Source organism: Pontibacter sp. CAU 1760 (assembly GCF_054482735.1).
This window is the reverse complement of record NZ_JBTLRL010000008.1, coordinates 57,672-173,014: the sequence shown is the minus strand read 5'-3', so window position 1 is coordinate 173,014 and position 115,343 is coordinate 57,672. Positions and strand designations below refer to the sequence as shown.

Sequence of the window (115,343 nt, the reverse complement as noted above, 5' to 3'; positions counted from 1 at the left end):
TGATGAGGCATCCTGTAGTTTGACAGATACCTGCTTGAGCAAGCGCTTGTTGGCCCAGCCTTCGCCAGCCTCAGTCGTGAAGTCGTTGTAGCTAGGGATGAATACCTTCAGCTTGATCACGTTGCGCTGGCGCAGGTCGAGCTTGTGTGCAAACTCCGTGAACATGTTCGCAAACATAAACGCCGGTCCTTCCTGCTTCACATACATGGCCACTTTGGCAGATGTGTTGATACCGAGTGGAGCCGGGTTGTCGTAGCTCTCGTTCAGCGTCAGGTTATCCTTTTTCCATACCACGTTTCCGGCTGCATCGAAGGTGTCGTTCACATCGGCTGCCTTGTAAGGCTTTTCAGCTACTGGTCGGCTGTAGCCTTTTGGTACCAGACGCAACCACCAGCCGTTACCGGCGTTGGCCGCCTCTCCGCTTTTCAGGTACAGCTCGTTCTCCTCCAACTTCAGGATCTCGTAACGCGAAACACCCGTGTAGTACCCAATAAAGCCTTTGTTTGACAGTGTCAGGAACTTCTTGCCGTTCTCCTCTACAATAGTCCAGGTCATGTTGGTAGGAGGGGTATAGGGCATGGTATAATCACCACCGTTCTGACCACCTAATCCAGACGCGTTTGCGCCGTTCACGAAAGTCGTGCCGTTGTTCTTGTAGGTATAAGCGAAGCCGTTCAGGTTGAACACCATCTCGTCGTCATACAAACCCTCACCGGCTTTGTCGTTCGGCGCGGCAGACCACCACTCCGGCGTGGCCGCACTGATTGGGCCCACACCCATGTGGCCTTTCTGGTCTTTCTCAATCACCCAGGTCTTGCCTGTCGCGTTGCTGGCACCGCCTGTCAGGAAGTTGTAGTCCTCGCGGTTCAGCATCGCCACGTTGGTTTGCGCGATACGAACCGTTTTGGTGTTAGTGGTATAACCGCCCGCCGTGAAAACGGTCAGCTTCACGGTATAGTCGCCGGCTACGGCAAAGGCACCTTCTGCCTGCATCCCCTCAGCGGTAGAACCGTTTCCGAAATCCCAGATCGCCTTGAAGGCGCCTGGCGTTTCGTTTGTGAAGGTGATGATGTTCGCGTTATCAGCCTTCGGCGTCATGGAGAAGGTCACCATCTCAGAGGTAGGGGCCGGAGCGAGCTCCAAATCCGTTTCCTCCGGGGTACAGGCGGCAAACATACTCGAAAGCAACGCCGCAGCCAGGAATGAATACAGTCTGGTTTTAGAAATCTTATAAGTCATGATTCTTTTCTTTAACAAGGATTAGCTATTGATTAGCGGTACTCGGCGTTTTGAACAAGCTTGGTGTTGTTCAGCTCGGCTTGCGGTATAGGAAGTACCTCATGCTTACCTGCCACAAAGCCTTTTGATGCCAACATGGTGGCCGCTCTGCCGGTGCGCACCAGGTCATACCAGCGGTGGCCTTCGGTGGCCAGCTCCAAACGGCGCTCTTTGTACACGTTCTCGAGTGTAGCTGCTACCGGGGCAAGGCCAACACGAGCACGAACGGCATTTAATAAAGCTGCCGCTCTGGCTAAGTCTCCACCACCCTGAATCAGCGCTTCTGCCTCCATCAGGTAAGTGTCAGCCAAACGTATCTCGATGTAATCGTTCGGCCAGTTCAGCAATGGCTCACCACCACCGGTGCTCTTCCAAGCGGCTTTCGGTGCGTACTTCTCTACAAAATAACCTGTGTTCTGGTAACCCTTCTCGTAAGAGGCTACACCTGCTTTCTCCAGGCTATCTAAGTTCGCTACTGTGTACTTGTAGCGCGGGTCGCCTTTCAGTGCGTTTACCAGGTCCAGGGTAAGTGGGTTAAAGCCCCAACCAGCCACATAAGTAGAACCTGCGTAACCTCTTGGCCCCATCATGGTAACGGCTACGTTACCCTCGAAACCTGGCCAGCTTCCCCAATGGCCGTTCGCCACAGACGTGTGCACAATCTCAAAGATAGACTCGCTGTTAAACTTGTTGGCAGGGCTGAAGATCGCTCCGAAGTTGCTCATCAGTTTGTAGCCATACTGGCTTGTACCGCCCGGTGTGCCGTTCACATCAGCAAGCTGTGCTGCTGCCTGGCTCCACTCTTTCTGGTACAAGTGTACTTTGCCTAACAGTGCCTTGGCAGCACCCTGGGTTACACGGCCGCCTTCGCTGGATGCCGGAACAGTTTTAGGCAGGTTCTGGATAGCCTCCGTCAGGTCTTTCTCTACCTGGGCGTATACCTCTTCCGGTTTTGCCTGCGTCACGTTGTAAATCTGCTCTGTAGAAAGCGAGTTTGTGATAAGGGGCACGTTTTTGAACAGACGCACCAGATCAAAGTAATAGTAAGCACGCAGGAACTTGGCCTCAGCTATGAATCTGGCCTGCATGGCATTGTCCATACCCGGGATGCCCGCCTGTACCTTCTCCAGGATGGTGTTGGCTCTGGAGATACCGGTATAGTTTCTGTTCCAGTACTCGCTCTGCGGCCCGATGGCCGGGTCCAGTGTGTAGTTGTTCCATACCTGCCAGGTGTTCATGTCAGAAGAACCACCGCCGCCTGCGTAGGCATCGTCCGAGGCTCCGTTAATGGCTGCAATGTTGTGGAAGGTGCCACCGGCTTCCCAACCCAAAGGGTCGTAAGCGGCTACCAGGCCGGCAAATGCCTCTTGTGGGTTGCTGTAGTAGTTAGACTCCAGTACGGTTCCTCTCGGTTCTACCTCCAGGAAGTCTTTATCGCAGGCACTCAGCGCCGGTAAGCCCAGCGCCAGGATAGCGGCGTATTTTATATATGTATTTTTCATTTTGCTTGAGCTTCTTTTAATTAAAATCCAATGTTAACACCTACCATGAACGAGCGGGCCTGCGGATAGAAAGCGCGGTCGATACCGAAGATGTTTCCGCCGATTTCCGGGTCATACCCTGAGTATTTCGTGAAGGTCAGTAGGTTGTTGCTGCTCACGTATACACGAGCTTTCTGCATGGCCAGCTTCGAAGAAAGTGTGCTTGGCAGGGTATAGCCTACCTGCAGCGTCTTGATGCGGAAATAATCCCCGTCTTCCAGGAAGAAGTCAGAAGGGTAGGTGAAGTTGCGGTTCGTGTCGTTGGTGGTCAGGCGTGGGTATTCGTTTGACGTTCCCTCACCAGTCCAGCGGCCCAGCGCAGACTGCTGCCAGTTTGCTGTCGGGATGTCGAGGCGACGAAGCCCCTGGAAGATCTGGTTTCCTGCCACGCCCTGTCCGAAGATCATCAAATCGAAGTCTTTGTAGGCGGCGTTCAGCGTGATACCATACGTCCAGTCCGGAAGCGGCTTGCCAATGAACGTGCGGTCGTCGGCGTTGATCTGGCCGTCGCCGTTCAGGTCTGCCCAACGGAAGTCTCCTGGCTTGGCGTTTGGCTGAATCGCCTCGCCATTAGCACCTTTGTAGTTGGCTACCTCTGCCTCGTTCTGGAAGATGCCCATCGTGCGGAAACCGTAGAATGCACCGTAAGACTGGCCTACTGCGTTGCGTGTCAGTGGGTAAGCGATATTCTGGACGCCTTCGCCTCCTTCTAAGAATTGCTTGCCGTTACCCAGGTACGTGATCTCGTTGTGCAGGTAAGAAACGTTCCCATTTACACCTAAGGTCAGGTCGCCGATTGTTCTGCGGTAGCCTAACTCCAACTCAACACCACGGTTTTCCATGTCGGCCACGTTGCCCCAAGGTCTGCCGGTTGCGCCCACATAGCCTGGGAGGTCGATTTGCTGCAGGATGCCTGTCGTCTTCTTGTTATACCAGTCGAATGTCAGGTTCCAATCGTTGAAAAGGGTTGTCTCGAAACCAACGTTGGTTTGTGTCGTCTCCTCCCAACGCAGGTCTGGGTTGGCTGGCGCATCCGGGCTGTAACCGATCAGGTAGTTGTCGTTACCGAAGGTATAGTTGCGGTTAGCACCCACTGTGGAGATGTAGCGGAAATTACCCAGGGCATCGTTACCAACCACACCGTAAGAACCGCGCACTTTCAGGAAGTTCACAGCGTCGTTGGCTGGCCAGAAGTTTTCACGTGAAGCTACCCAGCCGAGTGAGGCAGAAGGGAAGTAACCGTACTTGTTGTTTGTACCGAAGCGGGAAGAACCGTCGCGGCGGATGATACCTGTGAACAGGTATTTCTCGTCGTAGTTATACACCACGCGGCCGAAGAGTGAGCTTACCGTGTGCTCAATGCCTTCGTAAGCGTCAGCGGTTCTGCTGGCAGTAGGCACTTTCAGGTTAAAGGAAGCCTCGTCAAAAGAATTGGCCGGGATGTTGGAGAAGGAAATGAACATGCCACTGGTGTTGCTGTCCTTGTAGGCTCCCTGACCTGCAAGCAGGGTAAAGTTATGCTTGTCGATGCCGCGTGTGTAGGAAAGGACGTTCTCGATGTTATAATCGAAGGCCTTGCTTCTGTCACGGTTGAAAGCCGTTTGCTGGCTTACGCTAGAGGCATTCAGGTAATAAATCGGTCTGAAGCTCTCACCACCCCAGTAAGCCAGCTTTGTGCCTACCGTAGAGCGCAGTTTCAAGCCTTCGATCGGCTCTACCTCTGCGAACACGTTGCCTACAATGTTATCGGACCAGCCGTAATTGCCCAGCTGCGTCTGTACGTATGCCAGTGGGTTTGTCATTTCCTGCTGCACCGTAGTGGAAATGCCGTAAGGGTAGCCCTGTGGGTTGCGCAGCGTAGGCTGTGTGTTATAGACGCTGTTTGGGTCGCTTAGAATCGCCTCATCCGTGATCAACGCCGGCGTGGTTGGGTCCAGGTTGATGGCTGAGCTAAGCGGTCCGCCAAACTCCGTGTTCGGGTTCAGGCTGCCCTGGCTCTTGATATGCGAGTAACCCAGGTTCTGGCCCACAGTCAGCCATTTGGCCACTTTGTGAGTGGAGTTCAGGCGGATGTTGTGGCGCTTGTAGTTCGAGATCTCGCTGGTAACGATACCTTGCTGATCCAGGTAGCCGTACGAGCTGAAGAAGGTAGACTTATCGTTACCGCCGCTGATGCTGAACTCGTGGTTCTGGATACGGGCATTGTCGTTGAATACATACTCCTGCCAGTCTGTGCCTTCGCCAAGTGAGCGGGGATCCTCATACACGATGTTTCCACCGCCTGCTACAGAGGCCTCGTTACGCAGGGTGGCGTATTCCGTGGCGTTCAGCAGATCCAGCTTTCGCGCCGGGCCCTGCACACCATAATAGCCATTGTAGTTAACAGCCATCACACCGGCTTTGCCACGCTTCGTGCTCACCAGAATTACACCGTTGGCGGCACGGGCACCGTAGATAGCGGCAGAAGCAGCGTCTTTCAGTACTTCAATAGACTCAATGTCAGCCTGGTTAAGGTAGTCAATGCCACCATTTACCACTACACCGTCCACCACATAGAGCGGATCGTTGCTGTTCAGGGTAGTTATACCTCGCACCCGCACCGTCGCTGCTGAACCAGGAGCACCAGAGTTAGAGGCAACTGTTACACCAGTAGTACGGCCCTGCAGGGCCTGCTCCACGCGGGTAATCTGCTGGTTTTCCAGGTCAGAGCCTTTCACGCTGCTGATCGCACCGGTAACCACGCTCTTTTTCTGGGTACCATAACCTACCACTACTACCTCCTCCAGGGTTTTCATATCCAGCTTAAGGGAGACGTTGATGGCAGCGCGGTTGTTGATCGGAACTTCCTGCGCCAAATACCCGATATATGAGAACACCAAGGTGCCGTTTCCGTCAGGCAAAGGGAGGGAGAAGTTACCAGACACGTCAGTGGTGGTGCCTTTGGTAGTGCCTTTCAGCACTACTGTAACGCCTGGCAGCTCAATGCCTTTTTCATCCGTTACTTTTCCTGTAACTGTTGCCGCTTGCGCAGCAAGTGTTGGCATTGGCCGCAACATACTATAGCCGCCTGCAAAAGTGCTTGTATGCAAGCAGGCAGTTAAGGTAAGGCAGCCAAGTGCTGTGTAAAATTGTTTCTTCATCATGGTGTTCTTTAGGTGTGCTTAGGGTGTTACTAAAATTTGCTGTGATCAATCAATTACCTTTTGCCATGCAAACAACCGCTGGGTGGGTCTCCATATACCCCGAAGTGAAATCACTGGAGCAATAGCTTGTTGCCTGTTTAGGTTGTCTCTCAATATTACAGTTCCCGCCCCGGACCACGAAAAAAGTACCTACATCACGGCTACTCGAGGGCTACGTCATGGCTACGTCAAGTACAAAATCTTGTATGTAATATATTGATTATGAGATTAATATGTGTTTTTGGGCCATCAACACCCAAGTCGGAGTGTCATGGCGTTCAAATGGGTTTAAGGAGCTTGTTGAAGTAGCGGATTACCTACAATGTCAGTTAGCAGGATGGCATTGCGGGAGTGTCAGAGGAGGGAAATAGCTTGAAAAGTTATGGTCGGCAAGCAACCGCTAACTCAAAGGGCAGCTGAACAGAAAACAGGAATGGATAGGTGAGTGGATGGTTACCTGGTGTTAAAATGGACTGTACATCGGTTAGCTGGATTCAGCTTAAAAGGGTGTTACCCTTATCCGCGCATGATCAGGTAAACGATGTAGCTGAAGTAAACGAAGAGAAAGAAGATACCCTTCCAGCGGCTGATGGCGTTGCGGATAGGTAGGGGCATGGCCAGAATCAGAAGGGTGCTGGCAAAGATCATCATCACTATGTCAGAGTTGCTGACCACATCGAAAGGCAGCGGGCGGATGAGGGCGCTGATGCCCAATATCCACAGCAGATTAAAGATATTGGAGCCTATCACGTTCCCCACGGCAATATCGATGTTGCGGCGATAGGCAGCCATGGCCGAGGTTACCAGTTCGGGCAGCGAGGTGCCAATGGCCACGATCGTCAAGCCAATGAACGACTCACTCAATCCAAACGACTGCGCAATAAAAACAGCCCCATCCACAACCCACTTACCACCCACAAACAGGCCTGCAGCGCCCAAGACTATCTGCAGGATAGCTTTGTTCATGGGCATAATGGGCAAATCGTCCTGGTGGGCCAGCACTTCCTCCTTGTTGGTGCGGGCAATGTGGTAGATGTATACCATAAACAGCACAAAGAAAAAGAGCAGTATCGCGCCGTCCAGCCTGCTGATGTATAGCTCAGTACGGTTATGCATGAGGGTGGCATTGGCCAGGAAGCCTACCAGCAGGGTGGCAATAAGCGAAAACGGGAGCTCCGTGAGGATGGTGTTGCGCTTGATTGGCAAGGGGCAGATGATGGCAGTTACTCCCAGAATCAGGAGCAGGTTCGCCACGTTGCTACCAAACACATTGCCAATGGCCAGTTCCGACTGCCCCCGCATACTCGACAGCACATTGATGATCAGTTCAGGCAGGGAGGTGCCAAACGAGACGATGGTCAGGCCCACCACCATTTCGGAAAGGCCATATCGGCGTGCAATGGAGGAGGCGCCAGCTACCAGCACGTCTGCCCCTTTTATCAGGATGATGAAACCAAGTATAAAAAGGAAGTAGAGCAGCATAGCAGGCAGGTTGTGTCTGACTAAATTAGATTAACCGGTCGGGATGGTATAAAAGTGGTAAAAAAATATGGCTGTCCAAGCCAAAACCCTGGACAGCCATCATATGCTTTGTTCGTAAGCTTAGGCCATGTTGTGGTATACTGCCTGCACGTCGTCATCTTCCTCGAAGCGTTCGATCAGGCCCAGTACTTCCTCTTCCTGCTCTTCGGTTAGTTCGGTGCGGGTAGTCGGGATGCGCTGTACGTCGGCGCTAATGGTTTCGATCCCTTTTTCCTCCAAGCCCTTCTGCATGTTACCGAACTCAGTGAATGGGGTCTCGATGATGATTTCGCCCTCATGCTCGTAAATCTCCTCGGCACCGAAATCAATCAGTTCCAGTTCTAGCTCCTCCAGGTCCACACCCTCCGCGGCAATCTTGAAGATACCCTTGCGGTCGAACATAAAATCCAGGGAGCCGGTTTTGCCAAGCGAACCGCCGCCTTTGGAGAAGTGCATACGCACATTGGCAACAGTGCGGTTCAGGTTATCGGTGGCGCACTCAATTACCACCGCAATACCGTGGGGAGCGTAGCCCTCATATACAATTTCTTCGTAATCTTTCTCTTCTTTGGAGGATGCCCGCTTGATGGCCGCCTCGATGCGGTCTTTCGGCATGTTCACGCCTTTGGCGTTTTGGATAGCGGCGCGCAGACGGGAGTTCGTGTCAGGGCTCGGGCCGCTTTCTTTCACAGCCATCACAATCTCTTTGCCTAAGCGCGTGAACGCCTTCGACATTTTATCCCAACGTTTAAACTTACGGGCTTTTCTAAATTCAAATGCTCTTCCCATGGTATGAGTTACGTGTGTCTTACAAAGTTAGGTAGCTTCTATGTAAATTGGTAGTGGTTTGTTGATTGATAATGGGTGATGTTTGAATAGCTGATCCGTTGAATGGCCTTAGATCCTTTTCTTCAACAACATTATGGTGGAGCCATATAGCAGTCAACCCCTTACTTTCTGGCCGAGGGATGAAAGTCCGTGATCCGTAACTGCTGCTGGCAGAAGCTATACTCGTGCCTGATATTAGACCCGACGATGATGAGCCGCCCTTCTTGGTTTTGCGCCACATGCTCCTGGTACCAGTCCACACCCTCCTGGTCGAGGTTTGTGGTGGGTTCGTCGAGCAGCAGCAGGGAAGCATCGGAGTAAATGGCGAGCCCCAACTTCAGGCGCTGCTTCATACCTGAGGAAAAGTCCTTCACAAACTTGTTTCTCGACCGTTGCAGGCCCATACGGTCAATCAACGCGGTATGGGAGAGGGCATGGCGCAAAGACTTGAAGCGGGTGTGGAAGGCGATCAGCTCAACCAAGGTGAATTCCTCTACCAGTTCCAGGTAAGGGGCCGTGAGCGACAGGTGGCGGTAAGCCTCTTCGGGCGCAATCTGCTTGCCTCCGGTTACATAGTTTAGCTCGCCTTCGCTATGCAGGTTGTACCCGGCAATAGTAGTGAGAAGAGTGGACTTCCCGGACCCGTTATGCCCTAATATGGCGTAAGAGGTGCCTGACTCAAAGGTATAAGTCAGGTTCCGGAAAATCCACTCGTAATTGTATCGTTTACCTAATTTGCTTAGGTTAATTTGCATCCTTCGTGAAATAGCTCTTAATGATCCCACGGCCAGAGTTGCGGACAAAGTTAAGGATCTCATCGCGCTCCTTGCTTGGGGCCAACTCAACCTCGATCTTATCAATCGCCTCTGAGTTGTTCAGGCCGCTCATAAACAACAGGCGGTATACATGCTGTATGTCGTTTATCTGCTCGCTGGCAAAGCCCCGGCGGCGCAGGCCAATCGAGTTTATACCGGCATAGGTAAGCGGCTCGCGGGCTGCCTTCACGTACGGTGGCACATCCTTGCGGATAAGGGAGCCACCAGAAACCATGGCATGCGCACCGATCTTCACAAACTGGTGTGCTGCGCTGGATCCGCCAATAATGGCATAATCGCCCATCTCCACGTGGCCACCCAACTGCACGGCGTTCACCAGAATGCAGTTGTTGCCGATAATGCAATCGTGGGCGATGTGGGCATAGGACATTACCAGGCAGTTGTTGCCAATCACGGTTTTCATCTTGTCGATGGTGCCGCGGCTCACAGTCACGCACTCCCGGATCACGGTATTGTCGCCAATCACGGCAATGGTGTCCTCTCCGGCAAACTTCAGGTCCTGCGGCACAGAGGAGATGACAGCGCCTGGAAAAATCTTGCAGTTTTTTCCGATGCGGGCACCTTCCATGATGGTCACGTTAGGTCCGATCCAGGTGCCTTCACCGATCTCCACATTCTTGTAAATGGTAGAGAAAGGCTCCACCACAACGTTTTGCGCGATTTTAGCCTCTGGGTGTATGTATGCTAATGGCTGGTTCATGCGTCTTTCTTTACTATGCTTGCCGACATTTCTGCTTCCATCACCAACTGACCTGCCACAAAGGCTTGTCCGCTCATTTTGGCAATCCCGCGCTTAATAGGAGCCAGCAGCTCACATTTGAAAATAATTGTATCTCCTGGTATAACCTTTCGCTTAAAGCGGCACTTGTCTATACCCAGAAAGTAAGTCCAGTAATCCTCCGGGTTTTCCACGGTACTCAGCACCAGGATACCGCCGGTCTGGGCCATGGCCTCGATCTGGATCACGCCCGGCAGCACCGGGTTGCCGGGGAAGTGACCCTGAAAGAACGGCTCGTTGAGCGTTATATTTTTCACACCGGTCACAGTTGTTTCGTCCAGGTGTATAATTTTGTCGATCAGCAGGAACGGGTAGCGGTGCGGCAGGGTGGCGGCTATCTGGTTGATGTCCATCACGGGCTTTTTCTTTGGGTCGTACACCGGCACGTTTTTGATGCTTGCCTCCCGGATCATCTTCTTCACCTTCTTGGCGAAAGCCACGTTAGCGGCATGGCCAGGACGAGCTGCCAGAATCTGACCTTTGATCGGACGCCCGATCAGGGCGAGGTCGCCCATTAAATCCAGTAGCTTATGGCGGGCCGGCTCGTTGCGGAAGCGCAGTTCTGTGTTGTTCAAAACGCCCTCTTCCTTCACCTCCACCTTTGGCTTTTGCAGCAGGTCCGCAAGGTGCGCTAGTTCCTCATCCTGCACAACGCGGTCTACAATCACCACGGCATTGTCCAGGTCGCCACCTTTGATCAGGTCTTGCTTGTAGAGTGCCTCCAGTTCATGCAGGAAGACAAAGGTGCGGCAAGGGGCAATTTCTTTTTCGAACTGCTCCATAGCGGTGATCGAGGCGTGCTGGCTTCCGAGCACCGGTGAGTTATAGTCCACCATCGCCGTCAGGCGGTAATCATCCAGCGGCAAAGCCACAATCTCCACGCCACGGCTCTCGTCTTTGTAGGTGATGCCCGAAGGGATCTCGAAGTAGTTGCGCAGCGCGTTTTGCTCCTGCAGGCCTACAGTTAGCAGGGCCTTTACAAACTCAATGGAAGAACCGTCCATGATCGGAGGCTCAGGGCCGTCCAGTTCAATCAGCACATTGTCGATCTGCAGCCCGACAAGGGCCGCCAACGTGTGCTCCACAGTGTTTACACGGGCGCCGTTCTCTTCAATGGTGGTGCCTCGGGAAAGGTCTACCACATTGTCGGCATCCGCAGCCACCGTGGGTTGGCCAGGCAGGTCAATGCGCTGGAACTTAAAACCATGGTTAATAGGGGCAGGCTTGAAGGTCATGTTAGAAACCACGCCTGTATGCAACCCAATGCCCGATACCGTGACCGGAGCGTTAATGGTATGCTGTTTATCGTTCATGCACGTATCTTAGTCGTGTTAAGTGCTTGCAGAGGTATAACAAGAGCGGCAGCGAAACTGCTGCCGTTGTTACATAAGCAGGCAAAAGGCAATGTATGCCAATGCCCCTGCAAACTTAAGATATTATAGACGCTATTGCCACTTTTTATTCGGAAAGTAGCAACAGCGAGGACTATAGCGTCAGAGGGTGGTTTAGTTTTGGCTTTTAGCTTTTAGGAAGTCGAGGTCGCGCTGCAGCTCGGGCAGTTTTCGGAACACTGTCATGGCGCGCAGGTTCTGCTTATAGTCAAAGGCGGGAGAGCCCTGAATGATCGTGCCCGACTCTTTTACTGTCTTCGATACACCTGACTGCGCCCCCACCGTCGTTTTATCGGCAATGGAAATGTGGCCTACAATCCCTACCTGGCCGGCTATCACGCAGTTATTCCCAATTTTAGTGGAACCTGAGATGCCGGTCTGCGAAGCAATGACCGTATGCTGGCCTACCTCTACGTTATGGGCGATCTGCACCAGGTTGTCTATTTTGGACCCCTTGCGGATAATAGTTGACCCCATGGTCGCGCAGTCCAAGGTGGCATTGGCCCCGATAGATACATCGTCCTCCAACACCACATTGCCAATCTGAGGGATAGTTTTATAAGAGCCATCCGGTTGTGGGGCGAAGCCGAAGCCGTCGCTGCCCAGCACCGCACCCGCATGTATGGTGCAGTTGCTGCCTACCACCGTGTTGGTATAAAGCTTGGCGCCGGCAAAAATGGTCGTGTTATCGCCAATCTTCACGTTATCGCCAATGTAAACCTGCGGGAAAATGCGCACGTTAGCGCCAATGCTGCAGTTGCTGCCGATGTAAGAAAAAGCCCCCCGGTAATGGTTTTCGCCTACCTGGCTGCCCTCACCAAGGAAGCAAGGCTGCTCTACGCCGGTCTTCGAGGCGATCAGGGCTTGCTGGTAATACGTGAGCAGGGTGGAAAAACTGGAATACGGGTCAGCGACGCGGATAAGGGTGGCGCTTACTGGTTTCTTCAACACAAGCTGCTCCGACACAATCACGGCGCTGGCCCGCGTGGTATAAAGGAAAGGCTCATATTTCGGGTTAGACAAAAACGCCAGGGCACCTTCCTGCGCCTCCTCTATCTTGGCTAAAGTGCTGACCATTGTTGAACTATCTCCCTCTAATGTGCCCTGCAGCAGGTCCGCTATTTGTTGAACAGTAAATTCCATCCCGTAAAATTATGGCAAAAACTTTAATACACTACTCCTTCACAGCCTGCAAACTTAACAAAACTTAGTGGCTCTGCCAGTAAGAGAACATTTGATTGCTAAAGGTTGCATTGCTAAACAGTGCGGTTAATACAAAGAAAGTGGGTATGAAATTAACCTGAAAGGGTGGCTTTAAATGGTTAGGAGTTTAATAAGTCACTGAAATTGGTATTCTTATATTACAGGCTCATGCTACATCTGCAGTGTTGCCACTTCCTTCGGATAGCACACGTAGTACTTTTCCACTTTGTTGCTGAGGGCGCGAATGTTTGGCAGGTCAGATGCCTCTGCCACATCTACCACATACCCTGTTTTCGTCAGCATGTCGATGGTCTGGCCTTCTACATCGTAGGCGTTGTTGCCAATCTGCCCGGAAATCATCAGGTATTTCACATCCTGCTCTTCGATGTTGAATTTTTCCTGCACCAACTCACTGATGCCCAGCAGCATTTCAGGATCGATTGGTTTGCTCGAGATGATGACTTTGAACAGGCGACGGTTCAGGATACTGTTGGCCAGGAAAGACAGTACGGCATCGGGGTGCGAGGCCCAAAGCTTTATGCCGCCCCAGATATCATGGTCGTCGAGGTGCACGAATCGCTCCAGAATAGTGCTGTCACGCTGAAAGTCCTGCATCGTCAGGTCGGAGGCCAGGAAGAACTTCAGGCCGGGGCTGGCAGGCACTTCCATACCCTGCTGCAACAGCTCGCGGGCACGCTGTACGACGCGCAGCACCATGTTCTCGGCACTGATCACGGTTTTGTGCAGGTATACCTGCCAGTACATCAGGCGGCGGCTCACCAGGAAGTTCTCAATGCTATAAATGCCTTTCTCCTCCACCACCAGCTTATCGTTGGCCACATCCAGCATTTTGATGATGCGGTCAGCACCGATCTTGCCCTCGTACACACCGGTATAGAAGCTGTCGCGGTTCAGGTAGTCCAGGCGGTCCACGTCCAGTTGGCTCGAAACCAACTGATGGAAAAACCTGCGCTCATACTTATCGGTAAAAATATCGATGGCCAGGGTCAATCTTCCATCAAAAACCTCGTTTAGCATGTGCATAATGTGCAGCGAGAGATGCTCGTGATGCACATTTTTGAAGATGGCCGTTTCCAGCGCATGCGAGAAAGGACCATGGCCGACATCGTGCAGCAGGATAGCGATCAAAGAGGCTTCGAATTCTTTGTCGTTTATTTCGTTATTTTTACTTCGCAGCGTGTGCAGCGCCGTGTCCATCAGGTGCATGGCACCCAACGCATGGTGAAAGCGCGTGTGCAGGGCACCGGGGTATACCATCTCTGTCAGGCCCAGTTGCTTGATGCGGCGCAGGCGCTGAAAGTAAGGATGGTTGATAATATCGAAAATAAGGTCGGTGGGTACGGTAATGAAGCCGTAAACAGGATCGTTAAGTATTTTTTTCTTATTCACCTTATTTGGGGTTGATGGTAAGGTTGTTGATAGATGCCCGGCGAGGGAGCCACGTTTAGCCTGTTGTTGGATGTGTGTGCAAACAGCCACGCAAATAACTAACAGGTGTTTGCGCTCTTTTTGTGGGTTTTTAGTATAACCTTAATATTAAACAGTACCCGTAGCCTTAAGCTACCAACAAATAGCATTTAGCAATCAAATTAAAACTATGCAAAGATACGATATTTTATGGGCTGATGATGAGATAGATTTGCTCAAGCCGCACATACTGTTCCTCGAGGATCGCGGCTACAACATCACGCCTGTTAACAGCGGCACCGATGCCATTGAGGTGTTTCAGGAGCGCACATTTGACTTGGTGTTCCTGGATGAGAACATGCCGGGTATCAGCGGGCTTGAGACCTTAACTGAGCTCAAGAACATCCGACCCACCGTGCCCGTGATCATGATCACAAAGAGCGAGGAAGAGCACATCATGGAGGAGGCCATCGGCTCGCGCATCACCGATTACCTGATCAAACCCCTGAACCCGAACCAGATCCTGCTATCGGTAAAGAAGGTGCTCGATAACAAACGCCTCGTTTCTGAAAAAACCAACATGAGCTACCAGCGCGATTTCCGGCAGTTGGGGATGGCCTTTGGGGAGCGCCTGAGCCCGCAGGAGTGGGCAGATATCTACAAGAAACTGGTGTACTGGGAACTGGAGATTGATGAGACCGAGAACAGAAGCATGGCCGACGTGATTAATATGCAGAAGGACGAGGCCAACTCTAACTTCGCCAAGTTCATCATGGAGAACTATGAGGACTGGATAAACGGCGACGACGAAGCCCCCCTCATGTCGCACCAGCTGTTTAAGCAGCGTGTGTTCCCGATGATGAAGGAGTCGGACCGGCCGGTATACTTCCTGCTGATTGACAACCTGCGCTACGACCAGTGGAAAGTACTGGAGCCCTTGATTGCCGAATATTTTACCGTGGACCAGGAGGAGATGTTTTACTCTATACTGCCCACTACCACGGCTTACGCCCGTAACGCGATCTTCTCGGGGATGCTACCGACCGAAATAGCGAAGAAGTACCCGAACATGTGGGTGGGGGATGACGAAGAAGAGGGCAAGAACCTGCACGAGGCGGATTTCCTGGACATCCAGTTCCAGCAGAACCGCATGACCGAGAAGCACAGCTACCACAAGATCACCAACCCGGCGGCCGGGAAAGACCTGCTTGCCAAGTTCAGCAACCTCGACAATAACAAATTGAATGTGATCGTCTATAACTTCGTGGATATGCTCTCGCATGCCCGCACCGACAGCAACATGGTGCGCGAGCTTGCCCCGGATGAGTCGGCCTACCGTTCCATCACCAAGTCGTGGTTCCTGCACTCTCCGCTTTTCGAAACGCTGAAGCTGATTGCCGAGAAAAAGGGCCGCCTGGTCATCACCACCGACCACGGCACGATCCGGGTGAAGCGCCCCTTCAAGATTATCGGCGACAGGAACACCAATACCAACCTGCGCTACAAGCACGGTAAAAACCTGGGGTATACCGACAAAGACGTGTTTACGGTGCGCAAGCCTGAGCGATTTTTCTTGCCAAAGGCCAACGTTTCCACTACGTTTGTGTTCGCGATAGAGGATTACTTTTTCGCCTACCCGAACAACTACAATTACTATGTGAACTTCTACAAAGATACCTTCCAGCATGGGGGTGTGTCGTTGGAGGAGGTGATTATACCGTTTATCACGCTTTCGCCTAAGAATGCCTAACACAGAAACAGATATTGCCATTATTCAGATGTCGTCGTTGGCTGATTTGCCGGCGGCGGCTTCTGCGCTTATAGAGGCCGCCCAACAAGAACCCATTATCCTGTTCGAGGGGCAGATGGGGGCCGGTAAAACCACGCTCATTAAAGAAATTTGTTTGCAGCTGGGTGTACAGGAGAACGTTAGTAGCCCTACATTTGCGCTAGTGAATGAGTATGAGGCCGATAAGGGGAAACTTATTTATCACTTCGACTTTTATAGGATAAACCAGGAGCGGGAAGCACTGGATATCGGTGCCCCGGAGTACTTTGATTCGGGCAGGCTCTGCCTGATCGAGTGGCCCTCGATGATCCCGAACCTTTTGCCGGAGCATTACCTGCTTGTTACGCTGCAGCCTGACCCTACTGGTGAGGTGCGGACCATGACCATAAAAAAAGTGTAGTATGACGGAAAAGTTAGCCGTTGATTTAGCGAAGTTGGCGACAAGCCGGGCTCTTTACCCAAAGGAATCGATGCTGGCGCTGGAGGATAGGCGCCGCAGCTTGTTTATTGGCATCCCAAAGGAGTCTTCGTTCCAGGAAAACCGCATCGGGCTCACCCCAGACGCGGTAAAGCAGCTGACTGACCAAGGTCACCGTATCTGGGTAGAGACCGGCGCCGGAAGTCCTTCCAAATACTCTGACCATGAGTACTCAGAGGCAGGCGCTAAAATTGTCTATTCCACGCAGGAGGTATACGAGGCTAACATCATCCTGAAAATTGCCCCACCCACATACGAGGAAATTGAGTACCTGCGGGTAAGCCAGACGCTGATTTCGGCGCTACAGTTCGGCAACCTGACAGCGGACTATATCAATGCGCTCCTGCATAAAAAAATCAACGCCATTTCGTTTGAGCTGATTCGGGACAAGTCGGAAGCGAAGCCGGTGGTGCGCGCCATGAGTGAGATTGCGGGCAGCACCGTCATGCTGGTAGCCGCAGAGTATCTGAGCAGCAGCAGCGATGGCAAAGGGGTGATTTTAGGGGGTATAACCGGGGTACCGCCCAGCAAAGTAGTGATTTTGGGGGCCGGTACAGTGGCCGAACATGCAGCACGCGCAGCATTTGGATTAGGTGCCGAGGTAAAGGTTTTCGACAACCACATTTACAAATTGCGCCGCCTTAAGCAAAACGTGGGCACGCAACTCTTCACGTCCACGCTGGATAAGTCGGTGCTATACCACGAAATCAAGCAAGCCGATGTGGTAATTGGGGCTTTGGTAGCCGAAGAAGGCCAGATTACCTGTATGGTGGAGGAGAGCGTGGTTTCCCAGATGAACCCGGGGTCCATTATCATTGATGTCTGCATCGACCAGGGCGGCTGCTTCGAAACATCGGAGGTTACATCGCACTCCCGTCCTGTTTACCGCAAGTATGATGTGATTCATTACTGTGTACCCAATATCCCGTCGCGGGTGCCACGTACTGCCTCACAAGCACTCAGCAATATCTTTACCCCGATTTTCACGGAGTTCTCGAAGTATGGCGGCATCAATGAGGTGCTGTTCACCAACGAGCATTACCGCAGCGGGGTCTATATCTATAAAGGCAGCCTGACGAACGGGCACATTGCCAAGCGATTCGGAATGCGTTATAAAGAATTAGGACTGATGATCGCGGTTCGAAACTAGGTACACCTGCATGGCTATCGCAAACGAGCAGCACCCGCTTTGGCAGGTGCTGCTCGTTTGCTTAAAAGGGGTATGGCTTAGTTTATATGGTCATGCAGCAGCAGGACTTTCCAGGCTTCGGCCACCTGGTTGTCCTCCAACAGTGTTTTTGCCAGTTTCTCCAACTCTGCCCACAGAATGTCGGGCGTATCCTGGTGCTTGTTCAGGAAGAGGCTCACCAAAGGGGTGTTCTTAAAGGCTAAAACTTCTTCGGCAGGGGGCATTGCCTCCGCATTCGCCAGGCGTGCCAGGTTGTTGCCTGTCAGCAGATTGCTGTTACGGATAAAGGCAGGCAACTGGTCCACGCCCATGCCCTTGTTTCGGCTTGGCTTGGGCAACTCAAAGATAGACTCCCGGATGGCGTGCAGGTAATAATCACCCCCCATACGGGCCACGGCGTTCAGTTTATAGGGATCCACTTTGCCTTGCGCGTCCAGAATTTCCTCGTTGATGTGCATGAGCACAACCTCACACAAGACCAGATTTCCGGCACCGCCCTCATTCCCGAGCTTAATCACATCGGTTACCTTGCACTCAAACGCAGCGGGGGATTCCTTTACCCGGGGCGGATGCACTTTGATGGACTCCACAGGCGTAAGCCCGGACTTGATGAACTCGTTTATACCCTGGTCGTACTCGGTGCTGGCCAAAGACATTTGCTCTACCATGTCGTAGTTGCCGATGTTGACCACCACTTCTTTCGTTGCCAGGATGTTATCCAGGGTATGCTTGCTGCTGTTGTCGCGCATGCGGCTGAGGGGCGAGAAAACCAATACAGGAGGCTTGGAGCTGAACAGATTAAAAAAGCTGAAAGGGCTCAGGTTTACGTTGCCGTCTAGGTCGGTGGTGCTGGCAAAGGCAATAGGGCGTGGGGCCACCACACCCGACATCAGCGCGTAAAGTTCTGCGACGGATGCCTCTTGCGGGTCAATTATTTTCATGGTGTTAAAGTGCTTCGGTGTTATTCAAATATACTAAACTAAAGTACTACTACCTTATCCAAGGGCTTTCGGGACAGGATAAACCAGTGTAATTAGAGGCTCCCATGAAACTATGGTGCAACTGTCGTGCATTATAGAAAAGTAACGCGACTGATTATTTGGCCGGAATTACGTATTTTTCGGATGTCGGCTTAGCGGCTAAAAAAATCCATTGCAGCCATGTATCCCTTCACCAAAATTCTGTTTGATAAAGTAGCAGCGGTTACGCTGCTGGCGTTTTTGCTGCCAGCGTTACTGCTGCTTGCCGTATTGGTGCGGGTTTTCCTGGGGAGGCCTGTAATCTACCGGCAGCAACGCCCCGGGCTGCACGGCAAGTTGTTTTGCATGTATAAATTCCGGACGTTGACGAACGAGACGGATGCTGCAGGGGTTCTGCTTCCCCATTATAAGCGGGTTACCAAGTTCGGAAATTGGCTGCGCAAGACTAGCCTGGACGAATTGCCGGAACTACTGAATGTGCTGAATGGTGAGATGAGCCTGGTGGGGCCGCGGCCGCTCTTAGCGGAATATTTGCCGCTATACTCTGTTGCGCAGGCCCGCCGGCATCAGGTAAAACCCGGCATTACGGGGTGGGCGCAGGTGAATGGCCGAAACGGCATCAGCTGGGAGCAGAAATTTAATTTCGACATTTGGTATGTGGATAACCGCAGCTTTATCCTCGATTTAAAGATACTTTACTACACCCTACGAAAGGTAATCCGGCAGGATGGTGTGAATGCCTCGGAAGAGGAAACCATGCCGCCCTTCCGGGGAACAGCAAACGCACCCACTGCTGTAGCAACAAGTCACCAAGAGAAGATATGAAACAAATCGCCATTGTTGGGGCCGGAGGGCTAGGAAGGGAAGTGGCTATGCTGCTGGAGCAGATTAATGCAGCCGTCCCGACCTGGGAAGTGATGGGGTTTTATGATGATGGTATACCTGCCGGAACTTTGGTGAACGGCTATGCCTGCCGCGGCAATGTCTCAGCCCTGAACCAGGTGCAGGAAGCACTGGCCGTGGTGGTAGCAATCGGTATGCCTGCCATCAAAGCCCGGATTGTAGAACAACTGCAAAATACTGCTGTCTATTTCCCGGTGCTCATACATCCCAGCGTGCAGATGGCGAATAGAACGCATTTGGAGATTGGCGAGGGAAGCATCATTACTGCAAACTGCGTCCTGACAGTCAACATCAAGCTAGGAAAGCATGTGCTGCTGAGCATCGGTAGCCTGGTGAGCCACGATGCAGTGTTGGGCGATTATACTGCTGTGATGCCTGGTGTAAATATATCCGGGGGAGTGACGGTTGGCGAAGGTTGTTACATTGGGGCAGGAGCTACCATCATCAACCATATAGAGGTAGGAAGCAATACGACTGTAGGAGCGGGAGCTGTAGTCGTGAAGTCGTTGCCTGCTTCCTGCACGGCAGTTGGGGTGCCTGCCCGGCCTATCAAAATGCACGCCTCATAAAGCAGGGAGCACCGTGCCCCTTGCCTCGCCAAATCCAATCCGGATTCCCTCGCGCTCAGCATAGCCCTGGAGTGTCACCGTGTCGTAATCATGCACAAAGCTTCTTTTCTGCCCGTCGGCTAGGTGCAACGGATCGGTACCGCGCCAGCTGAGTTCCAGCATCGAGCCAAACATGCTTCTTTCCGGGCCGCTGATGGTGCCAGATGCGTAGAGGTCCCCGATTTGGATGTTGCAGCCGTTACTGCTTTGATGCGCCAGCTGCTGGCACATGCTCCAGTAGAGGTGTCTGAAGTTTGTGCGGCAGATAATGTTCTCCGTGCCGTCTTTGGGTTGTAGGGCTACCTGCAGGTGAATGTCATAATGGCGGCTGCCCAGGGCCTCCAGGTAGGGCAGTGGCTTAGGGTGCTGCTCAGGGCCTTTCACCCGGAACGGCTCCAGCGCATCCAGCGTCACGACCCACGGCGACATAGTCGAGGCAAAGCTCTTGCCCAAAAAGGGACCGAGCGGCACATACTCCCACGACTGGATATCCCGAGCCGACCAGTCGTTGAAAAGCACTAGCCCAAAAATATAATCCTCTGCCTCGTATGGCGTCAGGCTTTGCCCAAGAGTAGTCGGCTGCCCCGTGATGAAGCCCACTTCCAACTCAAAGTCCAATTGCGAAGTGGGTCCGAAGGCAGGCGATGCAGCCTCTGCCGGTTTTGTTTGCCCCTTCGGGCGGTGGATATCCGTGCCTGACACTACAATAGACGAGGAACGCCCGTGGTAGCCTACGGGTAGGTGCTTCCAGTTAGGCAGCAAAGCGTTTTCCGGATCCCGGAACATAGCGCCCACGTTGGTGGCGTGTTCCATGCTGCTATAAAAATCGGTGTAATTAGGCACCTGCACCGGCAGCAACATGGTGGCCTCGCTTTGCAGCACCAAGCATACCCGTATCAGGGCGCTGTTTCCGCTGATCTCCTCATTATCGTTGCGCAGCACCTCCGATACCCTGTTGCGCACAGCCCGCCAGACAGGCTTGCCAAGCGCCATGAAGTCGTTAAGGGCTGGGCGATGGAAAACGGTGGGGTCCAGTTCGATGAGGGCGAAAAAATCACGCCGGCCCAACTCGCAAAGGTCCAGGATATACTCTCCAATCGCTACCCCGATGCGCGGGTCCCGGTCGGGCGTCGTGAAAACTCCGAAAGGGAGGTTCTGGATCGGGAAGTCGCTTCCGGGCAGAATCTCTATCCAGGAATGGAGGTTGGGGTCGTTGGCTTTGATCATGGTTTGCGTGCGTCTGGTTGCCTAGGTAAATATACCCTTTTTGCTTTAGACGCAAAAGCAGCTAGCGCAGCCAGGTGCGCGCGCCACTTCATTCCGGGATAGGGAAAATAAAAGCGGGTATGGCAATTGCCACACCCGCTCATCCTTCAGACAGGAAAAGGATATGTTATACAGACAGCGGCGTTACGTTAACAGCCTCCACTGATTTTATCTCAGGCACAGCCTTCAGCACCGATTGCTCCACACCTGCCTTCAGCGTCATCGTGGACATCGGGCATGTGCCGCAGGCTCCGAGCAGCTCTAATTTCAGCACCATCTCGTCGGTTATCTCCAGCACTTTCACATTGCCTCCGTCGGCTTCCAGGTACGGCCTGATCTGGTCAAGGGCACCTTCTACCCGGAGCATGAAATCTTGATCTACGTTTATGGCTGCCATTATCTTAGCTTTTAATTTCTACAGGTTTTGTTTTGCCGAGGGTGGCGTTGCGCAGCGATACTTGCTGGGCCACAGCCTGGGCTAACTCTTTGAAAACACCCGAAGCCGGAGAATCGTTCTGCATCACCACAGGAGTTCCTTCATCGCCGCTCTCGCGGATACTCTGCACAATCGGCACCTGGCCTAACAGCGCTACCTCGTACTTCTTGGCCAGCGCCTTACCGCCGCCTTCACCAAAGATATAGTACTTGTTTTCCGGGAGTTCGGCAGGTGTAAAGTAAGCCATATTCTCCACGACTCCTAGCACTGGCACGTTAATTTGCGGCTGGCGGAACATTTGCAAGCCACGTACGGCATCGGCCAGCGCCACTTTCTGTGGTGTGGTCACGATCACCGCGCCTGTTACCGGCAGGGCCTGTACCATGGTCAGGTGGATGTCTGAGGTTCCCGGAGGAAGGTCCAGCAAGAGGTAATCCAGTTCGCCCCACTCTACATCCGAGATGAACTGGCGCAGGGCAGAGCTGGCCATCGGGCCGCGCCATACCACCGCACCGTCAGCCGGTGTCAGGAATCCGATCGACATCATCTTTACGCCATACTTTTCTACCGGCATGATGTAGTTTTTGCCGTGGTCGCCCTGCACCATCTGTGGGCGCTCCTGCTCCACACCAAACATGGTCGGGATAGAAGGACCGGAAATGTCGGCATCAATCAAACCCACCTTTGCACCTGACTGTGCCAGGGCAATTGCCAGGTTAGAGGTTACCGTAGACTTGCCCACACCGCCTTTGCCTGAGGCTACGGCGATGATGTTTTTCACGCCCTGCAACACCTCAGAGGTATCGCCACGACCGGAAGTCACGCGCGAGGTCATGTTCACCGTCACGTCCGCCTCCTTGTCTACCATGGTATGGATCGCCGTTACGCAAGCATTCCGGATCAGGTCTTTCAAAGGGCAGGCCGGCGTGGTCAGGATTACCGTGAAGCTCACGTTCCTGCCATCCACCTGCACATCCTCAATCATGTTCAGCGTTACGAGGTCTTTGCCCAGGTCGGGTTCCTCTACATAGCTGAGGGCTTTTAATATATCTTCTTTTGTGATAGCCATATATAATGAAATTCTGCTTTGCTATTCGCCTTGCAAAGATACGAACAAATATCGCTTATCATAAGCCAAGGCCTTTAGAGTGCAACAAGCGGCAAGTCGGTTTGGTTTGCCTTTGGCTTTCAGTTATTTATTTGTGGCGGCATGCAACAGTATACAATAAAAAGCAATCTATTCGTTAAGTCAATTATTCACGCTACAACCTATCTACGCTATGGAAAATGAACGTGCAGAAGGAATAGGCAGCTTGTTGCTGCTTCTCCTCGCCATTGTCGCCATCACTTTTGGCCTTAACCTGGTGGGCACGGCAGACCCGCCTGCCCCACACGTGCCACCCCAGTACGAACTGATGCCGGAGGGCAAAGTAGCTGCCCTGGCACCGCCCCAAGTGAAGCCTGCAGCAAAAAAGCGCTCGGTATTGTAAGCAGTAGTCCCCTTTCTGCTGCAAATCATGCTCCGCTAATGCGTTAGTAGCAGAAAGGTTAAACAAACTAGCAGTTATGGCAAAAGCAATAATCGAAGTACAGCAAGGCGATATTACTAAATTAGAAGTAGATGCCGTGGTAAACGCTGCCAATAGCAGCCTGCTGGGCGGCGGCGGGGTGGACGGTGCTATTCACAGGGCAGGTGGCCCCGCCATCCTTGAGGAGTGCAAAGAGATAAGGGCCCGGCAGGGGGGCTGCCCCACAGGCGAGGCCGTGATCACCACGGCAGGCAACATGCCCGCCCGATACGTTATCCATACTGTGGGGCCGGTATGGGCTGGCGGCAAGCAGGGTGAGCCCGAACTGTTAGCCAATTGCTACCAGAACAGCCTTCGGATCGCTTCCGAAAAGAACCTTACTAGCATCGCTTTCCCAAACATCAGCACCGGCGTGTATGGCTATCCTAAGGCCAAAGCCGCCCAGGTTGCCGTGCAGGCCGTGCAGGATTACCTGCAGCAGCACGAAACTAGTTTGCAGCAAATAATTTTCGTTTGCTTCGATGACGAGAACCTGAAGCTCTACCAACAGGCTTTGAGAGGGTAAACCCATACCCTTCGCAGGGCCCGGGTTACAACCCAATGCCGGATCATCGGATCGGCTTTGTGATTTCGACCAACGGGAGCAATCTGGGGCATTACGCAGGGTAGTGAAATGCTGATTTCTTCCGCCACTTGAAATGACATTCTTTTATTGAATAGACAGCAGAGGGCTGCGATTTGCCCAACCATGCGCCGGCTGAGAAATAGCAGAATTAGCAAATTTTGGGAGAAGTAGGAAGAGAGCCCAGCAGTGTCTGCACGCACAAGCCTTAACTCTGGTTCAAAACAGTAGTATAGACAGGTCGCGGCCCAATGCCGTTAACCTAAGAAATAGCTGTATTCATTCTGTCATCTCAACGAAAGGAGAGATCTGGAATGCTTTAGTATCATGTGATTTTTCAGATTCCTCGCAAAGGCTCGGAATGACAGCTTCTCCTTACGTTGACGGCATTGGGTCGCGACCTGTTTATGGTAGAAGCAACGGAGGCGGCTTTCAAAATTTCTGCCTCCTCCTTCACGCAATCGCTCGGGCAATGCTTATCTTTGCACTCCGCTTAACCCATTGCCATGTCCCTGATCCCGAAAGAAATTGTTGACCAGATTTTAGCCCACGCCGATATTACCGAGGTGGTGGGAGACTTTGTGTCGCTGAAGAAAAAGGGCCAGAACATGTGGGCCTGCTGCCCTTTCCACCACGAAAAATCACCTTCCTTCTCGGTTTCGCCGGCGAAGGGCATTTACAAGTGCTTTGGCTGTGGCAAGGCCGGCAACTCGGTGCAGTTTATCATGGATGTGGAAGGCACCAGCTTTCCGGAGGCGCTCAAGTACCTGGCCAAGAAGTATAGCATTGAGGTGCCGGAGGATAGCCCTAACCCGGAATACGCCAAAGAGCAGAGCGAGCGCGACAGCCTCTTCATTGTCTCTGATTTTGCCAACAAGCACTTCCAGCAGGTGCTGCACGCGCACGAGCAGGGCAGTATCGGGATGTCTTATCTGAAGCAGCGGGGGCTGAGTGCCACGACCATCCGAAAGTTTGAACTGGGGTATAGCGTGGATGACTGGACACACCTGACGGATGCTGCCCTGAAAGCAGGCTACCAGCAGAAATACCTTGAGGCAACCGGCCTGACCATCGCCCGCGAAGACGGCAAGAAGTACGACCGCTTCCGGGGGCGGGTCATGTTCCCGATTCACAACGTGTCGGGGCGCGTGGTGGGCTTTGGTGCCCGTACGCTCAAAACGAACGATAAAAAGAGCCCGAAGTACCTCAACTCCCCGGAGTCTGATATCTACCACAAAAGCAATGTGCTGTACGGCCTTTTTCAGGCCAAGCAGGCCCTCCGGATGCAGGACATGTGTTACATGGTGGAAGGCTACCTGGATGTGCTGTCGTTAAACCAGGGTGGCATCGAGAACGTGGTCGCCTCATCGGGCACTTCGCTTACCGAAGGCCAGATCAAACTTATCGGCCGTTATACCCAGAACATCACGGTGCTCTACGATGGCGATGCAGCCGGTATAAAAGCGTCTTTGCGCGGAATTGACCTGATCCTGGAAAACGGACTCAATGTGGATGTGGTGACCTTCCCTGAAGGCGACGATCCGGACTCTTACATTCAGAAAGTAGGGGACACGGCTTTCAAGGCTTACATCAAAGAGACCGCGCAGGACTTCATCTCCTTCAAAACAAGCCTTTACGCAGCCGAGGCCAAAGGCAGCCCCGTGAAAAAAGCAGAGGCTATCCGCGAGATCGTCACTTCTATCGCCAAAATCCCGGATTCGATCAAGCGCACCGTTTTCTTCCAGAACTGTAGCCGTATCTTCGATATCGATGAACAGGTGCTGATCTCGGAGTACAACAAAATGCAGCTCCAGGACCGCCAGCAACCACAACAAAGCCTTGGCAGTGCGCCGGATGCCCCATACGCTGCCCCACCTGCCGCTGAGCCGGAGAAGCCCGTGTCGGATGCTGATATGCTCCGGCGCTACGAGCGCGAGATTGTACGGATGCTGCTCAATTACCCCGACCGTGTGCTGGAAGAGGGAATGAACACCTGCCAGTATATGCTGGAGCAGCTGGAGGATGTAGAGTTCCGGACGCCGGTCTATGCCCGCCTGATGGAGCTGATTAAGGAATTGCTGTGCGATGGCAAGCTGGCAACCGCCGACGACTTTATACATCACCCCGACCAGGACATACGCACCGAAGCGACCAACCTGCTCTCCGACCCGCATGAGCTGAGCCATAACTGGGAGACACACCACATCTTTGTGCCCACCGAAACCGATTTGCTGCCTTATGGCGCAGAGCGGGCCGTGCTGCGCCTGAAGTGGCGCAACGTGGAGCTGATGATCAAGGGGGAGATGGAAAAGCTACGGCTTGTAACCGACCCGCAGGAGCAAATCCAGCAGCTCACCTTCATCCGCAACCTCAAAACCCTGCATTGCCAGCTAGGCGATATGCTGGGGATCGTGGTGAACAGGTAAATAATTTTATCCTAAAACCCCTAGCTCAAAGCAGACGGATGGTTAGAGCAGCCCTGCCTGCTCGTGTTAACTTCATGTTTTTATACCCTCTCCATTGCTACCCTGTCAAATACAGAGGCAATCCCGTGCATTTTCGCTAGAATTCAACTTTTAGGCAACACTTTGGATAAGGCCGGTGAGCTCGGCTGTTTCCCTCAACTAAATTGCTTTTAAATCTGTTGATTAAATAAAAACGGGATTGCGGGGTAAACTTTTTAATTTTACGTCGCTTTACTAGTATAACAATAGCCTAACGCGCTGCTTATTTTGTAGCACAGGCACTAAAAACATAGTATGGAATCCAATACAACTAATGATACCAGGCCTTTAGATACTATTGCGTCTGCTATTGAGGATATACGCCAGGGAAAAGTAGTGATTGTGGTAGACGATGATGACCGCGAAAACGAAGGGGACTTTATCTGCGCTGCAGAGAAAATTACGCCCGAAATCGTCAATTTCATGGCAACGCATGGGCGAGGGCTTATTTGCGCCCCGATTACCGAAGAGCGCTGCGATGAGCTTGAGTTAGAACTGATGGTGGGCCGCAACACGGCGCTGCACGCTACACCGTTCACCGTTTCTGTGGATTTGATCGGGCATGGCTGCACCACCGGCATCTCGGCATCTGACCGCGCCAAAACCATCCAGGCGCTGGTTGACCCTGCTACTGATCCGCATTCCTTGGGCAAGCCGGGGCATATCTTCCCGTTAAAAGCCAAGAAAGAAGGCGTGCTGCGCCGTTCAGGCCATACCGAAGCGGCTGTTGACCTGGCCCGTTTGGCTGGCTTGTCTCCGGCAGGCGTGCTGGTCGAGATTATGAACGAAGACGGCACGATGGCCCGCCTGCCAGACCTGTTCCAGGTTGCTGATCGGTTTGACCTAAAGCTGATCTCGATCAAAGACCTGATCAAGTACCGTTTGCAGAAGGAGAGCCTGATTGACCGTGAAATTGCGGTGCAAATGCCAACCGACTACGGCAACTTCGACCTGTACGCTTTTACGCAGCGCAGTAACGGGGCCAAGCACTTGGCACTGGTAAAAGGAACCTGGGAGGAGGGTGAGCCCATTTTAGTGCGCGTGCACTCTTCTTGTGTAACAGGCGACATCTTCGGGTCGTGCCGCTGCGACTGCGGGCCGCAACTGCATGAGGCCATGCGCATGATTGAAGCTGAAGGCAAAGGCGTGGTGGTGTACATGAACCAGGAAGGACGCGGTATCGGCCTGATCAACAAGCTGAAAGCCTATAAACTGCAGGAACAGGGCCTGGATACCGTAGAGGCGAACCTGGAACTTGGCTTCGGCATGGACGAGCGTGATTACGGGGTTGGAGCCCAGATTCTGCGTGACCTCGGCGTGACCAAAATGCGGCTCATCTCCAACAACCCAAAGAAGCGATCTGGCCTGATGGGGTATGGCTTGGAGATTGTCGAGCGCGTTTCCATCGAGATATCGCCAAACGAGCACAACCAGCGCTACCTGACCACAAAGCGCGACAAACTAGGCCACGACATCCTGAAAAGCGTGACATTGAAGCATCAGTCTAATATGAACCAGCAATAAGCAACGTACCCTTTCTGATTGATTGGAAGGCTGTTTATTTAGGAGGCCCTGCGCTGTAGCAAGTTAAGCTATGGCGCAGGGCCTTTTTGCGTTTATACCCTCTGTTTGCTGGTAGAGTGGGGTTCTTTTTTGCTCCAGCAGCGCCACCAAGCAAATTTAGATAGACACATGAAGCAAATAGAATGCAGTTATATTCTTATTTAGTATTTTTTTAATATGCCCGATGAATCGTGCTTGGTAGGCTAACATCCATAAAAGGGAACTTTTGTTGGATGTTTTATACCTCTGTGTATTATCCTGATTATGTTGTAACTTATTGATAATTAGAAACATTTTGCCTGTAATCTACTTAGAATATAGTATGATTTTCTAAGTAGTTATTTCTAGAAGTTTCAGGATATGAAAGAGTGTTTAATCAAATCAATAGGGGGTATAGGTATTATAATAGGATTATTGATTTATAGCCTCCCTGCAAGCGCTCAGTACAATCTGGTTGGTGAGGTAGTACGGTGGCCGGAGGGAAAAGTAGTCCTGTTTTCAGGGGACACGATTTACGGGCCTATTTCTTATTTCCGGACTGAGGATGTGGTGTACGTGCAAAATGAGGATGGTACTTTAAGCGCATATTCGCCGGTGAACGTGAAGTATTTTGTAGGGAAGGAACAGATAGCCGGGCAAACGCATATTTTTAAAACGTTGTCCTGGGACATGGGCCGGGACTATTCTGATTTTAAAAAACCCACGTTCTTTGAGCAGCTGAACCGCGGAGGGTATACGCTGCTACGTCGGCAGGTGCCTCATGGGCAGGAGTTCAAGCGCAAAAGCAATCCGTATAGCCGGGCCAATTACTCCGAGCCTGTAACGGATGAAAACGCCCTTGCCAATTACCAGGCGCAAGTACAGTACTACATGCTGTTGCCTGATGGGGAGGTTGTTACGCTACGGAACGTGCGCAAAGACATGGAGCGGATATTCGGGCAGAAATCAAGCACCGTGAAAGCGTATGTGAAGAAACGCGACCTGGATTATGATTTGCCGCATCGCCTGATTGCCATCGTGAATTATTTCAACACACTGTGAGTCAATACACTGTGAGGCTACAAATCCCGCAACTTCAGGATAAGGTAGCTGAGCAGGTTAAACAATATAATATACCCAATGGCTGGCAGTGCAGCTACGGCAGGCGACAACACCTCCGTGGGAGAAGCTGTGAGTTGATCCAGTAAGTTCTGGCCCGGCATGGGTGTGAGGCTGCCAAACACTTTCATAGGCATGTACTTGTCAACTGCATCGGGTAAACGGAAGTGAATGATGGGCTCCACGACTTTAGCATAAGCCACAAACGCTACAATGGCCAGGCCGCTCTTCCGGATGATAAAGCCAAAAAGCATGGCCAACGACATATAGCCCACAGCCTGCACCAAATAATAGAACAGCGCATCCACTCCTCCAAAGATCGTACTGAAAGCGCGGTCTTCGGAATGCAGCAGTCCGAAGTATAAGCCCAGCAGCAAGAGCAACGCAACCCCAAACAAGCCAAGCCCAAGCACCAAGTAGAACTTTGCCAGCACTAATTCCGCCCGCGACAAGCCGTCGATCACCTGTTGCCGTAACGTCCGGAAACTGTATTCGTCGGTAACAAGCACGATCACCAGCACTCCGAAAAGCAGGTGGAAGAAACTGGCGATGTAGGTGAGGCGCTGCCAGAAAGCAGGCAGCGCATACATCTCGTCCCCGAGCGCACGGCCATTGATGGTGACGTTGCTGCTGAAGTTCAAAACTAATACCAGCAAGCCAACGAAGGTCCCTAATATGATCCAGGTAGTTCGGTAGGGCAATAGCTTATGCAGTTCTATGCGGATAAGATTCATCAGGCGTTCTGTTTTATGATTTCGAGGAAGTGGGCCTCCAGGCTCTTGCGGCGCACCGTTAACTGCGACAGCACAATGCCTGCCTCAAACATGGCTTTGTTCACATCTACACTGGTAAAGCCTTCCTTTAGAGTGAGGTGCAAAGAGTCGTTTACTGTTTGGGAGCTGTCTACGAACGGCAATTGCTGTACGACGGCCAAAAGTCGAGGATAATCTGCGGCCGTGATGATCACCTGGTCTTTGGCCGAAAGAATGGAAGCAACAGGACCCTGGGCCCTCAGGATACCCTTCTGCAGCACCGCCACATGCGTGCAGACCTTCTCCACCTCATCGAGCATATGGCTGGCCAGCAGGATGGTCTTGCCTTCCTGGGCTACCCTCAGGATCAGCTCCCGCACCTCGGCAATGCCTTCCGGGTCCAGGCCGTTGGTGGGTTCGTCAAGCACCAGCACCTCTGGGTCGTTGAGCAGGGCAGCGGCAATGGCCAGGCGTTGTTTCATACCAAGCGAAAAACCCTTGAAGGTAGTATGCATCCGGTCTTTTAACCCTGTCAGGTGCAGCACATAAGCGATTTTGCTGTGCGCAATGCCTTTTATATCGGCCACTATCTCCAGGTTTCTGTGCGCTGTAAGGTAGGGGTAGAAGTTAGGCGTCTCGAGCAGGGCGCCCACCCGGTGCTTGGTTTCGCGGCTGATAGGCTGCCCGAACCAGTAAAAGTTTCCCGCACTCGGCCGGATCACCCCCAGCACCATCCCCAAGGTTGTCGTTTTGCCACTTCCGTTTGGCCCTAAAATTCCGTAAATGCTGCCTTGCTCTACTTGTATGGAGAGGTTATCGACAGCCTGTATATTCTTGTAGCGCTTGGAAAGGTGTTGGATCGCCAGTATGTCTGCCACGTGTAGGTGCGTTGGATGATTGGTTTAAGATACAGCTTTGCCGGAAGATAGGGAAAAAGGGCAGCAATTAAATTACAGCCAGCAGTATAAATCCGTAGGTTTTCAGCACCTTCTTTTTTTATGGCTTACCTTTGTGCAGCGCCTGCCTAGCAGGTATAAACTAGCGACACATATGGCAAAAGATATAGAAGGAATCATTTTCGACCTCGACGGCACCCTGTGGGACTCTACCCAGGCAGTGGCCGACGCATGGCAAAACGCAATCAGCCAGTTACCCTATGTAACCCGCAGAATTACCCGCGAGGATGTACAGGGCATTGCCGGTATGCCCTACAATACCATTTACGACAAACTATTCCCTGACCTGAATGAGCAGCAGCGAGAGGAACTGATGGCTCTTTGCGCCGAGCAGGAGTTAAAGCACCTGAGAGCAGAAGGGGGGATTTTATACGATGGCCTGGCGGAGACCCTGCACTACCTGCAAGAAAGGTATAAGCTTTTTATCGTCAGCAATTGCCAGGTGGGGTACATTGATATTTTCCTGGAGGTACACCAGATGCAGCCCTTTTTCCTCGACCACGGTTGCTACGGTGATAACCACCTGCCAAAGGGAGAGAACATCAAAGGGATTATGCAGCGCAACCGCCTGAACAGCGCCGTATACGTCGGCGACACCAAAGGGGATTATGATGCAAGTCAGCAGGCCAATGTACCTTTTATATTTGCCAGATACGGCTTTGGAGAGGTAGCTGCGGATGTGCCCCAACTGCATACCTTTTCGGACCTGAAGCAGCTGTTTTAAGTACTTACCCGAGGATTACGCGTCACCGGAACAGGCTAGGCTTTCAGCACAAAGGTATACGTCGCGTTTGTGACGTCGGGTCCTTCGTTTACCTGCATCAGTAAGGCGGGTTTAAAAATGTAGTCGCGTTTGTTGCCCTGCTCACCAGGGAAGTAGAGTTGCGTAGTAAGCACCGGGGTGTCAGGGCCCTTTACCTTCACATGAAAATGGCGGGTGCGGCCGGGATACAGGCCAGGCATGATGGTTTCGAGCCGGAACTTGCCTTGCTTGTCGGTATAGTGGTGGCCACGGAGTTTATACCCTTCATTGTCGTAATTTCCTTGGTCATCGGCGTGCCACCAATCCAGCAGGGCACCGGCCACGGGCTGGCAGCGGGTATCCAACACTTGTCCGGTCAGCACCATAGCGGTTCCGCGCATGCCTTTTTCGCGGAGGTTGCTGCGCTCAGGCGAGCTGGGGGTATAAAACGGCCCCTCGGTTTGCGGGGGGGTAGGCTCGTCATGGTCATCACACTCCGGGGTTGGTTGCAGCGTTTTCGGGCGCTTAAACAGCGGAAACGCCGAAACCAACCCTATGAGTGGCAAAGCGGCAATAAACGTAAAGAAATGGCGCCTTGTGATGTTCATGTCTTGTACTACTGCTTGTTGGGAATTATTCCTTACTAGTAGATACGAGTTTAACGGCTTTCGTCTCTGCTTACTTCAGTTTAGTTTCTATCACTGGGCTGCCACTGCCCGCTACCAGGTTCAGGTCGATGGTAAAGGTGTCTTCAATCACTTTGTCGGCGGCGGTACCCAGCATACCTGAGCGGTACTTGATGTCCCACTTCGTGCGGTCCAGTTCCACCTTTGCCGAGGCGACAGCAGATTTACCGTCTATCTGTACCGTGGCCGGAAACGTGATGGGGTTGGTGATGCCCTTGATCGTGAGGTTACCAGTAACGCTATAATTCGGTGCCCCGGATTTGGCGTTGGCGATAGGCTGCACCTTCGTGATCTTGAAAGTAGAGGTGCCGTGCTTCTCCGCCGAAAAGAAATCCTCTGACTTCAGGTGGTCTGTAAGCTTCTTGTTGAAATTCTCGTTGGTAATGTCGGTCACTGTGATCGAGGTCATGTCAATCACGAACGTGCCGCCTGTCAGTTTCTTTCCGTTTACTTCCAGGTTGCCGCTGGCCAGTTTCACGTTGCCTGCATGCTCCCCACCAAATTTCTTGGCGTTCCAGGTCATGGTGCTGGCGGCTACGTTCACGGGTAGCGTGGTTATTGCTTTGCTCGTGGTTTGAGTGGTGCCAGTAGGATGATCGGTGGCAGTTACCGGAGTTGCCTGAAGCAAGGCAGCCAGTGCCAGCGTTCCCAAAAGTACAGGATAGTTTTTCATGTGTATGTGTTTTAAGGTTAAGGTATAAAACGCTAATCAAATTGGCACAGAAGCAAAAAGGGCACCTGCCGAATTGCCAGATGCCCTTTCTGTTATTGTATGCGCTGCAATGTGCCTGCCACAGGGCGGCCCTGGAACTCGGTAGAGAGCTGCAGTTGCTCTCCGGTAAGTTTGCCCTGGTATACCATGGTGTTTGGCCCGAAGGAAAGCGAGAAGCGGATGTTCTCCCCGTCCACGCTGCCGTCTGTGATCGGCATTTCGCCTCGTGGCGTCACGATGCTGCCGGTAAGTGTTGTGCCGCTGGCTACCAGGTTCAGGGTCAGGTCACGCTCGCCCATTTTGCCTTGCCAGCGCCCGGTTGGGTTCACGTTGCCAGTTGATGCGCTGGTGCTGTCTACTGAGGTCGGGGCAATAGCTGGGGCAGTTGGTTTAGCGCCACCCGTTGCTGGCGCACCACCGGTGCGAGCACCCATACCACCCTGCACAGCGCCACTTGGCTGCGCGCTGGTTTCCTGTGCGCCGCCTTCACCGCCGCCCTTCAGGTCATCGTTGTTCACCGACTTCCTTCTTCTGCGTGGCGCATCCGAGGTTAGCTTGCCAATGCGGTAGCTGAAGTTCACCTTAAAGTTCATGTTATGCATCACGTTGGTGCTGTTCTGGCTGAAAGTAGGGGAGTTCAGCTCGTTTCTGATTTTCATGGTGGTGCTCAGGAAGTTCTCCGCGCCGAAGCCGATGCTGCCTCTCTTTTCGTTAAACTCCTTGCGCAGGTTCAGGCTGTAGATACCGAAACCGCCTTGCATGCCCTGCAGCTGTACCTGGCGACCACGGTAGAAACCGAAGCCCTGTATACCCCAGCCCTCGCCCAGGTTGTAGTTACCCATCGCCCGGATGTTGTACACCAGGCCACTGTTGCTGGCTCGCTGGCTTGGGTCATCCACGTTGTTGTTCAGGTTAGCATAGTAAATGTCGGTGCCCCCATTCAGAGTCAGTTTGTTGCTCAGGTTAATGCTCCCGAAAATACTTCCACCGTAGGCTTCTTCCTGCCCGATGTTAAAATACGATGTCTCCAGCACGCCATCTTCCGCTCTCTCGCGCACCGCCTGTATGGAGTTGTTGGTGGTACGAACGTAAGTTGAGAAGTTCAGCATGGTGGACTTGAAGAAAGTGCTGTACGACAGTTCGTAGTTGTTCGTGTACTCCGGGCTCAGCTCGGGGTTACCCACGGTGCGCAGGGCCGGGTTCTCGTTCTGCACGTTCGGGTTCAGGAACTGCAGCGACGGGCGCTGGATACGGCGGTTGTAAGAGGCCTTCAGCGTATTGCCGTTGGTCAGCCTTTTTGATACGTTTACGCTCGGTACCAGCACGCCATACGAGGGGATGCTCACCTCTTCGTCGCTGTTCTCAAAGTCGGCGTTGATGGTGGTGTACTCGTAGCGGGCACCGGCCTTCATGCTGTAGTTTTTGGCAGTGGTGAGGGTATAGGAAAAGTAACCCGCCGACACGTTCTGATCATAATTGAATACGTTGCTCAGGTTCGTGCCGTCCACTTTGGTGTAAGGGCCGGAGCCCTCGGCGGTAAAGGTCTCGTAGTCGCTGGTTACCTGGCGCATGATCTGCTTGCCGCCGAACTCCACCATTTGGTTCTTGCTGATGGCGTTCGTATAATCCAGCTGGATGGTAGACTCCTGGTTAAAGCTCTCGTTGATGTTCTTGAGCCTGCGGGCTATCGATGTCTCATCGCCGTTAAATATCTCGTTGATGAAGTCGTTGGTGCGGTTATTACGGCTAAACTGCGTCAGGACGCTGAATTCGTTCTGCGGCTTGAACGTGTGGGTATAGTTCAGGTTCACATCCACGGTGCCGGAGTTGTCGGTTGTCTCCACGTCGCGCAGGGTGCGGCTGGTCAACGTTCCTTCCTGGTAGCGCTGCGACAGCAGGTTGTCTTGGAAGCGGTGTCCGTTGCGGAGGCCATACTGCACCGAGCCATTGAGGAAGTTCTTCTCGTTGATATCGTAATCCCAGCCAAAGTTATAGCGGCCAAACGACATATTGTTGCGGGTGTCGGCCTCCTGCCGGATAACATTCTCTACTCCGTCGTTGACGGTTGTCTGCACGTTTTCGAAGCTTCCGGGTGTGTTATAGCCGGCACGTCCGAAGCCGCCCAACGAAAAGCCCATCTTGCCGGTACGGTAACTGCCGTTCAGGCCCAGGTTGCTGCCGCGCAAACCCACACCCGTGTCGATGTTCAGGGTACCGCCCTGCAGTGTGTTTTTCTTGGTCACGATGTTGATGATACCGGCAGAGCCCTCCGCGTCGTACCGGGCAGAAGGCGAGGTGATCACCTCCACCGACTTGATCAAGTCGCCCGGGATTTGCTTCAGGGCGTCGGCCACACTGCCCGCCGTGATGGTAGAAGGGCGGTTATTGATGAGTACTTTGATGTTCTGGCTCCCGCGCATGGTCACGTTGCCGTCCAGGTCCACCGAGAGCATCGGCACTTTGCGCAGCACATCCGCCGCATCGCCGCCTTTGTTCGATGCATCATTCTCAGCGTTGTACACGGTGCGGTCCACCTTCTCCTCGATCATGGCGCGCTGGCCTTCTACCACTACTTCCTTCAGCGCCTTTGCCGCCGAGGCGATGGTAATCTGGCCCAGGTTAACGGCGCTGTTCCGGTCTGAGATCTCTACCTCTAAGGTTTTGGTTTCGTAGCCGATAAAGGAAACAGCCAGCCGGTAAGCGCCTGCCTGCACTTTAGGCAGCGAGAACTTGCCTTTGTCGTCGGCCATGGTGCCGTCTATGGGTTTGCTAGTGGCAGGGTCTACCAGGGCAATGGTGGCGTAGGGCACGGGCTGCTGCGTGGCCGCGTCTACCACGGTGCCGGAAATGCTGCCTGCCACCGCCTTGGATACGCTTGTGCCGGAGGTGCTGGTTGGGGTTACGAAATTGGATGCAGGGGCCTGTGCCGCGGCTAACTGGTAGCAGCAGGTGAGTACGAGAAATGAGAATAATTTATGCATAGTTTATTTTTTCAATTAGAACTATACAAAACAACTCGTTCAGCAGCGCATAAAAAAATGGAATAGATCGACTCGCGGGAAACACCGACAAACAGGCACTGGCAACCGATGGTTTTGCCGTGCGCGCTTCTGCCATTGCCCCATTCCGAAACCATAGGCGAAAGTAAGCAAGCGGTCGGCGAAATGGCCCAGTTGGTAGATTGGCCATGCTTGGTTTAGACCATCGCACTATGTTTGTTAGGATATTCTGTTAACTTAAGCATTGCAATGGGCAACAATACCTTTCTATATCGCCACGGATACCTTATGATTCAGCTACTAGTGCTGCTGGGTCTGTTGCTCCTGCTGTGTCAGCCCCTGGCCTGGGACATTGAGTTGCCCCGGCAGTTCTGGATGAACCAGGCGATTGTATTTACCATGTGGGTAGGGTTGTTTTACCTGAACACACAACTGCTGGTGCCGCGCCTGCTGTTCCAGAACAAAGTGGGGGCCTTCACCATTTCCATTTTGTGCGCGGTGATATTCGTGATTGGGGCCAGTATGCTGATTGGCTCATGGCTAAACCTTCCGGAACTGATGCACAAGGCCTTTAACCCGGACGGTAGCAAGCCATCGCACCGCTTCGGGATCCGGATCAACCCGGTGACCTTGTTGGCTACCATGCTGGTGCTGGGCATCAGTACCAGCATTAAAACTGTGCGCAAGTGGCAACGGGACAGCGAGCTGCGCCAAAGCCTGGAACGCCAGAAGGTGAGCTCGGAATTATCGTTCCTGAAGGCGCAGATCAACCCGCATTTCTTCTTCAATACCCTGCACAGCATCTACGCCCTCACCATGATCAACATCGAGACCTCACGCGAGGCGCTCCATACGTTGTCGCGGATGATGCGCTACGTGCTGTACGACACACAGTCCGGCACCACGCTGCTCAGCAAGGAGATCGAGTTCCTGCACGACTACATCAACCTGATGAAGCTGCGGCTGACAGAGAAAGTAACTGTAACCTTCGATACGCCCCCTGCGCTGCACGATGTACAGGTAGCGCCTATGTTGTTTCTGCCTTATGTGGAGAATGCCTTTAAGCATGGAGTAAGTGCTTTGCTGCCCAGCCAGATCCATGTGGCCATCTACCAGCAGGGGCAAACCGTGGAGTTGGAAGTGCGGAACACGCTGCTGCCCGAAAAACGGGTGGTGCTGGAGGAGAGCAGCGGCATCGGGTTGGCGAATACCCGCCGCCGCCTTGACCTGCTGTACCCCGGCCAGTATACCCTGCAGGTGGCCGACAGAACCCCGCAGAACGAGTACCAGGTAAACCTAAAGCTAAACGTAGCATGAAGCTGAATTGCATAGCCGTAGACGATGAGCCCCTGGCCTTGGGTATGATTGCCGCCTTTATCGAGCAGACTCCTTTCCTGAACCTGATGGGGCGCTACTCGAGTGCGGTGGAAGCCTTGCGCGGCCTGCATGAGCAACCCGTCGACCTGGTTTTTCTGGATATCCAGATGCCTGACCTGAGCGGGATAGAACTGGCCCGTGTACTGGATAAAGGGGAATATGGCACCGGGCCGCGCATCATTTTCACTACTGCTTTTAGCCAGTACGCGCTGGAGGGGTATAAAGTGGATGCGCTGGATTACCTGGTCAAGCCCTTTAACTACGCCGATTTTCTGAAGGCTGCTACCAAGGCACAGGCTTATGCCAACCTGATCCAGAAGCCTACCCCGGCACTCCCCGGCCCGACTGGAGCCACAGAAGACGAGTTTCTTTTTCTGAAGGTAGAATACCAGTTGGTGCGCGTTGCTTTCCGGGATATTCTCTACATCGAGGGGTTGAAAGACTATGTGAAAGTGCATCTGGAAAGCGAGCCAAAACCGCTCCTGTCGCTGACAAGCCTAAAGGCCCTGGAAGAGAAACTGCCTGCCCGTAAGTTCATGCGCATCCACCGTTCCTACATCGTAGCGCTCGACAAAATAGCGGCTGTAACGCGTAACAAAGTACAGATCGGGGAAGCAAACCTCGCCGTCAGCGACCAGTACAAAGATGCCTTTCTCCAGTTCCTGAACCGGTAGGTATACGTTTAGGGTTTCTGCTGCCAATGCCGCAACAGCGGCCCGCTCTTGCCTAAAACGGGGTCTGTGGCAGGCAAGGCTACTCGGTCTATGTTTCGCTGCTTTGCGGTCGGGTCATCTTGCGCGGTGCAGCTATCATAATTTTCCTGGCCAGGCGGGTATGCGCCTACCACGCTAAAGTCGGCAGAAGCATGCTGGCGGCAGTGGCCGGTACCCGCTGGCAGCACCACCGCGTCTCCGGCCTGCAGTTGCACCTCCTTTCCATTCGGGCCTCCCAATACCAGGGTTGCCTTTCCCGCTGCCACGCCCAGCACCTCGTGCGATGTACTGTGGTAGTGGTGGTAATCAAACACGCTGTTGGTCCAGGTGCCACCCCAGCCATTTAGGGCAAAAGCCTTTTTGAATTGCTGCTCTAAGTTTTGCGGGTTGGTGAAAACCTGCTGGTACAGCAACGCAGGGAGCTTTGGGTTGTTTGGAATGCTGCCATTTGGCTGGAGCAGGAACGGATTCACAGATACTTCCTCCATCACAAGAAAATGTAGTTTGTACATGATACCGCAGCAAGGCCTAATTGGTTTACTCGGTGATGCGCAGGTATAAACTAGCCTTGTTTACAGCCAATTTTCGGAATTCTCAAAAAAATGTGTTTATTTCAAAGGATGATGCAACAGATACTGTATCCGTTTATTGTCAAAGCAAAAGCATTTGAACCATATGAAAAAATTTAACAGAAGATCATTTCTTGGCAGCAGTGCCTTGTTGTCGTTTGCCGGGCTATTTGGGGCGGTGCCCGCGTTAGCCAAAAACAGCAAGAAACCGAAAGGGGATTTTGTGCACCATGTCTACTTTTGGCTGAAAAACCCGGAATCTGCGCAGGACAAGGCGAAACTCATCGAGGGGCTGAATACCCTGAAATCCATCAAACCCATCCGCCTGGCTCGCATCGGAGAACCTGCCGGCACCAACCGCGATGTGATCGAGAATGGTTACCAAGTGTCATGGCTGCTGTTTTTCGACAACCTGGCCGATCAGGAGGTTTACCAAAAGCATCCAACCCACTTGAAGTTTGTGGAAAACTACAGCCACTTATGGGAGAAGGTGGTTGTCTACGATTCTGTGGATGTATAAGCCCAGGTAAACAAACCACAAAACAGAAGAGTCACCTCAGCGGGTGGCTCTTCTGTTTTATAGCGGCAGCTTCAGGTCTTCTACCAGCCTCCCGATGGGGTATAGCTGGTGCGTGTACTCGTAGTGCGGGGAGTTGCGGTACACGAAGTCCAGTTGGGCACGGGCGCTTTTGGCAAACTCTGGGTCCTGCTTCTTGCGGTCTTCGAGGCGCTGGCGCAACGCGGGGTCCTGCTTTAGGTATTCTGCTGCCAGGTCCTCAAAAACATAGCTTGAGAAATACTCTTTCTGCATCAGGATGGAATCGAAAAAGTTCCAGTTGAAGTAAGAGTCCACGGCCTGCGGCTCCAGCACTTCCACTACAAAGCGGTTGGCGGGCTGGTTCAGGTATACCACATAATCGCCTTTGTAAAACGGACGGGCCATGCGCTTGGTCTCCACCTGCACCCCGCTGTGCAGGTAGTGCCCTTCGTAAGGGCGCGGACTCGTTTTGTAATCGGTGATGTAGTAAGTGTCTAGCGTGAGGGTTGTATCCCTTTTTAGCTGCCGAAGCTCTACCTGATCCGTTTTCAAACGATCGATCACTTCATGCCAGGCTTGCGGGATGATATAGGCAACGGGTTTCTGCACCGTGACGGTTGGCGTAAACGCATCGTAATAGTTGATCATGCGGCTATACGGCGACTTTCGGTCATAATATAGCCTCTCCAAGCCACTCACTTCGCTTAGTTTATACTTGGCCGCATACCCTTTGAATGGTACTTGACTTACCTGCGTGGTATCCAGTTTCCAGTCGAGCGGGAAAAGCTTTTGCTGTACTGTCTGGGCTTTGGCTTGTGCCCGCAGTGTGCCGATCTCCGCCGCGTCGCGGTGCACCGTTTCGATCATGTTTTCCATCAGCTTGTAAGTGGCCTGTACCCGTTGGTTGAAGGGCTTGAGCATATGCGTTTCGGGCACAAAGCCAATGGTGTTATAGAGGGCGGTATAGCCGGTGGCATAACGCGGCGACTCCATAAAGCCAATTATACCCTCGTCGGGGGTGTCTCCGGCGTGGTTCATGTACGGAACCATCGGGAACTCGTCCTGTTGCATGCCTGCATACAGGGCAGGCACCATTTTGCCCGACAGGTACCGTGCCAGGGTGGGGTGTAGCTTGTTGTGCTGCGTAGCGATGAGCGTCATCACGTGCTGGTAATCGGCGCCGTTAGAGGTATGGTTGTCCATGAACACATCTGGGTCCCACTCCCGGAAGATCTGGTGAAAGGTCTGGGCGTTGCGCGAATCCGTCTTGATGAAGTCACGGTTCAGGTCGAGGTTGCGGGCATTGCCCCGGAAACCGTAGCTCTCCGGGCCGTTTTGGTTAGTACGGGTATGACTGTTCCGGTTTAAGGCGCCTCCGATGTTGTAGACCGGGATGATAGCTAACACCACGTTATCCAACTGCTTGCGTCGTTTCTTGTCCTGCAGGTAATCGCGCACCAAAAGCATGGTCGCGTCTATGCCTTCGGGCTCGCCGGGATGGATGCCGTTTTGGATCAGCAGAACACGCTTATTTTTCCGGTGTATAGAAGCCGGGTCGAAATCCCTGCTCGTAGAGACCACTACCAGGTGCAACGGGCGGCCCACATCCGTCATGCCGTAGGGCATCATCTTTACCTCCTCGTAGGCATCGTCCAGTTGCTGGTACCAGTTGATGGCTTCATCGTAGGTGGCGGTTTGGTTGCCGTTGCCCTTTTCATAGGGGGTGAGCAAGGCAGGTTTTTCGGGGCCGGGGGAAGCTGTTGTTAAAAGTGCAGCCAGGAGTAGTGTCGTGAGCATCTGTTCTGAATTGTTGCAACTGTAATGTTACCAATTTTCCCCCGGAAATGGTAACGAACACGCCTTTTAGGGTATGATCAGGCGCACTGCATTGGGAACTGCGTAGTTTTTCCGTAGCACAAAAAAGCCTCGGAACTGATCGAGGCTTGGTATACATTTCCGGAAGAGAGTGTTAGATCACGATCCGGCTAAACCGGCTGCGGTACTTGTCGCCCGGGAATAACTTCCCGTCGAGGCTGTGTTTGCCCGGCCCCACAAAGTATAGCGAAAAGAACAGCATAGCCGACTGCAGCGCATGAGCATAGCCATTAAACGAGTCCCCATTTGTCAGGTGCCAGGCAAGGGCGATCAGCATGGTGAAAAGCAGTAACAGGCAAGCCGGTCGCCAGAAGAGGCCCAACACCAATAGAAAACCACCGGCCACTTCCGCAAAGCCAGCCAAAAAGCCCCAAACCGCAGGTGCAAACGAAATGCCTACCATTTGCATGGTATGGCCCAGCTGCTGCCATGTCTCCGGTCCGCCGGCCAACTTTGGCCAGCCGTGCAAAATGAACAACGTGCCGATGCCTGAGCGCAGGAGCAGCAGGCCGATGGCCCTGTGAGAGTAGTTGGGACGGATAAATGACATAGAAGCAATAATACGTATTTCTACCTAATATTGCAATGGGTTAATATAGCAGAATGCGCTTTACAAGTGTGTTGGCCGGTATATTGGCAGGGCTGTACTTCCCCTTATTTTTGGAATCCTGGGGCAGGTTGGTGTCCTCCAGCACAAAGCTCATCCCGCTTTCCTCTGAGATAGCCACCAGGTTGCCCTCGGCCAAGGCCACGGTACCGATGGGGTATGCCGCTTTCACTTCGCTGTATTTAGAGCCCAGGCCGATACCCTTTGCCGTTTTAAAATCATTGCTCAGGATGTTAATGCGCCATACACGGCAGTCCGGCTCACAACGCTGCTCTATAAGCAGGCCTTGCTGCTGGCCAGAGGTGCGCAGCAGGTATGCCGTAGACTCCATTCCCTCCTGGCGCAGCAGCGTATCCTGCACTACAGTTCCCGCTGGCACTTCCTGGCGCACCTGCTCAATGGGCATCCCGATCCGGATGTTGCCGACACGGCCCTTGGCGATGACCAGGGTGGCAGGGTCCGGTGCGGTAGTGGTTTCATGGGCTACGCCAGGCGTAGCTTCAGATGCTGTGGCTGTTTCGGTGGCGGCTTCGTCGTTCTGCGAGAGGCAGGCGGCCATACCCACGCCCAGCAGTACCGCGTATAGTATATTTCTTATAAGCATGGCAGTAGCGGTTCGTATCTTTGTTAGCTTAAACCTTGTCCTGCAGGTGCAGGTTGTAGTATATTAGCATCTATTATAAAATCGTTTCTTTAATTATACATCAACTTAAAATATTAAAATGGCTAAACCATTAATTCTGGTTTCAAACGACGATGGCATTACAGCACCGGGCATCCATACCCTTGTGCGGATCGCCATGAAGGTAGGGGAGGTAGTAGTGGTAGCGCCAGATAGTCCGCAATCGGGTATGGGGCACGCCATCACCATTGGCAATACCCTGCGCCTGGACCGGTCTATCGCGCTGGAGGACCTGGGCGTGGAGGCCTACGAGTGCTCGGGCACACCCGCCGACTGCGTGAAACTGGCCAAGCACCACGTGCTGAAAGACCGGAAGCCTGACCTGGTAGTGAGCGGCATCAACCACGGTTCTAACTCCAGCATCAGCGTGCTCTATTCTGGTACCATGTCAGCGGCCATCGAGGCAGCCATCGAGGGCCTGCCTTCGATCGGTTTCTCCCTCTGCGACTATGGCCATGAGGCCGATTTCTCACATACCGAAAAATTCATCGAGCAGATTATCCGCCAAGCCCTGCAGCACCGTATCCCGGAAAACACGGCCCTGAACGTGAACCTGCCGAAGAAGAGCGATGAGCCGGTGAAAGGCATCAAGGTATGCCGCCAGGCACACGCCAAGTGGCAGGAAGAGTTTGACGAGCGCCTGGACCCACGGAACCGCAAGTACTACTGGATGACGGGCAGTTTCGTGAACTTCGACAAAGGCGAGGATACCGATGAGTGGGCGTTAGTGAACAACTACGTGTCAATCGTGCCCTGTCAGTTCGATATGACGGCGCACCATGCCATCCCGATCCTGAACGAAGGCTGGGAGTTTTAGCAGATTGCCTACGCCTAAAAGTACAAAAGTCTGCGCTACAGCATTTGGTTGTGGCGAAGACTTTTTTTGTAGGGTGGGGTTGTGTCAGGTGCGCTATCTGATAGCAAATCGAACTGGAATTGTATACTTCACGCGAACCGTTTCACCATTCTGCTGCCCCGGAGACCAGTTGCCGCTGGTAAGTTCAACTACCCGGCGGGCCTCCTCGTCGGTTTCAGGGCTCAGGCGCTTAACCGTTGTAACATCCGTGACCGTGCCATCTTTCTCGATCACAAAGGTGATGACCGTTATACCCTCGACGCCTGCTTTGCGGGATTCCTGTGGGTATTCGATGTGTTCCCCCAGGAACTGCATCAGCGCCTGTTCCCCGCCTTTAAACTGAGGCATTTGCTCTACATAAGCATAAGCCTTGTCAGCATCAATCGTATTTTCAATGTTGCTTTTTTCTGTTTTCAGCACCGCAGCAGTTGGTTCATCCTCGGTAGTACAGGATGTAGCGGTGAGGAGGCAAAGCATCATGCCCCCTACGAAACTTGATTTTAGGCTGCTTAACTTTTTCATGGTGTATGGTTTTAGGTATAACATGTGATATTCTTTGGGCAATAGCTTTCCTGGCGTGGCCTGCGGCCGCGCAAAAAGGCGTCAGATACAGGTATGCTAGTTCATCTCGAACCGAATGGGGAGGGTATACCGCACAGGTACTGCTTTGCCGTTTTGCTTGCCGGGTGCCCATTTGCCCTCCATCAGCTGCACCACACGCAGGGCTTCTTCGTCGGTGCCCTGCCCCAGTTTTTTGAGAACTTCAACTTCTTCTAAATGGCCATCAGGCTGCACGATAAAACTAATCACGACCAATCCTGATAGTCCGGCCTCCTTGGCGGCGGTCGGGTAGCGGATGTGCGTACCTAAAAACTGCATCATGGCTTGCTCGCCACCCTCAAACTGGGGCATCAGCTCGACATAGGTATAGGGCCTTTCCTGCGGGCTGCGGGCTCCTTGCTTGATGGCTGTGCCGTTCTTTGGCACTTTGCCATTCGAGGCAGGAGGTAGGGCTGCTGCATTAGGAGAGGCAAGCTGTTGCGAGGAAAGCGAAACCAGGAGCAGGGCAAACAGAGGGAGCGAGAGCAAAGGCTTCAGCCAACCGCTTTTCTGCCCGTTTTTTTGGAGCATGTGTAGCCGCTGCAATACCTGCGGCTTCTGGAAATGGCTGCCAACAGGCAACCCCATGTTAAAAAGCACCTCCTTTGAGAGTAGGGTACGGTATGCCTGCGGCTGATAATGCTTCAACACATGGGCATCCGCCTGAAACTCATGTACGTTGCGCAGTTCTTTCTTCAAAAGCCAAAGGAGCGGGTTAAACCACCAAGCAACGCTCAGAAGCTCATAAAACAGGATATCGTAGGTATGGCCCAGGCGCACATGCGAGAGCTCATGCGTGAGTACCTGCTGCTTTTCGGTTGCGCTGAGTTGTTCGTGCGTGCCGAGAAACACGGTGTTCAGGAACGCGAAAGAGGTATGCCCCCGGGGCAACTGCACCACCCGGGCTCCTGCCACGTCATGCTCCATGCTGGTCGCTTTCCGTTTGAGTAACCGGATTTGAAGGAGCTGCCTGGCCAGCTTCAGGGCGAGCAAGAAAGTTACTAACAGGTAAAGGCCTAGCAGTAGCTTTGCCGGTGCCAGGGGGATACCATGGATGGGCTGCTTTGCCGCTGTGATGGTAATAGCATTCAATTGGATAGTTTGCAACGTGTGCAGCATGTCGGCTTCCGGGAAAAGGAGGGAGGGCCAGCTTACCAGCGGAAACACTAACGCTGCCAACGGAGCTAGCAGCAGGTAGAGCCGGTTGAACCGGAAGCTGTTCTCGTGCCGCAAAAGGGCATAGTAAAACAGGTATAGCACAAGCAGGCCCACGCCGGACTTCAGTATAAAACTAGCGGTTGCCTCCATCTTTCGGATCCTCCTGCTCCGGTTCTATGTCTTTTTTTACGTGCTGCAGTAGCGCATCCAGTTCCTGCACGTTCAGGTTATTGTCTTTCGCGAAAAACGACACCAGCTTCTCAAAAGATCCGCCGAAATATCCACCCATAAAGTTCTTGAGGAAGTCGCTTTTGTACTTGTCCTGGGCCACTAACGGGAAGTAGCGGTGTGATTTCCCGAACGCCTCGTGCCCCACAAAGCCTTTCCCCTCCAGAATGCGCACAATCGTGGAAACTGTATTATAGGCTGGTTTTGGTTCAGGCAATTGTTCCAAGATATCCTTCACAAAGGCTTGGCCCAGTTGCCAGAGCACCTGCATGATCTCTTCCTCTGCCTTAGTTAGTTCTTTCATAGGTGTAAGCATTGGCTTATCTAATTTACAACTATATACTTAGTTTTAAAACTAAAAGTTTAGTTATCTCAATCAAAATAAAAGGGCTCTGGTTATAGAGCCCTTTTATTTTGATTGAGATGTTACAGGTAGGCGCTGTTTTGCTCGAGGTTCGGGTTAGCGTCAATCTCACGTTGCGGGATAGGCAGGATGAGTCTCGGCGAATCCCAGGACAGGTTGCCAACCGTGCCTTCCAGGCGTTTCACATCGTGCAGGGCCAGGCCCTCCAGAGCAAGCTCACGGCGTCTTTCCTGCAGGATGTCGGCTAGCGCAACAGCTGTGAGCGGTGCCAACTTGGCGCGCTGACGGATCACGTTTACGTCGGCCAGAGGCGTTGCACCCACCGCGCTGTTCATCCGGAAATTAGCCTCTGCCCGAACCAGGTACATTTCAGCCAGCCTTACAACCGGGATGTTCGTGAAAGGGTCCTGGTACTTGCCGTTGCGAAGCACACCGTCAGCATCCACATAATAGATGTTCAGGCGATCATCTCCTGCAGGGTACATCGACAGGAATGCTGGCGCCAGATCCACATCACCACGGCCCTGGCCGTTGATGTTCGCGTAGAAAGTAGCCAGGCCGTCGTTAGCAGAACCGGCATTGCTTTGCGCATTTTGCTGGATCGCGAACACATACTCGCCAATATTTGAACTGTTGTTGAACACGTTGGAGTAATTTGTGGCCAGCGTATACTCTGCCGACTCAATTACCCGGTTAGCCTCTGTCAAAGCTTCGCTGTATTTCTTCTGCTGCAGGTATAAGCGGGCCAGAAAAGCGCTCGCTGTATAAGTGGTGGCCCGTGTGCCGTTCGTTTCTGGCAAAAGGCTCTTCGCCTGGGTCAGGTCTTCCAACGCCTGGGCATATACGGCGGCTACCGAGGCACGCGCTACTTTGTCCGATTCAGTGATGGATACGGTTGGCTCCAGCACTAATGGCACTCCCAGGTTAGCGTTAGGGTCGCCGGCATTGTAAGGCAGGCCATACAAGCGAACAAGCTCAAAATACACGGCCCCTCTGATGAAAAGCGCCTCCCCCAGGATTCTGTCTTTCACATCTTCATCCTCCACTACATCAATGTTAGCGATGATGTTGTTGGTGATGTTGATGGCGTTATAAGCCACGATCCACGTTCTGGAAGCCTCCGTGTTTTCAGCAGTGATGTTCTTGGAAAACAACTGGCGATAGCCCAGGAATGTACCTGTCCATTGGATGTTGGTACCCGAAGCGGCCATCAGCTCGCTCACCAGGTTGAGGTTGGTGCCGTAAAGCGCTCCATTCTGTAAACGCTCGTAAGCGCCTATCAGGGCGGTTTGCACGCCCTGGGTAGTGGTGTACACCTGATCTGATCCGATGGATTGCTGTGGGTCAATATCAAGTTTCTCATCGCAAGCCGAAAAAAGGGTCATCGCGCTGAGCGCGGTGATGCCTATGGTTCTGCTAAAGTTTTTTATGAATTTCATCTGGATTTTGCTGTTAGTTGAAAGGGATTTAGAAACCAAAGTTCACGCCGAACGCAATTGTCTTGGGCTGTGGGGCGGTATAGAAGTCCGTGCCCGCGCCAACGTTAGACCGCTGTGCCGAAGGACCTGTGCCCTGGGTGTTCACTTCTGGGTCCCAGCCATCGTAGTTGGTGATGGTGAAGAAGTTCTGCGCCGTCATGTATACCCGGATGCTGGACATAAACGCCTTGCTGGCCACGCTGCCAGGCACCGTATAACCCAGCGTCAGGTTTTTGCCGCGCAGATAAGAGCCTCCCGTAATCCATCGGGAGGAAGTGCCGGTACCGTTGCCGTCCAGGAAGCGGAGTTCCGGCACGCTGGTAATGTCACCGGGGTTCTGCCATCTGTTCAGCTGATCGGCTGTCTGGTTGTCCAGGTAGTCGAAGTTGGCTGACTGGAAGCGGCCTGCGTTGTTATAGATGTCGTTGCCATACACAAACTGCAACAGGATGCTCAGGTCAAATCCTTTATAAGCAAAATTGTTGATCACACCGCCCGTGTAATCCGGGTTTGGATTTCCAACCACCTGGTTAGCGGCCGCACCGTAATTGTCGGTTGTCTCGTCGCTGCCCTCTTCCAGGAAGTAAAGCGCATTGCCGTTCTGCGGGTCCACCCCGGCGTATTTCTTGGTGAAGAACACCCCGATTGGCTGGCCCTCAATGGCGCGGTTAATCCCCGAAGTGATCACCTGACCGTCCAGGTCGGTGATCTCATTGCGGTTTCTGCTATAGTTCAGCGTAGTAGACCAGTTAAACTCCCCTACCAGGTTGCGGGTAGTCAGGCTCAGTTCAACACCCTTGTTTTCCAGCTTGCCTACATTCTTGGTGATGTTCGTGAAGCCGGTAGTGGCAGGTACCTGCACGTTCAGCAGCAGGTCCTCAGTGTTTTTCTGGTAATAGTCCAGCGTACCGGAAATGCGGTCGTTAAAGAATCCGAAGCTGATACCGGCGTCGAACTGGCGGGTGGTTTCCCATTTCAGGTCCGGGTTGTCTACCGATACCGGCACAATACCGGAAGTACCGGCATACGAGATGCCCGAGTAAAGGCCCCGCGAGGCGAAGTTGCCGATCTCCTGGTTACCCGTTACACCGTAGCTGGTCTTCAGTTTCAGGAAGCTCAGGAAGTCGATGCCCTGCATAAAGCTTTCGTCTGAGATAATCCATCCCAATCCCACAGCCGGAAAGAAGCCATACTGGTTATCAGCACCAAAGCGCGAGGAACCGTCGATACGCCCGCTTAGGGAGAACAGATACTTGTTGAACAACTTGTAGTTGGCTCTTGCAAAATAAGACAGCAATGAGTTAGCTGTAGCAGACGAAGAACCCGCCGTGATGTCTGAGGCGCTTGCCAGTTTCTTAAAGCTGTCGTTCGGGAAACCCTCACCGGCTACATAAGTTTCGTCGGTGTTGCTTCGCTGATAGCTCATGCCTGCTGTCAGGTCCAGGTCGTGGTTCTCGCCGAACGCCTGTGAGTAGTTGAAGAAGTTGTTGGTGGTGTAGTTTGTCACCGTTACGTTTCTTTTCTCACCTGATCCGGACGGAGCGCCGCCCTGCGTCTCACTGCCCTGGAAAGCATCTTCATCCTGGTTCAGGACGTCAAGGCCAAACTCACTTCGGAAAGTAAGGTTCGAGAGGATGTCGTAGGCGCCGTATACTTTGCTGATGTTACGGTAAACAGTGGCATTGCTGTAGGCGTCTCTTGCCTCGATCAAACCATTGTAGTAAATCGTGTTGGCGTTCAGGCGGCCGGTAGCCGGGTCAATCACGGGCTGTATCGGCGCTAGTGCCACAATTTGCAGCGGAGTGGCAAAGGCGTTGTCGTTAGCTACCCGGCGGTTCTCTGTTCTGGCCAGGTTAAAGTTAGCGCCGAAGGTTAGTTTGTCTGTCGCGCGATGGTCAATGTTCACGCGGCCACTGTAACGCTTGAACGCGTTCTTGATCAGGATACCCTCCTGGTCGCTGAAAGAGCCACCCACGTAGAAGGTGGTTTTGTCGTTACCGCCGCTTGCCGAAACATTGGCTTCCTGGTACTTGCCTGTGCGAAACACCTCTTCCTGCCAGTTCGTGTTAACCGGGCTTCTCCACTCCGGTAAAAAGAAATCCAGGGCGTCTTCCTGGTCGGCGAAAAAGCCGGCGTTTATGTAGAAATTGATCGTCTCTGAACGCTCGAAAGACTCTTTCAGCAACTCCAGGTATTGCGGTCCATCCAGGAATTTTACCTTGTTGGTTGCCTTGCTTACACCCGCAGAGTAACCAACGTTGATCTTGGTCTTTCCGGCAGTTCCTTTCTTTGTCGTGATGATGACCACACCATTGGAGGCGCGGGAACCGTAGATGGAGGCCGAGGAGGCATCTTTCAGGATGTCGATCGAGGCGATGTCGTTCGGGTCCAGGTCTGCGAGTGGGTTTGTCGGCTCGTTGTTGCCGATACCCTGGTTTTCCGATGTGATCGGAATGCCATCCACCACGTAAAGCGGCTGGTTGCTGGCCGAGATAGAGGCAGAGCCACGGATACGCACCTTGATGCCCTGGCCAACCTTTCCGCTGCCCGACTCAATTTGCACGCCAGCCGCACGGCCCTGCAGCGCCGACTCCAGGCTTGGGGTAGGAATGTTCTCCAGGTCCTCGCCGGATACACTGGCAATAGAGCCTGTCACATCTCTTTTTTCCTGCGTGCCATACCCCACCACCACAACTTCTTCCAGTTGTTTCTGGTCGGTGGCAAGCCGTACGTTAACGGTGCTGCGCCCATTCACAGGCACTTCCTGCGCCAGCATCCCGACAAACCGGAACACCAGGGTCGCGTTTGCGCCCACATTCAAACTATACTCACCGTTTATACCGGTTGTAACGCCGTTAGTGGTACCCTTCTCAAGCACAGTTACGCCAGGCAGCGCCGAGCCATCGGAGGCTGCGGTCACACGACCTGAAACAGTTTGAGCCTGGGCTAACACGCTGCTTACCAACGCGAACACCAGTAGAAAACTCAACAGTACATTTTTCTTCATGTTAGATTTTAATTAGGTGGAAGTTTATTAAAAGACGTCGCCAGAAACCCAGGAAAAGGCTGGGATAATGCTGCTTAACCCGTTTATGGCAGAAATGTTTGGCAATTTACTGCACAATGTCATAACATCATAATTGAAATTTAAACAGATTCGCAAAAAATGCACTGGATTGATGCAGAAAGCATAATAGAAGGGAGGCAAGGCATAAGCCGAGAGTGGGAGAGGAACAGGATTCTATACCGTGCTAAAGGCATCTCGCATCCGTAAACGCGCTTTTTTACTTGAAATACTGCATCTGAGGTATATATGTTACCTCAAGGGGGATTTAGTGTGCTTTGCCAGCAGGTGCACCGACAGGTAGCTGTTGCCGCCGTCTATCTCCGGTTGCCAGCCCATCTGCTTCAGCTCCCTCCGGATAAAGCGGTTGAGCAGGCCATGGGCCACAAGTACTGTAGTGCCGGTTTTGCTTGCCTCTGCCGCCAGTATTTCGGCACATTGGCGGGCCCTGTGCCTGGCTTCCCGGTACGTTTCGATGCCTTTGCTGTTAAACCCTAAAAACCAGAGCACGCGCGCCGCAACAAGCCAGAGCGTAATCGGCAAGCGCACATAGGGCAGCGTGAATATCCTGCGCTCAAACTCCCTGAACTGATGCTCGACGCGCAGCATCACCTGTTCCCCGAAAATTGCCTTGGCCGTAAGCTGGGAGCGGAGCAGTGTGCTGCAAAAAACCTGGTCGATATCCTTGTAGGGGATGGCTTCGTGCTTTAGGACGAATTCCTCCACCTGAGCGGCATCGTAGTCCGTGACGAAATGCTGGGCCGCCGAGGCATTAAAAAAACCCTGCCTTGATACCAGGGGGCGGGCATGCCGGATGAGGAATACCCGGCAGAGCGGAAGCGAAACAGGAGGGGGGGGCGTTTCCAAAGATGGTTTTCTAAGTTATTGGTATACGATCACGGCGTCAAACTTTCGGCCTGAGACCTGATAACCTTTCAAAGGCAAATCACCTTCCTTTACGGTATACGGGTGGAAAGGAGTTTTTATACCTGCCCAACTGCCGTGAGGTCCGGGAACACGCGCTGCCTGATCTCCGCCCACTCCGTCCGCAGAATGCTATAATAGATCGTATCACGGCGCCTGCCGTCGTGCATGAGGGTATGGCTGCGCAGGATGCCTTCTTCGGTGGCCCCGATCTTGAGCATGGCGCGTCGGGAGCGTAGGTTCAAAGCGTCGGCCTTTAGCTCCACACGTTCCATCTGCAGCGTTTCGAACGCGTACTGCAGCAACAGGAACTTACATTGCCTGTTCAGGCCGCTCCCCCGAAAGCTCTCTGCTAGCCAGGTCCAGCCAATCTCCAGCCGTTTGTCGGGCACCGAGATATTGCCGTAACTGCTGCTGCCTGCCAACTTGCCTGTCGCTTTGTGCATCACCATAAAAGTATAGCGTGCGCTCTGGGCATACCCTGCTTGCACAGTATCCACCCAAGCCTCCAACTCCTGCTGGCTGCTGATGCGGGTAACCATATAACGCCAGATTTCCGGGTCCATCGCAATTTGTTGCAAGGCGGGGATGTCTGATTCCCGGAAAGGGCGGAGCTGCACACAGGCATTTTCTAAAACAGGGACATTGTCGAATTGGATCATGGGAGAAACGCTTGATAACACAGCAAACAGCAATCCCTAAAGATAGCCACTGAAGTTATGGGATAAAATCACGGCTGAAGATTTTAGAGATTAATAAATCAGGCTTGTGGCTTAAATACACCGTATTTCATGCATTCTTTTCAAGCCGGCACAACCCTGTTTCGTGACATTGCGTTTTAGCTAAATATTATGAGATTATATTAACTATATAAAGGAATTATCCAATTAATGATACGCAAGCTGTAAGCCTTTCAGGATGAGTTGCTTTATGCGGGTATCTCTTCCTGAATCTGCTGATAACGTGAAGGTGTTTGTCTCAGATCCCCAGATGATTTACACAGCTTGTTGCATAATCCTCGTTGATGCACGCTTTATTATTCACAAAGAATTAGTCTGACCAGGAGGAGGTGGAAGCGCTGTACCTCCTTGCCTGATCTGGTTGATACATCATAAACTTAAAGACAAAAGATAACACACATGGAAGCACATCACCTTTCAAAAATTTTAATGACAACCGACACGGTTGGGGGCGTATGGAATTATACCCTCGAGCTCGTACGATCACTGGCTCCATTTGGCACGCACTTTCACCTGGCTACCATGGGGGCCGCCCTCACCGAGGCACAACGCGAGCAAGCCCAGGAGCTAAACAACCTGACCCTGCACGAAAGCACTTACAAGCTGGAATGGATGGAAGACGCCTGGCAGGATGTGGAAGATGCCGGCCAGTGGTTGCTTACCCTGAAGGATACCGTGAAACCAGACCTGGTGCACCTAAATGGCATGGTGCATGGCGCGCTGGAATGGGGAGTGCCTGTGGTAGCGGTGGTGCACTCTTGCGTGCTTTCGTGGTGGAAAGCCGTGAAGGGCGAAGAGACTCCGGCAAGCTGGCAGCAGTATAAGAAGCTGGTAACGCGCGGCCTGCAAGCCGCTGATTTGGTGGTGGCGCCTACGCAGGCCATGATGAACCAGGCAGAGGCCCTTTACGGGCCATTTAAGTCCCGCACCGTTATATATAATGGGCGTGCCCAGAGCAGCTACCAGTTTGGCACCAAGGAGCCTTTCGTGTTCAGTATGGGCCGTGTCTGGGACGAAGCCAAAAACATCTCGATGCTGGCGCATATCGCCTCTGACCTGTCCTGGCCAGTATACATTGCCGGCGACGAACGCCACCCGGTTACAGGCAAACCAATTGATTTGGAAAACGTGCACTTCTTAGGGCAGTTAACGGAGAAGGAAGTGGCAGACTGGCTCTCAAGAGCTTCAATCTATGCGCTGCCGTCTAAGTACGAGCCGTTTGGCCTGACCATTCTGGAAGCGGCCATGTCGGGTTGTGCGTTGGTGGTGGGCAAGACAGAGAGTCAGGCTGAGATTTGGGGAAATGCCGCCCGCTACGTAGACCCGAACAGTGCCGATGAACTGCGCGATACACTGCAAAATCTGATCCAGGACGAGTTTGTGCGCAATGTGTTAGGCTGCCGTGCCGTGAAGCGCTCGCATGGTTACACCGCAGACCCGATGGGACAGGACTACGATCATGTGTACAGGCAACTGGTTAAGGTGAAGGAAATTGCATAATCGCTTTTGCGGTTTTGTTGTTATTTTATAAAATTTTATATTTAAGTCTGTATTCGGAGATGCAGCTACCTGAAGTTGAAATATGGACCGATTTGGGCGAGCATTTCGTATACCACAAGAGGCTGGTATTCAGCTAACCGTCTCACATGAAATAGATTTTGTCTTGATTTTGCTTTCCGGGACATAGAAAATCTTGAAAGCCCCGTATATAGGGGCATTCCTGATACTAAACCGATTTCTTTTAGCGCATAGGCATTGGGAGGTCCTGTGCCTGAAAGAGAACCATAAACTACTCTGTAAGCATGAACATAGTTATATTAGGCTTAGCTATTTCGTCGAGCCAAGCTGGTGGCCACACCACCATCTACCGGAATTTACTGAACGAATTACACAAACAAGGTCACCAGGTACTCTTTCTGGAGCGCGAGGTTCCTGCCTACGAAGTGAAAGGCAAGCTTTCGGAAAGCGTCTTTTGTGAAACGGGCGCTTACAAATCCCTGAAAGATCTGGAGCGCTTCACCGAGCAGGTGCGGGACGCTGATATGGTGATCCTAGGGTCTCGTGTATCCGAAGGAATTAAAGTGGCTGAGTGGGTCTTGCAGACAGGGCAGGGCATCCGCGCTTTCTACGACCTGGACACGCCTCTTACGCTGGCAAAACTGGCGCAGAAAAATTGCGATTACCTGAGCCAGGAGCTCATCCCACAGTTCGACTTATACCTCTCTATCACCGGTGGCCCCAACCTCGAGGTGTTGGAGAAAAAATACGGGGCCCAGAAAGCGCGTCCTTTTTATCGCACCGTGGACGCTGCATTGTTTTACCCTGAGTTCAGGGAAAAAATTTGGGACCTGGGTTACCTGGGCCGCTTCTCTGAGGACAGCCAGCCCCAGCTAAACAAACTGATGCTGGACGCTGCCCAACAATGGCCTGATGGCCGGTTTGTGGTGGCTGGTACGCAGTATCTGACCATTGTGGAATGGCCCTCGAATACTAAATACAGCCAGCAATTACAGGAGCCGGATCACCGGAAGTTCTTCAACAGCCTGCGTTTTGCCTTGCAACTCACACCTCCCGAGATGGAAACTGCTGCTTATGCGCCAAGCCCCCAGTTATTAGAGGCGGCAGCCTGTGGCACCCCTATCATCTCGAATCACTGGGATGGACTGGACGATGTGTTTAAAATCAACTCGGAAATACTGGTTTCTACCTCCTCACAGGATACCTTGAGCTTCCTGCGCGAGATCTCAAAATCTGAGCGCAAGCTCATTGGGGAGCGTGCCCGCAAGAAAGTGCTTTCGCACCACATAGCTGCTTGCCGTGTCAAGCAACTCATGACGTATGCCGAGGAACTGATGACACTGGACGGAGAGCATGGGGAATTAACCTATGAAACTGCCTGATTGTATTTAAAGCCATAAAAAGGCTCTGTTCCGATTAAAGAAATTGGTTTACCAGGTAAGATGATGCAACTGCTTCATCCGCCTGATCCGGTATAAAGTACAACGCCTGCTAAATATTTAGCAGGCGTTGTACTTTATACCGGATTATGGTAAACTTACTTCCTGAACCTGTTTGTCACGATTATGAAAAAAACCGAGCGCTTACAGCACAGTTGGAAGAGGAATTTCCTTCGATGGGTCTCCTGTATGTTAATTGGTGTTGCGCTTCATGCGTGTGCCCCTTCCATCCATTACCTGGGCGATACCTACGCCCCGAGCCAGGAAGTAGAGGTTTACTATGACCAGGGCGATGTGCGGCGCGAGTACAAGGTAATGGGCAAAATGACCAACGACCAGATTCTGGATTATGACGTGGAGGCGGTGAAAGCGAAGATGATAGAGAAGGCAAAGCAGTCAGGTGCCGACGGGATTGTGTTCACCGACTTGGGTGTGCAGAAGTCTGAGCTGGATGGCAGCGACCGATTATCTGTAAAGGCGATGCTCATCAAGTTCTTATAATTCTGAAGAGGCATTCCGTTAGTTTTTGCCTCCCTAACAGTGAAGCATACTTTGTGCTTCAGACACATTATTTTAAATGAACGTCAACGCCTGCTACTTTAAAAGCGGGCGTTGACGTTTGTGCCGGATATCTTTAAACATGCCTCAAGCTCAATCTAAATAATGAAAAACAATACGCATACCCCCGCCCCCTGGAAAGTACTGAAATCGGAAATGGTGGTAAATGAGAAGTGGTATAAGCTACGCCGTGACCATGTGGCTTTGCCCAATGGCCTCGAGATGGACGATTACTACGTGAGCGTCCGCCCGGACGTAGTGCTTACCTTCCCGGTTACAGAGGATAACCATGTGCTTTTTGTGCGGCAGTACAAGCATGCTGCCAACGATATTTTTGTGGAATTGCCGGGTGGCGTAGTGGATGAGCACGAGATAGAACCCACTGAAGCGGCTAAGCGCGAGATGCTGGAAGAAACCGGCTATACTTCGGATGAGGTGGAAATGCTGCTCGAGGTAACCGACAACCCCACCAAAGACACCAACAAGATTTACTTCTTTCTGGCCCGTAATGTGCGCAGAGTAGCGGAGCAGGATTTGGATGATTCTGAAGCGATAGAAGTGCTGAAAGTGCCGCTGCACGAGGTGGCCGGGATGGTGATGAGCGGCCAGCTGCATGTGTCGGGCACGGTAGCCCTCTGCCTGTTGGCGCTCCGTAAGCTTGGGGTATAAGCAAAAGCCTCAGAACATTAGGCATAAAACTATTTTTAGATCTTGACTATTCAAATTATGGTTTGATGCCATCGCCAATTTACTTACGCTGAATGCATTGTTATACCCAAATTTCCCTCCCAGCAGCAAGTAATATGATGTCGTAAGCACAGTAGAAACCCATGCTCCTATGTTTATAACAGTAAGATAATCAAGTCGATACGTGCAGTAACCAGGATCCTTAAAGGATGACAAAAACCGCCTGCCTTACAAGCCTTGGCCCTCAGAAAGTCAGTACGCTCAATGCCTTCCTGTGTAAGGCACAACCCGAGTTGATAAAAGGTGAATTTTGATAAGAGGTGAATTGTAAGGCGATTCACCGGTTAGAGTCAGCTGGTTGTCATTTCATGTTCACTTGGAGGCTCGCGTTACACCAGCCAGTGCGGGTATGGCAGCGCATAGTTTAAGACACCATCGGATTGCAACAAGCTTTTTCCAGAACGGCTCCCGCGATGGATTTAGAAGAGTTGGGAACATGTGAAACAAATCTCTTGTTATGTTTGTACATTAAATGTATATACATTTAATTTGTGTTCGTATGATACCTTGAGATATGAACTCATCTAGTAGGAAAGTATCCCTGAAACCTAAAAACTAAACACATGGCAATACCCACTGAGCATAAAACTGATATACACCAGCTGATCGAGCAGCGCCAAAGCCCTCGGGCCTTTTCGGATCAGCCTGTTTCGGAGGAGCAATTGGAAACGCTGTTTGAGGCGGCCCGCTGGGCGCCTTCGTCCATGAACGAGCAGCCCTGGCGCTTTATTTATGCTACGAAAGACAACGAAGAGGAATTTGAGCGTTTGTTCAGCTGCCTGGTGGAAGGGAACAGTTGGGCAGGCAAAGCGCCTGTCCTTTTTGTGACGATCGCTAAAACGGCCTACGACCGCAACGGCAAACCTAACACACATGCCTGGCATGATGTGGGCTTAGCCACCGGTAATTTTTTGCTGCAAGCCACTGACTTGGGGTTGCACGCACATCTGATGGGCGGCTTTATGGCAGACAAAGCGCGGGAGGCCTTGGGTATACCAGAGGGGTATGAGCCCGTGGCCATGGGTGCCCTTGGGTACATCGGCGACCCGGATACATTACCGGAGCAGCTCAAAGAACGTGAACTGGCACCCCGCAAGCGCAAGCCACTCGAAGACCTGGTTTTCAGAGGAAAATGGCAGGGATAAAATTTAAATTAGGAGACTTAAACAAGTAAGTAATGAGCAAGAAAGTAATTCATAAAGCAGCAACACGCGGCCATGCCAACCACGGCTGGCTCAACTCATACCATTCCTTTAGTTTTGCCAGCTACAATAACCCAGAGCGAATGGGCTTTGGGTTGCTGCGCGTCTTAAACGACGACGAGGTGGCGGCAGGTATGGGTTTCGGGGCACACCCACACGATAACATGGAAATCATTTCGATTCCGTTGGAAGGCGAGTTGGCACACAAAGACAGCACAGGCAACAGCAAAGTGATCCGCACGAACGAAGTGCAGATCATGTCGGCAGGTACGGGCCTGACGCACTCGGAATTCAACAACTCCAAAACAGTCCCGGTGAAGTTCCTGCAGATTTGGGTGTTCCCGAAGGAAACTAATATAAAGCCGCGCTATGAGCAAAAAGCCTTCAACCCGGAAGACCGCGTGAATCAGTTACAAACGGTGGTGTCTCCGGACAAAAACTCCGATGCGATCTGGATCAACCAGGATGCCTGGTTTACCTTGGGAAGCCTGCAAGCGGGTTTCTCGGAAGCGTACAAGCTGCACCAGCCGGGAAACGGGGTTTACGCTTTTGTGCTGCAAGGCGAAGTGGAAATTGACGGGGAGAAACTGGGTAAACGCGACGGTATGGGTATCTCAGAAACAGACGCTTTCCAGATTAAGGCCTCAGGCGATGCTGAGGTGGTGCTGATAGAAGTGCCGATGCAGTAATCGCAGGATTATGATTGACCAGAGACAGCGCCCCGGCCATACATTGGCCGGGGCGCTGTTTTTAGCGCAGCTGGCGCATCACGGCAAAAGGCAATGGCGCCCATAGGGCAGCCTTTGTGTCTGCGGCCTTTAACCCCCGGTTCACCCAGTTGTTGCAGTTGTTGAGGATATGAAATTTGCCGTGGGCCTCGTAAAATGTGTCATTGGGGGAATAGCCCGAGCCAGTGATGTGCCTGTACTGGCCATTGGCCTGTTGAAACCGGGAATCGATATAAGTTACCAGTTTTCGATACTGTTCGGGGCTTAAGAGGAGCGGCTGTTGCTGCCTGGTGTGGCGGGGCGGGCCTTTCAGATACACCACATGCAAGGCAGAGGGGGTAGGCCAGAGTGCCGAACGAAGCGCAACACCCAGGGTGAGGTCGCTCCAGGACGGGGTTTCCATGTAGAAGCGGCGATCGCCCCAGCCAAAGGCCACATGGGTATAACTGCTGTCTACTTGCCGGAAATGCTGCATCGGCAACGTGTGGCGCCAATTTATGGTGCGGGTTTTAACTGGCAACACGAAATCGGTATGGATGCCGTTGGAGGTCACAAATACTTCAACCGGCTCATCGTCTGCCTGCACCTGTGCAAAGCTATTGTTGACTGAGAAACTACTGAGCACGAATGCCATGAAAAGGAACAGCGCAGCCATGCCTATTATTAGCCCAAACAGCCACGTCAATATGACGCCAATCCGGTGATACATGCCTTGCATCTTATACCATACGTAACAAAGCAAGGGTAACTCCGGAAGCCTCCTTGCTGGGGTAACATTGCTCTTTGCCTTATTCAGCAATTTTGCGGAAATTGTGGATTCATTCAGTACCAACCTTACAGATTAAAACTCACAAGAACATGATAAACACGCTGAAGCGACATTTCGCTTTGCTTGTGCTGCTGCTATGTGTACACGTAGCCGTCGCGCAGGGGCAACTCCAGTCTCCTTCGCAGTTTTTAGGCTACCCGTTAGGCCAGCAGTTCACCACTCAAAACCGCATTCTGGATTACGTAAATTACCTGGCGGCACAAGCTCCGAACCGCCTGAAGGTGAAGCCATACGGGAAGACCTACGAGGGGCGTCCGTTGGTACTGGCCTATGTCGCCTCTGAAGAGAACCTGCCCCGCCTGGAGCAGATTCAGGAGAACAACCTGCGTCAGGCAGGCTTGAAGAGCGGACAGGTGCAAGGCAGCCAGCCAGCCGTGGTATGGCTCAGCTATAACATCCATGGCAACGAGTCGGTGAGTTCAGAAGCCGCCATGCAGGTGTTGTATGATCTGGTGGACCCTGCGAATGCACAGTCAAAACAGTGGCTGCAGAACACGGTGGTAATCCTGGACCCGATGGTGAACCCGGATGGCCGCGAGCGCTATGTGCAGTGGTATCAGCAAGCCTCGAACCGCGGCGGAAACGCGTCGCCTTATGCCTGGGAGCACTATGAGCCGTGGCCGGGCGGGCGCCCAAACCACTATTACTTCGACCTGAACCGCGACTGGGCCTGGCAAACGCAGGTGGAGTCGAAGCAGCGCATGGAGGTGTATAATAAGTGGCTGCCGCAGGTACACGCCGACTTCCACGAGATGGGGGCAGAGTCGCCGTACTATTTCTCGCCAGCCGCCAAACCCTTCCACGAGAGCATTACGCCGTGGCAGCGCCAGTTCCAGAACACCATCGGGGAGTATAACCGGCAGGCCTTCGATAAGAACAACTGGCTGTATTTTACCCGCGAGAGCTTCGACCTGTTTTACCCCAGCTACGGTGATACATACCCGACTTACCAGGGCGCTATCGGTATGACCTATGAGCAGGGCGGCTCTGGCCGGGCCGGGTTAGCGTATAAAAAACAGGATGGTGATACGCTGACGTTGACAGACCGCATCACGCACCACGTGGCGGCCAGCAAAGCCACCGTGCAGGCAACCTCTGAGAAAGCAGATCAGCTAAAGCAGGAGTTCAAGAAATACTACGACAACAACCAGCGCAACCCAAGCGGCGACTATAAAGCTTTCGTGCTGAAAGTAAATGAGCAAAGTGCCGGCAACCTGAAAGCGCTGACGGCCTACCTCGATCAGCAGGGCATCCGGTATGGCTACGCTGGCAAGAGCGGCTCTGTGAAAGGGTATAACTACAGCAACGGCAAAACCGAAAACGTGCGCCTGGCGCCGCAGGATGTAGTCATCAGCATGTACCAGCCGAAATCCACACTCTTAAAAGTATTATTTGAGCCAAATGCCCGCTTGGAAGACTCCCTGACTTATGACATTACTTCCTGGGCGATGCCTTACGCGTATGGCGTGCAGGCGTATGCGCTCGAAAATAAACTGGAGCCAACGCAAAATGCCGGAACGCCTGAAGCAATCAAACTAGACGCAGAGAAGCCATACGCCTACCTGGCCCGCTGGACTAACCTGCAAGACCTCAAGTTCCTGACTGCGCTGATGCAGGAGGGTATAAAAGTGCGCCAGGCGGAGAAGGGGTTCGAGACAGGCGGCGTGCAGTTTACGCCCGGAACCCTCATCATTACCCGCACCGGCAACACAGCCAAAGGCGACAAACTGGACGAAACGGTACGGCGCCTAGCCAATGCATATGGCGTAGCGCTGCGTGCCACTACCACCGGTTTTGTGAGCAGCGGCGCAGATTTTGGCTCCGGAAGCGTGCGTTACCTGAAAATGCCGAAAGTAGCGTTGATGTCCGGGGAGGGTATCTCCCCATACGGTTTCGGTGAGGTATGGCACTACTTCGAGCAGCAGATCAATTACCCGGTTACGGTGCTCAACACGTCGTACTTCAGCAATGTGCCGCTGCATGAATTTGATGTGCTGATCTTGCCCGCCGGCTCCTATGGCCGTGTGCTGGACGAGGAAACATTGGGTAAGGTGAAAGACTGGGTAAGCGCAGGCGGTAAACTAATCGCGATGGAAGGCGCAGCCAACTACCTGGCAGGCAAGAGCGGCTTTAACCTGAAGAAGAAGGCTACAGAAGCTGAGAAGGAAAAGGACAGCACTAAAAAAGAAGACCCTTATAAGCACCTGCGCACCTATGGCAACCGTGAGCGGGAGTCGTTGCAGGATGAGGTGCAGGGCAGCATTTTCCGGGTAGACCTGGACAACACGCACCCGCTGGCCTTTGGGTACGGACCGTCTTATTTTGCGCTCATTCGCTCGGATGACACTTTCAGCTTCCTGGAAAACGGTTGGAACGTGGGCGTGCTGAAGCAGAACAATTATACCACCGGCTTTGTGGGGGCAGACATCAAGGCAAAACTGAAGGATGCATTGATTCTGGGAACGCAGAACATGGGCCGTGGGCAGGTGATATACCTGGCCGATAACCCGCTCTTTCGCGGTTTCTGGCAAAGCGGTAAGCTGCTCTTCGGCAATGCCGTTTTCCTGGTAGGTCAGCAGTAGCTAAGTCTTTTGCATAAAGGAAAGCCCCTTAACGCAGGTTGAGGGGTTTTATTTGTTTGCGTATCCTATACCGGTATGATTTACCCTCCGAGGAGGGGAGTTTTTACAGTATTGAAATTCCCCTCCTCGGAGGGGCAGGGGTGGGTTTACACAAACGAACCTTACAATTCCAACGCCAAAACCCAACAAACATTCCCGAAATCTCTGAATGCGCTTGCTCAAAGCAAAATATAGGTGCAATGCCGAAAGATGGTTACCTTAGCAGGATAGAATTCGACTACTATGAGTGTAAAAATAGGCTTCCCGGCTCCTGAGGAGCACAATGGCTATGTAGGTAATTACATAAAGCAGGCGCAAACCGACGACCTGGTGGAGGGGCTGACAGCCAGCTACGTGTTCATCATGGGGATGCTGCAGGGCCTGAACGAGGAGCAATTGCTGCACCGTTACGCAGAAGGCAAGTGGAGCATCAAAGAAGTGATGGTGCACATAATGGACTCGGAGCGGATTTTTGCTTACCGTGCCCTCCGCTTTGCCCGCCAGGATAAAACCGAACTGCCCGGCTTCGACGAGAACCAGTATGTGCCTTCCTCCAGGGCAGACGCTCGCGAAATCAACCACATCATCGCAGAGTACATCGCAGTGCGCAACGCCACCATCGAGCTTTTCAAAAGCTTTACGCCAGATGACCTGAATCAAACCGGCACAGCTAGTGGGCTAACCCTAAGCGTGCGGGCACTGGGGTACATCATCCTGGGCCACGAGGTGCATCACCTTAAAATCATTCGGGAGCGTTACCTGGTGCAGGGCTAAGCGTAGTAGAAATGGCGCGTTGCTTATAGATAGTTTTGGTGCTATATTTAGCATAACCTTTAACGCCTGAAAGCTAAGCAGGCCTCTACCAAAACGAATCATACCCTTTCCGGATGCACCTTACCCGTCGAAACACTGGCCTTTTGGTGGCCCCTTTGCTGGCGCTGCTAGTTTGGGTGCTTACGGTAGCATTGCCTTTCGAGGCCCGGACTGTCGCCTCTATCATGGCTTTCTGTCTGGTGTTCTGGATGACGGAGGTGATTCCGCTCTCGATGACTGCTTTTTTGGGAGTGCTGTTAGCTGTGATGTTGGGGATAGCCGACACCAGCACGGCCTTTCAAAACCTGGGGCACCCCATCATCCTGCTCTTTATAGGCAGTTTTTTGCTGGCCCGCTCCATGACGCGACACGGCCTCGACAAGCGCATTGCCTTGTTCATCCTGTCGCGGGCCTACTTTCAAAAGAGTTTATTTCGGTTGTTTCTGGGCTTCTCGTCCATCTCCTTTCTGCTCTCCATGTGGGTGAGCAATTCCGTGACGGTGGCCATGCTGCTGCCGCTCATGCTCGGCATTATTCAGTTGGTTGCCGCACCCGGGCAAACCAAGAATCCTTCAGCCATTTTCCTTCTAGGCATCGCTTACAGCGCCTCCATTGGCGGGATCAGTACCATTATCGGCTCACCGCCGAACCTGATTGGGGTAAACTACCTCGAACAGCAGGGCATCACCATCGACTTTCTGCAGTGGATGGTGCTGGCGCTTCCGATTGCGGTGAGTATGTATGGGCTGATGGTGCTGTACATGCGCCACTTCCTGAAGCAATGCCGCTACGATCAGCGCACGGTCCAACAGTATGTGGCTGCGCAGCAGGCCCTGCACAAACCGCTCAGCAAAGGCGAGGTGGTAACGATGGCTGTTTTTGGACTGGCTGTGGTGCTGTGGCTCCTGCCGGGTGTGTTTAACCTGGTAGGTATGGCGCAGGCCTATAGCTTTATGAGCGCTTATTTTGCCGAAAGCACGGTGGCTATACTGGCGGCCTTGTTACTATTCTTGATTCCGCCGGGGCAGGAGAATGAGGGGCGGGGCACGCTAACGGCAGAGGACCTGGTGAAGATCGACTGGGATACCATCCTGCTTTTCGGAGGGGGTATGGCCTTGGGCCAACTCGTGTTTACTTCTGGTCTTGCTGATGTGATCGGCAAAGGCATTACCGGACTCATTGATCCTGAAGAGCAACTATTACTGGTGTTTATGCTGGTGGCCATTGTGCTGCTACTCACCGAGATTAGCTCCAACACCGCTATAGCCATCACCTTTGTGCCCATCATCATCGGGGTGCTGCTGGAACTGGATTTGCCGCTACTGCATCCGGTGCTGGGCGTGGTGGTGGCCTGTAGCCTGGCTTTTATGCTGCCTGTTGCCACACCGCCCAATGCTATTGTGTATGGCAGCAAGCAAGTACCGATCGGGACCATGGTGCGGGCCGGTTTAGTACTGAATATCATCGGGGCCGTGGTGACAACCTTTTGGGTGATGCTTTACATGATGTGAGCGCATGTGCGTTGAAAGATTCACCAGCTTCCACGTAATCCTATTGCTACTACTAATTCTATATGAAAAATCGAAAATTATTCCGAATTGTTGTCATGGTTGCCTGCTTCCTTTTTGCGGGGCTAAACCTACTGAAGGTGGTAAAAGGGGAGCACACGACAGTGGATCTGTTCCTGATGGTGATGTTTTTTATCTTCGGGGTACTTTATGCATTTATGCTCTTCCGGAAAGACAGGCAGGTATGAGGGGTAAGGCCGTTAAGTTGTCCTCCTTTAAGGATTCTGGTTGCTGAGAACATAGGCTTATGCTCCCTTCTACTAAGTTTCTTAACAGGATGGCAGAAATTTTCTAATGGTTTTCACTAGAATCCAATAGCCCTCGGTTATCAGGCAGGGGTATAAAAGAAAAACCTAAGTATCTATACTGTTCCTTCTGAACAATCAGGTACTTAGGTTTTCAACTTTTAGCCAAAGGTATAGGTATATACGCCGCTCTATTAGCTTTGGTTTATATTTGAGTAATATATATGTGATTTTTTTAGAAAGAGAATGCCTGTTTTGATATAGTTGATTCATTATCAGCTAGTTGGTAATGCCCCTTTTGTAGTTATTCAATAAATAACAGCTTACATGGGGTCCACATCCGCTACAACACGAAGTCCTTTAAAGTCGGGGAGAAGCTTGAGGTTGAAGATGGCCTGCGCAATCTGGTGCTTTGCGGCTTTCAGATTGGTGTTCTCGCGCGGCAGCTTGATATGGATCTCCTGCAGAAACAAGTTCCGGATCTTGAAGATATACGGCACCTCCGGCCCCAGCACCTGCTGCTTGCCCATCCGGTCGCTCAGGTCCTTGGCCAATACAATAGCGGCATTTTCCGTCAGCCTTTCATCGGCGTGCTTCACCACAATTTTGATCATGCGCACAAACGGCGGGTAGTTAAAACGTAAGCGCTCCTCTATTTCATGGTCGTACAGGCTCAGATAATCATTGCTGCGCACCTTGTTAAAGATGGGCTGTAGCGGGTCACGGGTCTGGATGATCACCGAACCGGGCTTGCTTTTCCGGCCTGCACGTCCACTCACCTGCACAAACAACTGGTATGCCCGCTCGTGCGCCCGGTAATCGGGGAAGTTGATGATGGTGTCGGCGTTCAGGATACCCACCAGGCTCACATTCTCAAAGTCGAGGCCCTTGGTGACCATCTGCGTGCCCACCAGCACGTTGGTTCTGCCCGTCTCAAAATCAGCGATGATCTGCTGGTAGCTGTTCTTCTTCTTGGTCGTGTCGAGGTCCATGCGCTGCACTTCGGCGCTTGGCAGCATCAGCTTCAGTTCGTCCTCTACCTTTTCGGTGCCAAAGCCCATGCTTTTGAGCGTGGTGGCACCGCAAGCAGGACAGTCGTGGGGCATGCGCTCGTGGTAGCCGCAGTAATGGCAGCGCAGTTCGCTGTTGTACTTGTGGTACGAGAGGCTCACGGCGCAAAACTTGCACTTCGGTATCCAGGAGCATTCGTCGCAGGAAATGAACGGGGCATAGCCGCGGCGGTTCTGGAACAAAATCACCTGCTCCTGGCGCTGCAGCCGCTCCTCGATGGCCGTGAGCAGCTGGCTGGAAAAATGGCTGTGCATGGCCTTGCGCTGCTGCTCTTTGCGCGTGTCCACTAACTGTATGTCTGGAAGCTGTGCCTGCCCGAAGCGCTTGCTCATGGTTACCAGTCCCCAGCGGCCGTTTTTGGCGTTGTAATAACTCTCGATGGAAGGCGTGGCCGAGCCAAGCAACGTTTTCGCGCCCTGTAAACTGGCCATGACCAGCGATGTTTCGCGGGCGTTGTAGCGTGGGGCCGGGTCGTATTGCTTGTAGCTGGGCTCGTGTTCTTCATCTACAATCACCAGCGATAAGTCATGGAAAGGCAGGAAGACAGACGAGCGCACGCCAATCACCACCTGGAAACGGCCCGACAGAATGCCCTGCCATACCTCTGCGCGCTCATTATCTGAGAACTTAGAATGGTATACCCCCAGCTTTTCGCCAAACACCTTCATAAGGCGTGTCACGATCTGGGCCGTTAATGCAATCTCCGGGAGCAGGTATAGTACTTGCCCGCCGCCTTCCAAAGCATGTTTGATCAGGTCGATGTATACCTCTGTTTTGCCACTACCCGTTACGCCGTGCAGCAGGACCGTTTCTTTTTCTTTAAACAAGCCCAGAATCTCGTCTTTCGCCTGCAACTGGTGCTCCGAGAGCGCCATTGGCAGTTGCTGCGGCTCGTTGTCCATCGGGAAGCGCGACACCACCTGATCGAACTGCTCGAGCACACCTTTTTTGATGAGCGTGTTGATGGACGAAGCCGACAGATGCGGATTGCCGGTGAGCACGTTCTTCTCCAGCCCTTTGTAGTTGAGGTGGATGTCCTGGTGCACGGGTACTTTCTGGAGGTAGTTCAGCAGGATGTCGAGTTGCTTAGGCTGTGGGGCCAGTTGGTTGAAAAGCTCTTCCAGCATACCCTCTTCCTGCACAAAATGCTCAGACAGGCGTACTTTCTTCACCACTTTGGGCGAGAACTTATCGCTTACCTGCTCATAAATGATGATAGCCTCTTTCTGGATAAGCGACTTGATGAACTTGTGGTAGCTCTTGCCCTGCAGCAAAATCCCGACTTCTGTAAAGGTGAGGGCCTGGTTTTGCTGCAGCGCAAAGATGATCTTCTCCTCCTGCGGCGCAAATGCTATCTCATCTTCCTCAGGGTTATAGTGCGGGTGCAGCTGTATCCGCGATTCGCTGCTCAGCTTCAGGGCCGAGGGCAGCGCGGCATTAATCACCTCCCCCAGGGTGCACATGTAATAATCGGCCATCCACTTAAAAAGCTTCAGCTGCGGGCTGGTCACGATGGGGGTATCGTCCAGCACATCCAGCACGTACTTGGCCTGGTAATCGGCGGGGGCGTTTTCGTGGATGTCGGCTACAATGCAGCTCAGTACCCGCTTGCCACCAAACTGCACAATTACCCGTGCGCCCACCAGCACCTCATCGTTCATCTCGAAGGGGATGCGGTAAGTGTATAGCTTTGGCAACGGCAGCGGCAGAATCACATCGGCAAACAACGTGACGCGGTCCGTGGCGGGCTCGGGAGGGTAATTGAAGTTTAATAGCTCAGACAAGGGTGTTTCTACTTTAGCTGATTGCAAAGGTCGTAAAAAATAGGCGATGTTCGTAATCTGATGCGGCGCATCTTGCGGCCATCTGTTTCCTGCCTTGGATTGTATTTGACAGAACAGCAGAGAAACACTATCTTACTTACGCACGCGCATTTATATTCAACCACAAGATAGACCACTATGTTAAAATGGACACTTTTTAGCCTGATCTTATGTACTGCCATGCTCGGCGCAAGTGCGGTGCATGCCCAAACCGGTACGCTGCGGGTAGCTACCTATAACATCCGCTACGACAATAAAAGTGATACCGTGAATGCCTGGGCCAAGCGCCTGCCGGTGCTGGCAGACCAGATCAGGTTTAACGAGTTCGATATTTTCGGGACGCAGGAGGTGCTGCTGCACCAGTTGCAGGGCATAAACCAGGCGCTTCCGGGGTATAAATCCATTGGCGTAGGCAGGGATGATGGCAAAGAGAAAGGGGAGTTCTCTGCGGTTTTCTTCCGAACAGATAAGTTTGATCTGCTGAGGCAGGGTACTTTCTGGCTCTCCGAAACCCCCGATAAGCCGGGCAAGGGCTGGGATGCCGATTTTCCGCGCGTCTGCACATGGGGGCAGTTGAAGGTAAAGGAGACAGGCTACAGCTTTTATTTTTTCAACGTGCACTTCGACCATCGCGGCGAGCAGGCCCGGAAAGAGAGCGTGCAGCTGATGCTCCGGAAAATCAAGGAGCTTGCTGGTGCTGCGCCTGCCATCTTCGTGGGTGATTTTAACTTCAGCCAGAAAGACGAGAAGTATACTACCCTCAGCACCTCCGGCCTGTTACAGGACGCATACCAACTGGCCGACGTGCGTTTTGCGCCCCGAGGCACTTTCAACGGCTTCGAGGCCAACCGGAAATCCGATGAGCGCATCGACCACATTTGGCTCACTTCCGACTTCAAGGTAACCCGCTACGGCATCCTGACCTCCACCTACGGCAACGGCAACTTCCCCTCAGACCATTTCCCTGTGTTGGTAGAGGTGCAGTATGGTACGAACCAAAGCAAGCGGGCGAAATAAGTTATTGTCATTTCGAACGCAGTGAGAAATCTGGGTAAATCTTATGAGTTGTGCCGGTATTCTTTGTAACTATTGGTCTATTTAATTCACAGACGCTATTCTGTTAAATAGATATAGGTTTGAATGCTTGCGCCGTAGAAAGGGTACACTGTTGTTATTTCGAAGAATATTGAGGTGAAAGCCGCGCATACGAATCTGAAATAGTTCGGCATTGAGGAATGGCTCAGATTTCTCGCCTTGCTCGAAATGACAGCAGCGGGCAGTTTGACCCGGAAAAGCATTTCTATACCTTCTGCAGGAGCAGCGTCAGGATTCTGGGAATCTGGGTTCTGTCGTGGTTGTCGAAGTACTCATTTACGGTGACTACTTCCAGTCCGTAGCGCTTGGCAGCCTGCACAAAGTCAGACAGGTTGTGGGTATAGCAAGCCACAATCTGCTGTCCGGCTCCTGTCTCGAACCGGGCTTTCGTGCCCGTGTACTGCTTAAAAGGATGCAGCTCGCCGATGTATGCGTGGCCGCCCGAACGCAAGGCCTTGGCTGTTTCCTCAAAAACAGGATCAAGGTGTTGGATGTGCTCCATCACCAGGCTAAAGCTCACCAGGTCATACGCATTTTTTCCGAAAGTCCAGGGGTGAGTAATGTCGGCTTGTATAAACCGGATGTTGTGCAGCGGAAGCCGCTCTTTGGCCTTCGCCAGCATTTCTTCGGTCAGGTCTACGGCAGTTAGCTGCTTTGCTCGCTCTACCAGCCATACCGTGTTTTTACCGGTGCCGCAGCCAATCTCCAGGCAATTTCCAAACTTCACCTCCGCCAGTTCGGTGCGCAGTGCCTCCGCCTCCAGGTCCCTGGTTTTGTTCAGGTTGGTGTCGTACTGGGCTGCCCAGATTCTGTAGGCTTTTTGAGGGTCCATGGGGGGAATGAATTCAATTAGAACTAGTAGCAAGAGTAGGGGTTTTTGACTTTATTTTTTCCAGTCTTTTTCTCCATTTATTTAATCTTGTCATATGTGGATTATAAAGTTCAAATGCACCATGGTAATAGTAAATTTTCTTGTTCTGAGATATGTATTCTTGGGCCTTATCAATCATTCCATATTTCTGAGCAAGGTAATTTACATATTCTAATTGCTTATCTTTAAGTCTACTGAAGTAGATGATTGCTCTTTCTAATACACTAATTTCTTCTTGTCTCCAATTGAGCTTCGAATATATTATTATCAACCTTTCATAAGGTTCGACATCTTCACATTCCTCAATAATCATTTTCTCATATGTTTCTATTGCAATTTTAAAATCTCCTTCATTTTCGGCTACTTTTGCTTTACTCTTGATTATCTCAAACGCTTGTCTAAATTCACTAAGCTTTTTTGATAATTCATATGGTATTTTACTAGAATACCCTAAAGTACTGGAACCTTCAGACATGTTGTAATAGAAATTGAACTCTGGCATTATTTTCTTTAATGTATCAATCTGTTTGCCGAGAGTTGGATTACTTGCGGTCTGAGGATGAATATCAATTGGGTTTACTGGAGTAGTTTTTACTTTATCGTCGCTTTTGATTTTAGATAATCTTACAACCCATGCATTAGCTTTATTATAGTTTGCGTGTTTAGATACTTTTTCTTCAAGAAATGCCTTTAGCTTTTCTTGTTGTTTTGTCTTCCCATATAGTACAATAACTCTATCAATATCAAAAGCATAGTTGTAAATTGTCAATTGGTTGCTGTTTTCATACTTATCAATTGAATTGAGGTAAATCGCTAATGCCTCAAATAATTTGCCCTCTTTCTCAAGTTGTAATGCTTCTCTCCGTGCTGAAGTCGTACAATTAAACTCTTTTTCCCATTGCCTATTTTGCTCTTGTAGAATCTCTATCTCTCTTCTCAGTTGTTTATATTCTTGACGATCTTCAATCTCTTTATTATCCATATTTTGAATTAAATAAGGTTTACTTTTTATAAGTAAATATTTAAATAATTTTATATGACTTTTTTATTTGGCTAGGCGCTTTGATATTTGGTACAACTACCTTAATAGTGCAGCATACGCTTGTTGGCACTATGTGAATGATGTATCGCTTACTCAAACCTCCGGTTTACTAACAACTCGCTTTTATTCGGGCCGATGCGGTAGGCGTGGTAGTAGCCGGTGCTGCTGGGCAGGTGGTGCAGGCCGATCTCGTCGCGGGTGCTGCTGGTAGTGGCAAAGGCTTCTGTTTTCTCATAGAGGGTATAGTCCAACCCGTCCATTGCCTTGAGCAGTACAATGCCCGGTACGTCTTTTCTGGGCTGCCATTTCCCACGGATCACCTTGTTCTGCGCTACTACCCAGGTATAGGTGCCATCTGCTTTAATTTCTAGCGGAGGAAGTTTCATGCCACCACTGAAGCGGCGGTAATTGTCGCCGTTTTTAGAAAAGGTGGAGGTAGCGCCTTGTATATGCACTTCCCATTTCCCTATAAAAAAGCTGTTATCGATGGGCTTTGCCGGGTTTAGCACTTGGTGCGGCGCATAGCTGTATTTCCAGGAAGCATCGTACTCATCGCGAATGGTATAAAGCCTCTTCTTAGGGTCGATCGAAACAACAGTGCCCCAGTCGGCCTTGGTCAGAAAACCCAAATCGTTGTACAGTACCCGGTCGCCTACCTGAAACTTTTGGCCCGCCCAGGCAGCAGGAGCAGTTGCCGGAGCCGGATTCGGCGTTGGTGCAGGAGTTGGCTGCATCACTACCTTACTGACAGGTTGGGCAGGGGTATTTTTGGCAACGGGCTGGGCTGTTGCTACCTGTCGGGTATTATTCACATGAAACCAATCGGATGTCTCATACCCATCTCTTTCATATCGCACCTCGTACCGGTTCCTGTATTCGTCTTTGCCCAGCACAAGGCCTTTGTACACCTTACCGTCGTAGCGCCTTACTTCGGCCATGCCGCCCACGGCTAACTTTGCTTCAGAGTCCGGTTGGAAACGCTCCCGTACAAACTCCGCGTTGTAGCGTGAGTCGGTGGTATGGTTGCTGCAATACTTTTCCCCATCCAGGTGCACCCTGTAGGTCCCATACCCATAATCCGTGTCCTCATACTCACTCACAATAACTCCGTGGCTGGCATCTCCGGCAACGAATAATTCTACTTTGTCGCCAACCTTAAATTTTTTCTGTGCCTGTAATGTTCCTGCAACGAACATGGCCATGATTAGTGACGCAATTTTTTTCATGCTTTTTCAGTCTTAAGGTGTTTTGTTTTATCCTTTGGAGCCAGCTTTGCTAACTGACACATGTCATATGATTAAGCAATGTTAAGATATGATTATTATATGAAAATGTAAAGTGTAAATGTGAAAGGATAGAGATCGGTATAAAAAAAGCACTGCCTCAAGTTAGAGCAGTGCTTCGCAGATAATATAAACCTTGAAAAGGTATCGAACAGGGAGGAGCTTTAAGTGTTCAATTGCTTATGTTCGCACATAGTGTAGTTGCACCAGTCCAGTATCGAAGTGTTTGCTGGGCAGGGCTTTCAAGTTTATGCGGTTGGTGTCTCCCAGGAACAGGCGTTTGCCATCCCCCAAAATGATTGGGATAACAGACACGATGTACTCATCGATCAGGTTCTTTTCCATCAGCAGCTTCACAATCTGCCCGCCTCCGTCGCAGTAGATATGCTTGCCTTCTTCGCGCTTGAGTTTAGTGATGAGGGCTTCCATAGTGCCATTATAAAACGTTACCCCATTTTCATCGGGGCGCGCCTGATGGGTGATGACGTAGCATTTAAACTTGTCAGCCTGCGGGAAGTCGCCTCCAGTAAGCTTCAGGATAACGTCGTAGGTGGCTCTGCCCACAATGTAAGTATCCACGCTTTCATTTAATTTCGCATACCCATAATCTTCTCCTTCCTTCTCAACAATGGATAGCCATGACAAGTCATCGTCCTTGGTCGCGATGAACCCGTCGAGGCTCATGCTGATGTATAAAATCACTTTTCTATCGCTCATAGCAGGTTAGTTTAAGGTTGGACTATATAAACTTGTATTATAAGAAAATTGACCGAAAGGTCTTTGAAAAGTATCCTGAAAAGTTTGGATAGGCGGCGAAGCCAAATGGCGATTGGCCTATATGGATAGGTATACAGGCCTAACTACTAGCAGGTTATTGCTATTCGTCCAGAAAAGGCTATTATTCGCTCAGCATCTCTCATTTGAAAAAATATTTACAGACGGAGGAGTTTGATTTCTTTTAACTGATACACGAGCGTATCGCCGTGTTGCAACGCCTTAAGCACAGAAGGGTTAAACGTATCCCACATGTGTATAGTAGCTTGCCAGCAAGCGGCAGCATTGCCGGTGTTGCTAACCCCGAAAGTCAGGAGTGGCAGAACCAACTGGCCGTCTTTGAGCTGCACTGTAAACTGCGGCCTGAATTTGTAGCCGCTGTTGTAACCTGTGTGAGGAGGGGGCACTAAAAATTTCCCAGCAGGCGTGTGCGCGCCTACCTCCAGGCTGAGTCTGTCGCATCTGTTACTTGAGGCTGGCACAAAAATGCTTACAGAGTCTTCCTGCGCAATCAGTACTTCAGTAGCTGTGCTGCTAATAACACTTGCTTTGTAAGGGGCAGAGGGGGCACGTGTAACGGACACTTGCTTATCCTTGTTTATATCTAGCAGCAAGAAATTCGTCGGTACCTGAAACGAGGTGTTCACCAGGTCAAAACCATTTTGTGTGTTTCGGCGCTGCAAGTATTTCTCAATGGTAGCAGCATCAGTAACCTGACCGTGCATGGTATACATCCTTACCGGTTGGATGCTGCCCAACGTATCTGATTTGAACTTGCCGGTAAGCCGGGGAGATAGTTTCTCTTTGCTACAACCGGTGAGGAGCAGCGCTACATAAAGTGTAAGGGACAAGCGTTTCATAAAGTAGGGTGGCGTGACGGGTATAAAGCAAGTGGTGCGACCCAAGGGTTTTAGTTCACCTTGGTCTTATCCACGCGCGTAGGCGTGTCCTCTCCGCTGACCACACCCGCTGAACCTTTTGCGATGGCTTTAACCATGTTGGTGAGGTGCTCCATGTCGAGCTGCGAGAAGTCATCTTCGACAGTATGGTAGGTCTTGTCCTGGTCTATCTGCACCGAGGAGATGGTATGCGCCGGCACACCCAGGCGGGCCAGTGTGGCATTGTCGGAGCGGTAAAACAGGTTTTGCTCAGGGTAAGGGTCGGGGTGGATGCTGTAAGGGGTGCCTTGCAGGCGCTGCTGCATCAGGGTGCCCAGGTTAGAGCGCTCGAAACCGGTGAGGTAGGCGCTGTTCGGCCCGAATTTGGAGGGCTTGCCCACCATCTCGATGTTAAACATGGCCACGATCTGGTCGGGGTTGAGCTGCTCCGAGAAGTACTTTGAGCCATACCCGCCAATCTCCTCTGCCGCAAAAGCCACAAACAGCAAGCTGCGTTCGGGCTGCGGTTGCTGCTTGTAATAATCGGCCAACAGCATCATGGCGGTGGTTCCGGCAGCGTCGTCGTCGGCCCCGTTGGCAATGCTGTCGCCAGCCACCGGCTTCTGGATGCCGATGTGGTCGTAGTGGCCCGAGAACACCACAAACTCATCCTTTCGCTTTCCCGGAATCATACCGCCTACATTGGTCAGCGATAGTTGCTCGATTTTATTCTCTATTTCCAGTTTATACTTCTGGGCCTGGGGTATGTCGGTGAGCACAAACACTTTGCTGCTGCCCCCGCCCAACTGCTTCTTCACGCTGCCACTGCCCATGTAGTGCTGGTAGCGGCTGAAGAGGGCTTCGTGTTTCGGGTGTACGAGCACCAGCACATCCTCCGTTTCCTTGTTCAGTTCCCCGAGCACCTTCCTGAAATCATCCTGCTCCCCAACTGTGAACACTTTTCGCTGCTGTTTGCTTTTCCACTCCAGTTCCTTTTCGTCGGTGATGGCGAAGACGTGTTCGGGGCTTATCTGCTTGCGGTTCAGCCTCACTTCTTTTTCCCGGGGCAGCACGCGGTACATGCTGAAGGATTGTTTGAAACCGTCTTCGCCTGGCAAAGGCTGCAACACAATCCGCTGAAACTCACTTTGAATGAAGTCGGCAGCCTTTTCGATGCCCGGCGTAAAGGAGGCACGGCCCTGCATGTCGTCGGCGCTGAGCGTGCGAACGATGCGTGTTACCTCTGATTCCGTAATAGAAGATAAGTCTTGTGCGCTGGCCGCCACGTGCATGCCGCAGGCCAGCAATACCAAGCCGATTGTTTTTTTCATGAGCAGAAATGTATGAAGCGAATATCCGAAAAATGAATGAATAGCCACCTAAAATATTGCTTCTCCAATGGAAAAATCCGGACAGGTTAACTGGCTCAAAGTATTGCAATTTGTCGTGTTGCTCTCGGTGCTACTGTATTTTGGGCGTCCGCTTTTTGTTCCGCTCAGCTTTGCGCTGCTCATCAGTTTTGTGCTATACCCCGTTTGCAATTGGCTGGAGCGCCGTAAGTGGCCACGTTGGGCCGCAATCCTGCTATGCCTGTTGCTCTTGCTGGTGGTCGTGGGGTTGCCCGTTTATTTGCTGATCAAGCAGATCGGGCGTTTTACGGCAGAGTGGCCACTGCTACAGCAGAAGCTGGTGCTGGCCTGGCAGAACCTGAGTGAGCAGCTGTCTGATTCGCTTGGGATGGATACTGCCCGCAAACTGGAGTGGACTGAGAAGATTACGGCTGACCTGGCAGCGTTTGCGTTAGGCCTGGTGCAAAGCCTGTTGTTTACCTCAGCGGTCTCCTTGATTCTGTTGGTGCTGATTCCTATTTATGTCTTCCTGATTTTGTATAACCGCGAGCAACTGGCCAGGGCGCTTTACGCGCTCTTTCCGGCAGCCGAGCACAAGAAGGTGCGGCAGGTGCTCCACGAAACCATTACCACCTATTATAACTTCATCAAAGGCATGTTTATCGTGTATGTGGTGGTGGCCATCCTCAACTCGATTGGGTTGCTGCTGTTGGGTATTCCGCATGCGATTTTCTTCGGTGTCATCGCCTCCATCCTGACTTTTATACCCTATGTGGGCATCACCATCGGGGCAATGCTACCCATGGCCGTCGCCTGGACCACGTACGATTCTGTGTGGTACCCGGTAGGGGTGGTGCTGGTGTTTACGGTAGTGCAGTACCTGGAGGCAAACCTCATTTTTCCGTGGGCTGTGAGTTACCGCTTGCAGGTGAACATGCTTTTTACGCTTTTGGCTATTGTGGCAGGGGGAATTCTGTGGGGTGCATCCGGTATGATTCTGTTCGTACCTTTCCTGGCCATCTTCAAGCTCATCGCTGATAAATACGATTCCATGCGCCCTGTCGCGCTGCTGCTGGATAATAAGTAAGTAGGGTTGCAGGAAAAGCCCCTCATATACTCCAGTAGGAGCGAAGCGGTAAAGGCGGTTGTAAATGGCCGTCCGTTTGAAGCGGGCGGACGTAAGGGCCTTGCAAATTAGGGCCAGTCACAAACAGGCATCCTAGAATATGTTACTGCTCCGTTAAGAATTCCCGCCGCAACAAACTGTATACCTCCAAATCATGAAAAGCCCCATTCAGGTACTCGCCATCGCGCTGCACGCCCTCCAGGGTAAAACCCAGCTTTTGGGCGATGTTGGTGCTGCGTTCGTTGCCGCGCCCTACTTTAATCTGTACCCGGTTCAGGCCCATCTTATCGAAGGCTTGCCGAAGCAACACTTTGCAGCAACGGCGCATAATTCCCTGGCCTTGCACGTTTTCGGCCAGCCAATAACCCACCTCCGTTTTTTGGTTGACAAGGTCGATGCCTTTAAACCCGATGATGCCTGCCAACTCTTTCTGGTACACGATCACGTATACCTCCTCCGTTGCGTTCCGGCTATCAGCTACCGAGCGCAAATAAGCCTTCGTGTCCAGCACCGACAAGCTATAGTCCACAAATGGAAGCCACTTGCGCAGGTGCTCGCGGTTCGTGTCGATGAGGTGGTATAGTTGTGGGGCATCGTCCGGGGAGGCTAGCCGGAGGCAGAGGTCTTCGGCAACGGCAATCTGTGAACTCGGAAAGCTTATTCTCATGGGCTTAGGTCTTTCTGAACATTGTTGTAAAGTATGGGCTTTAACCGAACAATGCAACATAAACCGCTGAAAGTGAGGGTATGGTAGCGCCAAAGCGTGTAAGGGTATGCCATTTGCGGCCAGGCAAAAAGGCAACACAAGAAGTGAAACACGGAAGCCGATAGTTCACCAGCCTTCTGTTGGATATGATCAAGTACAGAGCAGGATCCTTATAAATTCTGCTTTTTAAGCTCCGAAACAGCGTGGGTGGCTGCCCGCGCCGTAAGGGCCATGTATAAAATAGAAGGGCTCTGGTTGCCCGTGCTGGTCATGCAGGCGCCGTCGGTCACGAAAACGTTTTTGCAGTGGTGCAATTGATTCCACTCATTCAGGAGGGAGGTTGCCGGGTCCCTGCCCATCCGAACGCCACCCATCTCGTGTATGTCCAGGCCGGGCGCTTGCTTGTTGTCGCGGGTATGGATGTCGGTGCAGCCGGCTTTCTCCAGCATCTCGCGGCTCTGGGTCAGGAAGTCCTGCACCATTTTCTCGTCGTTGGCATCATACCCCACCGACGTTACCAGCAGCGGGATGCCCCACTGGTCTTTCTGGTCGGTGCTCAGGCGCACATGGTTGCTTTCTTTCAGGATGGTTTCGCCCTGCATGTACATGTTCACGCGCCACGTGCCCGGCATGGTGAGTTGCTCCTTGAAAGCCGCGCCGATGGATGCGTCTGCTGTTTCGGGGTTTGTGCGGGGCCTGTAAGCACTCAAAAACGTGGTATAGCCGCCCACAAAGTCTGTGTCCTGCCCGTGCAGGTTCCGGAAGTTAGCCAGTATTGGCTCGGTGGGGTTCCGAACGAAGTAGTACTTGTCTTCATACCCCTCCATGGCGGCATTGGCAGAACCCCGGTAAATATGGAAGCCTATGTGCTTGCCCAAAAGACCATTGTCGTTGCCAAGCCCGTTGGGGAAGCGGTTGCTGGTGGAGTGGAGCAGGATCAGGTTGCTGTTCAGGGCCGAGGCGTTCACGAAAATCACCTTCGCGAAATACTCTGTGGCCTCGTTTGTGTTGGTGTCGATCACGCGCACGCCCGTTGCCTTGCCTTTTTGCTCATCATAAATGATGGAATGCACCACCGAAAAAGGGCAGATGGTGAGGTTGCCGGTTTTGGCCGCCCAGGGCAGGGTAGAGGACACGGAGCTGAAGTAACCACCATAGGGGCAGCCGCGCATGCACAGGTTTCGGGAGAGGCAACGGCCGCGACCCTGCTGCAAATGGATGTCCTGGGGCTGCGACAGGTGTGCCCAGCGGCCCTGCACCAGGTAGCGATCCCCGTAATGCTCCAGGAAACGCTTCTGCAGTACTTTCTCCACGCAATTCAGGTCGAAGGGCGGCAGGAATTCCCCGTCCGGCATGGCCGCTAGGCCGTCGTTGTTGCCGCATACCCCGATAAATTTCTCCACATGGGCGTACCAGGGCGCCACATCTTTATAGCGGATCGGCCAGTCCAGCCCATACCCCAATCGGGCAGGGCCGCTGAACTCGAAATCGCTCCAGCGCTGGCAGGCCCGGCCCCAGGTCAGTGATTTGCCGCCTACCTGGTAGCCCCGTATCCAATCAAAAGGCTTTTCCTGCACGTAGGGGTGGTCTTTGTCCTGGATGAAAAAGTGGGCGGTGTCTTCGCCAAACCCGGCAGCCTTGCTGATCAGTGGGTTCTCCTTTAGAAAATCAGCGGGCATGCGGCCGCGGTGCTCAAACTCCCAGGGCGCTTTGGTGGCAGTGGGGTAATCCTTCAGGTGCTCCACATTGCGGCCGCGCTCCAGCACCAAGGTTTTTAGCCCCTGCTCGCAGAGTTCCTTGGCAGCCCAGCCCCCGCTAATGCCCGAGCCAATTACGATGGCATCGTAGGTATGCTGCGCCTTTCCCTTCCCATTGATAAAATCGCCTGCCTTCTGCTGTTGCATCGTGTGAATAATTAATGATGTCGCTTGTGTATCAGGAAAATACTAAATATCCGACAGGATATGAACAAGAAGTGTATTTTTGAAATGATCAAAGAAACCCAGAGCCTGATTTAAGCTGAGAGATACTCAGCCAAAAACCAATTAGAAGCTTTTTATGAAAGATCGTATATCCGCGAATGTTATTATTGTTCCGGGCCTCGGAAGTTCCGGCCCGCAGCACTGGCAAACCTTGTGGGGGACAAAGCGCCCTGACTTTAGCCGGGTAGAGCAACTGGACTGGGAAACTCCTGCTTGTGCTGATTGGGTAGCAGCCTTAGACAAGGCTGTACTGCAGTATCCGCCTGCATCGGTTGTGTTGGTGGCGCACAGCCTGGCCTGCATTGCGGTGGCGTTTTGGGCCCAGCAACATCACCGACGGATTCGCGCAGCGCTATTGGTAGCCCCCGCCGATACCGAAGCGGCAGATTTCCCGGAAGGCACCACAGGCTTCAGCCCAATCCTGCTTGAGCCACTTCCTTTCAAAAGTATGGTTGTCGCCAGCACCACTGATCCCTATATCACTGAGGCGCGCGCCCGCCAGTTGGCAACAACATGGGGCAGCGAGTTTGTTAGCATCGGCGCGGCTGGCCATATCAACTCAGGTTCCGGGCATGGGGAATGGGAAACAGGGTGGAAGCTGCTTGAAAAACTGGTTCAATCGTCCTGACGGCCCTTTTCAGGCAAAAAGCGGGCGCTGAACTTTGAGTGTAAGTTCAGCACCCGCTTTTTGTCTGAAAAGGGTATAAATCTTCTTTAGTTAACCTGTTTCCGGAAGCCGCTCTGCCCACCCTTTCTTCCTTTGTTAGGGCCGCTGCCCCGGCTTCTGAAACCGCTGTTGCTGCCTTTCGATCCTGTGCCTTTGGCGCTGGCCGCAAGGGCTTTGAGTTGGGTTACTTCCTCAGGTGTCAGTTCGCGGTACTCGCCGGGTTGCAGGTCGCCGAGGCTTAACGGGCCGATGGCCGGGCGAATGAGGCGTAGCGTTGGGAAGCCCACGGCGGCGGTCATGCGGCGCACCTGTCGGTTCATGCCCTGCGAGATCCTGATTTCCATCCAGGCAGTTGGGATGCTCTGCCGGAAACGGATTGGCGTGGAACGCTCCCATACCTGTGGCTCCTCCTCAAACAAGGTCACTTTGGCCGGGGATGTCTTCACTTCCTTTATGCGAACCCCCAGGCGTAACCTCGTTTGAGCCTCATCCGTCGGGATTCCCTCTACCTGCACCCAGTAGGTTTTTTCTACTTTAAACTTAGGGTCAGAGAGACGGTGTTGCAGGGTTTTGTCGTCGGTGAGCAGTACCAGGCCTTCGCTGTCGTAATCGAGGCGGCCCACCGGGTAAATGTCCGGGATGTCCACAAAGTCTTTCAGCGTGGCACGGCCTTCTTCGTCCGTAAACTGCGTCAGCACTTCGTAGGGTTTGTTCAGGATATAGTATTTCAAATCGTAAGGATGTATAAATTTAACGTCTGGATTGATGTCAGGCCCAAGTAGCTTTTTGCGCTTCAAACTCCGGGAGCAGCAGTGAGAACAACAGGGAGTCTTCCAGAGTGCCATTCACCATGTAATGGTTTCGCAGGTGGCCTTCTTTTTTAAACCCATACCGTTGCAGCAGTTGCAGCGACGGTATGTTGTTCGGCGAGGCCATGGCCTCCACGCGGTAAAGCCCCATGGTGTCAAAGCCATAAGTCAGCACCGCGCGCAGCGCTTCCGTCATCAAGCCTTTGTTCCGGAAGGCCTCGTCGGTGATGTGGTAGCCAATTTCCGCCCTCTTGTGGGTAGGCACCCAGGTATGGAAATCGCAGCGCCCAACTACCCGGTTATCTGGCTTGCTGAGCATGTAAAAGTTTGCAAATGTGGTGAAGTAGGTAGAGAGCCCGAGCTCAAACTGCTTACTCGTTTCCTTAAACTCCGCCCCGGTTTTCAGCCCTAAATATTCCCGAATCTCACGCTCGCTGTAACTGGCAAAAAGCCTGCTGTATATGTCCGGAGTCAGTTTGCGGAGCAGCAGGCGCTCTGTTTCTAGCATGGTGGCCGCAGGAAGCTGCGAAAGTACCTGTTCCATAGTTTATTTGTTAAGGTAGCGTGGAAACGTAGCATGCAAAGCCTTTGCAAGCTATAAAAAAGCGGCTACACCAGCAGCTTGCTGCCAACATGTTTTATTTTTCAAGCAGCACACGGCACAAGTGGGTTAATAGCTGCCGTTGTATTTTCGCACAAACCATTCGATGCTCACGAGCCCCAGCAGCAGGAAAAACAGCCAGCGCATGTCAATCAGGTCGCTGAGTTCTTCGGCACTGTAAATCACATCGCGGTGGTTTGCTGCCAGCAGGTCTTGCTCCAGTTGTTGCAGCTGCCCCGGGAAGTAAAGCGACGAACCCGTGTTTTGCGCCAGCTGGAAGAGCAGGTTATGGTCGGCCATGGCGTTCAGGGCCTCTAGTTGCAGTTCCTCCACCACAAACTCACCCTTGTCCTGCTGCTGTTGCCCGTTGATGCGGGTGGCGGCGGTATAGGTATAGCGGCCTCCCGCCAGGCTCCCGATATTCACGCCAGCCTGGTTCTCGCTGTTGGCAAAGCTGAAAGATTTGGTGATGCCCTCCTCGTCCGTTACCTGCAGTGTGATGTTCTGGCCATAAATCGGTTCCAGGGCCTCATTGTATACCTCCGCGTTAAACCGGATCTCATCGGTGCTGGTATATTCCTCGTGGGCAGGGTACACGTTCAGGCGCTTTTTGTTGCGGGGGGCGCTCAGCAACTGGATCAGGTTGGTGATAAGCTTGTTGTATACCTCAGGTTGCTCGTTGTTGGCAGCCTCTGCAAGGCGCCATTGCCAGGTTCCGGAGGCCAGCAACACCGCGTTTCGGCGGTCACCGTTGGTTTGTACCGCCAGCAGGGGTTTGTCGGTGCGCACGCGGCCCACTTGTTGGTACAATACCACCTCCGCATTGGGCGCCAAGCTTACTTCCCCGTAGGGCACGCGTGCCGGCGGGTACTGCGGCAGACGGTCAGAGGCAGCCTCTGGCAGTTTAAAGGTCTTAAAGTTGCCTGCTGCCACAGCGGTCACCTCATCGCTTTGCCCGTTGGTGCTGATGTTGAGCCCCGTGTTCAGGCGGTTGAAGTCGCTTAGATCGCTCTGCGGGCCCAGGATGTAGAGCGCAGGCAGATTTTTCTGGCGCACCAGGTTCAGGACATCCTCGCCCCCGGGCACGCGACCCGGCAATTGGTGCAGCACCGCTACGTCATAATCCTGCTGTTTCAGGGCCGTCAGGCCGGGTATATACAGTTCTGTTTCGTAATTCTCGTTGGTCTCGATGGCGGCACGGATGGCTTTGACATCGGGATGCGGGGCAGCTGCGGCTACCAACACCTTTATCTTGCCCTTCACCACATCGATGTAAGCATGCTTGGTATTGTTGAGAATAGTAAACTCACCCTGCAGCGGCTGCACCCTGATTTCGTAATGGCGCTTGCCCAGCCCATTGGCTAACACCCGAAACGGCACCTGTTGCACGGTTTGGTTTGGGGTAAGCCGTACGGTTTTGCTTTCAATGGTTTTGCCATTCTCCAGTAAACTAACCGTTGCAGCAGCATTGTCAAAACCCTCTTGTAGCAGCTCCACCTCCAGCGGGAAGCGGTTGCCGCTATAATTTACCTTGTTGTAGCGCAACGAAGCTACCAGCACATCCTTTTTCGGAATCGTGTCGCCTACTGCCACAGGGTATAACGCAAAGCCATAGTTGGCATAGGCTGGTGAGATACCCTGGTTGATGATGCCGTCTGTGAGCAGCACGACCCCCGCCAGGTTCTGGTCGGCATGGGCCTCCTGCACCTCGGCCAAAAGCTGGCTCAGGTTGCTGGTTTCGGCGGCATAGGGAATGGCATCAAGAGTAGCTGCGTTTTCCGGGGTGTTTTCTAACGTCTGTATTTGCGTGGTATAGCCGCCCTTTTGCAGTTTTTGGCGCAAAGCCTCCAACCCCTGCATGGTCTGCTGCAACTGCACTGAGTCTGAAAAAAGCGGGACAGACTGTGAATTATCGATGGCAAATACAATGGTGGGTTTTACGGTGGTGTTGGATACGTAACGCACCAGTGGGCCCAACAGCAGAAAGCACAGGAAGCTCACCACGGCAAACCGTAGCCCGGCAAGCAAATAATTCATCGACTTTGGCCAGGGCGTGCGCTTGCTATACAGCAGCCAGGCGTAAAGCAGGCCAGCTGCCAGGCATGCCAGCAGCATCCAGGGCGAATAAGTCGTGATGAGTTTAAAAGAATTCAAGTGTAAAGAATTGCTAGTATGAGTTCCGAATTACGCATGCGTGGTGCCCGGGAACGATAAACGAGATATCCTTTGAATATCTGCCAAGCCTGGCTACCCAGCTAAAGGTAAAAGAAAAAGACCAATGCTACTAACGCAAAATTAGCAGCACAGGTCTCTTCTGAAACGCTGATTTATAAGTTCAGGCCATAAAAAGCCGTAAATTATTATGTTAGCATACCGCCATCAACCTGCAATACCTGTCCGCTGATGTAAGAAGACTGGTCAGAGGCAAGGAACGCCGCCGCGTTAGCCACGTCCTCCGGAGAGCCGCCGCGCTTCAACGGAATAGCCTTGCGCCACTCGTCTACCACCTTCTGGTCCAGTTCGCCGGTCATCTCTGTTTCAATAAAGCCTGGGGCGATGGCGTTGCAACGGATATTGCGTGAGCCAAGCTCCAGCGCAACGGATTTGGTGAACCCGATGATACCTGCTTTAGAGGCGGCATAGTTGGCCTGGCCCGCATTGCCCTTTATACCTACCACCGAGGTGATGTTGATCAAAGAACCTGCTTTGGCGCGCATCATGTGCTTGGTAGCGGCCTTGGTCACGTTGAAAACGGATTTCAGGTTGGTGTTGATCACGGCGTCCCACTGCTCCTCGTTCATGCGCATCAGCAGTCCGTCGCGGGTAATGCCGGCGTTGTTCACCACGATGTCCAGCTTGCCGAACTCTTTTACCACGTCCTCTACCAACTGCTCTGCCTGGGCGTTGTCGGCAGCATCGGAGCGGAAGCCTTTGGCTCTGCCGCCATTAGCGGACAGTTCCTGCTCCAGGGCCTGGCCCTTTTCTACGCTCGACAGGTACGTGAACGCTACCTGAGCGCCTAACTCCACAAATTTTTGTGCGATGGCGCGTCCTATTCCTTTGGATGCTCCGGTTACCAGAGCTACTTTTCCTTCTAGTGCTTTCATAGGGGCCAAAGATATAAAAGATTTTATTATAGCACCGGCTCGTGTTGGTACATAGGCCATTGTGGAACAATTTAACCGCTTGAGGCCTTGTAGTTTAAGGGCTGCTGCAACAGTTGCTGTTTCTGGGGTTTCAAGGATGTAGTGCTATATAGCGATGTGAGCTAGGTGTGCTAACATGTTCATAATCCGGTTATTGTCCGGGAAAGAGTTTTTATTTGTAGCGGTTAAAGCCTATTTTTGTCCCAACTTCAAACCAAAGGTATCACGTAATGTTCAGAAGCAGAAAAGGGCTTGCCACCCTCGTCGCGCTCTTGTTGCTGATTTATATCACAGCAGAGAAAACCCTACAGTTCAGCACCGACACCCTGATGGCCCAGCCACAGGCCACCGCACCGCAGCCAACGCCCGCCGTCAAGCATATTGTGCCAGCACCCATCGTGTACGGCATCGCCACCGATTCATTCGAGGTGGTGCAGGCAACAGTAGCCCGGGGCGAAAGTCTTTCCGAGATCCTTTCCAGGTATAACATCTCGCCGGCGCAGGTAGATGAACTTGCCCGAAAATCAAAAAAAGTATTCAACGTGCGGCGCATTGCCGCCAAAAGGGGCTATACCCTGCTGCACGCCCGCGACAGCGCTCACACGGCGCAGTATTTTATTTATGAGCCGAGCAAGCTCGAGTATATTGTGTATGATTTGCGCCATGACATTGCCGTGACCAAGGTGAAGCGCGAGATGGAAGTGCTGGAGCGCACCCTGGCCGGGGAGATCAAGAATTCGCTGTTTGAGTCGATTGTTGCGGCCGGCGGGTCACCTCAGCTGGTAAACAAGTTTGCCGATATTTACGCTTGGCGCCTCAACCTGAATCGTATTCAACCCGGCGACAAATTCAAGTTGATCTATGACGAGAAAGTGGTGAATGGCACGACCATCGGGTTTAGCAACCTGAAAGCCGCTTATTTCGAGCACCGGGGCGAGCCGCTTTACGCCATCTCCTTCGACCAGGGCAGAGGCCCGGATTACTACGATGAAAACGGGAAGAGTATGAAGAAAGCCTTCCTGAAGGAGCCGTTGGAGTATAGCCGCATCAGTTCCCGCTTTTCGAAGCGCCGTTTCCATCCTGTACAAAAGCGTTACAAGGCCCATTTAGGAACCGATTTTGCCGCCCCGCATGGCACGCCCATCCGTACCGTGGGCGATGGCGTAGTGCTGGAGGCCCGTTATACCCGCGGCAATGGCTATTACGTGAAGATCAAGCATGACAAAACGTATACCACCCAATACCTGCACATGTCTAAGTTTGCGAAGGGAATGCGCGCTGGCAAGCGGGTACAGCAAGGCCAGACCATTGGCTACGTAGGCAGCACTGGGCTAGCCACCGGGCCGCACCTGTGCTACCGCTTCTGGAAAAACGGCCGACAGGTAGATGCGCTGGGCGTAAAACTCCCTTTGGCAAACCCGATCACCAAAAAGCACCAGGCAGAATTTATAGCTGTAAAAAACGAGACGATTGAGCGGCTGGAGGCCATCAACCTGGGGAATACGACGCCTGAGTTGCTGGCATCCGGCAAACAGAAACAACCTGAAGGTGCCTGAGCGCCCTGTTAGGTTGCACATTTGATTTGATAAAGTAAAGGCGCTGACTTAGCGCCTTTACTTTTTATACCCATTCATCCCTCCTAAAGCAGCGCGAGGTTAGCGGCAGTACTTTTTCAGGTACAAAGCCGCTTCTTGCAGACCCAGCGACAGCGCCTTTTCCCAATCGGCGCAGGCACCAGTTTTTTCATCCAGTTTATACTTAGGGGCACCGCTGTTGTAATAGGCTTCGGCGTAGGTACTGTCCAGTGCGATGGCTTTTGCGTAGTCGTTGATGGCGCCGCGGTAGTTCGTCAGGCTGTAGTGCACCAAGCCGCGATTGTTGTAGGCTTTTGCGTTGTCCGGGTCCAGGGCTATCCCTTTGTTGTAATCTAGGAGGGCGGCACGGTAGTCCTTGAGGTTATAGCGTGACAGCCCGCGGCTTAAATAGGCCTCCGCGTATTTGGGGGCTGCTGCAATGGCTCGGTTAAAGTCCTGGATAGCGCCGCGGTAGTTCTGCTGGCGGTCTTTGGCTACGCCCCGGTTGGTGAGCGTTATGGCATGGTCAGGGTTCAGGTCGAGTACTTTGTCGTATTCCTCCACGGCGGCGGAATAGCGCCCCGCATTAAAGTGGGCGTTCCCGACCAGGAAGTGATCGGTTGCAGATTGCTGTGCCAGTGCCACCTGGGCGCAAGCCATGGAGGCGAACAGCAAAGAGAGTATAAACTTCTTCATGTGAGTAGGGTTGTCGTTTCGGCACATAAAGGACGATATCATAGCACATGCATGAAAGAGAATACAGAATTTTAATATATGATTCTTGATATATTGTACTTTATTTCACAAGAATGTGCCAAATGCTGGGTTGCAGCTGTCGCAAGGTTTTGCAGAGTTGGGATTTAAGGTTATTTTTGCTCACATCAACTATATAAATAGAAACTATGGCATCAAAATACGATTTAGTAGTGGTTGGTAGCGGCCCAGGTGGCTACGTAGCGGCTATCCGCGCGTCGCAGTTGGGTATGAAGGTAGGTGTGATCGAGCGTGAGGCGCTGGGTGGCATTTGCCTGAACTGGGGATGTATCCCAACCAAAGCCCTGCTAAAGAGCGCAAATGTATTTGAGTACATCAACCACGCTGCCGATTACGGTATCACAGTGGCAGATGCCTCTGTAGACTTTGGCGCCGTGATTAAGCGTAGCCGCGGTGTGGCTGACGGCATGAGCAAGGGCATTCAGTTCCTGTTCCGTAAGAACAAGATCGATGCGATCATGGGCACCGGAAAGGTAGTGGCCAAAGGCAAGGTAGAGGTGACCAATGCCGATGGGAAAAAAGAGACAATCGAGGCTAAGTATATCATGCTGGCAACAGGAGCCCGTTCACGCGAGCTGCCTAACCTGCCGATCGATGGCAAGAAGATCATCGGATACCGCCAGGCCATGGCCATGGACAAGTGTCCGGAGTCGATGGTGGTAGTGGGATCTGGTGCCATTGGGGTAGAGTTTGCTTACTTCTACAACGCCATGGGCACGAAAGTAACCGTAGTGGAGTACCTGCCGAACATTGTACCGATAGAGGATGAGGAAGTATCCAGGCAACTGGCAAAGTCTTTCAAGAAGTCGGGCATCGACATCATGACGGATTCGCAGGTAGAGTCGGTGGATACGAGCGGCAAACTTTGCAAAGTGAAGGTAAAGACTGCCAAAGGCGAGCAAACCCTGGAAGCTGAGGTAGTGTTATCTGCCGTTGGTATCCAAACCAACTTAGAGAACTTAGGACTTGAAGAACTGGGGGTTAAAGTGGATAGAGGCCGCGTGGTGGTAGACGAATTCTACAAAACATCCGTGGATGGCATCTATGCAATCGGTGACATCGTACCGGGCCCTGCGCTGGCGCACGTGGCATCTGCCGAGGGGATCATCTGCGTAGAGAAACTGGCGGGCCATAACCCGGAGCCGTTGAACTACGGCAACATCCCGGGCTGCACTTATTGCTCTCCGGAGATCGCCTCCGTAGGCTTAACTGAGAAGGCGGCTCGTGAGCAGGGCCTTGACATCAAAGTGGGCAAATTCCCTTTCTCCGCATCGGGCAAGGCGAGTGCTGGTGGCGTGAAAGACGGCTTTATCAAAGTAATCTTCGATGCCAAGTACGGTGAGTTCCTGGGCGCGCACATGATCGGCTCTAACGTAACGGAAATGATCGCGGAGGTTGTGGTTGCCCGTAAACTGGAGACAACCGGACATGAGATCATCAAGTCGGTGCACCCGCACCCAACCATGAGCGAAGCCGTGATGGAAGCCACTGCTGCTGCGTATGATGAGGTGATCCACCTGTAGTTAACACATATCAGTACCACAAATGGGCTTGCCGAAGTTTCGGTGAGCCCATTTTTTTGCTTTTCACATCATCTTAAGCTTTAGGTTGCTGTGTGCAGCAAATGCCCATCGAAACCAAGTGGCTTGGTAATTGCATACATACTTAGGGAGCTAGCATAGCAATACACTATTCTGGCTTCGCACGCAGCGGCGATACCACCCCCTTATTGAAATTATTTCGAATTTATACGTAGATATTTGCGTTAATTCACTGTAGTACCCGCGATTCACTCTTTTGCTCTTTCAGCTTTGTGTGAGTTCATTTTATCACACATTATCACACAATTCCACTTTATGAAGCTCAAAGGCAAAGTCAAATTCATCCCTCAAGATAAGAATCTCTTTTTTGCGACGCTGCGCAAGCGCGTGGACGCATACTTTACCGAGAACCATCTCCAGAAAACTGCCAATAGCACGATGGTAGTGAAGAGCGCGGTGCTGCTGTTGGTGTACATCCTGCCCTTTCTAGTGCTGCTGGCTTTTCAGCCTGCCTTTTTGCCTGGTATGGCGCTATGGTTTGTGATGGGACTGGGCGTGGCGGGCATCGGGATGAGCGTGATGCATGATGCCAACCACGGGGCTTTTTCGAAGAACAAGCGCGTGAACGAACTGATGGGCAACACGCTGAATCTGGTGGGCGGCTCCTCATTCAACTGGAAGCTTCAGCACAACATCCTGCACCATACCTATACCAATGTGGTGGAGATGGACGAGGATATACAGGACCGTCTGGTGCTGCGCTTTAATCCCCATTCCAAAGTAAAGTTCTTCCATCAACTGCAGTGGGTATATGCTTTTGCCTTCTATGGCTTGCTAACGCTTTATTGGGTGATCGCAAAGGATTTTGTGCAATACGGCCTTTTTATCCGGAACGGCGTGAACGCCAACTCTGCAGCCGAAAACAGGAAAATGCTCCTGAAGATCATCGCCATAAAGGCCCTTTACTTCTTCGTGGTGCTGGTGGTACCGGTGCTGTTTTTCAGCATTCCGCTCCTGCAGGTGCTGGCTGGCTTCCTGCTGATGCACTTCGTGGCTGGCATTATCCTGACGGTGGTCTTTCAGTTGGCCCATACCGTAGAGGGCACCTCGCATCCACGCCCAGATAGCCATGGCAACATCGAAAACGACTGGGCTGTCCACCAAATGCACACCACGGTAAATTTCTCCCGCCATAACAAATGGCTGTCGTGGTACGTGGGCGGCTTGAATTTCCAGATCGAGCACCACCTATTCCCGCGCGTTTGCCATGTGCATTATCCTGCCATTGCGGGCATTGTGAAGCAGACAGCCGAAGAATTCGGGATCCCATACCTCGAAAATAAAACTTTTGGGCAGGCGGTTCGCTCGCATATTGCTACCTTGCACCGTTTTGGGCGGCTGCCTAACATCAACGAGGCGATTGCTTAAAAACTTTTGTAGCCGTTCTTGAAGCCCGGACCAGAAAATTACAGTATACAAAGCCATAACCTAACATATTTCCGGAACGGCTAATCACCTGTACCGGGGATTAATACTACTTACATTACATTACATTAAATGAAATTAAAAGGCAAAGTTAAATTCGTTAACAAAGACAAAAGCCTGTTTTTCCCAACACTGCGGCAACGCGTAGACGCTTATTTCGCTGAAAACAACCTGCCAAAATCAGGCGATTCCACGATGCTTGTCAAAAGCGTCTCCCTGCTGCTTCTCTACATCATTCCGTTTGTAGTATTGTTGGCTCTCACGCCAAATCTGGGTATAAGCCTGGGGTTATGGTTTGTGATGGGGATAGGGGTGGCGGGTGTAGCCATGAGTGTGATGCACGATGCCAACCACGGGGCTTTCTCGAAAAGCAAAACCATAAATTATCTCATGTCGCATTCTGTGAATTTGCTGGGGGCCTCTGCCTATAACTGGCGTTTGCAGCATAATATCCTGCACCATACCTATACCAACGTGGTGGAGATGGACGAGGACATTGACGACATGGTGTTTATGCGATTCTCACCGCACACCAACGTGCGTTTTTACCACAAGCTGCAATGGGCCTATGCATTCTTCTTTTATGGCTTGCTTACCCTGTACTGGGTGACAATTAAGGACTTTTTGCAGTTTTCGAGGTTTGTGAAGAGTGGCGTGAACGCAGAGTCGAAAGAGAAGAGAAGGACCGCCTTCCTGAAGATCGTCGCGTTTAAGGTGCTGTACTTTTTTAGCATTCTGGTGGCTCCAACGCTGATTTTCGGCATTCCTTTCTGGGAGGTGCTGCTAGGCTTTCTGCTGATGCACTTTGTAGGCGGCGTGATTTTGTCTACCATCTTCCAGTTAGCGCATACCGTGGAGGGCACCAGCCATCCGCTGCCAAGCGAGACGGGCGTAATTGAGAATGACTGGGCTATCCACCAGCTGAACACCACCGCTAACTTCTCACGTAAAAGCAAGTTGCTGTCGTGGTACGTGGGCGGCCTGAATTTCCAGATCGAGCACCACTTGTTCCCGCGCATCTGCCATATCCATTACCCTGCCATTGCGGGTATCGTGAAGCAGACTGCCGCAGAATACAACATCCCCTACATCGAGAGCAGAACACTCATGCAGGCTATCCGCTCGCACATGCAAACCCTGCACCGCTTTGGCAGGTTGCGGTTACCGAACCTGAATGAGGTGATGGCATAGGCAACTTACCTATTGAGCAAAAGCAGCGGGGGCGGCAAGTGTATCACTTGCCGCCCCCGCTGCTTTTAGTACGGAACACTATCTACCTTTTGTCGTTTTTATAGCCCTCGTAGCGCTTTTTGTCTTTCTTCTTGTCCTTCTTCCGCCCGATAGCGCCACCAGCCACTGTTCCGGCAGCGGCCCCTATCACAGCTCCCTCAGTTCCTCCTACGGCAGCGCCAGCGGCGGCTCCGGTGGCACCACCCACGGCGGCCCCCTTCGCTTTGCGGCTCCAGCCCTCGCCTGTGCAACTACCTAGTAGAAACACAGTCAATAACATGTACACTGCTAAACTTAGTCTTTTCATTTTATTATGGGATTAAAACCTTATTTCTACGTTTCTCAGGTGGCAGTAGTTGAGGTATGACTTGTCTTTGATGCGAGGTGCTGAAGGCGAATTGCTTACAAGAGAATGCGTTTTTGCGGCTGCCCTTTTTCAGGGATTGCGTAAATTGTAGCGAATTAGAACTGAAATGCCTGATAGCCACTAGAGACGGCTTCTTTTTATACCTACTTATGCCTATCGAAAACCCACCTGCGGAGATGGTGCCTTGCACGCCCGCCGATATTCATACCCTACAGGACATTGCCCTGAACTCTTATGGAGACCATTACCTGTATCTTTGGCACGACGGCGGGGCGTGGTACATCGATAAGTGCTTTAGCGACAAAGCCCTGAAACAGGAACTGGAAGACCCCAATGCTGCTTTTTTCATGATTTATATGCAGAAGGAGCTAGTCGGTTTCCTGAAGCTGAACATCGATAAGGCCCTGGAAGGCGGAGATGCCAGGGAGAGCCTGGAGCTCGAGCGCATCTACCTGACCAAAAAGGCATCCGGTAAAGGGATTGGGCGGCAGGCAGTGGACTTTGCAGTGGACTTTGCCCGGCAGCGCCAGAAACGCCTGGTATGGCTCAAAGCCATGGACAGTAGCCGCTCCGTAAACTTCTATGAGCAGAACGGCTTTGTGCCGTGCGGCACCCACCGCCTCGACTTTGAAGCCATGAAGGAGGAGTACCGGGGCATGATCGTCCTGCAGCGGGAGATCTAAGGGAGGCAAAACTTTGCAACTGGCATTGGTGTTATAACAACTGCATCATCGCAGATGCTTTAAGCAGCTATAGAATTGGAAAACATACTGGATATATTGATCATCGGTGCCGGCCCCATAGGGTTGGCCTGCGGGCTGGAGGCCCAACGGACAGGGCAGAGTTACCTGATTATAGACAGGGGCACGCTCGTGAACTCGCTTTACAACTACCCCCTGAACATGACCTTTTTCTCCACGTCCGAAAAGCTGGAGATCGGGGGCATACCGTTTGTGTCGGTCAACCCGAAGCCTACCCGCATGGAGGCCATGGAGTATTACCGCCGCGTGGCGGACTCGCAGGAGCTAAAGATCAACCTCTTTGAGGAGGTGCAGCACATGGAGCCACAGCAGGATCAGCTTTACCGCATTACCACGAGTAAAGGCAAATATCTGGCGCGGCATGTCATCATCGCGGTAGGCTTTTACGGCATCCCCAACATCCTGCACATCCCCGGCGAGGACCTGCCCAAAGTCCGGCATTATTACCTGGACCCGCATTATTATTTCCGGCAGAAAGTGGTGGTGGTGGGGGCCAACAACTCCTCGGCAGACGCAGCCCTGGAAACCTGGCGCAAAGGCGCCGAGGTAACCATGGTGGTACGCCAACCGGAACTGGGCCGCATCAAGTACTGGACCAAGCCCGACCTGGAAAACCGCATCAAGGAGGGTTCGATCAAGTGCTATTTTGAGTCTAACCTGACGGAAATCAGGGATGGCGAGGTGGACATTGAAACTCCTGATGGCAAAGTGACGATTGAGAATGACTTTGTGCTGGCCATGACCGGGTACCAACCGGACTTCGGTTTTCTGGAAAAAATAGGCGTCAAGCTCTCAGAGGATGAAAAACGCTACCCGCAGTACGATGCCGAGACCATGGAAACAAACCTGCCCAACGTATATCTGGCCGGTGTGATTTGCGGCGGTATGGACACACATGTATGGTTTATCGAGAACTCACGCGACCATGCCGTTAAAATTGTGCAGCACATCTCGCGGGAGAAAAAAACTGAAACAGCACAGCCCGTGCAGCGTTTAAACGACGGACAACACTAGTCAAACCCTGAAACTTAAAATATGAATTTAGCCATTATTGGTGCCAGCGGCAAAATCGGCTCCAGCATTACGCAGGAGGCGCTTAGCCGGGGGCATAACGTTACCGCCATCAGCCGAACCCCTGAAGAAGTAACCGAAGAAAGTGTGAGCCTGTCCGTGCGCAGCGGGGATGTTCAGAATGTTGAAGCGATGACAGGATTGCTGCAGGGCCACGATGCCGTTGTGGTTTCCTACAGTCCGGGCTGGGAGCCAGGCACCGACTTCAACCAGCACGTGGAAGTGGCCCGTAAAGTGCTGCAGGCTGCCAGAACAGCAGGCGTGAAGCGGGTCCTGAATGTAGGCGGGGCCGGTAGCCTGTATGCCGAGCCGGGTGTGCAGCTGGTGGATACCCCTGATTTCCCGGATGCCTGGCGTGGGCCTGCCGCCGCACAGCGCGACTCACTGAAGGTGTATGAGGAAGAGCAGGAACTAGAGTGGACCTTTGTAAGCCCTGCCATTAACATTGAGCCTGGAGAGCGCACCGGCAAGTTCCGCTACAGCACTGAGCGCCCCGTGTTCAACGAGCGCGGCGACAGCACTATATCGCGACAGGATTTTGCTGTAGCCATCCTCAACGAGCTAGAAGAACCGCAGTACGTGCGCCAGCGCTTTACAGTAGGCTACTAAGGAATTTCCGGAACAGGATATAAGCAGCCATTTTACACTGCAGCTACCGGTACTTAACTGGCAGCTGCTGTTTTTTTTACATAAACACAATGCGGAGGATACCTCATTCGTAACTTTTATACAGGCGGCGAGCCTAGACCCTAAACAGGGAATAGGTATAATTCCACCAGCGAAATGAGTTCTAGGAACTGACGGTGCAACTTCATATCTTTGTAAACTTCAACCACCACATAGAACTATCTCCGGGTTTTAGGGGTTGGAGGAACATTAACCAGGTCGGGAATGGCCCTCGAGCAGATAACTCCCCAATTATCGGCACGCATCAGGTTCCGGCCAATTCACCGCAAAAGTAGCGCACAAGGCGCTGCGCGGTTTCTTTTGAAAAACCAATTAATGACATTCGAGAATCTTAACCTCATTGAGCCAATCCTAAAAGCTCTTAAAACAGAAGGATATACCACACCGACACCCATTCAGGCAAAATCAATTCCCTACATACTTCAGAAAAGAGACATTTTGGGTTGCGCCCAGACGGGAACCGGTAAAACGGCCGCCTTCTCTATTCCGATTCTACAGTTGCTTGCCGAGAAAAATACACAGCACGAGCGCGGCACCCGCAAGATCAAGGCTTTGATCCTGACACCTACCCGTGAGCTGGCGCTGCAGATTGCTGAAAGCCTGACGTCTTACGGACGCCATACCGGTTTAAAGCATACCGTTGTTTTTGGTGGTGTGTCGCAGCGCCCGCAGACAGATGCCTTGCGCTCTGGTATCGACATCCTGGTGGCCACACCTGGCCGTCTTTTGGACCTGATGGCGCAAAAATACGTGCACCTCGATCAGATCGAGATGTTCGTGTTGGATGAAGCAGACCGTATGCTGGACATGGGCTTTGTGAATGACGTGAAGAAAGTGCTGCGCGTGCTCCCAGAGAAGAAGCAGTCGCTGTTCTTCTCGGCTACTATGGCCCCTGAGATTATGAAGCTGGCGGATACCATTCTGGTTAACCCTGCGAAAGTAGAGGTAACGCCGGTATCCTCTACCGCGCATACCATCAAGCAGGCGGTCTACTATGTAAAGAAGTCGGATAAGAAAAACCTGTTGATCCACTTGTTGAAAGATGGTGAGATTGACAGAGCGCTGGTATTTACCCGCACCAAGCACGGTGCCGACCGCGTTGCCCGCGACATGAGCAAGGCCGGCGTGCAGGCAGAGGCCATCCACGGAAACAAATCGCAGAATGCGCGTGTGCGTGCCTTGGATAACTTCAAGAAAAGCCAGACACGCGTACTGGTTGCCACAGACATTGCCGCCCGCGGTATCGATGTGGACGATCTGAGCCATGTGATCAATTACGAGTTGCCAAATGAGCCGGAAACCTATGTACACCGCATTGGCCGTACAGGCCGTGCCGGCGCCAGTGGTACCGCGCTTTCGTTTTGCGACGCTGAGGAAACTTCTTATTTGGTAAGCATTCAGAAGCTGATCTCTAAGTCAGTGCCGGTAATTGACAACCACCCATACCCGATGACTGCCAAGGACTTTGCCGAGGCGGCCAGCACAGTAGCGCAGCAGAAGAAGGGCGGCGGCCGGCGCAACGGTTCTGGCGGTGGTGCCCCAAGAAGAGAGGGTGCCAGTGCAGCAAGACCGGCTAGCAGCAATAGCAACGGTGGTGGCAACAGACGTTGGAGCAGCAAGCCAAAGACAAAGACCGTATAAACTACGTATTCTCTATATAAAAACCCCTGCCGGCATATACCGGCAGGGGTTTTTCATTTGTAAGTATCAGGATTTGCAGGGTCTTGAGATACGTTTAATTACCAAACCTCTTAGTGGGCGAAGCCCCTGCGAGTTATGGCTCCTGCGATGCTAAAAGTCAAACGCTTTTTATACTATCCTCAAGGGCATCTTCTGATGGAAGAAACTCTCTTCTTTTTGGCGCAGATCAGCTCAGTTGCTACACATGTTTTTTAATCCACAGTTGCTTTGCCAACGTTTTGCCTGGTACGGCTGACTAGGTACACTCCCACGAAAATGAGCAGGGCATAGAGGCCTTTTTGCACCGTGAAAATATCGCGGCCAAAGCCTACGGCGATAAGGATGGCCAGCACAGGTTGCAGGTAGATGTAGGCACCCACTAGTGAAGGGTTTGCATACCGAAGCGCCCAGGTGTTCAGTAGGTAGGCCAGTATGGTGACCGCTATTACCAAAAAGGCAATAGCCATCCAGATAGTAGTCGGGAACGAGCTGTAATCAGGGGTGGTGAGCTGCGACCAGCCGAAGGGTACCACCACCACGGTGCCCACAGCAAACACCCTGCTGACGATGGTGATCGCTGTATACTTTTGCATCAGCGGCTTTACAAGCACCAGGTAAAACCCAAAGGCGACAGCACTGACAATAATCAGCATATCACCGTAAATATTCCCCGGCGTGCTGTCGCCGCGGGAGGTATAGATCAAGAGCAGGGCGCCGATAAAGGCCACCGCAATTCCGGTGAGTTTGCGCCAACCCAGCCGCTCTTTCAGCAGGAGAGCCGAGAGGAGGAGTACAACCACCGGCACAATCACAATCAGCAAGGCCGCGTTAACCGGCGAGGTAAGGTTAAGCCCCGAGAAAAAGCAAAGCTGGTTCAGGGCAATGCCGGTCAGGCCGCAGCCAATCGACCGCAGGTTATCCGGCCATCCCACAATTCTTTCTTTCACCACCAGGCGCGAGAAGATCCCGAAAACCACCGCCGCCGACACTACCCGGATCACGATCAGGCCAAACGGCGCTATGTACACCGGCATCACTTCTTTGGCAATGCTGTAGTTGCTGCCGTAGATAAGCGCCACCAGGAAAAGCGAGGCATGCACCTTTAATTGTTTATTCATGCGGCAAAGGTAAGTGCTTTTCCCGCCTGACCGTATATAGAGGCAATATCAAATTTAACTGTCGAGAATATGTATCAAGATTTACCACTCACCGTTCGGAGATCGATCGAGGTGATGGGGCTGTTCTTTTTGGGATGGCTGTTGGTATTGGCAAAAGATTTACTGGCCCCGCTCCTGATGGCCTTCTTCTTGAGCATTATGCTGCTGCCTCTCTTCCGTTTTTTGCGGAGAAAGCGCGTGCCCGAAACGCTGGCTATTGGCGTCAGCCTGCTTGCCTTGGCCCTGGTGGTCGGGCTGATCGTCTGGTTTTTCTCTTACCAGATCAGTAGCCTGGTGTCGGACTTCCCAACCATCCAGAAAAACGTTACAAGCCATCTGCGCGCGCTCAGTGCCTGGATCGAGCAGATCTCACCCCTGTCTACGGAAGAGCAAACCAACTTTATCAGCGAGCAGAGCAACCGAATCCTGAGTTACGCGGGCAATATGCTGAGCGGGGCGGCGCTATCCATCACGGGAATTTTTGTTTTCCTGGGGCTGCTGCCTATCTATATCTTCCTGCTGATGTTTTACCGAAACCTGTTGCTGCGCTTCGTGTTTATCTGGTTTCCGGAGGAAAACCACAGCAAAGTGGCCGAAACGATGCGCGAGATGGAAGTTATCATCAAAAGTTACCTTTTCGGCCTCCTGATACAGGTGAGTTACATGACGGTGCTGCTTGGGGGCATCCTGCTGATCATCGGCATCAAGCACGCCCTGCTCATCGGGATCATTTTCGCTTTTCTAAATCTCATACCCTACGTGGGCGCTTTGCTCGGCAACATTATCGGGGTGTTGCTTACCCTGGCCTCGTCAGCGGAGCTTTGGCCCATCATCACGGTGCTTGGCGTGATTGCGGGGGTGCAGTTTCTGGACAATAACATCCTGATGCCCCGCATTGTGGGCTCAAAAGTTAAGATAAACGCGCTGGCAACCATTGTCGGGGTGATTGTGGGCGGCGAGATAGCCGGGGTGATCGGGATGTTCTTGTCGCTGCCCATCATCGCTGTGCTCAAAATCATCTTCGACCGTACCGAGCGTTTTGCGCAGTGGGGCGTGTTGTTCGGGGATGAGCGCCCAAGCCAGAGCCCGATGGAGGAGCCAGCGCTCAGGCAAAGCAAGCGAGAGGTGAAACGCGAGGTGGAAGCAGAGAACCGGCGAAACCCAGTGGTGAAGCCCCAAAAACGATAGCCTGCCACTTTGCCTTCAATTTCGTAGCTTTGTTTTAAACCCATTTTGTAGAAACAAAACGAGTAGATGATTCATCCGAACATACCGCTTGCCGAGCGCATGCGTCCGCATAACCTGGATCAGTATTATGGCCAAAAGCACCTGGTAGGGCCAGATGGCATCCTGCGCCGCTACATCGAGGGCGGCGTTATACCCTCCATGATCTTGTGGGGGCCGCCGGGAGTAGGCAAAACCACGCTGGCTAACATTATTGCCAATCAAATGAAGGTGCCCTTTGTAGCCTTGAGCGCCATCAACTCCGGTGTAAAAGACATACGCGAGGTGATTGAACAGGCCAAAAAACGGCAGGGCACCGTGTTGTTCATCGATGAGATTCACCGCTTTAATAAATCGCAGCAGGACGCGCTGCTAGGGGCTGTGGAGAAGGGAACCGTTACGCTGGTAGGTGCCACCACCGAGAACCCCTCGTTTGAGGTGATTTCGGCCCTGCTGTCGCGCTGCCAGGTATACATCCTCAAGCATTTGATGAAGGATGAGCTGATTGAACTGGTAGACCAGGCGCTGGCACAAGATGAGTGGATGCGCCACCGGAACGTGCGGGTGGAGGAGTATGAGGCGCTGCTGACCATTTCGGGGGGTGATGCGCGCAAACTCCTGAACCTGCTGGAGATTGTGGCGGAGGGTGTGAAGGGTGAGGAAGTAGTGGTTCGAAACGAACTGGTGCAACAGGTCGCGCAGCAGAACATCGTGATGTATGATAAGAGCGGCGAGATGCACTATGACCTGGTGTCGGCCTTCATCAAGTCTATCCGTGGCTCTGACCCCAACGCTGCGGTATACTGGCTGGCCCGCATGATCGAGGGGGGGGAAGACCCCAAGTTTATCGCCCGCCGCTTGCTTATAGCTGCTTCCGAGGACATCGGGTTGGCCAATTCCAACGCGTTGCTAATGGCTACTTCCTGCTTTCAGGCGGTACAGATGATCGGTTACCCCGAGGCGGAGATCATCCTGTCGCAGTGCACCGTATACCTGGCTACCTCACCGAAGAGCAATGCCTCGTACAAGGCTATCAAGCAGGCGCGCGCGCTGGTGCAGCAAACCGGCAATCTGTCCGTACCACTGCATATCCGCAATGCCCCGACCAAGCTGATGAAGGAAATAGGGTATGGCAATAACTATAAATATGCCCACGACTACGAGGGCAACTTTGTGCAGCAGGAGTTTATGCCTCAGGAACTGAGCAACACGGCCCTGTACCAGCCAGGTAAGAACGGCCGCGAAAACGACATGCGCAAGCAACTGCAAGCACAGTGGGGCAAGAAATACAGGTATTAGTTACGAGTTCCGAATTACGAATTGGGAAGAATGGTAGCGGACAGTTCACTTGGACAGTTCACTTGGACAGTTCACTTAAAGTATTGGCGCAATACCCATACCCTTCAACCTATATATTCTACAATAATCCGTAATTCGGAACTCGTAATTCGTAATTCAAAAGGTTTGTCTATACAATTACTTAGTTGGTCGAGAAGGTGAGGAGTAGCTGAACAAATTGGGCTATTTTTGCATCTTACTTATAGGAACAACTGTTTTCCTTTAAATTATACTTTGTCATTCTTAACTAAACTAATATGCTAAGCTTCCTGAAATATGTGCTGGCGACCATTGTGGGCCTGCTCGTATTCTTTTTTATAAGCCTATTGCTGCTCATCGGTATTGCGGCGAGCACGGCTTCTTCTGATGAAGTGAAGGTAAAGGAGGGATCTGTGCTGGAGCTCAAACTCGATAAGCAGATTTCGGAGCGTGACCCGGAGAACCCGCTGGCGGAGCTCGGCTTCTCCTTCGGCTCACTTACCAGCACCGATGGGCTTGACCAGATCAAGGCGGCCATTCGCCGTGCCAAGACCGATGAGAACGTAAAGGGGATTTTCCTGAACATGACTTTTGTGGATGCCGGCATGGCAAAGTTAGAGGAAATCCGAAACGAGCTGATCGACTTTAAGAAGTCAGGCAAGTTTGTGGTTTCCTACACCGACCTGGCCACCGAGAAAGCCTATTACGTCGCCTCGGTTTCGGATAAGATCTACCTGAACCCGGTGGGCACGATTGAGTTTAACGGGATGAGCTCTGAGATGTACTTCTTCAAGCGCCTGCTCGATAAGCTTGATATTGAAGCCCAGATTTTTAAGGTTGGAACCTACAAAAGCGCCGTGGAGCCCTTTTTCCTGGAGAAGGCCAGCGATGCTAACCGCGAGCAGCTCAACTCGTTCCTGAACTCCATCAACGATTACCAGCTGAAGCAGATCGCGAAGGCCCGTGGCGTGGACGCTGCTACCCTCAAAAACGTGCAGGACAACCTGCTGGTGCGCGACCCGAAAGACGCCAAGAAGTATAACCTCATCACGGATGTAGGCTACTACGATGAGGCCATCACTTACATGAAAGATAAGATCGGCTTGAAGGAGGATGATAAGATCGAACTGGTGAAGCTCTCGAAGTATAAGAAAGTAAAGAACACCGCCGAGATCAGCACATCCAAGAACCGCATTGCCGTAATCTATGCCGAAGGGGACATTGTGGACGGCGACGGCGACGAGGATAACATTGGCAGCACTCGCTTTGCCGAGGCCCTGCGCGACGCGCGGCAGGATGAAAACGTGAAAGCTGTGGTGCTGCGCATCAGCTCGCCGGGTGGTAGTGCCCTGGCTTCTGACGTGATCTGGCGCGAGGTGCAGCTGACCAAGAAGAAGAAGCCTGTCATCGCCTCCATGTCTGATGTGGCTGCTTCCGGCGGCTATTACATTGCCATGGGTTGCGATACCATTGTCGCGCACCCGAACACCATTACGGGTAGCATCGGCGTGTTCGGTGTGATTCCGAACATGCAGGGCTTCCTCAACAACAAACTCGGCATTACGGTGGACCATGTGAGCACGGGCAAGTTTGCAGACATGCCAACAGTTACCCGGCCGTTGAGCCCGCAGGAGCAGGAAATTGTGCAGAACCAGATCAACCAGATTTACGAAACCTTTACCGGTAAAGCCGCGCAGGGCCGTAACATGCCCCAGGACAAGTTGAAAGAATATGCCTCTGGCCGGGTATGGTCGGGCATCGAGGCCAAACAGCGCAACCTGGTTGATGCCTATGGTGGCCTGGAGGAGGCTATTGACATTGCAGCCGCCAAAGCTAATATCGCGGATGATTACCGCCTGAAGTCGCTGCCTGCCCGCAAGTCATTCTTCGAGGAGATGTTCACGGGCTTTAACGCGGAAGCTAAAGAGATGGCCATCAAAGCCGAGATGGGGGAGTTATACCCCTATTACAAGCTCTACAAAAAAGTGAGCAACATGCAGGGCATGCAGGCGCGCATGCCTTACGACCTGCGCGTGGAATAGCAAGGCGTGCTGGCGTACCAAGCTAAACCTGCTACCCAAACAGTATTTTTTAGAAAACAGCTTTCAGGCACCGTGCCTGAAAGCTGTTTTTATTTTATGGCAAAGCTATTTTTTGCAATTTTGCCCGTACAGCTTACTACCTGATTTTAACAGGTAGCAGCCAGGGTGGTATAAATCCATACCCTGCCGTTTCCGGGGTACTCAAAAGATCATCAACATTCAACCGAAGCATATGATGCAGTTATTGCAGGAATCCGTTTCCTATATACAAAACAAGATAAATGGCTTTCAGCCTGAATTCGGGATTATACTGGGCACCGGCCTGGGCGCACTGGTAAAGGATGTGGACGTGCAGCACACGCTGTCTTACGCCGATATCCCTAACTTCCCGGTATCTACGGTAGAGAGCCACTCGGGCAAGCTTATATTAGGCACGTTGGCCGGTCGCAACGTGGTCGTGATGCAGGGGCGGTTCCACTATTACGAGGGCTATAGCATGCCGCAGGTTGTATTCCCGGTGCGGGTGATGAAGTTGCTGGGTGTACAGAAACTGTTCGTCTCGAACGCAGCAGGCGGCTTGAACCCTAAATTCAGTACCAGCGACCTGATGGTGCTCACAGACCACATCAACCTGCTACCGGACAACCCGCTGATCGGGAAGAACCTGGATGAGCTGGGGCCGCGCTTCCCGGACATGAGCGAGGTGTATGACGAGCACATGGTGCGCGAAGCCATGGTGATTGCGGATGATGCCGGGATTGAACTGCAGGAGGGGGTATACGTGAGTGTGCCGGGCCCGATGCTGGAAACCAAGGCAGAGTACCGCTACCTGAGCAGCATTGGGGCGGATGCCGTGGGGATGTCTACTGTGCCGGAGGTGATTGCCGCCCGCCACATGAACATGCCTGTGTTTGCCGTATCGGTGATCACGGATATGTGCACACCTGACCGTATTAAGAAAGTGGTGCTGGCCGATATCTTAGAGGCCGCCGCCAAAGCCGAGCCCCGCATGACCATGCTGATCCGGGAGTTGGTAAAACGCAGCTAGGGCATACTAAATTCACAAAAGGCAAAAGTCGGCAAGCCAGTAGTTGGGGAGGGTATAGATACCACCTCAGAAGCTGTTACCTGCCGGCCTTTGACTTTTTGCATCTGCCTGGCTATTTAACAATAATGGTTTTGCGACTAAGGGCAAGGTTGGTGAAAATGCCTAAGCCGCCCTGCACCGAAGACCGGATGCGGGAAGGTTGTGCAAAAGGGTTTCCGTTGGCGTCTTTGGCGTTGTCAGTGGATACCAGGAAGTCGTAATACTGCTTCTCGATGTGATAAAGCGATACAACAACCGTATCGCCCGGGTCATACATATAGCCGGATCCATAGACAATGCGCTTCCCGTTGGTGAGTTGGTCTGTCGTGAAGATATCCTGCCGTGAGCCTTTGCGGAGGCTGTCGGTGTGCGTCATGTACCGGTAATAATTGCTGGTGTTCGCGTCATCCTGAAACGAAGTGAGCAAAAGCGCCTCCTGGTCATCCTCTGTGTTAAAGCGCCATTCCACTTTTTCTATGGGCACTATGGGCAAAACAGTTGTAAAGCCCGTCACCTTGCGCCCTTTGCCGTCGGTCACTTCCAGGGTATAAACGTCCCCGGGCTTGCCTTTCATGGTTTCCAGTGAGCTGTGGGTGTATACAAAACCGGTCTTGGTATCCAGCACAGGCTTGTACTTTAGCTCTATCTTCCGCCCGTTGTGCGTGATGGTGGCTTTCGCGTCAGGCACCAGCGGTGGGGTAGGCGGATCGAAGTAGCCGGCACTTTCCTGCACGGCAATGCGGTAGGGTTTGCCCGGTTCCAGATACCCTTCCACGACCAATTGGGGCGTGTGGTTCGGCAAATCCACGTCAATGTCCTTGTCGAGGTCGCAGCTGCAGAAGGATAGTGCAAGCCAGGGTAGCAGGAGCAAAATGTGTCTCAATTGCATCAGAATTTAAAATTATAGGTAACCGATGGGATAAGCGGGAAGAGCGACACCTGCTTGGCTTGAAAGCCAAGCGTTTCGAAGCCTTCCTGGTCTTTCACCTGATCGAAATACACGAAGTAGGGGTTACGCCGGTTATACACATTGTACACACTAAACGTCAGGTCGGCCTCACCGCGTCTGGGCTTCAGCTTCAGGACGGCACTTAAGTCAAGGCGATGGTAAGAACTGAACCGGTAGGTGTTGCGGTTCTCGTAAATCGGGACGATAGAGGAGCTTTTGCCCTCTACATCCTGAAACGCAAAGCGCGCCAGAGGGATGGAATAGGGAGTGCCGGACCCGTAGATAAAGGCCCCGTTAATGCTGAGTCGCTTACTGAACTGGTGCATCACCACTAGGCTCAAATCATGGCGGCGATCATAGCGTGTTGGGAACCAGGCACCGTCATTGATATCGTCAAGGTCGTTCTCGCTGTCGAATTTGCGGTAAGTCCAGGAAAGGGTGTAGCCAATCCACCCCGTGGTTTTGCCTTTCTTCTTCTCCAGGTACAACTCGCTTCCATAGCTGCGGCCTTTGCCAAACAGGAATTCGTTTTCCAGGCTGTCGTTCACAAAAAGATTTGCCCCGTCGCGGAAATCGAGCTGGTTGCGCATCCACTTATAATATACCTCGTTGGTGAACAGGTAGCGGCCACGGCCAAATAACTTGCTGAAACCCGCCGCCACTTGCTGCGAGTATTGTGGGGCTACCCTGCGGGTTGATGGAAACCATATGTCTGTAGGCAGGGAGGCTCCGGAGTTGGAAACCAGGTGCACATACTGCTTCATACCCGCAAAGCTGGCCTTCAGCGAGGTGGTTTCGTTGAGGTTATACTTGGCTGCGGCGCGCGGCTCCAGGGCCAGGTAAGTCTCCTGGTTTCGGAAGCCTGATAAGCGAAGCCCGTAGTTTAACGACCACCGCGCGTTTACCTGGTACTCGTCCGCCACGTACGCCCCAAACTCTGCCGCACTATAGGCGTTGCCGGCCCCAAACTGCAATGTACTGTCCGATGACTCAAAACTGAGCTGGCCAACCCTAAACCGATGATGCGTGCCGTTGGCCCCGAACTTCAGGCTATGCCCTCCTTTCAGGAATAGATCGAAGTCGGTTTTGAGGGTGTAATCGCGGATGGCTGAGGTCAGTTTGAGCTGGAAAACATCAATTTTATTGATGATGTTGTATTGATAGCGCGAGGTCTGCAGCGATGTGTTGGCATACAGGTTTTTGTTGAATTTATGTCGCCAGTTAACAGCCCCGACTGTGTTACCCCAGTTAAAGCCAAATTCGAAGTCGTCGTCATCCAGGCCAAAAAAGTCACGGCCGTAATAGCCCGTAAAGGTGAGTTCATCGTTCGGGCCGGGTTTGTACGTCAGTTTGGCGTTGAGGTCATAAAAGTAGTAGTCCGGAATGGGGGTATAATCTTCTTGTTCTTCGCTGAGGCGATTGATTTGCCGGGTGAAGATGTCGGCGTAAGTACGGCGCCCCGACACGACAAACTGCAGCTTGTCCTTCACGATCGGGCCATCTACTGTCAGGCGCGAGGCAATAAGGCCTATACCCCCCGTAGCGCGGATGTTGCTGTTGTTGCCATCGTTCATCTTCACCTCCATCACCGAAGAGAGCCGGCCGCCATACTGCGCCGGGAACCCCCCTTTGTAAAGGTCCACGCTTTGTACCGCATCGGGGTTAAACACACTGAAGAAGCCAAACAGGTGCGTAGGGTTGTAAACCATGGCGCCGTCTAGCAGCACCAGGTTCTGGTCCGGGCCGCCACCCCGCACGTAAAGCCCGGTCGTTCCCTCCCCCCCAGACTGTACGCCTGGCTTTAGCTGCAGCGTTTTCACGAGGTCCACTTCCCCGAAGAGGGCAGGCAGTAGCTTGGCCTCTTTGGTGGTGAGAGTCTCAACGCTCATGCGGTTGTCATTGAGTTTCTGCCGAAGTGTGTTGGCCTCTACCTGCACCTCTTTAAGCTCGGTTTGTGCAGGGCTCAGGAAGAAGTTCACTTTTTGCTGTGCCTCACCGGGGGAGAGCCGCACCTGCTGTATTTGGGTGCCATAGCCAACATAGGTAGCCTGCATCTGGTGGTCGCCGGGGGGCAGTGACAGCTGAAAATAGCCTGTTTCGTCGGTTGTGGTGCCCAGGTTCAAGGCTGGTACAGCCACGCTTGCCCCGATCAGGGGCTCTCCCTGGTTTTCCGTCCGCACCAGCCCACGCACAACGGCCTTTTGTGCGAAACACAGGTGAGCCGGCCCTATTAAGAAGAGGATTAAAAATAACGTGTAAAAAAGGCGCATGCAGGCAAAAACGTATAAGAGTGACTTATTAACAGAGCAAATTATCAGGGAACATACCTAACTTACAATTTTAAGTTGCAAATGGTTTTCCTGACGTCAATATGTTATGTCCAAACGCGCCACTGCCAGGCCCACGTGAAAAGTAAGCCTGGCAGTGGCGCGTTTAGGTGTAATGCATTATAACCTGAAATTCTGGTTAGCTGTTTTTTGCTAACGAAAGGTGCCGGTTTTCTATTGTGCTGCTTTGTTGAGCCAGGCAGCACGCAGGGCTTGCTGCTCGGGCGTAGCCTCTGGGTCCGGGGAGAGGAGGTGCACTGACTGGCGCTTTACGGCAGTAGCCCTGCCACGCAGTTTCACCTTCTTCAGCTTTCCCTTTTCATTCATCCGGCCAACGGTAATCGTGATTCTCTGGCCAGGCTTCAGTTGCTGCAGTTGGTCTCCAATTACCTCCCGGATGGTGAGCGGCGTAATTTCCTGGCCATTCAACTGCAGCAGCTGGTCTCCGTTCTGGAACCCCATGTTCTGACCGAAGTCGTCCATGTCATCTGTCTCGGCCACTATGATTTTATCTGACTCCTGGTCATACCCCGGCACAAACCCGCCGTATGAAATCACCTGCTGGGTTGCCGTCGGCTCATAGCGTATCCCCACCTTCCGGAAAGTTTCCTGCAGCGGCAGCGGCTCTTTGCCTTCCACGTGCCTCCTGAAAAACTCCCTGATTTCCGGGTAGGTGATCTCCGCTATTTTATCAAACAGCTCCTCGTCTTTAAACGACTGCTCTTTCCCGTAGGTCTTAGAGAGGTCCAGCATCAGGTTGCGCAGGCCGTACTCGCCACCTGATAATTCCCGCAGCTTAACGTCCAGCACCAGCCCGATAAGCGCCCCTTTCTGGTACACGTTGCCGTACTCCTTCTCGTATTTGTCCAACACCTCGGCACTCATTTCCGTGAAGGGCAGGGTGTCGTTGTAGTATACTTTAGAGGTCAGGATGTACTCGCGCAGCTTTTCGAGGTAGGTGTCCAGGTCATACAGGTTCTCGTAGGCCTGCACGTGTGTGGCAAAATATTCGGTCACGCCCTCGTATAGCCACAGGTGCTTCGACATTTTCGGGTTGATATAATCGAAGTTTCCGATCTCCTCGGCGTGAATGTTAAGTGGCGTCACGATATGGAAAAACTCGTGCGCGGCCACATCCCGCACGGTGCTGCTAAACTGGTCTTCCGGCATCTCAGGGAGAAAGTACACGGAAGAGTAAGAATGCTCCAGCGCGCCAAACGAGCCCGACTTGCCCACACGTTCCGGCACGTAAATCAAAAAGGCGTATTTATCGACGGGCAAGGTGCCGCCCAGATAGTTCCGCTGCGCCTCCAGGATGCTTTTCACGGTAGAGGCCACCGGCTTGGAGGTGATGCGCCCGCTCGGCGAATAGACGGACACCAACACCTCGGTGTTCCCCATTTTCAGGACGGTGGTATCAGGGCGGTTATACATCAGCGGCGAGTCGGCCAGGTCCATGTAGTTTGGCACCAGGTACTTGTCGGAGGTGGAGGAAGTAGCGATTGCCTGCAGCGAGGTTGAGCCGTAAAAGCCTTCCGGCTTGGTGATATTAAGCTCGTAGGGCACCTGCTTCATGCCCTCGAAATAGCCGATAAAGCCAAAGGTGTTCAGCAGGAAATTCTTGTTTTCCTCAATGTTGGTGCCGCCCGGTTCAAAGAGCACTTCCTCGCGCTTGGTGGCATCAAACGTGTCGTTCACCCAATAAGTAATCTTGCCGAGTGACCGCGCATTTTTGATTTTCCAGCGGTTTGTGTCCAGCTTTTCAACCACGAGCGCCTGGCCTTTTTTATCAAAAGCAGTAAAGTCCGTCACAAAGCGGCCAAAGTCGGAAACCGAGTAAGTGCCCGGCACGATCTTAGGCATGATGTACACGATCTCCTCCTGCTTTATCTCGGGTGCCTGCAGCGATACTTTTATCTGATCGTTCCGAACCTCTGTGAGGTTGATGGTGAAATTGTATTTTTCAGGAACCGGTGTTTGAGGAGTCGCGGAACTGCCAAGTGCAAGGCTGCCCCATAATCCCAAGAGCACTACTGTATGTTTTAGCTTCATCTTCATGTGTTTTGGCTCTCGGTGAACTCGGAAGCCAGGCATTTTACTTTCATGAACGTACTTTTCCTAAATTTAGCGCAAAGCATTCATCGAATCGCAATTTTTCTGCCTTCTGCCTCATGTTTTATACCCCAAAACTGGCCAACGCTGTTTAAGTTATACTACGGAAATATGATTAACTGTATACCTGACTATTCTTTGCTGCGAAGTGCCAGCCGCAGGAACAACGTGCGTAACAATCTACTTCAGCCAGAAACCAGCTAGTGAGGGTGAACAAATGGGGTATAAAGTGCTTTATGAAGGGCTACAAAAACGCAGCGGCCCTGTTTTAATACAAAGCCGCTGTAAGATGTGAGGGAGTAACATTTTATTTATTTTATCGCTTGCTGCACAGCCTGCGTGAGGACGTTAACAGGCATCGCGCCCGATTGCCGCCATACCTGCTGGCCCTGCTTGAACAGAATGAATGTGGGCACACCCTGCACCCTGAACTGCGATGCGGCGGCTTGGTTGTTGTCGATGTTTACTTTGATGACCTTCAGCTTGCCATTGTACTGGCTTGCCACCTGCTCCACAATCGGCGACATGGCTTTGCAAGGGCCGCACCAATCAGCGTAAAAATCTACCAGCACTGGCATTCCCGGGCTGTTGATCAGTTCTTTAAAGGATTTCTTAGGCATGGCGTTAGACTTAATTTATAGTATTTGAATACGGTTTATACCTCCCGGCGGGTTGCATTCTGATTGGGGGTATAAGCCCTTTTGTGTAAACCATCGGCCTGCCCGCTTGTTTGCATAGGAGTGCGGCGAAATAACATGAGGGATCGAAAAGCGGCTAATACATGCGAACTCTGTGGGCGGGAAGCACAAAGCCTGTCGCGCCACCACCTGGTGCCCCGCGAGGAAGGTGGGCGCTACGGTGCCACCGCTGCGTTGTGCCAACCATGCCACAGCACTGTGCACCTCACCTTCAGCAACCGCGAACTGGCCTTGCTTTATTCTTCCATCCCTGCTCTGCAAGAGGCGGAAGCGCTTCAGAAATACCTGAACTGGGTGCGTGGCAAACGGGTGCAGCGCATCTCAAACAAGCGGAGCCGAAGCAGGTAAGATAGGCCTCGATACCGTTTTCATTCCCCGCGCAGTTTCAGGATCAGGTCGATTTTATACTGGTGCAGGTTGCCCTCCAGCCCAGCCGGGTAATTGTGTGGGTTCAGGTACCGGCGGATGCTTTCGTGCAGGCAGTCTAGCTGAGCCTTCGTGCGTGCCTTGATCTCCGGAAGGCTCGGCAGTGTATAAACCAGTTCACCTGAATCAAAAACAGGTGTAAGCAGTTCCTCGGAGGGAGTTCCGGTAGGTATGGCTTTTCGGCGGGTACTGTCCAGCGGGTCTACGATGTGGAATTGGGACGGCAATGGCTCCAGGGCATTGTAAATCATGTCGGCTATAAAGCGCTTGCCATCGGAAAAACGCCGCACTTGCAGCATGCCCGGGGTTGAGGTTTTGGCCCGCTGCTCGGAAAGTTTCACTTTGTACTCCCAGGCACCTCCCGCTTTCCGGATAGCAGCCAGCTTGTATACCCCGCCCAAGGCCGGCTGGTCATAAGCCGTGATCATCTTTGTGCCCACGCCCCAGACATCTATTCTGGCTCCTTCCTGTTTCAGGCTGGTGATGATGTGCTCATCCAGGTCGTTGCTGGCTACGATGCTGGTCTCCGTTAACCCTGCGGCATCCAGCAGCTTGCGCGCCTCTATGCTGAGGTAGGTAAGGTCGCCGGAATCGAGACGGATGCCTCCGAGCTTAAAGCCGCTTGGCGCGAGCTTCTGGGCTGTGGCAATGGCTTTTTCTACGCCCTCGAGGGTATCGAACGTGTCTACCAGTAAAACAGTGTCCTGAGGAAATGCCTGGCCATAGGCCTCAAAAGCTGCTTCCTCAGTCTCAAACGCCTGAATCCAGCTGTGCGCATGGGTGCCTTTCACTGGGATGCCGTACAGTTGCCCCGCCAATAGGTTGGAAGTAGCACTGACGCCGCCAATGTAAGCAGCCCGCGCAGCCGACAGCGCCCCGTCAATTCCCTGTGCCCGCCGCATGCCAAACTCTATCACCGGGTCGCCTTTGGCTGCATCTGTAATCCTGGCAGCCTTGGTAGCAATCAGTGTCTCGAAGTTGATGATCGTGAGCAGGGGCGTTTCGATTAGTTGCGCCTGCAACAGAGGGCCGCGCACCCGCACCAGCGGCTCTCCCGGAAACACTACTGTGCCTTCTGGTATGGCATCTACGGTACAGGTAAACTGCATGTCCCGGAGGTAATCAATAAAGGCTTCCTCGAAGAGGGGGGAACCGGTGCTACCTTTCAGTTCCGCCAAATACTGCAGGTCCGTCTCCTCAAACTGAAGCGCCTGTAAGTACTCGACCGCATGCTCCAGCCCGGCGGCAATGGTATAGCCTCCCTGGAAAGGGTTTTTCCGGAAATAGAGGTGGAAGACGGCTTCGTGCTCGGCCATGCCGTTTTTCCAGTAGCCGTAGGCCATAGTCAGTTGGTACAGGTCGGTAAGAAGCGAGAGGGAAGTAGCGTATATTTTTTTCAGAGCCATGGACAAAATTACGCATTGCGGTGCAATATTGGGGTATAAACGCTGGGCTGCTCCTCAACAAAAGCAGGTATTAGGTATGAGGTGCACGACCGGAGGCGCTATTTTAACCTGCAAACTTGCGTCTTAGCCCTGCCCTCTGCAATTTTATGCCATGCAGAGAAAACAGTTTATACCCTTTTCGGAAGTAAAGCACCACCGCGCGATCATCATAGACAGCACCCATGCCAACGGTGTGATGCTTTCGCACTGGAAAGGCGCACCTACCCTAGCCGCGGTCAACGACGATACCAGCGCGGCCATTGCGCTGCATGCCTTGCGCTTACAGTTGCCCGAACTCGATCTGCCCTACGTATCGGCCAATCATTTCGACATTGACGGCTTTGTGGGGGTATGGGCACTGCTGAACCCGGAGCTGGCGCTGGAGAACGAAGAGCTGTTGCGGCAGATGGCCCTCATCGGCGACTTCAGGGAGCTGGACCTGAACCACCCGCTGGCGGGTGAGGCACTTAAGCTGGTCTGCTGGATAAACGCCAAGGAGCGGGAGCTGTTTTACATGCCATTCGCGGCTGACGAGGAAGAGGAGAAGGAGGCGGCGCAGTGCGTGCAGAAGTTCCAGTATTTTCTGCGGGAGTTCGGCCGCGTGCTCCGGGACCCTGACTGGGAGAAAGGCGCCTGGGAAGAGGAGGTGAGCAGTGTGCTGGTGGGCTACCGCGCTATGTATAAGCCCGACACCAAGCTAACCCGCTACCCTGCCATCGGGCTGATTGTCGTGGAGACGCCGCACCCGGTGCACTACTACGCGCTGTTTAGCCGCACCCATGGTTTTGATATGGTGTTAGCCTGCTACAACGGCCAGCGGTATGAGCTGGAGTACAAATACACCACCTGGGTCGATCTGGCCACCCGGCCTACGTTGCCTCGTCTGTCGATGGCCCCGCTCGCCGAGAGGCTAAACCAGCTGGAAACTTCTGGGCATCAGTGGACCTACGGCTCCGTGACTGATACCGGCCCGCTGCTGCGCCTTTCCGGCGACAAACTTACCCGCGTCGAAACCTATGACCATCCCACAGAACGGGAAATCCATGCATCCTCCATCCCAGTGTCGCAGCTGAAAGAAGTGGTGGCAACCTATTACACTGAAGCATACCGTTACATCCGCCCGAAGTATAACTGGACCTGGAAAGAGGTAAAGGCGCTGCAGCAGCAGCACCCCTGATGGCATGCTTATCCGTAAACACCTGTATAGTACGTGTGCTTGTGCATAGGCTTAAGTAGTTGTAGTGAGGCTGCTTTTATTTAAAAGCAGCCATAAACGACCTTTGGCAGGGCTGTAGCAGGAATTTCGTGGGAAGATTCTATTTATTTCAGTGTTTCCCGTATAGATCGAGAAATAGTGATATAGTCACATGAAACACGAATATATACAACAACAACAACATTTATGGAAAAGATTTTATGTCCGACTGACTTCTCGAGCACATCGGCGAAGGCGGTAGACTATGCTGTGTATATTGCACAACATGCGGGGGCGCACCTTACCCTGGCGCATGTATTGCATCTACCTATAGTCGACACCTCTGAAACAGCTTTGGTGGCGAGTGAACTGCTGGGGGAGCAGATGCGCGAAGCCGAAAAAAAGTTGTCAGCCATGGTTCGTGATTTGGAAGCGAAACATGGCGCAAACCAAGACGGGGGATTTTCCTGCGATTATATCTTGCAGGAAGCCCTATTAACTGACATGGCCGCCAATCTAACCCAGCATCAGGGCTACGATTTTGTGGTGATGGGTACCACGGGGCTGGATAATACCATGGAGGAACTGCTGATCGGGAGCAACACAGAATCGGTGATAGAAGAAGTGAAATGCCCGGTACTGTCTGTGCCGGTAGTGGCAACGCCTCCAAAGTTAGAGAGTATTGTTTTTGCCTCAGACTACAGCGAAGAAGACCGTTACGCCTTAACTCAGGTAGTTCAGTTGGGGAGTTATTTCAGTTCGCGGATTGATGTTGTGCACGTGGTGAAACCTGGCGACAGGAACAGCAACGAGGAGGCAGAACAGTTTTGGGGCGAGTTGCGGGAGTTGTTCCCGGGTGTTCCGCTCAATTTTCAGGAAGTCTACCACAAGCACCGGGACGAAGGGCTCAAAACCTACATCAAAAAAACCGGCGGGCAGATGCTCGCCGTGGTGCGCCGGAAAAAAGGCTTTCTGAAAGAACTCTTCTCGCAAAGCCTGGCAGAGCGATTAACCTACCAGGCCGATGTGCCGCTACTGGTGCTGCACGGTGTAAAAACACCATAGATTAAAATAGCTCATCACAGTACAAAAGAAAGGGCGCTGATGCATCAGCGCCCTTTCTTTTGTACTTGGAGTTAGGTTACGCTAGCGTACCATCCCCTCATCAAATATATGGTCTAGTTCGCGGCTGCATACCTGGCAGTTATAGCGGCCATAATCCTCCACAGCCCTGATCAGGGTGACATTCCGAAAGGTGCCTTTGCATTGTACCAGCAGGGAGCAATCGTGCTGGGTATGGAAAATGTCAGACGACTCGTCCTCACAGATCCACATGCGGTTCTGGGCCATGTCCGGGGCAATCACAAAAAACTCCGGGGCAGGCCTTTTCTCTGGAAGAGGTTCAGTAGCTGATTCGGTTGGTTCGCTGTCTGTAGCGGTTTCCTCGGTCTGCTGGCAAAATGTTAAGGAGAGCGCCGTAGCCATAAACAAGGCGATTCGGCTAATGTGGTTGAAGAACGGGATCATAGGTGTCAGGTGAAATCGGGTTGAGCCGGTAAATTTAGGAAGAACGGCTCATATATGCACCAAGGCTGGCAATCGAGTGCCTTGCTACTGGCAGGTTTTGTCTTTGCGGCGGCTGTAGTCCCGGATGGCGGCTGCCTCGGTTACGGCTATCACCTCCTGCTTGCAACGCTTCAGCACATGGCAGGTTTGCGTGAGGTGGTATACCCCTGAGCCGGTGCTGTTACAGATATACACCGTGCGTTTAGCGGCACCTGCCGGAAGGGGAGCCCCTGCGGTTGAAGTGCTGCTACTTTTACTGCGCTTGTTTTTGCGGTACTCCCAGGGCGCAACGGGGTTTGCCTCCTGCCACAACCCACGCTTAAAGCGGCGAGCGTCTGCCTCCAGGTCGGCCAGTTTTTTATCGTTTGAGTAAGCCTTGTAATGCCAGGCATAGCCGTCACGCACGAGTTCCTCATTAAGGCTTCTGCCGTCCATGAGTTTAATGGTGCCTACCGTGCGGCCATACCGATCAGTGTTGTGGGGAACAAGCTGCACTTGCTTGCCAAAAACCAGATCAGAGGTATACTGCTTGGCTTTCTGCCCGTAGCTTTGCGTCTTTTCAGGGGTGTCGATCCCATACAAGCGCACCGTAATCGTTTCGCCGTTGCGCAGCAGTTCGATGGTGTCGCCATCTTTCACGCCCACCACTTTATCGCCTGCGCGTGTTTCAGGCCCAGCAGAAGGCTGATTCTCTGTTGGTAGCTGGGGTGTACCGCTGGTGGAGGGAGTATGATGGTTGGGGGCAGGAGCGGCAGGCGCTTGTTCGGGCTGTTCCGTTGTGGTTTCCGGACGCCTTTGCCGGAACTGTTCCTGTGCCTCCTCGCGGTCGGGCTGCTTGCAGGAGAAAGTAAGCAGTAAAATGAGCAGGTGCATAACCTGATGCAAAAGTCTTGTCATAAGAGTGTCGTCTGAAGTTAAGTAAACCGGAGGTGTATCATCTTTTTATACCTCAGTTTTACCAGCTGTGTTAGGCGCTAAGTTAGGGAATGTTGTCCTCTATTCGTTTTATCAGGAATGTTCTAAGGGCAAACAAGCTAGCACTTAGTTGTCTTCTTCTTGCTTCTTAAGGAAATTATTATGTGTTTTTCATTTAAAATCATAAAAAAATCCGTACACTCAACCAATGTATCATACTAATACTTAGATACATACTATAAATCAGATATTATATATTTTAAACTTTACCTATGTAAAATAAAACAATATCTAGTTATTGGAGTATCTTTCTCTAAATTTGTAAAGCCAAAAGTTGGATGCAATGAATATAAAGGTTGATAATCCAAATGCCGTCAGAAGCTTCAAGATATGGATAAGGCTGCGGGGATAGAACTTAGCTTATTGATTTTAAGATTTTTTCATAAATATATTAAACTTAAATAATTTGTAATAGTAATATACATCACTCTGTAAAGCCAGGCTTATTCTCAAGTCACTGGCTTATTGGTATATATTTTAAAATCCGAGCCAAAATTCAACGAGTATAACATATGAGTTTATTTTCTACACCCTTCCATTTTGCGACCATACGCACGCGACATATGTGGGCAATTTGTCTGACTGTTCTGCTGAGTACAGCAGACATAGTGCAGGCAGCCGTTCCGAATAACGGTATGCGGCGCAACAGCCAACCAGTGCCAGGGATTGAGCATGCAGGTGCTGCGGTCAGCGCTGCTTTGTGGCAAGAGGCACCCTGCAGCCCGATAAGTACGCTCCCGTGTAGCATGACCACGGCAGCTTTGCCCTATTCCCTGACTTTTGATGGTGCTGTAGCGAACTCCTTACCAGACAAGAATGGTATCGGAACAGGTTTTAAGCTGGTAGATACCTATTCGGGTGCGCGAGCGAGTTCAGACGGAAGCCCAAGCAATGCTAATGTGCCAGGTTACGAGCCTTCTCGCTTGAGCATCAGCGCAGGCCAGTTGCTATTGCAGACACATAGCGGGATTGCCTACGCCACTAACAACAACCAGCTCAACGCGTTGGGGGTGAAGTTTGACACCAAGAACCGGGTGTTGATCGAAACCACCATCAACAAGCCATACTATGGCACATCGGGCCAGCAGGCCGGTATTTGGTTCGGCCTGAGCGACAAGACTTTTCTGAAGCTTGTTGTACTGAGTGATAAAGTTGAAATGCGGAAGGAAGTAAATGACGTGACCAATGACAGTGACCAGTTTATCACCCAAAGCATAGCGGGATTAAACGAATCTGTTATCCGGTTGAGGTTAGTGATTGACCCGGTAGCAAACACAGCACACGGGTTCTACTCTACAGATGGCATCAGCTACTTTAATGTATCCCAAAACAGTGCCACTGCTTCGCTTAGCATTGCGGATATGGGCGCGACAAACACCATGGCTTATGCCGGAATTTTCGCGACGCACCGTAAAGGCAGTTCTTCTGCTACTTTTGCTTTTAACGACTTTTCCATTACACCTTCCAGCGAGCCGCTCAACAGGGCTCCTGTAGTAGTGAAAGCCCCCGTAAACCAGATCATCAAAACCGGGCAGGCATTTGCCTTTCCGGCAGGGGAGTACTCAGACCCAGACGCAGGTGATGTGTTGACCTACAGCGCCACGCTCGAAGATGGAAGCCCGCTGCCCGCATGGTTGCAGTTCAAAGCTGCAGATCTGGCCTTCAGCGGTACAGGCCCTCAGACTGCTCAGGTACTGTCCGTGAAAGTAAATGTAACAGACAAGCAGGGAGCCAATATCAGTACGGTGTTTAAAGTGGATGTGCAGCCGGCCGGACAAGCCAGCAATGCCAGCATCTTGGTTGAGAACCTCCAGAAGTTCCCTGAGCTAAATCGGATGGTCTTTTCACAGGTGCAGATCCCCGCAAATGACAACCGCAATAACAATGATTTAAAGCTTCGGATTACGAATACAGGTTCAGGTGACTTGCAGATGAGAGCTCTACAGCTTTCTGATCCGATAACATGGCAAATCACAAAACTGAATGGAGTGGATTTTAACGCTGCTACTGACCTGCCGCTTACCCTGAGCAGAGGAAAATCAGTGGAAGCCATTATCAGATTTGCCGCTACCAGCGAAAACTACCGCGTATTGCAGTTTAATGATACGCTCACGGTGGTGTCGAACGATGATTTTGTACCTAAGAAGAAGGTATACCTGCACGGCCTGTTGCAATACAGAACAGAAGGTAACAATGAGCCATACGGGCAGGAGATTATCAGCGCCTTTGGTTTTAAGACCCGCAACGGCTTCACGTATCGCGGTGATAATGGCTCGAAAGGGAGCTCAAAAATATCGAACTCAGATGAAATTATCTCAGCCTTCTTTGTGAAAGCAGATGCAAGCAAGCCGGTGCAGGTGTTGCAGATGGCGGCTTACCGTGGCTGCTGCAGCGGATCTGAAACAATCGAGTGGTACGCAAAGGATGCCACTACCAATACAAAGGTATTTACCGATCACCCGCTGTACTCTCAGTCCCTGATGCCGCGTTTATATGGATACTCTTCTTCATTGGCCCAGGGCAGCTTTAACCCTTCAGGCGCCTTTGGACTAAAGGTAGACGATGCCTATTCTGATCGGACACGCAACTAC

At 52.3% G+C, this 115,343-nt stretch carries 98 protein-coding genes (2 of these 98 cut by a window edge); 44 read left to right on the top strand and 54 right to left on the bottom strand.

Going from position 1 to position 115,343, the window contains the following annotated elements:
- The 10 genes from ACXYMU_RS13140 to ACXYMU_RS13095 form a co-directional block, all read right to left on the bottom strand.
- Positions 1-1,239: the 5' portion of a PKD domain-containing protein gene (locus tag ACXYMU_RS13140; protein WP_458986863.1), read on the bottom strand. It extends 198 nt beyond the left edge of the window; 1,239 of the gene's 1,437 nt are visible here — the first part of the coding sequence; its start codon is at positions 1,237-1,239; its stop codon lies off the left edge, out of view.
- A 32-nt stretch (positions 1,240-1,271) separates the two neighbouring features.
- On the bottom strand, positions 1,272-2,780 hold the full coding sequence (locus tag ACXYMU_RS13135; protein WP_458986862.1) for a RagB/SusD family nutrient uptake outer membrane protein: 1,509 nt from the start codon (positions 2,778-2,780) through the stop codon (positions 1,272-1,274).
- 20 nt (positions 2,781-2,800) lie between these two features.
- The gene (locus ACXYMU_RS13130) at positions 2,801-5,962 is read right to left on the bottom strand and encodes a SusC/RagA family TonB-linked outer membrane protein (protein ID WP_458986861.1); all 3,162 of its coding nucleotides are present in this window, start codon (positions 5,960-5,962) and stop codon (positions 2,801-2,803) included.
- A 555-nt stretch (positions 5,963-6,517) separates the two neighbouring features.
- Positions 6,518-7,483 (bottom strand): calcium/sodium antiporter, encoded by a 966-nt coding sequence (locus tag ACXYMU_RS13125; protein WP_458986860.1) that lies wholly within the window; start codon positions 7,481-7,483, stop codon positions 6,518-6,520.
- 120 nt (positions 7,484-7,603) lie between these two features.
- The gene (locus tag ACXYMU_RS13120) at positions 7,604-8,311 is read right to left on the bottom strand and encodes a YebC/PmpR family DNA-binding transcriptional regulator (RefSeq protein ID WP_458986859.1); all 708 of its coding nucleotides are present in this window, start codon (positions 8,309-8,311) and stop codon (positions 7,604-7,606) included.
- Positions 8,312-8,472: 161 nt separating this feature from the next.
- Positions 8,473-9,105 (bottom strand): ABC transporter ATP-binding protein, encoded by a 633-nt coding sequence (locus tag ACXYMU_RS13115; protein WP_458986858.1) that lies wholly within the window; start codon positions 9,103-9,105, stop codon positions 8,473-8,475.
- The gene (lpxA, locus tag ACXYMU_RS13110) at positions 9,095-9,886 is read right to left on the bottom strand and encodes an acyl-ACP--UDP-N-acetylglucosamine O-acyltransferase (RefSeq protein ID WP_458986857.1); all 792 of its coding nucleotides are present in this window, start codon (positions 9,884-9,886) and stop codon (positions 9,095-9,097) included. The genes ACXYMU_RS13115 and lpxA overlap by 11 nt, the downstream gene beginning before the upstream one ends.
- Entirely contained in the window at positions 9,883-11,277 is a 1,395-nt protein-coding gene (locus ACXYMU_RS13105) for a bifunctional UDP-3-O-[3-hydroxymyristoyl] N-acetylglucosamine deacetylase/3-hydroxyacyl-ACP dehydratase (protein WP_458986856.1), read from the bottom strand. The genes lpxA and ACXYMU_RS13105 overlap by 4 nt, the downstream gene beginning before the upstream one ends.
- 192 nt (positions 11,278-11,469) lie before the next feature.
- Positions 11,470-12,498, bottom strand: coding sequence for a UDP-3-O-(3-hydroxymyristoyl)glucosamine N-acyltransferase (gene lpxD, locus ACXYMU_RS13100; protein WP_458986855.1), 1,029 nt, complete (start codon positions 12,496-12,498; stop codon positions 11,470-11,472).
- 231 nt (positions 12,499-12,729) lie between these two features.
- A complete protein-coding gene (locus ACXYMU_RS13095) occupies positions 12,730-13,968 on the bottom strand; it encodes an HD domain-containing protein (protein WP_458986854.1) in 1,239 nt (412 codons plus the stop codon).
- Between the two features lie 208 nt (positions 13,969-14,176).
- Between ACXYMU_RS13095 and porX the strand changes: the two genes are divergently transcribed.
- From porX to ACXYMU_RS13080, 3 genes are read left to right on the top strand one after another with little or no spacing between them, the layout of a single operon-like run.
- Complete coding sequence (porX, locus tag ACXYMU_RS13090; RefSeq protein ID WP_458986853.1) at positions 14,177-15,736, top strand: T9SS response regulator signal transducer PorX; 1,560 nt, start codon at positions 14,177-14,179, stop codon at positions 15,734-15,736.
- Entirely contained in the window at positions 15,729-16,175 is a 447-nt protein-coding gene (gene tsaE / locus ACXYMU_RS13085) for a tRNA (adenosine(37)-N6)-threonylcarbamoyltransferase complex ATPase subunit type 1 TsaE (protein WP_458986852.1), read from the top strand. Before porX ends, tsaE begins: the two co-directional genes overlap by 8 nt.
- 1 nt (position 16,176) lies before the next feature.
- On the top strand, positions 16,177-17,403 hold the full coding sequence (locus ACXYMU_RS13080) for an alanine dehydrogenase (RefSeq protein ID WP_458986851.1): 1,227 nt from the start codon (positions 16,177-16,179) through the stop codon (positions 17,401-17,403).
- 77 nt (positions 17,404-17,480) lie between these two features.
- Here the strand turns inward: ACXYMU_RS13080 and ACXYMU_RS13075 are convergent, their stop codons facing one another.
- Positions 17,481-18,383, bottom strand: a complete 903-nt coding sequence (locus tag ACXYMU_RS13075) for a flavin reductase family protein (protein ID WP_458986850.1) — start codon at positions 18,381-18,383, stop codon at positions 17,481-17,483.
- A gap of 219 nt (positions 18,384-18,602) precedes the next feature.
- Between ACXYMU_RS13075 and ACXYMU_RS13070 the strand changes: the two genes are divergently transcribed.
- Positions 18,603-19,247 (top strand): sugar transferase, encoded by a 645-nt coding sequence (locus tag ACXYMU_RS13070; RefSeq protein WP_458986849.1) that lies wholly within the window; start codon positions 18,603-18,605, stop codon positions 19,245-19,247.
- Positions 19,244-19,894: an acetyltransferase gene (locus ACXYMU_RS13065; protein ID WP_458986848.1), complete on the top strand. Its 651-nt coding sequence runs from the start codon at positions 19,244-19,246 to the stop codon at positions 19,892-19,894. The genes ACXYMU_RS13070 and ACXYMU_RS13065 overlap by 4 nt, the downstream gene beginning before the upstream one ends.
- Here the strand turns inward: ACXYMU_RS13065 and fahA are convergent.
- The 3 genes from fahA to ACXYMU_RS13050 all read right to left on the bottom strand — a co-directional run bounded on the left by fahA (position 19,889) and on the right by ACXYMU_RS13050 (position 22,704).
- Positions 19,889-21,160: a fumarylacetoacetase gene (gene fahA, locus ACXYMU_RS13060; RefSeq protein ID WP_458986847.1), complete on the bottom strand. Its 1,272-nt coding sequence runs from the start codon at positions 21,158-21,160 to the stop codon at positions 19,889-19,891. The two genes, ACXYMU_RS13065 and fahA, sit on opposite strands and share 6 nt — an antisense overlap.
- Positions 21,161-21,326: 166 nt before the next feature.
- Positions 21,327-21,596, bottom strand: a complete 270-nt coding sequence (locus tag ACXYMU_RS13055) for a NifU family protein (RefSeq protein WP_458986846.1) — start codon at positions 21,594-21,596, stop codon at positions 21,327-21,329.
- A gap of 4 nt (positions 21,597-21,600) precedes the next feature.
- Positions 21,601-22,704 (bottom strand): Mrp/NBP35 family ATP-binding protein, encoded by a 1,104-nt coding sequence (locus ACXYMU_RS13050; protein ID WP_458986845.1) that lies wholly within the window; start codon positions 22,702-22,704, stop codon positions 21,601-21,603.
- 211 nt (positions 22,705-22,915) lie between these two features.
- Here ACXYMU_RS13050 and ACXYMU_RS13045 point away from each other — a divergent pair, with 211 nt between their 5' ends.
- From ACXYMU_RS13045 to ACXYMU_RS13025, 5 genes are all read left to right on the top strand, one after another.
- The gene (locus tag ACXYMU_RS13045; RefSeq protein WP_458986844.1) at positions 22,916-23,125 is read left to right on the top strand and encodes a hypothetical protein; all 210 of its coding nucleotides are present in this window, start codon (positions 22,916-22,918) and stop codon (positions 23,123-23,125) included.
- A 76-nt stretch (positions 23,126-23,201) separates the two neighbouring features.
- Positions 23,202-23,729, top strand: a complete 528-nt coding sequence (locus ACXYMU_RS13040; RefSeq protein WP_458986843.1) for an O-acetyl-ADP-ribose deacetylase — start codon at positions 23,202-23,204, stop codon at positions 23,727-23,729.
- A 563-nt stretch (positions 23,730-24,292) separates the two neighbouring features.
- Positions 24,293-26,212 carry a DNA primase gene (gene dnaG / locus ACXYMU_RS13035; protein ID WP_458986842.1) on the top strand — a complete coding sequence of 640 codons (1,920 nt, stop codon included), beginning with the start codon at positions 24,293-24,295 and terminating at the stop codon, positions 26,210-26,212.
- Between the two features lie 333 nt (positions 26,213-26,545).
- A complete protein-coding gene (locus ACXYMU_RS13030) occupies positions 26,546-27,814 on the top strand; it encodes a bifunctional 3,4-dihydroxy-2-butanone-4-phosphate synthase/GTP cyclohydrolase II (protein ID WP_458986841.1) in 1,269 nt (422 codons plus the stop codon).
- Between the two features lie 399 nt (positions 27,815-28,213).
- Positions 28,214-28,894 carry a hypothetical protein gene (locus tag ACXYMU_RS13025; RefSeq protein WP_458986840.1) on the top strand — a complete coding sequence of 227 codons (681 nt, stop codon included), beginning with the start codon at positions 28,214-28,216 and terminating at the stop codon, positions 28,892-28,894.
- Between the two features lie 17 nt (positions 28,895-28,911).
- Here the strand turns inward: ACXYMU_RS13025 and ACXYMU_RS13020 are convergent, their stop codons facing one another.
- Positions 28,912-29,685, bottom strand: coding sequence for an ABC transporter permease (locus ACXYMU_RS13020; protein ID WP_458986839.1), 774 nt, complete (start codon positions 29,683-29,685; stop codon positions 28,912-28,914).
- Positions 29,685-30,581 carry an ABC transporter ATP-binding protein gene (locus tag ACXYMU_RS13015; protein ID WP_458986838.1) on the bottom strand — a complete coding sequence of 299 codons (897 nt, stop codon included), beginning with the start codon at positions 30,579-30,581 and terminating at the stop codon, positions 29,685-29,687. The genes ACXYMU_RS13020 and ACXYMU_RS13015 overlap by 1 nt, the downstream gene beginning before the upstream one ends.
- Positions 30,582-30,753: 172 nt before the next feature.
- Here ACXYMU_RS13015 and ACXYMU_RS13010 point away from each other — a divergent pair, with 172 nt between their 5' ends.
- Positions 30,754-31,383, top strand: a complete 630-nt coding sequence (locus ACXYMU_RS13010; protein ID WP_458986837.1) for an HAD family hydrolase — start codon at positions 30,754-30,756, stop codon at positions 31,381-31,383.
- Between the two features lie 35 nt (positions 31,384-31,418).
- Here ACXYMU_RS13010 and ACXYMU_RS13005 read toward each other — a convergent pair whose 3' ends face one another.
- From ACXYMU_RS13005 to ACXYMU_RS12995, 3 genes are all read right to left on the bottom strand, one after another.
- Complete coding sequence (locus tag ACXYMU_RS13005; RefSeq protein WP_458986836.1) at positions 31,419-32,009, bottom strand: dioxygenase family protein; 591 nt, start codon at positions 32,007-32,009, stop codon at positions 31,419-31,421.
- Between the two features lie 70 nt (positions 32,010-32,079).
- Positions 32,080-32,760: a YceI family protein gene (locus ACXYMU_RS13000; RefSeq protein ID WP_458986835.1), complete on the bottom strand. Its 681-nt coding sequence runs from the start codon at positions 32,758-32,760 to the stop codon at positions 32,080-32,082.
- Between the two features lie 92 nt (positions 32,761-32,852).
- Positions 32,853-35,780, bottom strand: coding sequence for a TonB-dependent receptor (locus tag ACXYMU_RS12995; RefSeq protein WP_458986834.1), 2,928 nt, complete (start codon positions 35,778-35,780; stop codon positions 32,853-32,855).
- 306 nt (positions 35,781-36,086) lie between these two features.
- Between ACXYMU_RS12995 and ACXYMU_RS12990 the strand changes: the two genes are divergently transcribed.
- Entirely contained in the window at positions 36,087-37,115 is a 1,029-nt protein-coding gene (locus ACXYMU_RS12990; protein WP_458986833.1) for a sensor histidine kinase, read from the top strand.
- Positions 37,112-37,849, top strand: a complete 738-nt coding sequence (locus ACXYMU_RS12985; protein WP_458986832.1) for a LytR/AlgR family response regulator transcription factor — start codon at positions 37,112-37,114, stop codon at positions 37,847-37,849. Before ACXYMU_RS12990 ends, ACXYMU_RS12985 begins: the two co-directional genes overlap by 4 nt.
- 8 nt (positions 37,850-37,857) lie before the next feature.
- On the opposite strand, the gene ACXYMU_RS12980 is transcribed toward ACXYMU_RS12985, so the two are convergent.
- Positions 37,858-38,376 (bottom strand): cupin domain-containing protein, encoded by a 519-nt coding sequence (locus ACXYMU_RS12980; RefSeq protein WP_458986831.1) that lies wholly within the window; start codon positions 38,374-38,376, stop codon positions 37,858-37,860.
- A 187-nt stretch (positions 38,377-38,563) separates the two neighbouring features.
- Between ACXYMU_RS12980 and ACXYMU_RS12975 the strand changes: the two genes are divergently transcribed.
- On the top strand, positions 38,564-38,977 hold the full coding sequence (locus tag ACXYMU_RS12975) for a Dabb family protein (RefSeq protein ID WP_458986830.1): 414 nt from the start codon (positions 38,564-38,566) through the stop codon (positions 38,975-38,977).
- A gap of 57 nt (positions 38,978-39,034) precedes the next feature.
- Here the strand turns inward: ACXYMU_RS12975 and ACXYMU_RS12970 are convergent, their stop codons facing one another.
- The 3 genes from ACXYMU_RS12970 to ACXYMU_RS12960 form a co-directional block, all read right to left on the bottom strand.
- Positions 39,035-40,792 (bottom strand): M14 family metallopeptidase, encoded by a 1,758-nt coding sequence (locus tag ACXYMU_RS12970; RefSeq protein WP_458986829.1) that lies wholly within the window; start codon positions 40,790-40,792, stop codon positions 39,035-39,037.
- A 172-nt stretch (positions 40,793-40,964) separates the two neighbouring features.
- Complete coding sequence (locus ACXYMU_RS12965) at positions 40,965-41,420, bottom strand: DoxX family protein (protein WP_458986828.1); 456 nt, start codon at positions 41,418-41,420, stop codon at positions 40,965-40,967.
- Between the two features lie 40 nt (positions 41,421-41,460).
- Positions 41,461-42,081, bottom strand: a complete 621-nt coding sequence (locus ACXYMU_RS12960; protein ID WP_458986827.1) for a mechanosensitive ion channel protein MscS — start codon at positions 42,079-42,081, stop codon at positions 41,461-41,463.
- A gap of 118 nt (positions 42,082-42,199) precedes the next feature.
- On the opposite strand from ACXYMU_RS12960, the gene surE reads away from it, so the two are divergent.
- The gene (gene surE / locus ACXYMU_RS12955) at positions 42,200-42,976 is read left to right on the top strand and encodes a 5'/3'-nucleotidase SurE (protein WP_458986826.1); all 777 of its coding nucleotides are present in this window, start codon (positions 42,200-42,202) and stop codon (positions 42,974-42,976) included.
- A gap of 93 nt (positions 42,977-43,069) precedes the next feature.
- Here surE and ACXYMU_RS12950 read toward each other — a convergent pair whose 3' ends face one another.
- The 7 genes from ACXYMU_RS12950 to ACXYMU_RS12920 form a co-directional block, all read right to left on the bottom strand.
- Positions 43,070-43,537 carry an energy transducer TonB gene (locus ACXYMU_RS12950; protein ID WP_458986825.1) on the bottom strand — a complete coding sequence of 156 codons (468 nt, stop codon included), beginning with the start codon at positions 43,535-43,537 and terminating at the stop codon, positions 43,070-43,072.
- A gap of 96 nt (positions 43,538-43,633) precedes the next feature.
- On the bottom strand, positions 43,634-44,923 hold the full coding sequence (locus ACXYMU_RS12945) for a TonB family protein (RefSeq protein WP_458986824.1): 1,290 nt from the start codon (positions 44,921-44,923) through the stop codon (positions 43,634-43,636).
- Positions 44,907-45,305 carry a BlaI/MecI/CopY family transcriptional regulator gene (locus tag ACXYMU_RS12940; protein ID WP_458986823.1) on the bottom strand — a complete coding sequence of 133 codons (399 nt, stop codon included), beginning with the start codon at positions 45,303-45,305 and terminating at the stop codon, positions 44,907-44,909. The genes ACXYMU_RS12945 and ACXYMU_RS12940 overlap by 17 nt, the downstream gene beginning before the upstream one ends.
- A 122-nt stretch (positions 45,306-45,427) precedes the next feature.
- Positions 45,428-46,804: a RagB/SusD family nutrient uptake outer membrane protein gene (locus tag ACXYMU_RS12935; RefSeq protein WP_458986822.1), complete on the bottom strand. Its 1,377-nt coding sequence runs from the start codon at positions 46,802-46,804 to the stop codon at positions 45,428-45,430.
- A 28-nt stretch (positions 46,805-46,832) separates the two neighbouring features.
- Positions 46,833-49,850, bottom strand: coding sequence for a SusC/RagA family TonB-linked outer membrane protein (locus ACXYMU_RS12930; protein ID WP_458986821.1), 3,018 nt, complete (start codon positions 49,848-49,850; stop codon positions 46,833-46,835).
- A gap of 309 nt (positions 49,851-50,159) precedes the next feature.
- On the bottom strand, positions 50,160-50,774 hold the full coding sequence (locus ACXYMU_RS12925; protein WP_458986820.1) for a histidine phosphatase family protein: 615 nt from the start codon (positions 50,772-50,774) through the stop codon (positions 50,160-50,162).
- Positions 50,775-50,890: 116 nt separating this feature from the next.
- Complete coding sequence (locus tag ACXYMU_RS12920) at positions 50,891-51,493, bottom strand: GNAT family N-acetyltransferase (protein WP_458986819.1); 603 nt, start codon at positions 51,491-51,493, stop codon at positions 50,891-50,893.
- 507 nt (positions 51,494-52,000) lie between these two features.
- Between ACXYMU_RS12920 and ACXYMU_RS12915 the strand changes: the two genes are divergently transcribed.
- The 6 genes from ACXYMU_RS12915 to ACXYMU_RS12890 all read left to right on the top strand — a co-directional run bounded on the left by ACXYMU_RS12915 (position 52,001) and on the right by ACXYMU_RS12890 (position 57,724).
- On the top strand, positions 52,001-53,071 hold the full coding sequence (locus ACXYMU_RS12915; protein WP_458986818.1) for a glycosyltransferase family 4 protein: 1,071 nt from the start codon (positions 52,001-52,003) through the stop codon (positions 53,069-53,071).
- 302 nt (positions 53,072-53,373) lie between these two features.
- Positions 53,374-54,471, top strand: a complete 1,098-nt coding sequence (locus ACXYMU_RS12910) for a CgeB family protein (RefSeq protein WP_458986817.1) — start codon at positions 53,374-53,376, stop codon at positions 54,469-54,471.
- Between the two features lie 183 nt (positions 54,472-54,654).
- Positions 54,655-55,029, top strand: a complete 375-nt coding sequence (locus tag ACXYMU_RS12905; RefSeq protein ID WP_458986816.1) for a hypothetical protein — start codon at positions 54,655-54,657, stop codon at positions 55,027-55,029.
- Between the two features lie 162 nt (positions 55,030-55,191).
- Positions 55,192-55,755: an NUDIX hydrolase gene (locus ACXYMU_RS12900; protein WP_458986815.1), complete on the top strand. Its 564-nt coding sequence runs from the start codon at positions 55,192-55,194 to the stop codon at positions 55,753-55,755.
- Between the two features lie 641 nt (positions 55,756-56,396).
- Entirely contained in the window at positions 56,397-56,978 is a 582-nt protein-coding gene (locus ACXYMU_RS12895) for a nitroreductase family protein (protein WP_458986814.1), read from the top strand.
- A 32-nt stretch (positions 56,979-57,010) separates the two neighbouring features.
- A complete protein-coding gene (locus tag ACXYMU_RS12890; RefSeq protein ID WP_458986813.1) occupies positions 57,011-57,724 on the top strand; it encodes a pirin family protein in 714 nt (237 codons plus the stop codon).
- 61 nt (positions 57,725-57,785) lie between these two features.
- Here ACXYMU_RS12890 and ACXYMU_RS12885 read toward each other — a convergent pair whose 3' ends face one another.
- Positions 57,786-58,418: a TIGR02117 family protein gene (locus ACXYMU_RS12885; RefSeq protein ID WP_458986812.1), complete on the bottom strand. Its 633-nt coding sequence runs from the start codon at positions 58,416-58,418 to the stop codon at positions 57,786-57,788.
- A gap of 203 nt (positions 58,419-58,621) precedes the next feature.
- Between ACXYMU_RS12885 and ACXYMU_RS12880 the strand changes: the two genes are divergently transcribed.
- From ACXYMU_RS12880 to ACXYMU_RS12865, 4 genes are all read left to right on the top strand, one after another.
- Positions 58,622-61,174 carry a M14 family metallopeptidase gene (locus ACXYMU_RS12880; RefSeq protein WP_458986811.1) on the top strand — a complete coding sequence of 851 codons (2,553 nt, stop codon included), beginning with the start codon at positions 58,622-58,624 and terminating at the stop codon, positions 61,172-61,174.
- Positions 61,175-61,456: 282 nt separating this feature from the next.
- On the top strand, positions 61,457-61,987 hold the full coding sequence (locus ACXYMU_RS12875; RefSeq protein WP_458986810.1) for a DinB family protein: 531 nt from the start codon (positions 61,457-61,459) through the stop codon (positions 61,985-61,987).
- A gap of 113 nt (positions 61,988-62,100) precedes the next feature.
- Positions 62,101-63,537 (top strand): SLC13 family permease, encoded by a 1,437-nt coding sequence (locus ACXYMU_RS12870; RefSeq protein WP_458986809.1) that lies wholly within the window; start codon positions 62,101-62,103, stop codon positions 63,535-63,537.
- A gap of 62 nt (positions 63,538-63,599) precedes the next feature.
- Positions 63,600-63,782, top strand: a complete 183-nt coding sequence (locus ACXYMU_RS12865) for a hypothetical protein (RefSeq protein WP_458986808.1) — start codon at positions 63,600-63,602, stop codon at positions 63,780-63,782.
- A 380-nt stretch (positions 63,783-64,162) separates the two neighbouring features.
- Here the strand turns inward: ACXYMU_RS12865 and priA are convergent, their stop codons facing one another.
- On the bottom strand, positions 64,163-66,694 hold the full coding sequence (priA, locus tag ACXYMU_RS12860; protein ID WP_458986807.1) for a replication restart helicase PriA: 2,532 nt from the start codon (positions 66,692-66,694) through the stop codon (positions 64,163-64,165).
- A 177-nt stretch (positions 66,695-66,871) separates the two neighbouring features.
- On the opposite strand from priA, the gene ACXYMU_RS12855 reads away from it, so the two are divergent.
- The gene (locus ACXYMU_RS12855; protein WP_458986806.1) at positions 66,872-67,750 is read left to right on the top strand and encodes an endonuclease/exonuclease/phosphatase family protein; all 879 of its coding nucleotides are present in this window, start codon (positions 66,872-66,874) and stop codon (positions 67,748-67,750) included.
- A 283-nt stretch (positions 67,751-68,033) separates the two neighbouring features.
- Here ACXYMU_RS12855 and ACXYMU_RS12850 read toward each other — a convergent pair whose 3' ends face one another.
- The 6 genes from ACXYMU_RS12850 to ACXYMU_RS12825 all read right to left on the bottom strand — a co-directional run bounded on the left by ACXYMU_RS12850 (position 68,034) and on the right by ACXYMU_RS12825 (position 74,007).
- Complete coding sequence (locus ACXYMU_RS12850; RefSeq protein WP_458986805.1) at positions 68,034-68,660, bottom strand: class I SAM-dependent methyltransferase; 627 nt, start codon at positions 68,658-68,660, stop codon at positions 68,034-68,036.
- 13 nt (positions 68,661-68,673) lie between these two features.
- A complete protein-coding gene (locus ACXYMU_RS12845; RefSeq protein WP_458986804.1) occupies positions 68,674-69,681 on the bottom strand; it encodes a hypothetical protein in 1,008 nt (335 codons plus the stop codon).
- A 149-nt stretch (positions 69,682-69,830) separates the two neighbouring features.
- Positions 69,831-70,967 (bottom strand): hypothetical protein, encoded by a 1,137-nt coding sequence (locus tag ACXYMU_RS12840; RefSeq protein WP_458986803.1) that lies wholly within the window; start codon positions 70,965-70,967, stop codon positions 69,831-69,833.
- 237 nt (positions 70,968-71,204) lie between these two features.
- Positions 71,205-71,741 carry a dihydrofolate reductase family protein gene (locus ACXYMU_RS12835; RefSeq protein WP_458986802.1) on the bottom strand — a complete coding sequence of 179 codons (537 nt, stop codon included), beginning with the start codon at positions 71,739-71,741 and terminating at the stop codon, positions 71,205-71,207.
- 215 nt (positions 71,742-71,956) lie between these two features.
- The gene (locus ACXYMU_RS12830) at positions 71,957-72,658 is read right to left on the bottom strand and encodes a hypothetical protein (protein WP_458986801.1); all 702 of its coding nucleotides are present in this window, start codon (positions 72,656-72,658) and stop codon (positions 71,957-71,959) included.
- 50 nt (positions 72,659-72,708) lie between these two features.
- Positions 72,709-74,007 carry a M20/M25/M40 family metallo-hydrolase gene (locus ACXYMU_RS12825; RefSeq protein ID WP_458986800.1) on the bottom strand — a complete coding sequence of 433 codons (1,299 nt, stop codon included), beginning with the start codon at positions 74,005-74,007 and terminating at the stop codon, positions 72,709-72,711.
- A gap of 67 nt (positions 74,008-74,074) precedes the next feature.
- Between ACXYMU_RS12825 and ACXYMU_RS12820 the strand changes: the two genes are divergently transcribed.
- Positions 74,075-75,112, top strand: coding sequence for an AI-2E family transporter (locus ACXYMU_RS12820; protein WP_458986799.1), 1,038 nt, complete (start codon positions 74,075-74,077; stop codon positions 75,110-75,112).
- A gap of 142 nt (positions 75,113-75,254) precedes the next feature.
- Here the strand turns inward: ACXYMU_RS12820 and ACXYMU_RS12815 are convergent, their stop codons facing one another.
- Entirely contained in the window at positions 75,255-75,818 is a 564-nt protein-coding gene (locus ACXYMU_RS12815) for a GNAT family N-acetyltransferase (protein ID WP_458986798.1), read from the bottom strand.
- A gap of 209 nt (positions 75,819-76,027) precedes the next feature.
- Positions 76,028-77,761 (bottom strand): GMC oxidoreductase, encoded by a 1,734-nt coding sequence (locus tag ACXYMU_RS12810; protein WP_458986797.1) that lies wholly within the window; start codon positions 77,759-77,761, stop codon positions 76,028-76,030.
- Between the two features lie 154 nt (positions 77,762-77,915).
- Here ACXYMU_RS12810 and ACXYMU_RS12805 point away from each other — a divergent pair, with 154 nt between their 5' ends.
- Positions 77,916-78,467, top strand: a complete 552-nt coding sequence (locus ACXYMU_RS12805; RefSeq protein WP_458986796.1) for an RBBP9/YdeN family alpha/beta hydrolase — start codon at positions 77,916-77,918, stop codon at positions 78,465-78,467.
- An 86-nt stretch (positions 78,468-78,553) separates the two neighbouring features.
- Here ACXYMU_RS12805 and ACXYMU_RS12800 read toward each other — a convergent pair whose 3' ends face one another.
- From ACXYMU_RS12800 to fabG, 4 genes are all read right to left on the bottom strand, one after another.
- Complete coding sequence (locus ACXYMU_RS12800) at positions 78,554-79,237, bottom strand: pseudouridine synthase (RefSeq protein WP_458986795.1); 684 nt, start codon at positions 79,235-79,237, stop codon at positions 78,554-78,556.
- A 37-nt stretch (positions 79,238-79,274) separates the two neighbouring features.
- The gene (locus tag ACXYMU_RS12795) at positions 79,275-79,859 is read right to left on the bottom strand and encodes a GNAT family N-acetyltransferase (protein WP_458986794.1); all 585 of its coding nucleotides are present in this window, start codon (positions 79,857-79,859) and stop codon (positions 79,275-79,277) included.
- A 126-nt stretch (positions 79,860-79,985) separates the two neighbouring features.
- A complete protein-coding gene (locus ACXYMU_RS12790; protein ID WP_458986793.1) occupies positions 79,986-82,070 on the bottom strand; it encodes a vWA domain-containing protein in 2,085 nt (694 codons plus the stop codon).
- Positions 82,071-82,276: 206 nt separating this feature from the next.
- Positions 82,277-83,023, bottom strand: a complete 747-nt coding sequence (gene fabG, locus ACXYMU_RS12785; protein WP_458986792.1) for a 3-oxoacyl-[acyl-carrier-protein] reductase — start codon at positions 83,021-83,023, stop codon at positions 82,277-82,279.
- A gap of 269 nt (positions 83,024-83,292) precedes the next feature.
- Here fabG and ACXYMU_RS12780 point away from each other — a divergent pair, with 269 nt between their 5' ends.
- Entirely contained in the window at positions 83,293-84,618 is a 1,326-nt protein-coding gene (locus tag ACXYMU_RS12780) for a peptidoglycan DD-metalloendopeptidase family protein (RefSeq protein WP_458986791.1), read from the top strand.
- A gap of 99 nt (positions 84,619-84,717) precedes the next feature.
- Here the strand turns inward: ACXYMU_RS12780 and ACXYMU_RS12775 are convergent, their stop codons facing one another.
- On the bottom strand, positions 84,718-85,332 hold the full coding sequence (locus tag ACXYMU_RS12775) for a tetratricopeptide repeat protein (RefSeq protein ID WP_458986790.1): 615 nt from the start codon (positions 85,330-85,332) through the stop codon (positions 84,718-84,720).
- A 206-nt stretch (positions 85,333-85,538) separates the two neighbouring features.
- On the opposite strand from ACXYMU_RS12775, the gene lpdA reads away from it, so the two are divergent.
- The 3 genes from lpdA to ACXYMU_RS12760 all read left to right on the top strand — a co-directional run bounded on the left by lpdA (position 85,539) and on the right by ACXYMU_RS12760 (position 89,627).
- Positions 85,539-86,933 (top strand): dihydrolipoyl dehydrogenase, encoded by a 1,395-nt coding sequence (lpdA, locus tag ACXYMU_RS12770; RefSeq protein ID WP_458986789.1) that lies wholly within the window; start codon positions 85,539-85,541, stop codon positions 86,931-86,933.
- 333 nt (positions 86,934-87,266) lie between these two features.
- The gene (locus tag ACXYMU_RS12765) at positions 87,267-88,379 is read left to right on the top strand and encodes a fatty acid desaturase family protein (RefSeq protein WP_458986788.1); all 1,113 of its coding nucleotides are present in this window, start codon (positions 87,267-87,269) and stop codon (positions 88,377-88,379) included.
- A 129-nt stretch (positions 88,380-88,508) separates the two neighbouring features.
- Positions 88,509-89,627, top strand: coding sequence for a fatty acid desaturase family protein (locus tag ACXYMU_RS12760; RefSeq protein ID WP_458986787.1), 1,119 nt, complete (start codon positions 88,509-88,511; stop codon positions 89,625-89,627).
- An 82-nt stretch (positions 89,628-89,709) separates the two neighbouring features.
- On the opposite strand, the gene ACXYMU_RS12755 is transcribed toward ACXYMU_RS12760, so the two are convergent.
- On the bottom strand, positions 89,710-89,973 hold the full coding sequence (locus ACXYMU_RS12755; RefSeq protein WP_458986786.1) for a glycine zipper domain-containing protein: 264 nt from the start codon (positions 89,971-89,973) through the stop codon (positions 89,710-89,712).
- Positions 89,974-90,182: 209 nt separating this feature from the next.
- Here ACXYMU_RS12755 and ACXYMU_RS12750 point away from each other — a divergent pair, with 209 nt between their 5' ends.
- The 4 genes from ACXYMU_RS12750 (at position 90,183) to ACXYMU_RS12735 (ending at position 94,193) form a co-directional block, all read left to right on the top strand.
- Complete coding sequence (locus ACXYMU_RS12750; protein WP_458986785.1) at positions 90,183-90,716, top strand: GNAT family N-acetyltransferase; 534 nt, start codon at positions 90,183-90,185, stop codon at positions 90,714-90,716.
- A 69-nt stretch (positions 90,717-90,785) separates the two neighbouring features.
- Positions 90,786-91,808, top strand: coding sequence for a YpdA family putative bacillithiol disulfide reductase (locus tag ACXYMU_RS12745; protein WP_458986956.1), 1,023 nt, complete (start codon positions 90,786-90,788; stop codon positions 91,806-91,808).
- Positions 91,809-91,829: 21 nt separating this feature from the next.
- On the top strand, positions 91,830-92,474 hold the full coding sequence (locus ACXYMU_RS12740) for an NAD(P)-dependent oxidoreductase (protein WP_458986784.1): 645 nt from the start codon (positions 91,830-91,832) through the stop codon (positions 92,472-92,474).
- 393 nt (positions 92,475-92,867) lie between these two features.
- Positions 92,868-94,193, top strand: a complete 1,326-nt coding sequence (locus tag ACXYMU_RS12735; protein ID WP_458986783.1) for a DEAD/DEAH box helicase — start codon at positions 92,868-92,870, stop codon at positions 94,191-94,193.
- A gap of 251 nt (positions 94,194-94,444) precedes the next feature.
- On the opposite strand, the gene ACXYMU_RS12730 is transcribed toward ACXYMU_RS12735, so the two are convergent.
- The gene (locus ACXYMU_RS12730) at positions 94,445-95,350 is read right to left on the bottom strand and encodes a DMT family transporter (protein WP_458986782.1); all 906 of its coding nucleotides are present in this window, start codon (positions 95,348-95,350) and stop codon (positions 94,445-94,447) included.
- Positions 95,351-95,419: 69 nt separating this feature from the next.
- On the opposite strand from ACXYMU_RS12730, the gene ACXYMU_RS12725 reads away from it, so the two are divergent.
- The 4 genes from ACXYMU_RS12725 to ACXYMU_RS12710 all read left to right on the top strand — a co-directional run bounded on the left by ACXYMU_RS12725 (position 95,420) and on the right by ACXYMU_RS12710 (position 101,020).
- Entirely contained in the window at positions 95,420-96,577 is a 1,158-nt protein-coding gene (locus tag ACXYMU_RS12725; RefSeq protein WP_458986781.1) for an AI-2E family transporter, read from the top strand.
- Between the two features lie 66 nt (positions 96,578-96,643).
- Positions 96,644-97,912, top strand: a complete 1,269-nt coding sequence (locus ACXYMU_RS12720; RefSeq protein WP_458986780.1) for a replication-associated recombination protein A — start codon at positions 96,644-96,646, stop codon at positions 97,910-97,912.
- Between the two features lie 296 nt (positions 97,913-98,208).
- Positions 98,209-99,972: a signal peptide peptidase SppA gene (gene sppA, locus ACXYMU_RS12715; RefSeq protein ID WP_458986779.1), complete on the top strand. Its 1,764-nt coding sequence runs from the start codon at positions 98,209-98,211 to the stop codon at positions 99,970-99,972.
- Positions 99,973-100,204: 232 nt separating this feature from the next.
- Complete coding sequence (locus ACXYMU_RS12710; RefSeq protein ID WP_458986778.1) at positions 100,205-101,020, top strand: purine-nucleoside phosphorylase; 816 nt, start codon at positions 100,205-100,207, stop codon at positions 101,018-101,020.
- A gap of 112 nt (positions 101,021-101,132) precedes the next feature.
- Here ACXYMU_RS12710 and ACXYMU_RS12705 read toward each other — a convergent pair whose 3' ends face one another.
- The 4 genes from ACXYMU_RS12705 to trxA form a co-directional block, all read right to left on the bottom strand.
- Positions 101,133-101,948 (bottom strand): DUF4249 domain-containing protein, encoded by an 816-nt coding sequence (locus tag ACXYMU_RS12705; RefSeq protein WP_458986777.1) that lies wholly within the window; start codon positions 101,946-101,948, stop codon positions 101,133-101,135.
- Positions 101,948-104,200 (bottom strand): TonB-dependent receptor, encoded by a 2,253-nt coding sequence (locus ACXYMU_RS12700; protein ID WP_458986776.1) that lies wholly within the window; start codon positions 104,198-104,200, stop codon positions 101,948-101,950. Before ACXYMU_RS12700 ends, ACXYMU_RS12705 begins: the two co-directional genes overlap by 1 nt.
- A 309-nt stretch (positions 104,201-104,509) precedes the next feature.
- The gene (locus tag ACXYMU_RS12695) at positions 104,510-106,387 is read right to left on the bottom strand and encodes a M61 family metallopeptidase (RefSeq protein WP_458986775.1); all 1,878 of its coding nucleotides are present in this window, start codon (positions 106,385-106,387) and stop codon (positions 104,510-104,512) included.
- A 371-nt stretch (positions 106,388-106,758) separates the two neighbouring features.
- Complete coding sequence (trxA, locus tag ACXYMU_RS12690) at positions 106,759-107,067, bottom strand: thioredoxin (RefSeq protein ID WP_458986774.1); 309 nt, start codon at positions 107,065-107,067, stop codon at positions 106,759-106,761.
- 135 nt (positions 107,068-107,202) lie between these two features.
- On the opposite strand from trxA, the gene ACXYMU_RS12685 reads away from it, so the two are divergent.
- Positions 107,203-107,493 carry an HNH endonuclease gene (locus ACXYMU_RS12685; protein WP_458986773.1) on the top strand — a complete coding sequence of 97 codons (291 nt, stop codon included), beginning with the start codon at positions 107,203-107,205 and terminating at the stop codon, positions 107,491-107,493.
- A 20-nt stretch (positions 107,494-107,513) separates the two neighbouring features.
- Here ACXYMU_RS12685 and ACXYMU_RS12680 read toward each other — a convergent pair whose 3' ends face one another.
- Positions 107,514-108,977, bottom strand: coding sequence for a nicotinate phosphoribosyltransferase (locus tag ACXYMU_RS12680; RefSeq protein WP_458986772.1), 1,464 nt, complete (start codon positions 108,975-108,977; stop codon positions 107,514-107,516).
- Positions 108,978-109,128: 151 nt separating this feature from the next.
- On the opposite strand from ACXYMU_RS12680, the gene ACXYMU_RS12675 reads away from it, so the two are divergent.
- Both ACXYMU_RS12675 and ACXYMU_RS12670 read left to right on the top strand, forming a co-directional pair.
- Positions 109,129-110,193 (top strand): DUF6687 family protein, encoded by a 1,065-nt coding sequence (locus ACXYMU_RS12675; protein WP_458986771.1) that lies wholly within the window; start codon positions 109,129-109,131, stop codon positions 110,191-110,193.
- 225 nt (positions 110,194-110,418) lie between these two features.
- Positions 110,419-111,276 (top strand): universal stress protein, encoded by an 858-nt coding sequence (locus ACXYMU_RS12670; RefSeq protein WP_458986770.1) that lies wholly within the window; start codon positions 110,419-110,421, stop codon positions 111,274-111,276.
- 81 nt (positions 111,277-111,357) lie between these two features.
- On the opposite strand, the gene ACXYMU_RS12665 is transcribed toward ACXYMU_RS12670, so the two are convergent.
- Positions 111,358-111,738: a hypothetical protein gene (locus ACXYMU_RS12665; protein ID WP_458986769.1), complete on the bottom strand. Its 381-nt coding sequence runs from the start codon at positions 111,736-111,738 to the stop codon at positions 111,358-111,360.
- Positions 111,739-111,822: 84 nt separating this feature from the next.
- Positions 111,823-112,674, bottom strand: a complete 852-nt coding sequence (locus ACXYMU_RS12660; protein WP_458986768.1) for a thermonuclease family protein — start codon at positions 112,672-112,674, stop codon at positions 111,823-111,825.
- A gap of 641 nt (positions 112,675-113,315) precedes the next feature.
- On the opposite strand from ACXYMU_RS12660, the gene ACXYMU_RS12655 reads away from it, so the two are divergent.
- Positions 113,316-115,343, top strand: partial view of a malectin domain-containing carbohydrate-binding protein gene (locus ACXYMU_RS12655; protein ID WP_458986767.1) — the 5' portion only. Its footprint extends 2,901 nt past the window's final position; only the first 2,028 of its 4,929 coding nucleotides appear in the window; the start codon lies at positions 113,316-113,318; its stop codon lies beyond the right edge, outside the window.

Coding starts and splice junctions, on each gene's coding strand:
- ACXYMU_RS12970 (WP_458986829.1), bottom strand. CDS start 40,792: ATGCTCACGACACTACTCCTGGCTGCACTTTTAACAACAGCTTCCCCC.
- ACXYMU_RS12675 (WP_458986771.1), top strand. CDS start 109,129: ATGCAGAGAAAACAGTTTATACCCTTTTCGGAAGTAAAGCACCACCGC.
- ACXYMU_RS13125 (WP_458986860.1), bottom strand. CDS start 7,483: ATGCTGCTCTACTTCCTTTTTATACTTGGTTTCATCATCCTGATAAAA.
- surE (WP_458986826.1), top strand. CDS start 42,200: ATGGCTAAACCATTAATTCTGGTTTCAAACGACGATGGCATTACAGCA.
- ACXYMU_RS12915 (WP_458986818.1), top strand. CDS start 52,001: ATGACAACCGACACGGTTGGGGGCGTATGGAATTATACCCTCGAGCTC.
- ACXYMU_RS12900 (WP_458986815.1), top strand. CDS start 55,192: ATGAAAAACAATACGCATACCCCCGCCCCCTGGAAAGTACTGAAATCG.
- ACXYMU_RS12910 (WP_458986817.1), top strand. CDS start 53,374: ATGAACATAGTTATATTAGGCTTAGCTATTTCGTCGAGCCAAGCTGGT.
- ACXYMU_RS13065 (WP_458986848.1), top strand. CDS start 19,244: ATGAAACAAATCGCCATTGTTGGGGCCGGAGGGCTAGGAAGGGAAGTG.
- ACXYMU_RS12880 (WP_458986811.1), top strand. CDS start 58,622: ATGATAAACACGCTGAAGCGACATTTCGCTTTGCTTGTGCTGCTGCTA.
- lpxA (WP_458986857.1), bottom strand. CDS start 9,886: ATGAACCAGCCATTAGCATACATACACCCAGAGGCTAAAATCGCGCAA.
- ACXYMU_RS12930 (WP_458986821.1), bottom strand. CDS start 49,850: ATGAAGAAAAATGTACTGTTGAGTTTTCTACTGGTGTTCGCGTTGGTA.
- ACXYMU_RS12670 (WP_458986770.1), top strand. CDS start 110,419: ATGGAAAAGATTTTATGTCCGACTGACTTCTCGAGCACATCGGCGAAG.
- ACXYMU_RS12960 (WP_458986827.1), bottom strand. CDS start 42,081: ATGCTTATAAGAAATATACTATACGCGGTACTGCTGGGCGTGGGTATG.
- ACXYMU_RS13040 (WP_458986843.1), top strand. CDS start 23,202: ATGGCAAAAGCAATAATCGAAGTACAGCAAGGCGATATTACTAAATTA.
- lpxD (WP_458986855.1), bottom strand. CDS start 12,498: ATGGAATTTACTGTTCAACAAATAGCGGACCTGCTGCAGGGCACATTA.
- ACXYMU_RS12765 (WP_458986788.1), top strand. CDS start 87,267: ATGAAGCTCAAAGGCAAAGTCAAATTCATCCCTCAAGATAAGAATCTC.
- ACXYMU_RS13025 (WP_458986840.1), top strand. CDS start 28,214: ATGAAAGAGTGTTTAATCAAATCAATAGGGGGTATAGGTATTATAATA.
- dnaG (WP_458986842.1), top strand. CDS start 24,293: ATGTCCCTGATCCCGAAAGAAATTGTTGACCAGATTTTAGCCCACGCC.
- ACXYMU_RS13075 (WP_458986850.1), bottom strand. CDS start 18,383: ATGAAAATAATTGACCCGCAAGAGGCATCCGTCGCAGAACTTTACGCG.
- ACXYMU_RS13130 (WP_458986861.1), bottom strand. CDS start 5,962: ATGATGAAGAAACAATTTTACACAGCACTTGGCTGCCTTACCTTAACT.
- ACXYMU_RS12825 (WP_458986800.1), bottom strand. CDS start 74,007: ATGAAAAAAACAATCGGCTTGGTATTGCTGGCCTGCGGCATGCACGTG.
- ACXYMU_RS12890 (WP_458986813.1), top strand. CDS start 57,011: ATGAGCAAGAAAGTAATTCATAAAGCAGCAACACGCGGCCATGCCAAC.
- ACXYMU_RS12995 (WP_458986834.1), bottom strand. CDS start 35,780: ATGCATAAATTATTCTCATTTCTCGTACTCACCTGCTGCTACCAGTTA.
- ACXYMU_RS12920 (WP_458986819.1), bottom strand. CDS start 51,493: ATGATCCAATTCGACAATGTCCCTGTTTTAGAAAATGCCTGTGTGCAG.
- ACXYMU_RS12830 (WP_458986801.1), bottom strand. CDS start 72,658: ATGAAACGCTTGTCCCTTACACTTTATGTAGCGCTGCTCCTCACCGGT.
- ACXYMU_RS12775 (WP_458986790.1), bottom strand. CDS start 85,332: ATGAAGAAGTTTATACTCTCTTTGCTGTTCGCCTCCATGGCTTGCGCC.
- ACXYMU_RS13045 (WP_458986844.1), top strand. CDS start 22,916: ATGGAAAATGAACGTGCAGAAGGAATAGGCAGCTTGTTGCTGCTTCTC.
- ACXYMU_RS13055 (WP_458986846.1), bottom strand. CDS start 21,596: ATGGCAGCCATAAACGTAGATCAAGATTTCATGCTCCGGGTAGAAGGT.
- ACXYMU_RS12865 (WP_458986808.1), top strand. CDS start 63,600: ATGAAAAATCGAAAATTATTCCGAATTGTTGTCATGGTTGCCTGCTTC.
- ACXYMU_RS13070 (WP_458986849.1), top strand. CDS start 18,603: ATGTATCCCTTCACCAAAATTCTGTTTGATAAAGTAGCAGCGGTTACG.
- ACXYMU_RS12950 (WP_458986825.1), bottom strand. CDS start 43,537: ATGAAAAAGTTAAGCAGCCTAAAATCAAGTTTCGTAGGGGGCATGATG.
- ACXYMU_RS12870 (WP_458986809.1), top strand. CDS start 62,101: ATGCACCTTACCCGTCGAAACACTGGCCTTTTGGTGGCCCCTTTGCTG.
- ACXYMU_RS12710 (WP_458986778.1), top strand. CDS start 100,205: ATGATGCAGTTATTGCAGGAATCCGTTTCCTATATACAAAACAAGATA.
- ACXYMU_RS12720 (WP_458986780.1), top strand. CDS start 96,644: ATGATTCATCCGAACATACCGCTTGCCGAGCGCATGCGTCCGCATAAC.
- ACXYMU_RS13005 (WP_458986836.1), bottom strand. CDS start 32,009: ATGAACATCACAAGGCGCCATTTCTTTACGTTTATTGCCGCTTTGCCA.
- ACXYMU_RS12665 (WP_458986769.1), bottom strand. CDS start 111,738: ATGATCCCGTTCTTCAACCACATTAGCCGAATCGCCTTGTTTATGGCT.
- ACXYMU_RS12935 (WP_458986822.1), bottom strand. CDS start 46,804: ATGAAATTCATAAAAAACTTTAGCAGAACCATAGGCATCACCGCGCTC.
- ACXYMU_RS13000 (WP_458986835.1), bottom strand. CDS start 32,760: ATGAAAAACTATCCTGTACTTTTGGGAACGCTGGCACTGGCTGCCTTG.
- porX (WP_458986853.1), top strand. CDS start 14,177: ATGCAAAGATACGATATTTTATGGGCTGATGATGAGATAGATTTGCTC.
- ACXYMU_RS12835 (WP_458986802.1), bottom strand. CDS start 71,741: ATGAGCGATAGAAAAGTGATTTTATACATCAGCATGAGCCTCGACGGG.
- ACXYMU_RS13010 (WP_458986837.1), top strand. CDS start 30,754: ATGGCAAAAGATATAGAAGGAATCATTTTCGACCTCGACGGCACCCTG.
- ACXYMU_RS12820 (WP_458986799.1), top strand. CDS start 74,075: ATGGAAAAATCCGGACAGGTTAACTGGCTCAAAGTATTGCAATTTGTC.
- ACXYMU_RS12805 (WP_458986796.1), top strand. CDS start 77,916: ATGAAAGATCGTATATCCGCGAATGTTATTATTGTTCCGGGCCTCGGA.
- ACXYMU_RS12985 (WP_458986832.1), top strand. CDS start 37,112: ATGAAGCTGAATTGCATAGCCGTAGACGATGAGCCCCTGGCCTTGGGT.
- ACXYMU_RS12755 (WP_458986786.1), bottom strand. CDS start 89,973: ATGAAAAGACTAAGTTTAGCAGTGTACATGTTATTGACTGTGTTTCTA.
- ACXYMU_RS12810 (WP_458986797.1), bottom strand. CDS start 77,761: ATGCAACAGCAGAAGGCAGGCGATTTTATCAATGGGAAGGGAAAGGCG.
- ACXYMU_RS12725 (WP_458986781.1), top strand. CDS start 95,420: ATGTATCAAGATTTACCACTCACCGTTCGGAGATCGATCGAGGTGATG.
- ACXYMU_RS12840 (WP_458986803.1), bottom strand. CDS start 70,967: ATGAAAAAAATTGCGTCACTAATCATGGCCATGTTCGTTGCAGGAACA.
- ACXYMU_RS12750 (WP_458986785.1), top strand. CDS start 90,183: ATGCCTATCGAAAACCCACCTGCGGAGATGGTGCCTTGCACGCCCGCC.
- ACXYMU_RS13105 (WP_458986856.1), bottom strand. CDS start 11,277: ATGAACGATAAACAGCATACCATTAACGCTCCGGTCACGGTATCGGGC.
- ACXYMU_RS13120 (WP_458986859.1), bottom strand. CDS start 8,311: ATGGGAAGAGCATTTGAATTTAGAAAAGCCCGTAAGTTTAAACGTTGG.
- ACXYMU_RS12705 (WP_458986777.1), bottom strand. CDS start 101,948: ATGCAATTGAGACACATTTTGCTCCTGCTACCCTGGCTTGCACTATCC.
- ACXYMU_RS12945 (WP_458986824.1), bottom strand. CDS start 44,923: ATGGAGGCAACCGCTAGTTTTATACTGAAGTCCGGCGTGGGCCTGCTT.
- ACXYMU_RS12760 (WP_458986787.1), top strand. CDS start 88,509: ATGAAATTAAAAGGCAAAGTTAAATTCGTTAACAAAGACAAAAGCCTG.
- ACXYMU_RS12905 (WP_458986816.1), top strand. CDS start 54,655: ATGAAAAAAACCGAGCGCTTACAGCACAGTTGGAAGAGGAATTTCCTT.
- ACXYMU_RS12965 (WP_458986828.1), bottom strand. CDS start 41,420: ATGTCATTTATCCGTCCCAACTACTCTCACAGGGCCATCGGCCTGCTG.
- ACXYMU_RS12680 (WP_458986772.1), bottom strand. CDS start 108,977: ATGGCTCTGAAAAAAATATACGCTACTTCCCTCTCGCTTCTTACCGAC.
- tsaE (WP_458986852.1), top strand. CDS start 15,729: ATGCCTAACACAGAAACAGATATTGCCATTATTCAGATGTCGTCGTTG.
- ACXYMU_RS12980 (WP_458986831.1), bottom strand. CDS start 38,376: ATGGAGGAAGTATCTGTGAATCCGTTCCTGCTCCAGCCAAATGGCAGC.
- ACXYMU_RS12940 (WP_458986823.1), bottom strand. CDS start 45,305: ATGAAAGAACTAACTAAGGCAGAGGAAGAGATCATGCAGGTGCTCTGG.
- ACXYMU_RS12815 (WP_458986798.1), bottom strand. CDS start 75,818: ATGAGAATAAGCTTTCCGAGTTCACAGATTGCCGTTGCCGAAGACCTC.
- ACXYMU_RS12855 (WP_458986806.1), top strand. CDS start 66,872: ATGTTAAAATGGACACTTTTTAGCCTGATCTTATGTACTGCCATGCTC.
- ACXYMU_RS12660 (WP_458986768.1), bottom strand. CDS start 112,674: ATGACAAGACTTTTGCATCAGGTTATGCACCTGCTCATTTTACTGCTT.
- trxA (WP_458986774.1), bottom strand. CDS start 107,067: ATGCCTAAGAAATCCTTTAAAGAACTGATCAACAGCCCGGGAATGCCA.
- ACXYMU_RS12795 (WP_458986794.1), bottom strand. CDS start 79,859: ATGGAACAGGTACTTTCGCAGCTTCCTGCGGCCACCATGCTAGAAACA.
- ACXYMU_RS13020 (WP_458986839.1), bottom strand. CDS start 29,685: ATGAATCTTATCCGCATAGAACTGCATAAGCTATTGCCCTACCGAACT.
- ACXYMU_RS12695 (WP_458986775.1), bottom strand. CDS start 106,387: ATGAAGCTAAAACATACAGTAGTGCTCTTGGGATTATGGGGCAGCCTT.
- ACXYMU_RS12975 (WP_458986830.1), top strand. CDS start 38,564: ATGAAAAAATTTAACAGAAGATCATTTCTTGGCAGCAGTGCCTTGTTG.
- ACXYMU_RS12730 (WP_458986782.1), bottom strand. CDS start 95,350: ATGAATAAACAATTAAAGGTGCATGCCTCGCTTTTCCTGGTGGCGCTT.
- fahA (WP_458986847.1), bottom strand. CDS start 21,160: ATGATCAAAGCCAACGACCCCAACCTCCATTCCTGGATAGAGATTCTG.
- ACXYMU_RS13115 (WP_458986858.1), bottom strand. CDS start 9,105: ATGCAAATTAACCTAAGCAAATTAGGTAAACGATACAATTACGAGTGG.
- ACXYMU_RS12685 (WP_458986773.1), top strand. CDS start 107,203: ATGAGGGATCGAAAAGCGGCTAATACATGCGAACTCTGTGGGCGGGAA.
- ACXYMU_RS12885 (WP_458986812.1), bottom strand. CDS start 58,418: ATGGCTGCGCTGTTCCTTTTCATGGCATTCGTGCTCAGTAGTTTCTCA.
- ACXYMU_RS12875 (WP_458986810.1), top strand. CDS start 61,457: ATGAGTGTAAAAATAGGCTTCCCGGCTCCTGAGGAGCACAATGGCTAT.
- ACXYMU_RS13030 (WP_458986841.1), top strand. CDS start 26,546: ATGGAATCCAATACAACTAATGATACCAGGCCTTTAGATACTATTGCG.
- sppA (WP_458986779.1), top strand. CDS start 98,209: ATGCTAAGCTTCCTGAAATATGTGCTGGCGACCATTGTGGGCCTGCTC.
- ACXYMU_RS13080 (WP_458986851.1), top strand. CDS start 16,177: ATGACGGAAAAGTTAGCCGTTGATTTAGCGAAGTTGGCGACAAGCCGG.
- ACXYMU_RS12990 (WP_458986833.1), top strand. CDS start 36,087: ATGATTCAGCTACTAGTGCTGCTGGGTCTGTTGCTCCTGCTGTGTCAG.
- ACXYMU_RS12895 (WP_458986814.1), top strand. CDS start 56,397: ATGGCAATACCCACTGAGCATAAAACTGATATACACCAGCTGATCGAG.
- ACXYMU_RS12845 (WP_458986804.1), bottom strand. CDS start 69,681: ATGGATAATAAAGAGATTGAAGATCGTCAAGAATATAAACAACTGAGA.
- ACXYMU_RS12780 (WP_458986791.1), top strand. CDS start 83,293: ATGTTCAGAAGCAGAAAAGGGCTTGCCACCCTCGTCGCGCTCTTGTTG.
- lpdA (WP_458986789.1), top strand. CDS start 85,539: ATGGCATCAAAATACGATTTAGTAGTGGTTGGTAGCGGCCCAGGTGGC.
- fabG (WP_458986792.1), bottom strand. CDS start 83,023: ATGAAAGCACTAGAAGGAAAAGTAGCTCTGGTAACCGGAGCATCCAAA.
- ACXYMU_RS12850 (WP_458986805.1), bottom strand. CDS start 68,660: ATGGACCCTCAAAAAGCCTACAGAATCTGGGCAGCCCAGTACGACACC.
- ACXYMU_RS13135 (WP_458986862.1), bottom strand. CDS start 2,780: ATGAAAAATACATATATAAAATACGCCGCTATCCTGGCGCTGGGCTTA.
- ACXYMU_RS12740 (WP_458986784.1), top strand. CDS start 91,830: ATGAATTTAGCCATTATTGGTGCCAGCGGCAAAATCGGCTCCAGCATT.
- ACXYMU_RS13050 (WP_458986845.1), bottom strand. CDS start 22,704: ATGGCTATCACAAAAGAAGATATATTAAAAGCCCTCAGCTATGTAGAG.
- ACXYMU_RS12735 (WP_458986783.1), top strand. CDS start 92,868: ATGACATTCGAGAATCTTAACCTCATTGAGCCAATCCTAAAAGCTCTT.